This window comes from Amycolatopsis sp. NPDC004169 (assembly GCF_040610315.1).
GTDB lineage: Bacteria > Actinomycetota > Actinomycetes > Mycobacteriales > Pseudonocardiaceae > Amycolatopsis.
Window position 1 is genome coordinate 112,060 of record NZ_JBEXMD010000004.1, and the last position, 86,167, is coordinate 198,226.

46 protein-coding genes and 3 tRNA genes (1 of these 49 cut by a window edge) are annotated in these 86,167 nt (G+C 73.1%); 6 read left to right on the top strand and 43 right to left on the bottom strand.

The features are described 5' to 3' along the window. The 18 genes from rifN to ABZX11_RS07110 form a co-directional block, all read right to left on the bottom strand. On the bottom strand, window positions 1–814 hold the 5' portion of the coding sequence (gene rifN, locus ABZX11_RS07025; protein WP_176177980.1) for a kanosamine kinase. 98 nt of this gene lie to the left of the window's left edge; 814 of the gene's 912 nt are visible here — the first part of the coding sequence; its start codon is at window positions 812–814; the stop codon falls past the left edge of the window. Then, window positions 811–1,509, bottom strand: a complete 699-nt coding sequence (locus tag ABZX11_RS07030; protein ID WP_176173306.1) for an HAD-IA family hydrolase — start codon at window positions 1,507–1,509, stop codon at window positions 811–813. The genes rifN and ABZX11_RS07030 overlap by 4 nt, the downstream gene beginning before the upstream one ends. 12 nt (window positions 1,510–1,521) lie before the next feature. Beyond that, the gene (locus ABZX11_RS07035; protein ID WP_354910609.1) at window positions 1,522–2,592 is read right to left on the bottom strand and encodes a Gfo/Idh/MocA family oxidoreductase; all 1,071 of its coding nucleotides are present in this window, start codon (window positions 2,590–2,592) and stop codon (window positions 1,522–1,524) included. Continuing rightward, a complete protein-coding gene (rifK, locus tag ABZX11_RS07040) occupies window positions 2,589–3,755 on the bottom strand; it encodes a 3-amino-5-hydroxybenzoate synthase (RefSeq protein WP_176173308.1) in 1,167 nt (388 codons plus the stop codon). The genes ABZX11_RS07035 and rifK overlap by 4 nt, the downstream gene beginning before the upstream one ends. Before the next feature lie 91 nt (window positions 3,756–3,846). After that, on the bottom strand, window positions 3,847–4,638 hold the full coding sequence (locus tag ABZX11_RS07045) for a shikimate dehydrogenase (protein WP_354910612.1): 792 nt from the start codon (window positions 4,636–4,638) through the stop codon (window positions 3,847–3,849). A gap of 12 nt (window positions 4,639–4,650) precedes the next feature. Then, on the bottom strand, window positions 4,651–5,973 hold the full coding sequence (locus ABZX11_RS07050; RefSeq protein ID WP_354910921.1) for a 3-deoxy-7-phosphoheptulonate synthase class II: 1,323 nt from the start codon (window positions 5,971–5,973) through the stop codon (window positions 4,651–4,653). 5 nt (window positions 5,974–5,978) lie between these two features. Next, on the bottom strand, window positions 5,979–7,034 hold the full coding sequence (locus ABZX11_RS07055) for a 3-dehydroquinate synthase family protein (protein ID WP_354910614.1): 1,056 nt from the start codon (window positions 7,032–7,034) through the stop codon (window positions 5,979–5,981). Continuing rightward, window positions 7,031–7,243, bottom strand: a complete 213-nt coding sequence (locus tag ABZX11_RS07060; protein WP_354910616.1) for a hypothetical protein — start codon at window positions 7,241–7,243, stop codon at window positions 7,031–7,033. The genes ABZX11_RS07055 and ABZX11_RS07060 overlap by 4 nt, the downstream gene beginning before the upstream one ends. Beyond that, window positions 7,240–8,022, bottom strand: coding sequence for an arylamine N-acetyltransferase (locus ABZX11_RS07065; protein ID WP_354910619.1), 783 nt, complete (start codon window positions 8,020–8,022; stop codon window positions 7,240–7,242). Before ABZX11_RS07065 ends, ABZX11_RS07060 begins: the two co-directional genes overlap by 4 nt. A 10-nt stretch (window positions 8,023–8,032) precedes the next feature. After that, a complete protein-coding gene (locus ABZX11_RS07070) occupies window positions 8,033–18,223 on the bottom strand; it encodes a type I polyketide synthase (protein ID WP_354910622.1) in 10,191 nt (3,396 codons plus the stop codon). A gap of 47 nt (window positions 18,224–18,270) precedes the next feature. Further along, a complete protein-coding gene (locus ABZX11_RS07075; RefSeq protein ID WP_354910624.1) occupies window positions 18,271–23,364 on the bottom strand; it encodes an acyltransferase domain-containing protein in 5,094 nt (1,697 codons plus the stop codon). A gap of 37 nt (window positions 23,365–23,401) precedes the next feature. Next, complete coding sequence (locus ABZX11_RS07080; RefSeq protein ID WP_354910627.1) at window positions 23,402–28,645, bottom strand: type I polyketide synthase; 5,244 nt, start codon at window positions 28,643–28,645, stop codon at window positions 23,402–23,404. A gap of 10 nt (window positions 28,646–28,655) precedes the next feature. Then, window positions 28,656–43,730, bottom strand: coding sequence for a type I polyketide synthase (locus tag ABZX11_RS07085; RefSeq protein ID WP_354910629.1), 15,075 nt, complete (start codon window positions 43,728–43,730; stop codon window positions 28,656–28,658). 33 nt (window positions 43,731–43,763) lie between these two features. After that, window positions 43,764–57,959 carry a type I polyketide synthase gene (locus ABZX11_RS07090; RefSeq protein ID WP_354910632.1) on the bottom strand — a complete coding sequence of 4,732 codons (14,196 nt, stop codon included), beginning with the start codon at window positions 57,957–57,959 and terminating at the stop codon, window positions 43,764–43,766. A 41-nt stretch (window positions 57,960–58,000) separates the two neighbouring features. Further along, entirely contained in the window at window positions 58,001–59,191 is a 1,191-nt protein-coding gene (locus tag ABZX11_RS07095) for a cytochrome P450 (protein WP_354910634.1), read from the bottom strand. Between the two features lie 32 nt (window positions 59,192–59,223). Beyond that, a complete protein-coding gene (locus tag ABZX11_RS07100) occupies window positions 59,224–59,439 on the bottom strand; it encodes a DUF5988 family protein (RefSeq protein ID WP_176173316.1) in 216 nt (71 codons plus the stop codon). Window positions 59,440–59,626: 187 nt separating this feature from the next. After that, a complete protein-coding gene (locus ABZX11_RS07105) occupies window positions 59,627–60,406 on the bottom strand; it encodes a Gfo/Idh/MocA family oxidoreductase (protein WP_354910636.1) in 780 nt (259 codons plus the stop codon). After that, window positions 60,403–61,395: a Gfo/Idh/MocA family oxidoreductase gene (locus ABZX11_RS07110; protein WP_354910639.1), complete on the bottom strand. Its 993-nt coding sequence runs from the start codon at window positions 61,393–61,395 to the stop codon at window positions 60,403–60,405. The genes ABZX11_RS07105 and ABZX11_RS07110 overlap by 4 nt, the downstream gene beginning before the upstream one ends. Before the next feature lie 307 nt (window positions 61,396–61,702). On the opposite strand from ABZX11_RS07110, the gene ABZX11_RS07115 reads away from it, so the two are divergent. After that, window positions 61,703–61,831 carry a hypothetical protein gene (locus ABZX11_RS07115; protein WP_354910640.1) on the top strand — a complete coding sequence of 43 codons (129 nt, stop codon included), beginning with the start codon at window positions 61,703–61,705 and terminating at the stop codon, window positions 61,829–61,831. A gap of 48 nt (window positions 61,832–61,879) precedes the next feature. Here the strand turns inward: ABZX11_RS07115 and ABZX11_RS07120 are convergent, their stop codons facing one another. The 13 genes from ABZX11_RS07120 to rplJ form a co-directional block, all read right to left on the bottom strand. After that, window positions 61,880–62,806, bottom strand: coding sequence for a hypothetical protein (locus ABZX11_RS07120; RefSeq protein WP_354910924.1), 927 nt, complete (start codon window positions 62,804–62,806; stop codon window positions 61,880–61,882). A gap of 82 nt (window positions 62,807–62,888) precedes the next feature. Then, window positions 62,889–63,464, bottom strand: a complete 576-nt coding sequence (locus tag ABZX11_RS07125) for a hypothetical protein (RefSeq protein WP_354910642.1) — start codon at window positions 63,462–63,464, stop codon at window positions 62,889–62,891. 36 nt (window positions 63,465–63,500) lie between these two features. Beyond that, the gene (locus ABZX11_RS07130) at window positions 63,501–64,766 is read right to left on the bottom strand and encodes an MlaD family protein (protein ID WP_176173320.1); all 1,266 of its coding nucleotides are present in this window, start codon (window positions 64,764–64,766) and stop codon (window positions 63,501–63,503) included. After that, window positions 64,766–65,941 carry an MCE family protein gene (locus ABZX11_RS07135; protein WP_354910645.1) on the bottom strand — a complete coding sequence of 392 codons (1,176 nt, stop codon included), beginning with the start codon at window positions 65,939–65,941 and terminating at the stop codon, window positions 64,766–64,768. Before ABZX11_RS07135 ends, ABZX11_RS07130 begins: the two co-directional genes overlap by 1 nt. Then, a complete protein-coding gene (locus tag ABZX11_RS07140; RefSeq protein WP_354910647.1) occupies window positions 65,938–67,122 on the bottom strand; it encodes an MCE family protein in 1,185 nt (394 codons plus the stop codon). Before ABZX11_RS07140 ends, ABZX11_RS07135 begins: the two co-directional genes overlap by 4 nt. Further along, on the bottom strand, window positions 67,119–68,105 hold the full coding sequence (locus ABZX11_RS07145) for an MCE family protein (protein WP_176173323.1): 987 nt from the start codon (window positions 68,103–68,105) through the stop codon (window positions 67,119–67,121). The genes ABZX11_RS07140 and ABZX11_RS07145 overlap by 4 nt, the downstream gene beginning before the upstream one ends. After that, complete coding sequence (locus tag ABZX11_RS07150) at window positions 68,102–69,130, bottom strand: MCE family protein (RefSeq protein WP_176173324.1); 1,029 nt, start codon at window positions 69,128–69,130, stop codon at window positions 68,102–68,104. Before ABZX11_RS07150 ends, ABZX11_RS07145 begins: the two co-directional genes overlap by 4 nt. Next, window positions 69,127–70,452 (bottom strand): MCE family protein, encoded by a 1,326-nt coding sequence (locus ABZX11_RS07155; RefSeq protein ID WP_176173325.1) that lies wholly within the window; start codon window positions 70,450–70,452, stop codon window positions 69,127–69,129. The genes ABZX11_RS07150 and ABZX11_RS07155 overlap by 4 nt, the downstream gene beginning before the upstream one ends. Continuing rightward, window positions 70,449–71,285 carry an ABC transporter permease gene (locus ABZX11_RS07160; protein WP_072474798.1) on the bottom strand — a complete coding sequence of 279 codons (837 nt, stop codon included), beginning with the start codon at window positions 71,283–71,285 and terminating at the stop codon, window positions 70,449–70,451. Before ABZX11_RS07160 ends, ABZX11_RS07155 begins: the two co-directional genes overlap by 4 nt. Window positions 71,286–71,289: 4 nt before the next feature. Then, the gene (locus ABZX11_RS07165; RefSeq protein WP_003060268.1) at window positions 71,290–72,042 is read right to left on the bottom strand and encodes an ABC transporter permease; all 753 of its coding nucleotides are present in this window, start codon (window positions 72,040–72,042) and stop codon (window positions 71,290–71,292) included. A 38-nt stretch (window positions 72,043–72,080) separates the two neighbouring features. Further along, window positions 72,081–73,256 (bottom strand): ABC transporter ATP-binding protein, encoded by a 1,176-nt coding sequence (locus ABZX11_RS07170; RefSeq protein ID WP_176173326.1) that lies wholly within the window; start codon window positions 73,254–73,256, stop codon window positions 72,081–72,083. Window positions 73,257–73,648: 392 nt separating this feature from the next. Next, the gene (gene rplL, locus ABZX11_RS07175; RefSeq protein WP_176173327.1) at window positions 73,649–74,035 is read right to left on the bottom strand and encodes a 50S ribosomal protein L7/L12; all 387 of its coding nucleotides are present in this window, start codon (window positions 74,033–74,035) and stop codon (window positions 73,649–73,651) included. A 50-nt stretch (window positions 74,036–74,085) separates the two neighbouring features. Beyond that, window positions 74,086–74,640: a 50S ribosomal protein L10 gene (gene rplJ, locus ABZX11_RS07180; RefSeq protein WP_176173328.1), complete on the bottom strand. Its 555-nt coding sequence runs from the start codon at window positions 74,638–74,640 to the stop codon at window positions 74,086–74,088. A gap of 311 nt (window positions 74,641–74,951) precedes the next feature. On the opposite strand from rplJ, the gene ABZX11_RS07185 reads away from it, so the two are divergent. Then, complete coding sequence (locus ABZX11_RS07185) at window positions 74,952–75,860, top strand: hypothetical protein (protein ID WP_354910654.1); 909 nt, start codon at window positions 74,952–74,954, stop codon at window positions 75,858–75,860. Here the strand turns inward: ABZX11_RS07185 and ABZX11_RS07190 are convergent. The 6 genes from ABZX11_RS07190 to ABZX11_RS07215 form a co-directional block, all read right to left on the bottom strand. Then, a complete protein-coding gene (locus tag ABZX11_RS07190; RefSeq protein WP_176173330.1) occupies window positions 75,857–76,630 on the bottom strand; it encodes an alpha/beta fold hydrolase in 774 nt (257 codons plus the stop codon). The two genes, ABZX11_RS07185 and ABZX11_RS07190, sit on opposite strands and share 4 nt — an antisense overlap. Before the next feature lie 70 nt (window positions 76,631–76,700). After that, a complete protein-coding gene (rplA, locus tag ABZX11_RS07195; protein ID WP_003079259.1) occupies window positions 76,701–77,420 on the bottom strand; it encodes a 50S ribosomal protein L1 in 720 nt (239 codons plus the stop codon). A gap of 76 nt (window positions 77,421–77,496) precedes the next feature. Further along, window positions 77,497–77,934, bottom strand: a complete 438-nt coding sequence (gene rplK / locus ABZX11_RS07200) for a 50S ribosomal protein L11 (protein WP_043781763.1) — start codon at window positions 77,932–77,934, stop codon at window positions 77,497–77,499. Window positions 77,935–78,008: 74 nt separating this feature from the next. After that, complete coding sequence (gene nusG / locus ABZX11_RS07205; protein WP_176173331.1) at window positions 78,009–78,839, bottom strand: transcription termination/antitermination protein NusG; 831 nt, start codon at window positions 78,837–78,839, stop codon at window positions 78,009–78,011. A gap of 65 nt (window positions 78,840–78,904) precedes the next feature. Next, entirely contained in the window at window positions 78,905–79,345 is a 441-nt protein-coding gene (secE, locus tag ABZX11_RS07210; RefSeq protein WP_176173332.1) for a preprotein translocase subunit SecE, read from the bottom strand. A gap of 26 nt (window positions 79,346–79,371) precedes the next feature. Continuing rightward, a tRNA-Trp gene (locus ABZX11_RS07215) sits at window positions 79,372–79,444 on the bottom strand. Between the two features lie 206 nt (window positions 79,445–79,650). Here ABZX11_RS07215 and ABZX11_RS07220 point away from each other — a divergent pair. From ABZX11_RS07220 to ABZX11_RS07235, 4 genes are all read left to right on the top strand, one after another. Beyond that, window positions 79,651–80,571, top strand: coding sequence for a TIGR03619 family F420-dependent LLM class oxidoreductase (locus ABZX11_RS07220; protein ID WP_354910658.1), 921 nt, complete (start codon window positions 79,651–79,653; stop codon window positions 80,569–80,571). 61 nt (window positions 80,572–80,632) lie between these two features. Further along, window positions 80,633–80,983: a GntR family transcriptional regulator gene (locus ABZX11_RS07225; protein ID WP_176173334.1), complete on the top strand. Its 351-nt coding sequence runs from the start codon at window positions 80,633–80,635 to the stop codon at window positions 80,981–80,983. Beyond that, entirely contained in the window at window positions 80,980–81,936 is a 957-nt protein-coding gene (locus tag ABZX11_RS07230; RefSeq protein ID WP_354910661.1) for a hypothetical protein, read from the top strand. The genes ABZX11_RS07225 and ABZX11_RS07230 overlap by 4 nt, the downstream gene beginning before the upstream one ends. A gap of 35 nt (window positions 81,937–81,971) precedes the next feature. Next, window positions 81,972–82,877 (top strand): SGNH/GDSL hydrolase family protein, encoded by a 906-nt coding sequence (locus tag ABZX11_RS07235; protein ID WP_354910664.1) that lies wholly within the window; start codon window positions 81,972–81,974, stop codon window positions 82,875–82,877. On the opposite strand, the gene ABZX11_RS07240 is transcribed toward ABZX11_RS07235, so the two are convergent. The 6 genes from ABZX11_RS07240 to ABZX11_RS07265 form a co-directional block, all read right to left on the bottom strand. Then, on the bottom strand, window positions 82,874–83,272 hold the full coding sequence (locus ABZX11_RS07240) for a MaoC family dehydratase (RefSeq protein WP_354910666.1): 399 nt from the start codon (window positions 83,270–83,272) through the stop codon (window positions 82,874–82,876). The two genes, ABZX11_RS07235 and ABZX11_RS07240, sit on opposite strands and share 4 nt — an antisense overlap. Continuing rightward, window positions 83,269–83,718, bottom strand: coding sequence for a MaoC family dehydratase N-terminal domain-containing protein (locus tag ABZX11_RS07245; RefSeq protein ID WP_176173338.1), 450 nt, complete (start codon window positions 83,716–83,718; stop codon window positions 83,269–83,271). The genes ABZX11_RS07240 and ABZX11_RS07245 overlap by 4 nt, the downstream gene beginning before the upstream one ends. 77 nt (window positions 83,719–83,795) lie before the next feature. Then, complete coding sequence (gene rpmG, locus ABZX11_RS07250; protein ID WP_005152047.1) at window positions 83,796–83,960, bottom strand: 50S ribosomal protein L33; 165 nt, start codon at window positions 83,958–83,960, stop codon at window positions 83,796–83,798. A 49-nt stretch (window positions 83,961–84,009) separates the two neighbouring features. Next, window positions 84,010–84,082, bottom strand: a tRNA-Met gene (locus ABZX11_RS07255). A gap of 50 nt (window positions 84,083–84,132) precedes the next feature. Beyond that, window positions 84,133–84,205: transfer RNA gene (locus ABZX11_RS07260), tRNA-Thr, on the bottom strand. A gap of 80 nt (window positions 84,206–84,285) precedes the next feature. Next, window positions 84,286–86,167: EAL domain-containing protein (locus ABZX11_RS07265; protein WP_354910668.1), on the bottom strand; the 1,882-nt coding region annotated here is incomplete at its 5' end.

The window sequence follows — 86,167 nt, forward strand, 5'->3', positions numbered from 1 at the left end:
CCTGGCCCTGCCGCACGAAGTCCCCGAGGTGGGCCGCCACCGACGGCACGATCTCCGGGATCCCCGCCGCGAACCCGCCGCCGATCAGCGCGCGGTCCGGGTGGACCAGCTCCTGGACGCCGGTCACCGCCGCCGCCAGCGCCCGGGTCGTCCCGTCCAGCGCGTCGGCCGCCCACGGCTCTCCGGCGCTCAACCCGCGCTGCAGCGCGAAGAACGAGACGTCCCGGCCGCGCAGCAAGGACGCGCGGCGCAGCGTCGCCGGGCCCGAGGCCAGTGCCTGCAGGCAGCCGCGGCGGCCGCACACGCACCGGACACCGCCCATCTCGACGATGATGTGGCCGATTTCGAACGAGCCGCGGCCGAGCCCCGGGCACGGCACGCCGCCGAGGACCAGGCCGCCGCCGATGCCGGTGCCGATCCCGATGTACAGGAGGTTCTCGCAGCCCGATGCCCTGGCTTCGGCCAGCGCACCGAGGTCGCCGTCGTCCGCCCAGGCGACCGCCGCTTCCGGGAACAGCTTGCCCAGCGCCGTCTTCAGGTCGACGCCGGTCCACTCCGGGCGGCTGGGCCAGGTGGCGACCCGGCCGTCCGGGCCGACCGTGCCGGGCATCGCGACGCCGACCGCCGCCAGCGGGGCACCGAGGCGGCCGCGCAGGCCGGCCACGTGCGCGGTCAGCTGCGCGAGGTCGTCCTCCGCGCTGCGCCGGGCGCCCCAGCTGAACGAGGTTTCCTCGACGCACACGGAGTCCTTCTCGACGCGGAACGCGACCTTGGTGCCGCCGACGTCGATGCCGAGGTGGTACACGCGGGTCAGCGGCCGGGCACCGACGGGCAGAGCGCGAGCAGGTCGGCCGGCTGCCGCAGCACCACGTCGGGACCCGCGGCGAGCAGCTCGCCGATGTCGTCCGGGGGCGCCCACAGCGCCGCCGCCGAAGCGACACCGGCGCCGCGCGCGCTGGCCAGGTCGGTCGGTGCGTCGCCGACCATGATCGCCTGCCCGGGCGGGACGTCCAGCAGCTGCAGCGCGTGCCGGACGATGTCCGGCGCCGGCTTGGGCCGGGCGACCTCGTCCGAGCCGATGACGTGCTCGAAGAACGGGAGCAGACCGAGGTCGTCCAGCAGCGACCGCGCCCGCGGGCCGCTCTTGCCGGTGGCGATGGCCAGCCGCAGGCCACGCGCCCGCAGCGTCAGCAGCAGCTCGGTGACCCCGGCGAAGACCTGGACCTCACCGGCGAGGCGGTAGCTCTCGCGGACGAAGGGTTCCTCCATCTCCAGCGGCAGGTCCATGATGCGCATGATATCGGGAAAATACCGGCCGAGATGGCGCCGATATTCCTCGAAGGGCGCCGGCCCGTCCCCGACGACCTCGGCGTAGGCGATGGCGAAGGCCTCGCTCATCACCGCGAAGCTGTCGACGACGACCCCGTCGAGGTCGAAGATGACCGCGTGCCGGACCGGTACCGAGGGATCGGCCCCGGCTGCCGGCCGATCGACGATCGGGAATGTCATGGAGCACCCTCTCTACTGGAACGCCGGGACCGCGCCACGCACCGAGCCCGCGGAGGCGTAGAAGTTCTCGATCATCGAGACGATCGGCCGCGCTTCGGCGACGGCCCGGCCGCGGCTGCCGGGATCGGCCAGCATCACGGCGAGGTCGCTCACCTGGCGGGTGTACTCGACGCCGATGCGTTCGAGCGGCACGGGAAGCCGGGTGGTGGTGCCCTCGCGGGTCACCGAAAGCACGGGTTCGGGCTCCCGGTTGGGGCTGAAGCCGAAGGTGCACCGCAGGTCCGCGGTGCCGGCGCTGCCCTCGACGTGGAGCACCGAGACGTCCCGCGCCTGGTGCGAAGCCCAGCTCGCGCGCAGCGAGACCGAGATGCCGTCTTCGCGGACCAGGAAGCCGCGTGCGGTGTCCTCGACGTCGGCGGGGTCGCCGCCGAGCTGGTCCTGCCGCCACGCCGCGCGCCAGGCGCCGGCGTTGACGAAGTCGTCCGACGTCACGCCGATGACCTGGGTGAACGCGGCCGGGCCGACCAGGTACGCGAGCGTGTCGAGCAGGTGCCAGCCGAGGTCGTACAGCGCGCCACCACCGGCCTTCTCGCGCTGGGTGAACCAGCCGCCCGCGCGCGGCACGCCCCTGGCGCGGATCCAGCCCATCGCGACGTGCCGGATGTCGCCCAGCTGCGGCAGCACCTGCCGCAGCGCGCCGACGTCACCGCGGTAGCGGGCGGCGCTGCCGGCCAGCAGCATCCCGCCGCTGCGTTCGGCGGCGGCGAGGACGTCGATCTCGGCCGAGGTCAGGCACACCGGCTTCTCGAGGAAGACGGAGATCCCGGTGGCGAGCAGCGCGCCGGCCACCTCGGTGTGCAGGTAGTTGGGCACCGCGACGACGGCGAGGTCGACCTCCCGCGCGGTGAGCGCGGACACCGCGGCGTGCGTGGGGATGCCGGTGGCCTTGGTGAACGCCTGCCGCGACGCCGGGTCGGCGTCCACGGCGGCGACCACCTCGAAGTCCGCGTGCTCGCGCAGCAGGGGCAGCCACAGTTCGCGGCCGGCCCAGCCGAGCCCGACCACCGCGGCCCGGACACTCATGCCCGCGCCACGGCGTCGGCGATGATTTCCGCGGTCGCGTGCAGCTCCGGCTCGCCGGCCAGCAGGACCCGGTGGTGCAGCCAGACGCAGTCCTGGCTGATCGCGTCGGTGTGAGGGCAGCGCTCGGCGATCGCGTCGACGCTCTCGTCGGGCGCGCCGAGCTCCCAGAAGGCGTCGGTGCGGTAGATCGCGCGGAACGCCGCGAAGGCGGGCAGGCCGGCCGCGACGAGCTGGTCGACCAGGGCGTTGCGCTGCTCCTCGGTGAGCCCGGGGACGCGGAACATGGCCATGTAGTGGGAGTTGCGGTCGGCGCGCACGTCGCCGCCCTGCGGCACGACGCCGTCGATCTCGCCGAGCAGCCGGGAGAGCAGCGTCCAGCGCTCGTCGCGCACGGCGATCTGCTCGTCGAGGCGGGCCAGCTGGGCCCGCAGCACCGACGCGGAGAACTCGTTGAGCCGCATGTTGGAGCCGGCGATCTTGTGGAAGTACCGGCGGTCGTCGCGGGGACGGCCGCAGCTGTGCCGGAGGAACGCCGTCTCGTACTTTTCCGTTTCGCCTTCGGGGAAGACGACCGCGCCGCCCTCGCCCGCCGTCATCAGCTTGCCGTTCTGGAAGCTGAAGGTGGCGATGCTGTCCAGTTCGCCGACGCGCTTGCCCTGCCAGCGCGCGCCGTGCGCGTGGGCGGCGTCCTGCAGCAGCGGGATGCCGGTGTCGGCGGAGATCTTCGCGAGCGCGTCCATGTCGGCGATCAGCCCGGCCATGTGCACCGGCATGATCGCCCTGGTGCGCGGGGTGACCGCGGCCGCGACGGCTTCCGGGTCGATGTTGTAGGTGGCCGCGTCGACGTCGACCGGGACGGTGACCGCGCCGAGCCGCTGGGCCGCCTGCGACGAGGAGATGAACGTGAAGGCGGGCACGATGACCTCGGTGCCCGGGCCGACGCCCATCACCTGGAGGGCGAGCTCCAGCGCGTGCGTCCCGTTGGTCACGGCCAGCGCGTGCGCGGCGCCGTGGTGGGCGGCGAACTCGCGCTCGAAGGAGTTCACCTCGTCCCCGCCCATGCGCCACCACTGACCCTGTTCGAGCGCGCGGACCAGGCCGTCCCGCTCGGCGTCGTCGTACTGCGGCCACGCGGGGAATTCCGGTGCCTTTCGCGCGTTCATGGTTCTCCGAATCTCCGCTGGGGTTCGAATGGAAAAAGGCTAGATCGGCCCCCGGCCCGGCTACATCCCCCGGCTTGGTAGTGCGGCTTTGTCAGCCGAGGCCGAAGAAAGCGCGGTAGGCGTTCAATTGGCCTTCGAGCATGTGAATTCCGTAATGGACGCGGTGGCCGAGGGCCGCGGCTTCGCGGAGAAGGCGGGTCTCGCGGGGTTTCATGACGATGTCGGCGACCACGCTGCGCGGAGCCAGCTCGTCCGGCCGGAACGGCAGCGGATCATCGGGCCGCAGCCCGAGCGGCGTCGCGTTCACGACGATCCCGGCGCCCGCGGTGTCCGGTTCGGCCGACACCGACGTCCGGCCGGGCCAGTGCGCATCCAGGCGGGCCCGGAGCGCGACGAGCTTCGCGCTGTCCGGGTCGCACACGGCGAGCCGCTCCGCGCCCGCGGCCAGCAGGGCGGCCGCAATGGCACTGCCGGCGCCGCCGGCCCCGGCCAGGAACACCGTCCGGGCTTGGGGATCGTGCCCGGCCTCGACGAGCCCGGCCACGAAGCCGATGCCGTCGAAGTTTTCGGCGTACCACCGGCCGTCGGGCTCCCGGCGCAGGGCGTTGGCGCTGCCGGTGATCTCGACCATCGGGCTGCGCCGGTCGGCGAGCCCGGCCGCGGCCACCTTGTGCGGCACGGTGACGAAGATGCCGTCGAGATTGGCGATCGCCTGCAGCCCGGCGACGATCCGTTCGAGGTCCGGCGCGGGTGCGTGCACGGGGACGAGCACCGCGTCGACGTCCAGCTTCGCGAAGAGCGGGTTCAGCAGGCCCGGCGACTGGACCTGGGTGACCGGATCACCCAGCACGACGTACAGGCGGGTGGTGCCGCTGATGCTCATCACAGCCACCCCTCAGCCCAGCATCTTCGCGATCGCCTCCGCGAGTTCGACCGACTGGCCGGCGTTGAGCCGCGGGTCGCACGCGGTCAGGTAGCGGTCGGGCAGGTCGGCTTCGGCGATGCCCGCGGCGCCGCCGAGGCACTCCGTCACGTCGTCGCCGGTCACCTCGACGTGGATGCCGCCCGCGTGGGTGCCCAGCTGACGGTGCACCGCGAAGAACCCGGCGAGCTCGGCGACGACGTGGCCGAAGTGCCGGGTCTTGTAGCCGTTGCCCGAGGTGTGGGTGTTGCCGTGCATCGGGTCGCACTGCCAGATCACCTCGTGCCCGGAGGCGGCGACCTTCTCCACGATCGGCGGGAGGAGCTCACGGACCCGGGCGTGCCCCATCCGGCTGACCAGCGTCAACCGGCCGGGCGTGCGGTGCGGGTCGAGGCGCCGGACGTACTCGACGACCTCCTCCGGGGTGCACGTCGGCCCCAGCTTCAGGCCGATCGGGTTGGACAGCAGCTCGGCGAAGGCGATGTGGGCGCCGTCGAGCTGACGGGTGCGCTCCCCGATCCACAGGAAGTGGGCCAGCCCGCTGGACAGCCGCGGTTCCGGGCCGGCGGAGTCCGCCCACAGCACGGCCCGCTCGTAGTCGAGCAGCAGCATCTCGTGGCTGACGTAGATCTCGGTCGGCCGCGGGGACGGGCCGGCTCCCGGAAACGACGGCCCACCCGAGGACGCTCGGCGGGCCCCGGCCAGCACCATCTGCGCCGCCAGTGGTTCGTCGACGCCCTCGGCGCAGAGCTTGCGGACGAGGTCCATCGCGCTGGCGGAATGGGCGTAGGCCATCAGCATCCGGTGCGGGTCGGGAGCACGGGCGGCGGCCGTGCACTCCGGGGAGTTCACGATGTCGCCCCGGTAAACCGGCAGCCCGAGCGCGTCGACGGTGTTGGACCGCGGCTTCGCGAACTGCCCGGCCATCCGGGCGATCTTGACCACCGGCAGGCCGGCCGCCTCGGCCAGCACCTCGCCCATCCGCGCCAGCACGCCCAGGTTGGCCCGCAGGTGCGGTTCGGTGTTGCCGGCGAAGGTCTCCGCGCAGTCCCCGCCCTGCAGCAGGAACGCCTCGCCGCGGGCCACCGACGCGAGCCGCGTGCGCAGCCGCTCGGTCTCCTCCGGTGCCACGATCGGCTCGGCGTTGTGCAGCAGCCCGACCACCGCGGCCGCCCGCTCGGCGTCCGGCCAGCACGGCTGTTGCGCGGCCGGCCGGTCCAGCGCCGCGCGCAGCCGTCCGGCCAGCACCCGGTCGACCGCCCGGCCGCCGTCCGCGAGGTCCGGCTCCGCCGGCAGCCGCTTCACGACGCCGCCGCTTCCGTCGTGCCCACCAGGTTCTCCAGGCTGTCGCGGGGCATCCCGGCCAGGACACCGGTGACGACCCGCTCCGGCACGTCGCTCACCAGCTCCGCGCCCCGGGGCCCGGCCAGCACGAAGGCGAGCCCGGTGATCGCCTTCTTGTCCCGGTGCATCTGGCGCACCAGCACCTCCGGGTCGACGCCGGCAGGCAGCGCGGCGGGCAGGCCGTAGTGGCGGACGACGGCGAGGTGTTCGTCCACACCGGACTGGTCGATCCGGCCCAGCGCGCCCGCGAGCCGGCCCGCGAAGACCGTGCCGATGGCCACCGCCTCGCCGTGGCGCAGGGCGAAGTCCGTGGCGATCTCCAGCGCGTGCCCCAGGGTGTGGCCGTAGTTGAGCAGGTGCCGCCGCCCGGTGTCCCGCTCGTCCTGCGCGACGATGCCCGCCTTCAGCGTGACGCTGGCGGCGATCTGCTCCGGCAGCGTCCGGTCACGCAGGTCCGGCGCGCCGATGAAGTGGCAGCGGGCGATCTCGCCGAGGCCGTTGCGCAGCTCCCGCCGCGGCAGGGTGGTCAGGTAGTCGGTGTCGCACAGCACGGCGCTGGGCTGCCAGTACGCGCCGACGAGGTTCTTGCCCGCCGCCAGGTTCACCGCGGTCTTCCCGCCGACGCTGGCGTCCACCTGCGCGAGCAGGGACGTCGGCAGGTGGACCACGGCGACCCCCCGGTGGTAGAGGGCGGCCGCGAGCCCGACGACGTCCGTGGTCGTGCCGCCGCCGCAGGAGACGACGACGTCGGACCGGGTCAGCCCGAACCGCGCGAACTCGCCGCACAGTTCCTCCACTGTGGACAGCCGCTTGTCGTGCTCGCCGTCGCGCGCGGGCAGCAGCAAGGTCTCCACGCCGGTGCCGGGCACCCAGTCCTCCGGACGGGCCGACACGACCACCGCCCGCCGGGCGCCGAGCCGCCGCACCACCCCGGGCAGCGCCGTCCGCACGCCGGGGCCGACGAGCACGTCGTAGGAGCGTTCCGCCAGGCGGACCGGGATCGTCGTCGTCACGGCGACGGCTCCCGCGGCTCGGGCAGCGTCAGGTAGGGCAGGTCGGCGATCCGGGACACCGGCTCGCTGCCGTGGTGGAGGTACTCGCCGCCGTAGAAGAAGTTGAGGTACGGGAGGTAGTGCTGCCGGTAGGCGGACCGGCACAGGCCGGCGAACCGCGCCAGCAGGCCCTCTTTTGCCGTCATCGTGGTGCCTTTCGCCGTGCTCACGCGAGGTCTCCGGACAGCACGCGGGCCACCAGCGACCGGTGCTCGTCGTCGTCGGTGATCGTGCGGACCTGCTCGCGGCCGTCCTTGACCGTCAGGTACCGCCGCTGCCGCAGGAAGACCTGGCCGTTGCCGAACGCGCGGCCGCACAGGGTTTCCTGCGTGTCGGTGCGGGAGGTGTCCCCCACCAGCGCGCGGAAGTTGTCCTCCAGTTCCTTCCAGTCGCTCCACTCGCGGGGCTGGGTGGTGAACGTGTAGATCACGCTCCAGCGGGTGACCGCGCCCCGGCGTTGCAGTGCGTAACCGGCGTCCTGTTCGACGAGCCGGAACTGGCTGCCGTACTGGGTCTGCACCGCGGGCGAGACCGCCAGCGGCTCGACGTAGGTGGGGCCGGGGTAGCCGACGTCCACCAGCCAGCCGTCGCCGTCCAGGGTGACCAGGTTGAACATGTGCTCGACGTCGGTGCCGAAGGTTTCGCGGCCCTCGGCGGTGCTGCCCGCGAGCGGCGTGACGTCGTAGCCCAGTTCGGTGAGCAGCCGGTGGAACAGCCGGTTCAGGTGGTAGCAGGCCCCGCCCCGGCCTTCGGCGATGCTGGTCACGAAGACGTCGTCCTCGTCGAGGTCCACGACGTTCACCGCGTCCCGCAAGTCGTAGGCGAGGCTGTTGTACGGGATCGCCGTCAGGTGGTGCTTCTGCAGCTTCGCCAGCGTTTCGAGGTCCACGCCGGTTTCCCCGCCGCAGCCGATCCGCTGGAGATAGGTCTCCACGTCGAACACGTTCACCAACCTTCTTTCAGAGCAGCTCGTTCAGGTGCGCGGCGAGCAGGGCCGGCGTCGGGTGGTCGAAGACGACACTCGGCGCGATCTTCCGTTCGGTGCGGGCCCGCAGCCGGTTGCGGAGCTCGATCGCGGTGAGCGAGTCGAAGCCGATCTCGAACAGGCCCTGGTCCGGGTCGACCTGGTGGGCGGCGCGGTAGCCGAGCACCCCGGCCACCTGTGCCCGCACCAGGTCGAGCAGGACCTCCGCCCGCTCGGCCGGTTCGAGCCCGGCCAGCCGGCCGGCCCAGTTCTCGTCCACAGTGGACGCAGTGCGGGCTTGCTGCCGCCCCGCGCGGACCAGGCCGCGCAGCAGGTGCGGCACGTCGGTGCCGCCGGCCGCCTCGGCGCGCAGGCCCCGCAGGTCGAGCTGGGCGGGCACCAGCTGGGCCTCGCCCGACCCGACGGCGGCGTCGAAGAGGGCCATGCCGTCCGCGGGGTTCATCGCGACCAGGCCGCCGCGCCGGGTCATCCGGGCCCGGCCGGCTTCGTCGGTGCCGGCCGCCATGCCGCCGGTGGTCTGGTCCCACAGGCCCCACGCCAGCGACTGGCCCGGCAGGCCGGCCGCGCGCCGCCGGGCCACCAGCCCGTCCAGGTACGCGTTGGCCGCCGCGTAGCCGCCGCTCCCGGCGCCCATGAACACCGCGGACACCGAGGAGTAGACGACGAACGCCTGGAGATCGGAGTTCCGGGTCAGCTCGTCGAGGTGCCGGGCAGCGTCGACCTTGGGGGCGAACACCTCGGCCAGCCGGTCCGGCGTCACCGTCCCGATCACCCCGGCGTCGGCGATCCCGGCCGTGTGCACCACGGCGGTCGGCCGGTGCTCGGCCAGCAGGGCCGCCACCTGGTCCCGGTCCGCGACGTCGCAGGCGGCGACGGCCACGTCCGCGCCGAGCGCCGTGAGGTCGGTGACCAGGTCCTTCGCCCCTTCGGCGTCCAGACCGCGCCGGCTGGCCAGCACCAGCTTCCGCACGCCGTGCCGCTCGACCAGGTGCCGGGCGGCGAGGCCGCCGAGGGACCCGGTGCCCCCGGTGATCAGCACCGTCTCGCCGAAGTCCACGTCCGCGGCCTTCGCCGCCGCGCGGGTGAGCCGCGGGACGTGGAGGGCCGTGCCCCGCACCGCGAGCTGCGGCTCGCCGGTGGCCAGCACCGCACCCAGCGGCAGCTCGCCGTCGGTGTCGACGAGGACGATCCGGTCCGGGTTCTCCGCCTGCGCGGCGCGGACCAGGCCCCAGACCGCGGCCCCGGCCGGGTCGGTCACCCCGCCGTCGCCGGCGGGCACCGCGCCCCGGGTCACGATCGCCAGCTTCGTGCCCTCCAGGCCGCCGCCGGCCAGCCAGCACTGGACGACGTCCAGCACCCGGACGGTGAGCTCCAGCGGCTCGTCCCCGGCGGCGTCCATGACGGCCACCGCCGGTGCTTCGGCCGCGCCGGTCAGCACGTCGTCGGCCAGCGTCGCCACCTGCTCGGCGGTCGCCGCCGGGACCCAGGACGGCTCCGGCAGCGTCGTGTCCACCGTAGACAGCCGAGTCCAGTCCACCCGGAACAGCGCCCCGGTGTCCGCCGCCATCGTCAGCTGGTCGTTCGTCACCGGGCGGCCGACCAGTGACTCCAGCGTCACGACCAGGCCACCGGTTTCGTCGACGGCTTCGAGGGACAGGCTGTCCGGCTCGGGCTTGGCCACGCGCACCCGCAGCACCGAGGCGCCGGCCGCGTGCAGCCGGAGCCCGTTCCACGCGAACGGCAGCCGCACCTCGTCGCCGTAGGACTCGGTGTCCGCCGCGGCGCTGACCATGGTCGAGTGCAGGGCCGCGTCCAGCAGCGCGGGGTGGATGCCGAACGCAGCGGCGTCCGTCCCCTCGGGCAGCGCGATCTCGGCGAAGGTTTCCTCGCCGCGCCGCCACACCGCACGCACGGCCTGGAACGTGGGCCCGTAGCCGTAGCCGACGTCCGCGAGCACGTCGTAGGCGCCGGTGATGTCCACCGCCTTCGCGTCGGGCGGCGGCCAGGCGGCGAAGTCGAACCCGGCGGTGCCCCGCGGGCGGTCGTCCGGGGCCAGCACGCCGGTCGCGTGCCGGACCCAGCCGTCCGCGTCCTCGCGCAGGGAGTGGATGTCGACCGTGCGCGAGCCGTCCTCGCCGGCACCGCCGAGCGCGACCTGGACGCGGACGCCGCCGCGGCGGGGCACCACCAGCGGTGCCTCGATGACCAGCTCGTCGAGCAGCGAGCAGCCGGCTTCGTCGCCGGCCCGCACGGCCAGCTCCACCAGCCCGGTACCGGGGACGATCACGACGTCCCGGACCGCGTGGTCGGCCAGCCAGGGGTGCGAGCGCAGGGACAGCCGCGAGGTGAAGACCAGGCCGTCCGACTGCGGCAGCTCGACGACCGCGCCGAGGAGGGGGTGGTCGGCCCCGGCCAGGCCCAGCGACACGGCGTCGGACGCGGTATCGGTGGCGCGCAGCCAGTAGTGCTCGTGGTCGAAGGCGTACGTCGGCAGGTCGGCCCGGGCGGGCGGCACCAGCGAAGTCCAGTCCACCTCGACCCCGCGCACGAACAGCTCGGCCATCGACGTCAGCAGCCGGCGCAGGCCGCCGTCGTCGCGGCGCAGGGTCCCGGTCACGACCTCGTCGGTGCGCTCGGTGATCGGCTGGACCAGCACCGGGTGGGCGCTGACCTCGACGAACACGCCGTGGCCCTGGTCGAGCAGGGTGTCCACGGCCGCGCCGAACCGCACCTGGCCGCGCAGGTTCCGGTACCAGTAGCCGCCGTCCACGGTCCCCGCGCCGGTGATCCACTCGCCGGTGAGGGTGGACAGGAACGGCACCAGCGGCGCCCGGGCGTCGATCCCCGCCAGAGCTTCGGCCAGTGCCTCCTCGATGTCTTCGACGTGCCGGGTGTGCGAGGCGTAGTCCACCGCGACCTGGCGGACGCGGACCCCTTGGCCGGACAGCGTTTCGAGGGCTTCGGCGAGTGCCTCGGCGTCCCCCGCGACGACCACCGAGGTGGGGCTGTTGACCGCGGCCACCTCGACCCGGCCGGCCCACGGCGCCAAGCGCGTCACGGCGTCTTCTTCGCTCAGTGCAACGGAAGCCATGCCGCCGCGGCCGGAGAGCTTCGCGGCGATGGCCTGGCTGCGCAGCGCGACCACCTTCGCCGCGTCTTCGAGCGACAGCGCCCCGGAGACGCACGCGGCGGCGATCTCGCCCTGGGAGTGGCCGAGCACCGCGTCCGGGACCACCCCGGCCGCCGACCACACCGCGGCCAGGCCGACCATCATCGCCCAGCTCGCGGGCTGGAGGACGTCCACCCGGTAGAGCAGGCCGGGTCCTTCGCCGCGCAGCACGTCGAGCAGGGACCAGTCGACCCACGGTTCGAGGGCGGCCGCGCATTCGGCGATCCGCTCGGCGAACACCGGCGAGGCGTCCAGCAGCTCACGGCCCATGCCCGCCCACTGCGTCCCCTGGCCCGGGAACACCCAGACCAGCTTGCCCGGCAGGCCGGACGCGGGCACCCGGCCGCTGACCAGGCCCGGCGCGTCCGCACCGCGGGCCAGCGCGCCCAGCCCGGCGCGCGCCTCCTCGGCCGACTCCGCCACCACGACCGCGCGCTCGCCGAACCGGGCGCGGCCCGGCAGGGCACCGGCGACGTCGGCGAGGGGCTCGTCCTCGAGGAAGGCGGCCAGCCGGCGCGCCTGGCCGGCCAGGGCACCGGTGCTGCGGGCCGTCACGACCAGCGGCACGACCCCGCTTTCCCGCGGCTCGTCGGCGATCGGCGGCGGCTCCGGGGCTTCTTCGATGATCAGGTGGGCGTTGGTGCCGCTGATCCCGAACGAGGACACCCCGGCCCGGCGCGGACGGCCGTTCCGCGGCCATTCCCGCGCCTCGGTCAGCAGCGAGACCGCGCCCGTGGACCAGTCGACCTGGCTGGTGGGCCGGTCGACGTGCAGCGTGGGCGGCATGACGCCGTGCCGCAGGGCCTGCACCATCTTGATCACGCCGGCGACCCCGGCGGCCGACTGCGTGTGCCCGAAGTTCGACTTGACCGAGCCGAGCCACAGCGGCGTCTCCGGGTCCCGGTCCCGGCCGTAGGTGGCCAGCAGGGCCTGTGCCTCGATCGGGTCACCCAGCGCGGTGCCGGTGCCGTGGCCCTCCACGATGTCCACATCGGACGGTGCGAGGCCGGCACCGTCGAGCGCCCGGCGGATCACCCGCTGCTGCGAGGGCCCGTTGGGGGCGGTCAGGCCGTTGGACGCGCCGTCGGAGTTGACCGCGCTGCCGCGCAGCACGGCCAGGACGCGGTGGCCGCGTTCGCGGGCCACGGACAGCCGCTCCAGCACGACGACGCCGACGCCCTCGGCCCAGCCCGTGCCGTCCGCGCCGTCGGCGTAGGCCTTGCAGCGGCCGTCGCCGGCCAGGCCACGCTGCTTCGCGAACTCGACGAACGTGCCGGGCGTGCCCATCACCGTGACACCGCCGGCCAGGGCCAGCGAGCACTCGCCCTGCCGCAGGGCCTGCCCGGCCAGGTGCATCGCGACCAGCGACGACGAGCACGCCGTGTCGATCGTGACCGCCGGGCCTTCGAACCCGAAGACGTAGGACACCCGGCCCGACACGACGCTCGAAGCGCCCGCCGTGCTCGCGTAGCCCTCCAGCTCGGCCGGGTCCGCGCCCATCCCGTAGCCCTGGTTGGACACGCCGGCGAACACGCCGACGTCGGCGCCCTTCAGCGAACCCGGGTCGACGCCGGCCCCTTCGAGGGCTTCCCAGGACGCCTCCAGCAGCAGCCGCTGCTGGGGGTCCATGGCCAGCGCTTCCCGCGGCGAGATCCCGAAGAAGGCGGCGTCGAACAGCCCGGCGCCTTCGAGGAACCCGCCCTGGCTGGTGTAGGTCGTGCCGGAGCTGTCGGGGTCGTCGTCGAACAGCGTGTCCAGGTCCCAGCCCCGGTCCTCGGGGAACGGGGACAGTCCTTCGAGGCCCTCGCGGACCAGCCGCCACAGGCCCTCGGGGTCGGTGACGCCGCCGGGCAGCCGGCACGCCATGCCGACGATGGCGATCGGCTCACCGGCGTCCGCGGCGGTCGTCTTCGCCGCCGGGGTGGCCGTCACCGCGTCGCCGAGTTCGTCGCGCAGGTAGCGGGCCAGCGCGACCGGCGTCGGGTAGTCGAAGACCAGCGTGGCCGGCAGCTTCAGCCCGCTCGCCTCGCGCAGCCGGTTGCGCAGTTCCACCGACGTCAGCGAGTCGAAGCCGGTGTCCTTGAACGCGCTGTCCGCGCGGACGGCCTCCGGCCCGGCGTGCCCGAGCACCGATGCGACCTGCGTGCGGACGACGTCGAGCAGCAGCGCCTCCTGCTCGGCCGGGGCCAGCCCGGCGAGCCGCCCGGCCAGCCCCTTGTCCACAGTGGACGCCCCGCGGGCCTGCTGCCTGCCCGGGCGGACCAGGCCGCGCAGCAGGTGCGGCACGGTCGCGCCGGCCCGCGTCCTGCGCAGGTCCAGCTTGACCGGGACGACGAGCCCCGGCGGCGCCGCGTCGAACAGCTCCATGCCCTCGGCGGGCGAAATGGCCAGGACACCGCCGCGGCTCGCGCGCGCCTGGTCGGCGCCGCCGAGGTGCGCGGTCATGCCGTCGGTCTGCTCCCACAGGCCCCAGGCCAGCGCCGTCCCCGGCAGGCCCGCGGCCCGGCGGTTGGCGACCACGGCGTCCAGGTAGGCGTTGGCGGCGGCGTAGTTGCCCTGTCCCGCGGAGCCGAAGACCCCGGACGCGGACGAGAACACGACGAAGGCGGCGAGGTCGGACTCGCGGGTGAGCTCGTCGAGGTGGCGGACCGCGTCGACCTTGGGCGCGAACACCTTGGCCAGCCGCTCGCGCGTCAGCGACTCGAAGACGCCGTCGTCCAAGACACCCGCGGTGTGCACGACGGCGGTCGGCCGGTGCTCGGCCAGCAGCGCCGCGACCTGGTCCCGGTCGGCCAGATCGGCCGCGACCACGGAGACCTCGGCACCCTGGGCGGTGAGTTCCGCGGTCAGCTCGGCCATGCCCTCGGCGTCGGGCCCCCGGCGGCTCGCGAGCACCAGCCGCCGGACGCCGTGCCGGGCCACCAGGTGCCGGGCGGTGAGCACGCCCAGCGAACCGGCGCCGGAGATCAGGACCGTCCCCCCGGTCACGGCCGGGGCCTCCGCGGCCTCGGCGCGCGCGAGCCGGGGAGCCGTCAGGGTCGTGCCCCGGACGGCGACCTGCGGCTCACCGGAGGCCAGCACCGCGCCCAGCGGGACGGCGCCGTCGGTGTCCAGCAGGACGACCCGGTCCGGGTTCTCCGCCTGGGCGGCCCGCAGCAGGCCCCACACCGCCGCCCCGGCCGGGTCGCGCACGACGCCGTCACCGGCGGGCACCGCGCCCCGGGTCACCACGACCAACCGGGCTTCCTCGGCCGCATCGGCGAGGAACTTCTGCACGGCTTCCAGCACCCGGCCGGTGAGTTCCAGGGGATCCGCTTCGCCGGACGCTTCGAGCACCTCGACGTGGTCCGCGGGCACTTCACCGTCCACAGCGGACAATTCGGCCCACTCCAGGCGGAACAACGCGTCCCGGTGGGCCGCCGCGTCCAGCTGCTCGGCCGACACCGGCCGCGAGACCAGCGAATCCGCCGTGACGACAAGACCGCCTGCCTCGTCCGCGGCCTCGACCGACAGGGCGTCCGGGCCGCTCGGGGCGAGCCGCACCCGCAGCGCCGACGCCCCGGCCGCGTGCAGCACCAGGCCGTTCCAGGCGAACGGCAGCACCGGCCGTCCCGGCTCCTCCGTCGTGACGGCACCGGCCATGCCCGCGTGCAGGGCCGCGTCCAGCAGCCCGGGGTGGATGCCGAACCGGGCCGCGTCCGCGCGTTCGTCTTCGGACAGGACGACCTCGGCGAAGATCTCGTCACCGCGCCGCCACACCGCCCGCAGGCCGCGGAAGGAGGGCCCGTAGGCGTACCCGCGCTCGACGAGCCCGTCGTAGAAGTCCTCGACGTCGACCCGACGGCCGCCGGGCGGCGGCCAGGCGGTGAAGTCGAACGGTTCCGGCGCCGCCGTCGTCGAAACGAGGAAGCCGGTGGCGTGCCGCGTCCACACCTCCGCGCCGGCGTCTTCGCGCAGGGAGTACACCTCGACCGTGCGCGAGCCGGTCTCCCCCGGTGCGCCCACGACGACCTGCACCCGGACCCCGCCGTGGTCGGGCACGACCAGCGGCGCTTCGATGACGAGCTCCTCGAGCACCGGGCAGCCGGCCTCGTCCCCGGCCCGGACCGCCAGCTCGACGAGGCCGGTGCCCGCGACGAGCACCACTCCGCCGATGACGTGGTCGGCCAGCCACGGGTGCGACTTGAGCGACAGCCGGGAGGTGCAGACCAGGCCGTCCGACTGCGGCAGCCGGACCACCGCGCCGAGCAGCGGGTGGTCGGCCGCGACCTGCCCGAGCGCGGCCGCGTCGGTGGCCTGCGCGGCCGGGTGGAGCCAGTAGTTCTGCTGGTCGAAGGCGTACTTGGGCAGGTCGACGAACCCGGTCGCGGCCGGCAGCAGCGCGGACCAGTCGACGGTGGTGCCGCGGACGAACAGCTCGGCGACCGCGGCGAGCAGCGCCGCCTCTTCGGGCCGGTCGTCCCGCAGCGCGGCCACGCAGGGGACGTCGGCCGTCTCCTCGACCAGCCCGGTCAGCGCCGCTCCCGGCCCGAGTTCCACGAAGCGGGTGGCGCCGGAGGCCGCGATGCCCTCGGCGAACCGCACCGGCCGCCGCACGTGCTCGGCCCAGTAGCCCGGCTCGGTGAGCTCACCGGGCCCGGCGAGCCTGCCGGTCACGTTGGAGACGACCGGGATCTCCGGCTCGTGCCAGGTCACGCCGGCCAGTTCGGCGGCGAACTCCGCGAGCATCGGCGCCATCCGCGCGGAGTGGAACGCGTGCGACACCTTGAGCTGCTTGGTCTTGTGCCCGCGCTCGCGCATCCGGGCGGCGGCCGCGAGGACCGCGTCTTCGTCGCCGGAGAGGACCACCGCCGACGGGCCGTTGACGGCGGCGAGTTCGACCCCCTCGCCGAGCAGCCCGGCGACCTCGGCTTCGGAGGCGGCGACGGCGGCCATCGCCCCGCCCGGCGGCAGCGCCTGCATCAGCCGGCCCCGCGCGGCGACGATCCGCGCCGCGTCCGGCAGGGAGAACACGCCCGCGCAGTACGCGGCGGTGATCTCGCCGATCGAGTGGCCGATCACCACGTCCGGCCGGACACCCCAGGACTCCGCGAGGCGGAACAGCGCGCTCTCCACCGCGAACAGCCCGGCCTGGGTGAACACCGTCTGGTCCAGCAGCCCGGTCTCCGCGGGCACCTTGCCCAGCACGACGTCCCGCACGCGGTGGCCGGCGCGACCGGCCAGGCAGGTGTCCAGCTGCTCGCAGGCCTCGTCGAACGCCGTCGCGAACACCGCGTACCGGTCGTAGAGCTCGCGGCCCATGCCGAGCCGCTGCGAACCCTGGCCGGGGAAGACGAACCCGACCTTGCCCGGCCGGGCCGATCCGGTCACCACGCCGGGCGCGCGGTCCCCGCGGGCCACCGCCCGCAGCCCGGCCACCGCTTCGGCGTCGGTCCCGGCGACCACGACCGCGCGGTCGCCGAGCAGGGCCCGGCTCGACAGCAACCCGCTCGCCACGCGAGTCCTCGACACGCCGGTTTCCAGTGCGTCGGCGAGCCGGCCGGCCTGAGCCGCCAGTGACGCGGGGCTGCCGGCCGAAACGATCAGCGGCACCGGCCCCTCGGCCACCGGCTCGTCGGCGCCGGTCTCCGCCGGGGGCGCCTCCTCCAGGATCAGGTGCGCGTTCGTCCCGCTGATCCCGAACGCGGAGACACCGGCCCGGCGCGGCCGGTCGACGGCGGGCCACGCGCGCGGCTCGGTCAGCAGCTCCACCGCGCCTGCCGACCAGTCGACCTCCGGCGTCGGCTCGGCCACGTGCAGGGTCGGCGGCAGGGCGCCGTGCCGCAGCGCCTGCACCATCTTGATCACGCCCGCGACCCCGGCGGCCGCCTGCGTGTGCCCGAAGTTCGACTTGACCGAGCCGAGGTACAGGGGCCGCTCGCGACCCTGGCCGTAGGTCGCCAGCAGCGCCTGCGCTTCGATCGGGTCGCCGAGCGCGGTGCCCGTGCCGTGCGCCTCCACGGCGTCCACATCGGACGCCACCAGCCCGGCCCCGGACAGGGCCTTGCGGATCACGCGCTGCTGCGAAGGGCCGTTCGGGGCGGTGAGGCCGTTGGACGCGCCGTCCTGGTTGACCGCGCTGCCGCGGATCACCGCCAGGATGCGGTGCCCGCGCTCTTGCGCCACGGAAAGCCGTTCGAGGACGAGCACCCCGGCGCCCTCGGCCCAGCCGGTGCCGTCCGCGGTCGAGGAGAACGCCTTGGAGCGGCCGTCGGCGGCCAGCACCCGCTGGCGGGAGAACGCGACGAAGGTGCCGGGCGTCGGCATCACCGTGGCGCCACCGGCGAGCGCCATCGAGCACTCGCCCGCGCGCAGGGCCTGTGCGGCGAGGTGGATGGCCACCAGCGACGACGAGCACGCCGTGTCGATGGTGACCGCCGGGCCTTCGAGCCCGAAGGTGTAGGACACCCGGCCCGACGCCACGCTGGAGGCCGCCCCGATGCCCGCGAAGGCTTCGAGGTCCGGCGTGATCGCCCCGGCGCCGTAGCCCTGGGTGAACACGCCGGAGAACACGCCGACGTCGCTGCCCTTCAGCGAAAGCGGGTCGACCCCGGCGTCTTCCAGCGCCTCCCACGACGTCTCCAGCAGCACCCGCTGCTGCGGGTCCATGACCAGGGCCTCGCGCGGCGAGATGCCGAACAGGCCCGCGTCGAACAGCCCCGCGCCGCGCAGGAAGCCGCCCTGGCTGGTGTAGGACGTCCCCGGGTTGTCCGGGTCCGGGTCGAACAGGCCGTCCAGCTCCCAGCCGCGGTCGCCGGGGAAGTCCGAGAGGGCGTCGACGCCGCCGGCCACCAGCCGCCACAGGTCTTCGGGCGAGGCCACGCCCCCGGGGAACCGGCAGGCCATCCCGACGACGGCGAGCGGCTCGTCGGCGTGCCGGGCGCCCTGCTTGCGCAGGCTGTGCAGCTCCGCCGTGACGCGCTTGAGGTACTTGAGGAGTTTCTCGTCCGTGGCCATTCCTGTGTCCTCACAAGGGTTTGCTGGAGCGTGGGTCTCGGTCCGGATCAGGTGAGGCCCAGCTCCTCGTCGATGAAGTCGAGGACTTCGTCGGCGGACGCGGCGTCCAGCCGGTCCGCCAGCGTGGTTTCGTCCGCCTGGCCGCCCACGCCGTTGCAGCGGGCCACCAGGCCCTGCAGCCGGAGGGTGAGCCCGGTCTTCGTGGAGTCGTCGAGCACCAGCCCGCCGAGCAGCGCCTCGACGTCTTCGAGCCGGGCGTGCACGACCGAAAGGGCGTCGTCGCCGTCCCCGAGCTCGTCGCGCAGGTGGCGAGCGAGGACCAGCGGGGTCGGGTAGTCGAAGGCGAGCGTCGCGGGCAGCTTCAGCCCGGTGCTCTCCCGCAGCCGGTTGCGCAGGTCGACCGAGGTGAGCGAGTCGAACCCGGCGTCCTTGAACGCGGTGTCGGCGCGGACCGCGTCCGGCCCGGCGTGCCCGAGCACCGCCGCGACCTGGTTCCGGACCAGCTCGACCAGCAGCGCCTCCCGCTCGGGCGCGGCCAGCCCGGCCAGCCGCTGCTTCAGCGAGCCGTCCACTGCGGACGCGCCCTGCGCCTGCCGTCGCCCGGTGCGGACCAGGCCGCGCAGCAGGTGCGGCACGGCGCCACCGGCCCGTACCTCGCGCAGGTCCAGCTTGACCGGGACGAGCAGCGGGGGCGGCGCGCCCAGTGCCGCGTCGAACAGGGCCATGCCTTCCTCGGCGGTGATCGGCCGGACGCCGCCGCGGCTCATCCGGGCCTGGTCGGTGCCGCCGAGGTGCGCGGTCATGCCGGTGGCCCGTTCCCACAGGCCCCAGGCCAGCGACCGGCCGGGCAGGCCCGCCGCCCGGCGGCTCGCCATCGCCGCGTCCAGGAAGGCGTTCGCGGCCGCGTAGTTGCCCTGGCCCGGCGAGCCGAAGACGCCGGAGCCGGAGGAGAACACGACGAACGCGTCGAGGTCCCGGTCGCGGGTGAGTTCGTCCAGGTGGCGGACGGCGTCGACCTTCGGGGCGAAGACCCTGGCCAGCCGGTCCGGGGTCAGTGTCCCGATGACGCCGTCGTCGAGGACGCCCGCGGTGTGGATGACGCTCGCCGGCTGGTGCTCGTCGAGCAGGGCGGCCACCTGGGCACGGTCGGCCAGGTCGCAGGCGACGACGGAGACGTCCGCGCCTTCGCCGGTGAGGTCGGTGACGAGGTCCTTCGCACCGTCGGCGTCGAGGCCGCGGCGGCTGGCGAGCACGAGTTTCCGCACGCCGTGGTGGGAGACCAGGTGCCGCGCGACGATCTCGCCGAGCACCCCGGCCCCGGAGACGAGGACCGTCCCTTGTAGACCGTCCGCCGGGGCCGCGTCGGCGCGCCCCAGGCGGGGGACGTAGAGGGCGGCGCCGCGCACGGCGAGCTGGGGCTCACCGGTGGCGAGCACCGCACCGACCGGGATTTCGCCGTCGGTGTCGAGCAGGACGATCCGGTCCGGGTTCTCCGCCTGGGCGGACCGGACGAGACCCCAGACCGCGGCCGCGGCCGGGTCGGTCACCGGGGTGTCCCCGGCGGGGACCGCGCCGCGGGTCACCACGACCAGGCGCTCGGCTTCCGGCTCGGTCAGCCAGGTCTGGAGCTTTTCCAGGACCCGGGAAGTGGCGGTCAGCGGGGATTCGCCGCCGGGTACCTCCAGCACGTCGGCGACCCCGTCGGCCTGCGGGCTCCCGGGCAGCTCGATCCAGTTCACCTGGAACAGCGCGTCCGTGCCGCTCGGCGGTCCGACGGACACCGGCCGCCGCACCACTTCGTTCGCCGTGAGGACCAGGTTGCCGGCGCCGTCGACCGCCTCCAGGGCGCCGCCGGGCCCCAGCCGGACCTGCAGCGTCGACGCTCCTTCGGCGTGGAGGGTCACCCCGCGCCATTCCACGGCCGTCAGACCGTCGTCGCCGGTCAGGGCCGCGTCCAGGAGCACCGGGTGGATGGCGAACGCGCCGGCGGCCACGTCGTCGGGCAGGGAGACTTCGGCGAAGAGCTCGTCGCCGGTCTGCTGTGTGGCGGGCGGCGGCGTCGCCGAGAGCGTGCCGGTGGCGTGCCGGGTCCACTCGTCGTCGTCGGCGTCGTCGGGCTGGGAGTACACCTCCAGCGGGCGGACACCCGTTTCGTCCGGCCCGCCCACCATGACCTGCACCCGGAGCGCGCCGCGGTCCGGCAGCACCGGCGGTGTCTCGATGACGAGCTCGGCCAGCACCGGCGTCCCGGCCTCGTCCCCGGCCCGGATGGCCAGCTCGACCAGCGCCGCGGCGGGCACGACGACCACGTCGTCGAGGGTGTGGCCGGCCAGCCACGGCTGCGTCTTCAGCGACCACCGCGAGGTGCTGACCAGGCCGCCGGTCTGCGGCAACCGCACGACCGGGCCCGCGGTGCCGGTCGCGGTCTCGAGGTACTGCAGCCAGTAGTGCCGGTGGTCGAAGGCGTACGTCGGCAGGTCCACCCGGGCGGGCGGCACCAGCGTCGCCCAGTCGACGTCGACGCCGCGGACGAACAGCTCGGCCATCGACGTCAGCAGCCGCCGGAGACCACCGTCCTCCCGCCGCAGGGTGCCGGTCACGACCGAGTCGTCGGCCACGTCGCTGATCGCCTGCACGAGCACCGGGTGCGCGCTGAGCTCGACGAACACCCGGTGGCCCGAGCCGAGCAGCTCGGCCACCGCCGGGCCGAAGCCGACCTGGCTGCGCAGGTTCCGGTACCAGTAATCGCCGTCGAAGACACCCGCGTCGCGGATCCAGTCGCCGGTGAGGGTGGAGAAGAACGGCAGCGACGGCGCCTGGGCCTCGATCCCGGCCAGCGCTTCGGCCAGTGGCTCCTGGATGTCCTCGACGTGCCGGGTGTGCGAGGCGTAGTCCACGGCGACCCGCCGGACCCGGATTTCCTGTGCCGCCAACGCTTCGAGGGCCTGGTCGAGGGCTTCGGCGTCCCCCGCGATCACCACCGACGACGGGCTGTTGACCGCGGCCACCTCGACCCGGTCCGCCCACGGTGTCAGCTGTGCGAGGGCGGCTTCCTCGCTCAACGCGACCGACGCCATCCCGCCGCGCCCGGCCAGCTTCGCCGCGATGGCCTGGCTGCGCAACGCCACCACTTTCGCCGCGTCCTGCAGCGACAACGCACCCGACACGCAGGCCGCGGCGATCTCGCCCTGGGAGTGCCCGACCACCGCGTCGGGCCGGACGCCCACGGACTGCCACACCGCGGCCAGGCCGACCATCACCGCGAAGCAGGCGGGCTGCAGGACGTCGACCCGGTCCAGGTCGCCCTCGCCGCGGAGGACGTCGACCAGCGACCAGTCGGTCCACGGCTCCAGCGCGGCCGCGCACTCCGCGATCCGCTCGGCGAACACCGGCGAGGCGTCGAGGAGTTCCCGGCCCATCCCGGCCCACTGCGAACCCTGGCCCGGGAAGACCCACACGACCTTGCCCGGCACGCCCGAAGCGGCCACCGTGCCGGTCACGACGTCGGCCGGGGTTTCCCCGCGGGCCAGCGCTTCCAACCCGGCCGTCGCCTCCTCGCGGGTCTCCGCGACCACGACGGCCCGGTCCGCGAACAGCGATCGGCCGGCGAGCAGTGCCCCGGCGACCTCGGGCAGGGACGCGTCCGTCTCGCCGAGGAACGCGGCCAGCCGCCCGGCCTGGCCCGCCAGGGCGCCGCGGGCCGACACGACCACCGGCACGACACCGGTGACGGGCTCGGCGGCGGCCGGCTCCTCCTCGGGTGCTTCTTCCAGGATGAGGTGCGCGTTGGTCCCGCTGATCCCGAACGAGGACACCCCGGCGCGGCGCGGCCGGCCGGTCCGCGGCCACTCCCGTGCCCCGGTCAGCAGCTCCACGGCACCGGCGGACCAGTCGACCTCGGTCGACGGCTCGTCGACGTGCAGCGTCGGGGGCAGCACGCCGTGGCGCAGCGCCTGCACCATCTTGATCACGCTGGCCACGCCCGCGGCCGCCTGCGTGTGCCCGATGTTCGACTTCACCGAGCCCAGCCACAGCGGCTGCTCCGGATCGCGGTCCTTGCCGTAGGTGGCCAGCAACGCCTGCGCCTCGATCGGGTCGCCCAGCGTCGTGCCCGTGCCGTGGCCTTCCACGGCGTCCACATCGGACGGTGACAGCCCGGCTTCGGCCAGCGCGGCGCGGATGACCCGCTGCTGCGACGGGCCGTTGGGCGCGGTGAGCCCGTTCGAAGCGCCGTCCTGGTTGACCGCGATGCCGCGCAGCACGGCCAGCACCTTGTGCCCGCGCTCGCGGGCGACCGACAGCCGCTCCAGCGCGATGACGCCGACGCCCTCGGCCAGTCCCATGCCGTCGGCGCTGTCCGCGAACGCCTTGCAGCGCCCGTCCATGGCGAGCCCGCGCTGCCGCGAGAACGAGACGAAGGAGCCGGGCTGGGCCATCACCATCGCGCCGCCGGCCAGTGCCATCGAGCACTCGCCCCGGCGCAGGGCCTGCGCGGCGAGGTGCATCGCCACCAGCGACGACGAGCACCCGGTGTCGACGGTGACCGCCGGGCCCTCCAGGCCGAGGACGTACGACACCCGGCCGGAGGCGATGCACGGTGCCGCGCCGGTGCCGACGAAGCCCTCCAGCTCGGGCGCGACCACGCCGCTGCCGGCGCCGTAGCCCATGCTCGCGACGCCGGTGAACACGCCGACGTCGCTGCCCTTCAGCGAAAGCGGGTCGGTGCCGGTGCGTTCGACGGCTTCCCAGGACGTCTCCAGCAGCAGCCGCTGCTGCGGGTCCATGGCGACGGCTTCGCGCGGCGAGATCCCGAAGAACCCCGCGTCGAACAGGCCGGCGTCGTGGAGGAAGCCGCCCTGGTCGGTGTAGGTCGTGCCCGGGCGATCGGGGTCCGGGTCGACAAGCCCGTCGACGTCCCAGCCGCGGTCGCCGGGGAACGCGGAGACCGCGTCGGTGCCCTCGGCCACCAGCCGCCACAGGTCCTCGGGCGAGGCCACGCCGCCGGGGTACCGGCACGCCATGGCGACGATGGCGATCGGCTCCCGCGCCTGGTCCTCGACCTCGCGCAGCCGCGTGCGGGCGTCGCGGGCGTCGGCGATGGCCCGCTTGAGGTAATCGCGGAGCTGTCCCTCGTCAGCCACTGAACTCAACTCCCAGAAGTCTCACGTGTGCGGTTTGTCAGTCGAGCCCGTCGACGAGGGCGAAGAGCTCCTCGTCGCTGGCCGTGTCGAGATCGTCGGAGGTGCTCGGCCGGGCCTCGGCGGCTTTGAGCAGTTCCCGCAGCCGGACGGCGATCCGGTCACCGTCCGAGGCGGCCGCGATGACGGCCTCCAGCCCGGCGAGCCCGGCCAGCACCGCGTCCGCGGGGGACGCCTCCTCGACGGCGAGTTCCGTCCGCAGGTGCCGGGCCAGCGCCAGCGGGTTCGGGTGGTCGAAGACCAGCGTCGCCGGCAGTTTCAGGCCGGTCGCCTCGCGCAGCCGGTTGCGCAGCTCCACCGACGTCAGCGAGTCGAAGCCGGCGTCCTTGAACGCCGCGTCCGCGCGGACGCCGGAGCTGTCGGCGTGCCCGAGCACGACCGCGACCTGGCCGCGGACGAGGTCGAGCAGCAGTGCTTCCTGTTCGGCCACGGTGAGCCCGGTCAGCCTGGCGGCCAGGCCGCCGTTCTCGCCGGAGGCCGCGCGCGCTGCCTGCCGTCCCGCGCGGACCAGGCCGCGCAGCAGGTGCGGGACCGTGCCGCCGGCGGCCGCGTCGGCCCGCACCTCGCGCAGGTCGAGCTCGATCGGCACCAGCAGCGCCTCGCCGGCGGCGAGCGCGGCGTCGAAGAGTTCCATGCCTTCGGCGGACCCGAGCGCCCGGACGCCGCCGCGGCCTTCACGACGGCTCATCCGGGACAGGGTGAGGTCGTCGATGGTGCCCGCCATGCCGGTGAGCTGCTCCCACGGGCCCCAGGCCAGCGAAAGCCCCGGCCGGCCCGCGGCGCGGCGGGCGGCCATCATGCCGTCGAGGAAGGCGTTCGCCGCCGCGTACCCGCCGCTGCCCGCGCCCATGAAGATCGAGGAGGCCGACGAGTAGGCGATGAACGCGTCGAGGTCTCCGGTCAGCTCGTCGAGGTGCTGCACCGCGTCGACCTTGGGGGCGAACACCTTGGCCAGCCGCTCCCGGGTCAAAGCCCCGGTGACACCGGCGTCGAACACGCCGGCCGTGTGCACGACCGCGGTCACCGGGTGCTCCTCGAGCAGCGCCGCCACCTGGTCGCGGTCGGAGAAGTCACAGGCCACCACGGACACCGACGCGCCCTGCCCGGTCAGCTCGGCGACGAGGTCTTCGACGCCCTCGGCGGACCGCCCGCGCCGTCCGGCCAGGACCAGGTTCCGGACGCCGTGCCGGGTGACCAGGGCGCGGGCCGCCAGCGCACCCAGCGTCCCGCCGCCGGAGACGAGGACCGTCCCGTCCGGACGGAACGTCAGGGGCGCTTCGGCCGCCTCGGTGACCCGGGCGAGCCGGGGCACCGAGAACGTGGTGCCGCGCAGGGCGAGCTGGGGCTCGCCGGTCGCCAGCACGGCGTCCAGCGGCACGTCGCCGTCGGTGTCGAGCAGCACGATCCGGTCGGGGTTCTCCGACTGGGCGGCCCGGACCAGGCCCCACACCGCGGCCCCGGCCGGGTCGGTCACCTCGCGCACGGCGCCGCGGGTCACCACGACCAGCCGGGCGTCCTCCTCCGCCTCGGCGAGGAACTTCTGCACGGCTTCCAGGACGCGGCTGGTCAGGTCCAGCGGACCCTCGCCGGAGGCTTCCAGCACCTCGGCCGGGCCCGGCGGCACCGCACTGTCCACAGTGGGCAGTTCGGTCCAGTCCACCCGGTACAGCGAGCTGGTGCGCGCGGTGTCCAGCCGGTCGAGGGCCACCTCGCGCAGGATCAGCGAGTCCATGCTCAGCACCGGCGCGCCGGTTTCGTCGGCGGCCTCGACGGTCAGCGCGTCGGGTCCGCCGGGCGCGACCCGGACCCGCAGGCCCGCGGCGCCCGCGGCGTGCAGGACCAGCCGGTTCCACGAGAACGGCATGACCGACTTCCCGGGCTGCCCGGACGCGGCCGCGGCGATCGTCCCGGTCTGCAGGGCCGCGTCGAGCAACGCCGGGTGCAGGCCGAACCGGGCGGCGTCCTCCCGCCGGTCTTCGGGCAGGGCAACCTCGGCGAACACTTCGTCACCGCGCTGCCACACCGCCCGCACGCCCTGGAACAGCGGCCCGTACGCGTAGCCGCGCTCGGCGAGGTCGGGGTAGAAGTCGCCGATCTCGACGCGTTTCCCGTCCGGCGGCGGCCACGCGGTGAAGTCGAACGGCCTGCCGGTGACCGCGGTCGCCGAGACCGTGCCGGTCGCGTGCCGCGTCCACTCGTCGTCGCGCCGGGAGTGGATGTCGACCGTGCGCGCGCCGTTCTGGTCCGGGCCACTGACCGTGACCTGGACGTTCACGCCGCCCTCTGCGGGCACGACCAGCGGCGCCTCGGTCACGAGCTCGTCGAGGACCGGGCAGCCGGCTTCGTCACCGGCCCGCACGGCCAGCTCGACCAGTCCGGTGCCGGGGAACAGGACCACCCCGCCGATCGTGTGGTCGGCGAGCCACGGGTGCGTCCGCAGCGACAGCCGCGAGGTGAACACCAGTCCGCCGGACTGCGGCACCTCGACGACCGCACCCAGCAGCGGGTGCCCGGCCGGGGCCTGGCCGAGCGAGACGGCGTCCGCCTGCTCGGCCGGCCGGAGCCAGAAGTGCTGGTGGTCGAAGGCGTACGTGGGGAGGGCGACCCGCGCGGGCGGCACCAGCGCGGCCCAGTCGACGCGGACGCCGCGGACGAACAGCTCGGCCATCGACGTCAGGAGCCGGCGCAGGCCGCCGTCCTCACGCCGCAGCGTCCCGGTGACCAGATCGGTGAGCTCGCTGAGCGGCTGCACCAGCACCGGGTGCGCGCTGACTTCGACGAACACGCCGTGGCCCTGCTCGACCAGCGCGGCGGCGGCCGGGCCGAAGCCGACCTGGTTGCGCAGGTTCCGGTACCAGTACCCGCCGTCCAGGACGCCGGCGGCACGCACCCATTCGCCGGTGACGGTCGAGAAGAACGGCACGGACGGGGCCTGGGCGGTGATCCCGGCCAGGGTTTCGGCGAGCGTGTCGCGGATGTCTTCGACGTGCCGGGTGTGGGAGGCGTAGTCCACCGCGACCTGCCGGACGCGGACGCCGTCCCCGGCCAGCACCTCCAGGGCCTCGTCCAGGGCCTGGGCGTCCCCGGCGATCACCACCGAGGCCGGGCCGTTGACCGCGGCGACCTCGATCCGGCCGTCCCACAGCGCCAGCCGCGCGTTCGCCTCGTCTTCGCTCAGCGCGACCGACGCCATCCCGCCGCGGCCGGACAGCCGCGCCGCGATGGCCTGGCTGCGCAGGGCGACCACCTTGGCGGCGTCGTCGAGGGTGAGCGCGCCGGACACGCAGGCCGCGGCGATCTCGCCCTGCGAGTGGCCGACGACGGCGTCCGGCCGTACCCCGGCGGACTCCCAGACGGCGGCCAGCCCGACCATCACCGCGAAGCAGGCGGGCTGCAGCACGTCGACGCGATCCAGGTCGCCGTCGCCGCGCAGGACGTCGAGCAGCGCCCAGTCGGTCCACTGGTCCAGCGCGGCCGCGCACTCCTTGATCCGCTCGGCGAACACCGGGGAGGTCTCCAGCAGCTCGCGGCCCATGCCCACCCACTGCGTTCCCTGGCCGGGGAACACCCAGACGAGCTTGCCCGGCTTGCCCGCGGTCCCGGTCACCACGCCGGGCGCGGCCTCGCCGCGGGCCAGCGCGGCCAGCCCCGCGCGGGCTTCCTCGTCCGACCCGGCCACGACGACCGCGCGTTCCCCGAGCACCGCGCGCCCGGACACCAGCGCACCGGCGAGCTGCCCCCGTGGCGCGCCCACCCGGGTCAGCCGGTCGGCCTGGCCGGCCAGGGAACCCTTGCTGCGAGCCGAAACCACCAGCGGGACGACGTCCGCGGCCACCGGCTCCGGAGCGGCGGGCTCCCCGGGGGCTTCCTCGATGATCAGGTGCACGTTCGTGCCGCTGACGCCGAAGGAGGACACCCCGGCCCGGCGCGGCCGGTCGCCGCGCGGCCAGTCCCGGCGCTCGGTCAGCAGCTCGACCGCGCCCTCGGACCAGTCCACCTGCGCGGCGGGCTCGTCGACGTGCAGGGTCGCCGGCATGACGCCGTGCCGCAGCGCCTGGACGACCTTGATCACGCTGGCCACCCCCGCGGCCGCCTGCGTGTGGCCGATGTTCGACTTCAGCGAGCCGAGCCACAGCGGCGTCTCCCGCTCCTGCCCGTAGGTGGCCAGCAGCGCCTGCGCTTCGATCGGGTCGCCCAGGCTCGTCCCGGTCCCGTGGGCTTCGACGAGGTCCACATCGGACGGACGGAGTCCGGCGTTGGCCAGCGCGGCGCGGATCACGCGCTGCTGCGACGGCCCGTTCGGGGCCGTCAGGCCGTTGGACGCACCGTCCTGGTTCACCGCGCTGCCCCGCAGCACGGCCAGCACCTGGTGCCCGCGCTGCCGGGCGACCGACAGCCGCTCCAGCACGAGCACGCTGATGCCCTCGGCCAGCACCATGCCGTCGGCACCCGAGGCGAACGCCTTGCAGCGGCCGTCCGCGGCCAGCCCGCGCTGCCGGGAGAACACGACGAAGGAGTCCGGGCCGGACATCACCATCGCGCCGCCGGCCAGCGCCATCGAGCAGTCGCCCTGGCGCAGGGCCTGCGCGGCGAGGTGCATCGCGACCAGCGACGACGAGCACGCCGTGTCGATCGTGACCGCCGGGCCTTCGAACCCGAAGACGTAGGACACCCGGCCCGAGGCCACGCTCGACGCCAGCCCGGTGCCCGCGAAGCTCTGCATCTCCGGCCCGGTCAGGCCGCCGCCGTAGCCCGAGCCGCCGGCGCCGGTGAACACGCCGACGTCGGTGCCCTGCAGCGACGTCGGGTCGAGGCCGACGCTTTCCAGTGCCTCCCAGGAGGCTTCGAGCAGCAGCCGCTGCTGCGGGTCCATGGCCAGGGCCTCGCGCGGCGAGATCCCGAAGAAGGCCGGGTCGAACAGGGCCGCGTCGTGGAGGAAGCCGCCCCGGTCGGTGTAGGACGTCCCGGCGTGGTCCGGGTCCGGGTCGAACAGGTTCTCCAGGTCCCAGCCGCGGTCGGCGGGGAACCCCGACACGGCGTCGCCGCCCTCGGCGACCAGCCGCCACAGGTCGTCCGGCCCGGTGACGCCGCCGGGCAGCCGGCAGGCCATCCCGACGATCGCGATCGGCTCGCGGGCGCTGTCGACCCGCTTCTTCAGCGTGCCGACCTCTTCGAGGGACTTCCGCAGCGCCTCGACGACCTTTTCATACGACGCACTCACCACTCGCTCCCCATCACTCGTCGCCGAAAGCCAGTTGCACGAGGTCGTCGACACCGAGGTCGGCGATCGACGGCTCCTCGGTCGCGGCGGACGCCAGCGCGTGCCGCAGCCGGTCGCCGTCCCCGTTGTGCCCGCCGTGGCCGTTGTGCCCGTTGGTTTCCGGCACCAGCCGGGCACTCAGGTAACGGGCCACGGCCACCGGGTTCGGGTAGTCGAAGACCAGCGTGGCGGGCAGCTTCAACCCGGTCGCCTCGCGCAGCCGGTTGCGCAGTTCCACCGACGTCAGCGAGTCGAACCCGGTGTCCTTGAACGCCGTGTCCGGGCGCACCGCGTCCGGCCCGTCGTAGCCGAGCACCACCGCGACCTGCCCGCGGACCAGGTCGACGAGCTTCGCCTCCCGCTCGGCCGGAGCGAGCCCGGCCAACCCGGAGTCCACAGTGGACACCGAGCGGGCCTGGCCGCGGGCCGGCCGCACCAGACCGCGGAACAGGACCGGCACCGTGCTCGCCCGCACCGCCGCGAGGTCGAGCTTGATCGGCACGAGCAGCGACTCGGCCGTTCGCAGCGCGAGGTCGAACAGCGCCAGGCCCTCGGCCTGGCTCAGCTCCAGGACGCCGTTGCGGCTCGCCCGCGCGTGGTCGACCTCGCTGAGGTGGGCGGCCATGCCGCCGCTGCGTTCCCAGAGGCCCCACGCGAGGGACAGGCCGGGCAGGCCCGCCGCCCGGCGCCGGGCCATCGCCGCGTCCAGGTAGGCGTTCGCCGCCGCGTACGGCCCCTGGCCACCACCGCCCATCACGCCCGCGACGGAGGAGAACACGACGAACGCGCCGAGGTCCCGGTCGCGGGTCAGCTCGTCGAGGTGCTGCGCGGCGTCGACCTTGGCGGCGTAGACGTTCGCCAGCTGGTCCGGGGTGAGCGCCTCGATCACGCCGTCCTCGAAGACGCCGGCGGTGTGCACCACCCCGGTCAGGTCCGGGAGGTCCGCGAGGACCCCGGCCACCTGGTCGCGGTCCGAGACGTCACAGGCCACGAAGGACACGTCCGCGCCGGGCAGGTCGCTGATCAGGTCCTTCGCGCCGTCGGCGTCCAGGCCCTGCCTGCTGGCCAGCACGAGTTTCCGCACGCCGTGCCGGGCCACCAGGTGCCGGGCCACCAGCGCGCCCAGAGCGCCGGCACCCGAGATCAGCACCGTGCCGTCCGGGTCGAACGCGGCGGGCGTGTCCGCGAGCCGGGTGGCGCGGGCCAGCCGGGGCACGAGGAGGGTCGTGCCCCGGACCGCGAGCTGCGGCTCGCCCGAGGCCAGGACGGTGTCCACGGGGAGGTCGCCGTCGGTGTCCACCAGGACGATCCGGTCCGGGTGCTCCGCCTGTGCGGACCGGACCAGGCCCCACACCGCCGCCGCGGCCGGGTCGGTCAGCGTGTGGTCGCCCCCGGCGGGCACGGCCCCGCGCGTGACGACGACCAGGCGTTCCGCTTCGGGTCCGGCCAGCCACGACTGGAGCTTCTCGAGGACGCGGGTGGTCGCGGCCAGCGCGGAGTCGCCTCCGGCCACCTCCAGGACCTCGGCGTCTTCTGCGGTGGCCGTCGGCCGTCCCACCGGCAGCTCGGTCCAGTCGACGCGGAACAGCGCGTCGTGGCCCGAACCGGCCGCGGCACCCAGCTGCTCGGCCGAGACCGGCCGGGAGACCAGGGATTCCATGGTCAGGACCAGGCCGCCGGTTTCGTCGGCGGCGGCGACGGACAGCGCGTCCGGACCGCTCGGCGAAAGCCGGACCCGCAGGGCCGAAGCGCCCGCGGCGTGCAGGACCAGGCCGTTCCACGCGAAGGCGAGCACCGGCTCGCCCGGCTCACCGCCGACCGTCGCGGCCTGCAGAGCCGCGTCGAGCAGCGCCGGGTGGACGCCGAACCGGCCCGCGTCCTTGCGCAGGTCCTCGGGCAGGGCGACCTCGGCGAAGACGTCGCCGTCTCGCCGCCAAGCCGCCCGCAGCCCCTGGAACGCCGGCCCGTACCCGTAACCACGGTCGGCGAGGTCGGTGTAGAAGGTCTCGACGTCGATGCGTTCGGCGTCCGCGGGCGGCCAGGCCGCGAAGTCGAAGTCCGGGTCCTCGGCGGTCTCCGACGACAGCGTGCCGGTGGCGTGCCGCGTCCAGCTCCCGCCGTCGCGCTGGGAGTAGATGTCCACCGTGCGCGAGCCGGCCAGGTCCGGGCCACTCAGCGCGACCTGGACGCGGACCGCGCCCGCACCGGGCACGACCAGCGGCGCCTCGATGATCAGCTCGTCGAGGGCGGTGCAGCCGGCCTCGTCGCCGGCCCGCACGGCCAGCTCGGCCAGCCCGGAACCCGGCAGGATCACGACGCCGCCGACCGCGTGGTCGGCCAGCCACGGGTGCGTCCGCACCGACAGCCGCGAGGTGAAGACCAGGCCGTCGGACTGCGGCAGCTCGACGACCGCGCCCAGCAGCGGGTGGTCGGCGGCCGCCTGGCCCAGCGAGGCCGCGTCGGTCGCGGACTCGGCGGGCCGGAGCCAGTAGTGCCGGTGGTCGAAGGCGTACTTCGGCAGGTCGACCCGGCCCGCGCTCGGCAGGACCGCGGTCCAGTCGAGCGGGACACCCCGCACGAACAGCTCGGCCATCGACGTCAGCAGGCGGCGCAGGCCGCCGTCGTCGCGGCGCAGCGAGCCGGTCACCACCGCGTCGTCACTGAGTTCGCTGAGTGGCTGGACCAGCACCGGGTGCGCGCTGACCTCGACGAACACGCCGTGGCCCTGGCGGACCAGCTCGGCGACCGCCGGGCCGAAGCCGACCCGGTTGCGCAGGTTGCGGTACCAGTACCCGCCGTCGACGACGCCGGCTTCGGTGATCCAGTCACCGGTGAGCGTCGAGAAGAACGGCACCGCCGGTGCCTGCGCGGTGATCCCGGCCAGGGTTTCGGCCAGCAGCTCCTCGATGGCTTCGACCTGGTTGGTGTGGGACCCGTAGTCCACGGCCACCCGGCGGACGCGGACGTCCCGGCCGGACAACGCTTCGACGACCTCGTCCAGAGCGCGGGCTTCCCCGGCGATCACCACCGAGCCTGGGCTGTTGACCGCGGCCACCTGGACCCGGTCGGCCCACGGCGCCAGCCACGCGGTCGCGTCCTCTTCGCTCAACGCGACCGAGGCCATGCCACCGTGCCCGGCCAGCCGGGCCGCGATCGCCTGGCTGCGCAGGGCCACCACCTTCGCCGCGTCCTGCAGCGACAACGCACCGGACACGCAGGCCGCGGCGATCTCGCCCTGCGAGTGCCCGACGACGGCGTCCGGCCGCACACCCGCGGACTGCCACACCGCGGCGAGGCCGACCATCACCGCGAAGCTCGCGGGCTGCACCACGTCGACGCGGTCCAGCAGATCGGCGTCACCCCGCAACACGTCCGGCAGCGACCAGTCCACCCACGGTTCCAGCGCGGCCGCGCACTCGGCGACCCGCTCGGCGAACACCGGGGACTCGTCCAGGAGCTGCCGTCCCATGCCCGCCCACTGCGAGCCCTGCCCCGGGAACACCCAGACGGTCTTGCCGGGCGACCCGGCCCGGCCGGTGACGACCGCGGCCGTGCCTTCCCCGCGGGCCAGCGCTTCCAGGCCCGTCACGGCTTCTTCGCGGGAGCCCGCGACGACGACCGCGCGTTCGGTCAGCGCGGCCCGGTCCGTCACCAGCGCCCTGGCCACGCCGGCCAGGGACTCCGCACCCGCGACGAGCCCGGCGAGGCGCCCGGCCTGGCCGGCCAGTGACGTCGTGCTCCGCGCGGACACCACGACCGGCACCACGGGCGCCACGGGCATTTCGGGGGTCGGCACCGGCTCTTCGGCGGGCGCCTCCTCCAAGATGAGGTGCGCGTTCGTGCCGGAGACGCCGAACGCGGACACCCCGGCCCGGCGCGGACGGCCGGTGCGCGGCCACGCCCTGGCCTCGGTCAGCAGCTCGACGGCACCGGCGGACCAGTCCACCTCGGGCGTCGGCCGGTCGACGTGCAGCGTCGGCGGCAGGACTTCGTGCCGCAGCGCCTGGACCATCTTGATCACGCCCGCGACCCCGGCGGCCGCCTGCGCGTGGCCGATGTTCGACTTGAGCGAGCCGAGCCACAACGGCGTCTCGCGGTCCTTGCCGTACGTGGCCAGCAGCGCCTGCGCCTCGATCGGGTCACCCAGGGTGGTTCCGGTCCCGTGCGCTTCCACGGCGTCCACATCGGACGGTGCCAGCCCGGCGCTCACCAGCGCCCGGCGGATCACCCGCTGCTGCGACGGCCCGTTCGGGGCGGTCAGGCCGTTGGAGGCGCCGTCCTGGTTGACCGCGCTGCCGGCCAGCACGGCCAGGATCCGGTGACCGCGTTCGCGCGCCACCGACAGCCGTTCCAGCACGAGCACGCCGACGCCCTCGGCCCAGCCGGTGCCGTCGGCCGCGGCGGCGAACGCCTTGCAGCGGCCGTCGGCGGCGAGACCGCGCTGGCGGGAGAACTCCACGAACGCACCGGGGTTCGCCATCACCGTCGCGCCGCCGGCCAGCGCCATCGAGCACTCGCCCTGCCGCAGCGACTGCGCGGCGAGGTGCATCGCGACCAGCGACGACGAGCACGCCGAGTCGATGGTCACCGCCGGGCCTTCGAAGCCGAACACGTACGACACGCGGCCGGAGGCCACGCTCGACGACCCGCCGGTGCCCGCGAAGCCCTCCAGCTCCGGGGTGACGACGCTGTCGCCCGGCGCCACGTAACCCTGGCCGAACATGCCGGTGAACACGCCGACGTCGTTGCCCTTGGGCGAAAGCGGGTCGACTCCGGCGTCCTCCATGGCCTCCCAGGAGGTCTCCAGCAGCAGCCGCTGCTGCGGGTCCATGGCGACGGCCTCACGCGGCGAGATGCCGAAGAAACCGGCGTCGAAGAGCCCGGCTTCGTGCAGGAACCCGCCGTGCTGCGTGTAGGTCTTGCCGGGGGTGGCCGGGTCGGGGTCGTACAGGCTGTCCATGTCCCAGCCGCGGTCGGTCGGGAAGCCCGAGACCGCGTCGCGGCCTTCGGCGACCAGCCGCCAGAGGTCCTCGGGGCCGGCGACACCGCCGGGCAGGCGGCAGGCCATGCCGACGATGGCGATCGGCTCGTCGAGGTCGGCCTTCGCGGTCACCGTGGTCACCGGCGTCGCCGCCGCGCCACCGAGTTCTTCGCGCAGGAACTTCGCCAGCGCCTGGGGGTTCGGGTAGTCGAAGACCAGGGTCGCGGGCAGCTTCAGCCCGGTGGCGGTCCGCATCCGGTTGCGCAGCTCGACCGCGGTCAGCGAATCGAAGCCGGCGTCCTTGAACGCGGTGTCCACCCGGACGGCGTTCGCGTCGGCGTGCCCGAGCACGGCCGCCACCTGGGCCCGGACCAGGTCCAGGAGCAGGGTGAGCTGGTCGGCCGGGGCGAGCCCGGCCAGCCGTCCGGCCAGTCCGCCGTCCACAGTGGACGCTGCCGTGCGGGCCTGCTGACGGCCCGAACGGACCAGGCCACGCAGCATGTGCGGCACCGCCCCGCCCGCGTTGGCGTCGGCCCGCACCCCGCGCAGGTCCAGCTTCGCGGGAACGAGCAGCGGCTCGGTCGAGGCCAGTGCCGCGTCGAACAGGTCCATGCCCTCGGCCTGCGTCATGATCTGCAGGCCACCGCGGCGGCTCATTCGGGCCCGGGTGGCCTCGTCGGTGTTGGCGGCCATGCCGGTGCTCTGGTCCCAGAGCCCCCACGCCAGCGACAGGCCCGGCAGGCCCGCCGCCCGGCGGTTCGCCATCAGGCCGTCCAGGAACGCGTTGGCGGCGGCGTAGCTGCCGCTGCCCGCGCCCATGAACACGGCGGAAACCGAGGAGTAAACGACGAAAGCGTCGAGGTCCCGGTCGCGGGTGAGGTCGTCCAGGTGCCGGACCGCGTCGACCTTCGGGGCGAACACCCGGGCCAGCCGCTCGCGGTCGAGCGTCCCGATGACACCCGCGTCGAGGACACCGGCGGTGTGCACCACGGCGGTCGGCCGGTGCTCGTCGAGCAGGGCCGCCACCTGAGCGCGGTCGGAGACGTCGCAGGCCACCACGGACACGTCCGCAGCCAGCTCGGCGACCAGCTCCGCCACGCCATCGGCGTCCGAGCCGCGCCGGGATGCCAGCACCAGCTTCCGCACGCCGTGGCGTTCGACCAGGCGGCGGGCCACCAAGCCGCCGAGCGCACCGGCGCCCGAGATCAGGACCGTCCCATCCGGGCGGAAGACGGCGGCGCCGCTGTGTTCCGCGCGGGCGATCCGGGGCACGAAGTACTTCCCGCCGCGCACCGCGACCTGCGGCTCGTCGCTCGCGAGGACCGCACCGAGCGGGATCTCGCCGTCGGTGTCGAGCAGGACGATCCGGTCGGGGTTCTCCGCCTGTGCGGCCCGGACCAATCCCCACACGGCTGCCCCGGCCGGGTCGGTCACCTCGCGGACCGCGCCGCGGGTCACCACGACCAGCCGGGCTTCCTCCGCCGCGTCGGCGAGGAACGTCTGCACGGCTTCCAGCACCCGGACGGTCAGGTCCAGGGGCTCCTCGCCGAAGGCTTCGACCACCTCGACCCGATCCGGCACCGCCTTGTCCACAAGAGACACTTCGGTCCAGTCGACCCGGTACAGCGAGCCGGCGCGGGTCTTCGCGGCCGAGAGTTCCCGGCCCACCACCGGACCGGCCGTGACGACCAGGCCACCCGTTTCGTCGGCCGCTTCGAACGAGACGCCGGGTACCAGCCGCACCCGCAGGGCCGAGGCGCCCGCGGCGTGCAGGACCAGGCTGTGCCACTCCGCCGGCTCCTCGTCGTCCGCGAGGACCGGACGCACGGCCGCGTCCAGCAGCACGGGGTGGATGCCGAACGCGCCGGCGTCTTCCGGCAGGGTGACCTCGGCGAAGATCTCCTCGCCGCGCCGCCACACACCATCGACCTGCTGGGCGCCGGCCGGGGGCCAGGCAGTGAAGTCGAACGGCTCGTGCGCCGGAGCCGTGGCGGACAGGTGCCCGGTGGCGTTCCGGGTCCAGTCTTCGTCGCCTTCGCGCTGCGAATACACCTCGACCGCGCGCTCGCCGCTCACGGTCACCTGCACCCGCAGGCCCCCGCTCTCCGGCAGGACCAGCGGAGCTTCGACGGTCAGTTCGTCGAGCACCGGGAACCCGGCTTCGTCGCCGGCCCGCACGGCCAGCTCCACCAGCGCGGCGGCCGGGACGCCGTCGGCCAGCCACGGGTGCGTCCGCGCCGACAGGCGCGAGGTGAACACCAGGCCGCCGGACTGCGGCAGCGGGAGCACGGCCCCGAGCAGCGGGTGATCGGCGCCGGCCAGGCCGAGCGCGGGCGCGTCGGCCGCGGCGGGCGGGCTGAGCCAGAAGTGCTGGTGGTCGAAGGCGTACGTCGGCAGTTCGACGCGCGCAGGCGGCGCCGTGGTGGCCCAGTCGACCGGGACACCCCGGACGAACAGCTCGGCCATCGAGGTCAGCAGCCGCCGCAGCCCGCCGTCGTCGCGCCGCAGTGTGCCGGTGACCACGGCCTCGTCGCCGATCTCGCTCATCGGCTGGACGAGCACGGGGTGCGCGCTGACCTCGACGAACACGCCGTGGCCCTGCTCGATCAGCGCCGCCACGGCCGGGCCGAAGCCGACCTGGTTGCGCAGGTTCCGGTACCAGTAGCCGCCGTCGACGACCCCGGCTTCGGTGATCCACTCGCCGGTGACGGTCGAGAAGAACGGCACCACCGGCGCCTGCGCGGTGATCCCGGTCAGGGTTTCGGCGAGGGTGTCCCGGATGTCTTCGACGTGCCGGGTGTGGGACGCGTAGTCGACCGCGACCCGGCGGCCGCCGAGGGCTTCGACGGCCTCGGTGAGCGCTTCGGCGTCGCCCGCGATGACCACCGACGCCGGGCCGTTGACCGCGGCGATCTCGACGCGCCCGTCCCACGGCGCGAGCCGGGCGGCCACCTCGTCGTGGCTCAGCTGCACCGAAGCCATGCCCCCGCGGCCGGACAGCTCCGCCGCGATCGCCCGGCTCCGCAGCGCAACCACTTTCGCCGCGTCCTCAAGGGACAGTGCTCCGGACACGCAGGCCGCGGCGATCTCACCCTGGGAGTGGCCCAGGACCGCGTCCGGCACGACCCCCACGGAAGCCCACACCGCGGCGAGCCCGACCATCACGGCGAAACAGGCCGGCTGCAGCACGTCGACCCGGTCCAGGTCGCCCCCGCCCCGCAGAACGTCCACAAGGGACCAGTCGATCCACGGCTCGAGCGCGGCCGCGCACTCCTCGATCCGCTCGGCGAACACCGGGGACGTCTCCAAGAGCTCCCGGCCCATGCCCGCCCACTGCGTGCCCTGGCCGGGGAACACCCAGACGGTCTTGCCCGGCATCCCCGCGATCCCGGTCACCAGCCCGGGCGCGCTTTCGCCGCGGGCCAGCGCGGTCAGCCCGTTCCGGGCCTCCTCGGCCGAACCCGCCACGACGACGGCCCGGTCGGTCAGCACCGCGCGGGTCGAGAGCAGAGCCCCGGCCACGCGGGTCAGCGAGACGTCCCGGTCGAGGAACTCCGCCAGCCGGCCGGCCTGTCCGGCCAGTGATCCGGCGCTGCGCGCGGAGATCACCACGGGCACCACGCCGTCGGGCACGTCCGCCTCGGGGGCCTCGTCGGCGGGGGCCTCTTCGAGGATCAGGTGCGCGTTGGTGCCGCTGATGCCGAACGAGGAGACGCCGGCCCGGCGCGGGTGGCCGTTGCGGGCCCACTCGCGGCCCTCGGTCAGCAGCTCGACCGCGCCCGCGGACCAGTCCACCTGCTTGGTGGGTTCCTGCACGTGGAGGGTCGGCGGCAGGGTGTCGTGCCGCAGCGCCTGGACCATCTTGATGACGGCGGCGACCCCGGCGGCGGCCTGGGTGTGGCCGACGTTCGACTTCAGCGAACCCAGCCACAACGGCGTCTCGCGGTTCTTGCCGTAGGTGGCCAGCAGCGCCTGCGCTTCGATCGGGTCGCCCAGCGCGGTGCCCGTGCCGTGCGCCTCGACGACGTCCACTTCGGACGGTGCCAGCCCGGCGGCCGCCAGCGCGCTGCGGATCACCCGCTGCTGCGACGGCCCGTTCGGGGCGGTCAGGCCGTTGGACGCGCCGTCCTGGTTGACCGCGCTGCCGCGCAGGACCGCCAGCACGCGGTGGCCGCGTTCGCGGGCCACCGAAAGCCGTTCGAGGACGACGATGCCGACGCCCTCGGACAGCACCGTGCCGTCGGCGCCGTCGGCGAACGCCTTGACGCGGCCGTCCTCGGCCATGCCGCGCTGGCGCGACATGCCGATCACGCCGATCGGCGAGCCCATCACGGCGACCCCGCCGGCCAGCGCCATCGAGCACTCCCCCGCCCGCAGCGCCTGCGCGGCGAGGTGGATGGCGACCAGCGACGACGAGCACGCGGTGTCCACCGTGACCGCGGGGCCCTCGAACCCGAAGGTGTAGGACACGCGGCCCGACGCGACACTGCCCGCGGTGGCCGTGGTGACGAACCCTTCGAGCTCGGCGGGCATGTTGCTCAGTGACTCGAGGTAGTCGTGGATGGAGACGCCGGAGAAGACGCCGACGGCTTCACCGCGGGTCTTCGTCGGGTCGATGCCCGCGCGCTCCAGCGCTTCCCATGACGCTTCCAGCAGCAGCCGCTGCTGCGGGTCCATGGCCAGGGCTTCCCGCGGCGAGATGCCGAAGAAGCCGGGGTCGAACAGCGCGGCTTCGTGCAGGAAGCCGCCCTGCCGGATGTAGGCCGTGCCGGGGCGTTCCGGGTCCGAGTCGAAGAGGCCGTCGAGGTCCCAGCCGCGGTCTTCGGGGAACGCCGACATGCCGTCGCGGCCTTCGGCGACCATCCGCCACAGGTCGTCGGGGCTCAGCACGCCGCCGGGCAGGCGGCAGGCCATGCCGACGATGGCGATCGGCTCGTCCGCGTCCGCCTTGGCCGTCACGGGGGTGGCGGGCGCGCCCGCGACCGTCTCACCCAGCTCCTCGCGCAGGTGGCGGGCGAGGGCCAGCGGCGTCGGGTAGTCGAACACGAGCGTGGCGGGCAGTTTGACACCCGTCGCCGCGCTCAGCCGGTTCCGCAGCTCGACCGCGGTCAGCGAGTCGAAGCCGAGGTCGCTGAACCCCTTGGTGCCCTGGGCCAGTTCGGGGGCGTTGAAGCCGAGCACCGCGGCCGCCTCGGCCTGGACGATGCCCAGCAGCACGGCTTCCTGTTCCTCGGCGGGCTTCCCGGCGAGCTTCTGGACCAGGCCGCCACCACCGCTCGCGGCCGCCGTCCGCGTCACCCGGCGGCTCGCGCGGACCAGGCCGCGCAGCAGGTGCGGGACCTCCCCGCCGGTGCGGAGGGTCTTCAGGTCGAGCTTGATCGGGACCAGCAGCGCCTGCTCGGACGCCAGGCCGATGTCGAAGCTGTCGAGGGCTTCGGCGGGCGTCATGGCCAGCACGCCGCCTCGGCTCATCCGTGCCTGGTCGGTCGCGGACAGGTGCGCGGTCAGGCCGTCGGCCTGCTCCCACAGGCCCCACGCCAGCGACACGCCCGGCAGCCCCGCCGCGCGGCGGCCGGCCATCAGGCCGTCGAGGAAGGCGTTCGCCGCCGCGTAGTTGCCCTGCCCGGCCGAGCCCATGAGCGCGGCCGCGGAGGAGAACACGACGAAGGCGTCGAGGTCGCTGTCGCGAGTCAGGGCGTCGAGGTGCCGGACGGCGTCGACCTTGGGGGCGAACACCCCGGCCAGCCGCTCCCGGTTCAGCGCCCCGATGACGCCGTCGTCCAGCAGGCCGGCCAGGTGCACGATGCCGGTCGGGCGGTGCTCGGCCAGCAGCGCGGCGACCTGGTCGCGGTCGGAGACGTCGCAGGCGACCACGGACACCGCCGCGCCCTGCCCGGTCAGCTCGGCGAGGAGGTCTTCGGCGGCCACCCCTCGGCGGCTGGCGAGCACCAGCCGCCGGACGCCGTGCCGGGTCACGAGGTGCTTGGCCACGAGCGCGCCGAGCGAGCCGGTGCCGCCGGTGAGCAGGACCGTCCCGTCCGGACCGAACACCGCGGGCGCGTCGGGCACCTCGCCGGCGGCGCGGGACAGCCGCGGGACGGAGAAGGCGCCACCGCGCACCGCGACCTGCGGCTCGCCGGTGCCCAGCACCGCACCCAGCGGCAGCTCGCCGTCGGTGTCGACGAGGACGATCCGGCCGGGGTTCTCCGCCTGCGCGGCCCGGACCAGGCCCCACACGGCGGCTCCCGCCGGGTCGGTCACCTCGCGGACGGCACCGCGGGTCACGACGACCAGCCGGGCTTCTTCGGCCGCGCTTTCGAGCCACGACTGCACGGCTTCCAGCACCCGGGTGGTCAGGTCCAGCGGCTCGCCGCCGAAGGCTTCGAGCACCTCGGCGTGGTCCGTGGCCACGCTTTCGGCCGCGGGCACGTCGATCCAGTCGACCTGGAACAGCGAGTCGCGTTCTTCGCCGGCCGCGGTCTCCAGCTGCGCCGCGGAAACCTCGCGGGACACCAGCGAATCCATGGTGACGACCAAGCCGCCGGTCTCGTCCGCGGCCTGGAACGTCAGCGCGTCCGGACCGCCCGGCGCGACCCGCACCCGCAGCGCCGACGCCCCGACGGCGTGCAGGACAAGGCCGTTCCAGGCGAACGGCAGCACGCTGCGCTCGTCGCCGGGGTTGGCGAAGGCGTTCGTGTGCAGGGCCGCGTCCAGCAGCGCCGGGTGGAGGCCGAACTTGCCGGCGTCCTCGCGGTGGTCGTCGGGCAGCGCGACCTCGGCGAAGACCTCGTCACCGCGCCGCCAGACCGCCCGCATGCCCTGGAACGCGCCGCTGTAGGCGTAGCCGCGCTCGACCAGATCGGAGTAGAACGTCTCGACGTCGATCGGCTCCGCCCCGGCGGGCGGCCAGGCGGCGAAGTCGAAGCGGTCCGGCTCACGGGCGGCCGACTCGCCGAGCAGGCCGGTCGCGTGCCGGACCCACTCGTCACTGTCGTCCCGCATGGAGAAGACGTCCACCGCGCGCGACCCGGTTTCGTTCGGCCCGCTGACCGCGACCTGCACCCGGACCCCGCCGCGTTCGCCCAGCACCAGCGGCGCCTCGATGACGAGCTCTTCCAGGACGCCGAAGCCGAGCTCGTCGCCGGCGCGCAGTGCGAGGTCGACGTAGACCGTGCCGGGGATGAGCACGACCCCGCCGATCGCGTGCCCGGCCAGCCACGGGTGCGACTTCAGCGACAGCCGCGAAGTGAAGACCAGCCCGTCGGACTGCGGCAGCGGCACGACCGCGCCGAGCAGCGGGTGGTCGGCGCCGGCCAGGCCCAGCGAGACGGCGTCGGTCGCCGACCCGCCCAGCTGCAGCCAGTAGTGCTGGTGGTCGAAGGCGTACGTCGGCAGCTCGACCCGCCGGTACGGCGGCAGCACGCCGGTCCAGTCCACGGTCACGCCGTGCACGAACAGCTCGGCCGCCGAGGCCAGCAGGCGCCGGAGGCCGCCGTCCTCGCGCCGCAGCGTCCCGGTGACGACGGCTTCGGAGTCGTCGACGAGCTCGTTGATCGGCTGGACCAGCACGGGGTGCGCGCTGACCTCGACGAACACCCGGTGGCCCTGCTCGATCAGCTCGGCCACCGCCGGGCCGAACCGCACCTGACGGCGGAGGTTGCGGTACCAGTACCCGCCGTCGAGCACCCCGGCGTCGGTCACCCACTCGCCGGTGACGGTCGAGTAGAACGGGATTTCCGGGGCCTGCGCGCGGATCCCGCCGAGCATCTCGGCCAGCGCTTCGCGGGCGGCTTCGACGTGCCGGGTGTGGGACGCGTAGTCCACCGCCACCCGCCGGATCCGGACGCCCTGGTCGTCGAGCGCGTCGAGGGCTTCGTCCAGTGCTTCGGCGTCCCCGGCGATCACCACGGACGTCGGCCCGTTGACGGCCGCGACCTCGACGCGGCCCGCCCACGCCTCGATCCGCGCGGTCGCGTCCTCCTCGCTCAACGCGACCGAGGCCATCCCGCCCCGGCCGGCCAGCGAGGCCGCGATGGCCTGGCTGCGCAGGGCGACCACCTTCGCGGCGTCGTCCAGCGACAGCGCGCCGGACACGCACGCGGCCGCGATCTCCCCCTGCGAGTGGCCGACCACGGCCTCGGGCTCGACACCGAGCGAAGCCCACACCGCGGCGAGCCCGACCATCACGGCGAAGCTCGCCGGCTGCACGACGTCGACCCGGTCGAGCAGGTCGGCGTCACCGCGCAGGACTTCGGTCAGCGACCAGTCGACCCACCGCCCGAGCGCGGTCTCGCACTCGGCGATCCGCGCGGCGAACACCTCCGAGGAGTCCAGCAGTTCGCGACCCATCCCGGCCCACTGCGTTCCCTGGCCGGGGAAGACCCAGACGACCTTGCCCGGCGCACCCGAACCGCGGCCGGTGAGCAGGCCGGGGGCGCTTTCGCCGCGGGCCAGCGCCTGCAGCCCGGTCACGGCTTCCTCGGTCGAACCGGCCACGACGACCGCGCGTTCGCTGAGCGTCGCGCGGCCGGACACCAGCGTCCCGGCGATGTCCGCGAGGGAGCGGTCGCCGACCTCCGCCAGGCGGCCGGCCTGGGCCGCCAGCGAAGCCGCGGTGGCCGCCGACACGACCAGCGGGACCACGCCCGCGGTGGCCGGCTCGTCCGGCACCGGCTCCTCTTCGGGCGCTTCTTCGAGGATCATGTGCGCGTTGGTGCCGCTGGCACCGAACGCGGAGATCGCGCCGCGGCGCGGGTGCCCGTTGCGCGGCCAGTCGCGGCCCTCGGTCAGCAGCTCGATCGAGCCCGCCGACCAGTCGACCTGGGGCGTTGGCGCGTCGACGTGCTGGGTCGCCGGCAGCTGCCCGTGCCGCAGCGACTGGATCATCTTGATCACGCCTGCCACGCCGGAGGCGGCCTGCGTGTGGCCGACGACGGACTTGACCGAGCCGAGCAGGAGGGGGTGCTGCGGGTCGCGGCCCTGGCCGTAGGTGGCCAGCAGGGCCTGCACCTCGATCGGGTCGCCGAGGACGGTGCCGGTGCCGTGCCCCTCCACGGTGTCCACATCGGACGGTGAGAGCCCGGCGGCGGCCAGTGCCTTGCGGATGACGCGCTGCTGGGCGGGGCCGTTCGGCGCGGTGAGGCCGTTCGAGGCGCCGTCCTGGTTGACCGCGCTGCCGCGGATGACGGCGAGGACCTGGTGCCCGCGCTCGCGGGCCACCGAGAGGCGTTCGAGCAGCAGGACGCCGACGCCCTCGGCCCAGCCGGAGCCGTCGGCGCCCGCGGCGTAGGACTTGCAGCGCCCGTCGAAGGCCAGCGCCCGCTGCCGCGCGAAGCCGACGAACCCGCCGGGCGTGGCCATCACGGTCGAGCCGCCGGCCAGCGCCATCGAGCACTCGCCGCGGCGCAGGGCCTGCGCCGCCAGGTGAATCGCCACCAGCGACGACGAGCACATCGTGTCGACGGTGACGGCGGGGCCTTCGAGCCCGAGCGTGTAGGCGACCCGGCCGGAGGCGACGCCGCCCGCGGTGCCGAGAGCGCGCTCCAGGCTCATGAAGCCTTCGAACCCGCTGAGGTCCGGGGCGTAGTCCTGGTGCACGACCCCGGCGTAGACGCCGATGTCGCTGCCGCGCACCGAATGCGGGTCGATGCCGGCCCGTTCGAGGGTCTCCCAGGACACCTCGAGGAGCTGCCGCTGCTGCGGGTCCATGGCCAGCGCTTCACGCGGCGAGATCCCGAAGAACCCGGCGTCGAACTGGGCCGCGTCGTGCAGGAAGGCGCCCTCCCGCACGTACGTCGTCCCGGGGTTGTCGGGGTCCGGGTGGTAGAGGCCCTCGACGTCCCAGCCGCGGTCTTCGGGGAAGCCGGTGTAGACGTCGGCGCCTTCCGACACCACGCGCCAGAAGTCCTCCGGGCCGCGGATCCCGCCGGCGTACCGGCAGGCCATGGAGACGATCGCGATGGGCTCCGCGGCGGCCGCGGTGAGCGCGGCGTTCTCCTGCTGGAGGCGGACGTTCTCCTTCAGCGAGGCGCGCAGTGCGTCAACGATCTGCTCGTTCGGCGCGGACATGTTCTTCCTCCACGATTCGTTCGCCATCGGCGGTCAGCTCGTCTGCCCGAGGGCCCGTTGCACGAGACCGGAGATGTCCAGTGCGTCGATCAGTTCTGCGTCGCCGGCAGCCGGTCCGGGGACCTCCGGCTCCGGACCGGCTTCGGCGTCGGCCAGGCCGAGCAGGGTGTCCAGGACGCCCGCTTCCTTGAACCGGGCGAACGGCACGGCCGCGAGCACCCGCCGGAGGTCGTCCTCGCGCCCGTCCAGGCCGTCGTCGGCTTCCCGGAGCAGCTCGACGCGCAGGTAGCCGACCAGCGCCTCCGGGGTGGGGTAGTCGAAGATCAGCGTCGCGGGCAGCTTCAGCCCGGTGGCCGCGTGCAGGCTGTTGCGGAGGTTGACCGCGGCCAGCGAGTCGAAGCCGACCTCCTGGAACGCCTGCCGCGGGCCGATGGCCTCGGCACCGCTGTGGCCGAGCACGGTCGAGGCGTGCCCGCGGACCAGCTTCAGCAGGATGCGGTTCTGCTCGGCGTCCGGGACCGCCCGCAGCGAATCCGCGAGCGACGCCGCGGTGTCGCCGTCGGCGCCGTCGTCCTGCGCGGCCTGGAGGATCGCCTTCGCTTCGGGCAGGTCGGCGAACAGCGGGCTGGGCCGGACCGAGGTGAACGCGGGGATGAAGGCACCCCAGTCCATGTCGGCCACCGCGACGGCCTTTTCGTTGCCGGCGACGGCCTGCACCATCGCGGTGACGGCCAGCGGCGGCGCCATCGGGAGCACACCGCGGCGGCGCAGCTGGGCGAGGGCGGCTTCGTCCATGCCGATGCCGATCTCGTCCAGGGCACCCCAGGCGATCGACGTCGCCTTCAGGCCGCGGGCCCGGCGCCATTCGACCAGGGCGTCGAGGACGGCGTTGGCCGCACCCGCCGGGCCCTGGCCGCCGCCGCCCCAGATGCCCGCGATCGAGGAGAACACGACGAAGGCGTCGAGCGGGGTGTCCTCGAAGAGCTGGTCCAGCCACACCGCGGTGGTCACCTTGGCGCCGAACACCTCGTCGAGGTCGGCCCGCCCGGTGTCGTCGACGGAGCTGGTCTGGGCGATGTCGGCCGCGTGCACCACGGCGGTCACCTCGGCCTCGGCCACCAGCCGCGCGATCGCGTCCCGGTCGGTGCCGTCGCAGAACTCGACGGTGGTGCCGAACCCGGCGAGCTCGGCCCGCAGGTCCTCGGCACCCTCGTGGCCGGTGACGATGAGCCGCTCGGCGCCCGCCTGCGCGAGCCAGACCGAGGCGTGCCTGCCGAGCCCTTCGGCGCCGCCGGTCACCAGGACCGTGCCCCGCGGTTCCCACTTGCCCGAAGCGGACTCCGGCACCGGCTTGCGGACCAGCCGCCTGCGGTAGCCGCCCGACCGCCGGACCGCGAGCTGGTCTTCCCCGCCGGCGCCGTTGAGCACGCCGAGCAGGGCCTGGGCCGTGCGCGCGTCGATCGCGGCCGGCAGGTCGATCAGGCCGCCCCACCGGTCGAGGCGTTCCAGTGCGACGGCGCGGCCGAGGCCCCAGACGGCCGCCTGGGCGGGTGCGGTGACGGCGTCCTGGATGCCGATGTTCACCGCGCCGGAGGTGAGGCACCACAGCGGCGCGGCGACGCCTCTGTCGCCCAGCGCCTGGACCAGCGCGAGCGTCGACGCGGTGATCTCGGTCGCGTCCGCGGGCCCGCCGTCGAGCGCGAGCAGGGACAGCACGCCGGTGAGGTCGTGCTCGGCCAGGACACCCCGCACCCGCTCGGCGAGCTGCTCCCGCGCGGTTCCGCCGACCTCCAGCCGGACGAGGTCGAGGCCCTGGGCGGTCAGCTCGTCCAGGAGCGCGCCGGAGGTGCCGGCCGGGACGACGGCCAGCCAGCGCCCACCGGGCACACCGGTGGCTTCGCGTTCGAGGGGCTGCCAGGTGACCTGGTAGCGCAGTTTCTCCGCGGTCGAGCGTTCCCGGCGCCGGTCCCGCCACTCGGCGAGCACCGGCACGACGGTGCTGAGCGCGCCGCGCTGTTCCGGCACCAGGTCGAGCAGCTCGGCCAGGCTGTCCACATCGGACTGTTCGATCGCGGTCCAGAACTCGCCGTCCGCGCCTCCGCCCGCCTCGGTCCCGGTGGTTTCGGCTTCGTGGAGCCAGAAGTGGCGCCGGTCGAAGGCGTACGTCGGCAGGTCGACCCGGCCGGCCGTGGGCAGCGCCGCGGTCCAGTCCACGGCCACGCCGCGGACGTGGAGCTCGGCCGCCGAGGTCAGCAGGCGCCGGAGCCCGCCGTCGTCACGGCGGAGGGTTCCGCTCACCACGGCGTCGTCGCCGAGTTCGCTGAGTGGCTGGACCAGCACCGGGTGGGCGCTGATCTCGACGAACACCGTGTGCCCCGGCCCGGCCAGCTCGGCCGCCGACGGGCCGAACCGCACCTGCTGCCGCAGGTTCCGGTACCAGTAGCCGCCGTCGACGACGGCGTCTTCGAGCCACGCGCCGAGAACGGTGGAGTAGAACGGGATCGCCGGTTCCTGCGGGCTGAGCCCGGCCAGGGTCCGGTCCAGGGTGCCGGCGATGGCCTCGACGTGCCGGGTGTGCGAGGCGTAGTCCACCGCGACCCGCCGCACGCGGACGCCGTCGCCGGACAGCGCTTCGAGGGCCTGGTCGAGCGCCTCGGCGTCGCCCGCGATCACGACCGAAGACGGGCTGTTGACCGCGGCCACCTCGACCCGGTCCGCCCACGGCACCAGCCGCGCGAGGGCGTCTTCCTCGCTCAACGCGACCGACGCCATCCCGCCGCGCCCGGCCAGTTCGGCGGCGATCGCCTGGCTGCGCAACGCGACCACCTTCGCCGCGTCGTCCAGTGACAACGCTCCGGAGACGCAGGCCGCGGCGATCTCGCCCTGGGAGTGGCCCAGCACCGCGTCCGGGACCACGCCGAGGGAGGTCCACACGGCGGCGAGGCCGACCATCATCGCGAAGCCGGCCGGCTGCACCACGTCGACGCGGTCCAGCAGGTCGGCGTCGCCGCGCAGCACGTCGAGCAGCGACCAGTCGGTCCACGGCTCCAGCGCGGAGGCGCATTCCTTGATCCGCTCGGCGAACACCGGCGAGGTGTCCAGGAGCTCCCGGCCCATGCCGGTCCACTGCGAACCCTGGCCGGGGAACACCCAGACGACCTTGCCCGGCTTGCCCGCGGTGCCGGTCACCACGCCGGGCGCGTTCTCGCCGCGGGCCAGTGCCTGCAGGCCGTCCTTGGCCTCGTCGCGGGAGCCCGCGATGACGACCGCGCGCTCGTTCAGCGTGGCGCGGCTCGAAACCAGGGTCCCGGCCACGCCCGCCGGCGAGACGTCGCCGTCGAGGAACGCCGCCAGCCGGCCGGCCTGCCCGGCGAGCGAGCCGGTGCTGCGCGCGGAAACCACCAGAGGCACCACGGAAGCCGTCTCGTCCACCGGGGGTTCTTCGGCGGGGCCTTCCTCGATGATCAGGTGCGCGTTCGTGCCGCTGGCGCCGAAGGAGGACACACCCGCGCGGCGCGGACGGCCGGTGCGCGGCCACTCCCGTGCCTCGGCGAGGACCTCGATCGCGCCCGCGGACCAGTCGACCTGGCTCGTGCGCTCGTCGGCGTGCAGGGTGGCCGGCATGACGCCGTGGCGCATGGCCATGACCATCTTGATCACGCCGACCACCCCGGCGGCGGCCTGCGTGTGCCCGATGTTCGACTTCAGCGAGCCGAGCCACAGCGGCGTCTCGCGGTCCTGCCCGTAGGTGGCCAGCAGCGCCTGGACCTCGATCGGGTCGCCCAGCGCCGTGCCGGTCCCGTGCCCCTCCACGACGTCCACATCGGACGGTGCGAGCCCGGCACTGGCCAGTGCGCCGAGGATCACCCGCTGCTGTGAAGGTCCGTTCGGGGCCGTGAGGCCGTTGGACGCGCCGTCCTGGTTCACCGCGCTGCCCCGCAGGACGGCGAGCACGCGGTGGCCCCGCTCCTGCGCCACCGACAGCCGTTCGAGGACGACCACCCCGACGCCCTCGGCCCAGCCCGTGCCGTCCGCGCCCTCCGCGTACGCCTTGCACCGGCCGTCGGCGGACAGGCCGCGCTGGCGGGAGAACTCGAGGAAGGCGTCCGGGCTGGCCATCACGGTCGCCCCGCCGGCCAGTGCCATCGAGCACTCGCCCTGGCGCAGCGCCTGCGCCGCCAGGTGGATGGCCACCAGCGACGACGAGCACGCGGTGTCCACCGTGACCGCGGGCCCCTCGAAGCCGAAGGTGTAGGCCACCCGGCCGGACGCCACGCTCGAAGCGGTGCCGGTCATCGTGTAGCCCTGGACGTCTTCGGGCACTTCGCGCAGCCGGGTCACGTAGTCGTGGTGGACGATCCCGGTGAAGACGCCGACGTCGGACCCGCGCGCGGACAGCGGGTCGACGCCCGCGCGTTCCAGTGCCTCCCACGACGTCTCCAGCAGCAGCCGCTGCTGCGGGTCCATGGCCAGCGCTTCACGCGGCGAGATCCCGAAGAGCCCGGCGTCGAACTGGGCCGCGTCGTGCAGGAAGCCGCCCGAGCGGGTGTAGCTCGTGCCGGCGTGGGCCGGGTCCGGGTGGTAGAGGCCGTCGAGGTCCCAGCCGCGGTCGACCGGGAAGCCGGAGATCGCGTCCCGCCCTTCGGCGACGAGCCGCCACAGCTCCTCGGGGCTGTCCGCACCGCCGGGCAGCCGGGTGCTCATGCCGACGATCGCGATCGGCTCGTCGGAGACGTCCCGGGCCACCACGACCGGCGCCGCGGGGCGCTCGCCGTCGAGTTCGGCCTTCAGGTGGTCCGCGAGGACGGCCGGGTTCGGGTAGTCGAAGATCAGCGTGCTGGGCAGCTCGACCCCGGTGAAGTCACGCAGGCGGTTGCGCAGCTTGATCGCGCTGAGCGAGTCGAACCCGTGGTCCTTGAAGGACCGGTCGAGGTCGAACGCGTTCGCGTCCCGGTGCCCGAGCACGACCGCGGCGCTCTCCCGGACCAGCTCCAGCACGTCTTCGACCGAGCGGGCCGCGACCGGTTCCGCCGGGGGCGGAGTCAGGTCGGTGTCGTCGGTGCCGACCCAGAAGCGCTGGTGCTGGAACGCGTAGGTGGGCAGCACGGTCCCGACCGCCGCACCCGGCTCGCCGAGCAGCGCCGTCCAGTCCACGGCCACGCCGCGGACGTGCAGCTCGGCGAGCGCGGTCAGCACGTCGGGGGCCTCGGCGCCGTTCTTGCGCAGGGTGGCGACGCAGCTCTGCTCCGAGCCACCGAGCGTGCCGAGCGCCATCGCGGCCAGTGCTCCACCCGGGCCGAGCTCCAGGAACGTCGACGCGCCCTGGGCCTTCAGCTCGGTGACCGCGTCGCCGAACCGCACGGCGTTGCGCACCTGATCGACCCAGTAGCCCGGGCTGTCGAGCGGCGCGATTTCCCCGGTCAGCGTCGAGACGACGGGCAGCACACCGGCCCGGTAGGTCAGGCGCTCCGCGACCGCGCGGAACTCGTCGAGCATCGGTTCCATGAGCGGCGAGTGGAAGGCGTGGCTGACGGTCAGCCGCTTCGTCTTGCGGCCGCGCTCCGCCAGCTCGGCGGCGACGGCCAGCACGGCGTCCTCGGCGCCCGAGAGCACGATCGCGTCCGGGCCGTTGATCGCGGCGACGCAGACGGCGTCGCCGAGCAGCGGCGCGACCTCGTCCTCGGTCGCCTGGACGGCGACCATCGCGCCACCCGCGGGCAGCGCCTGCATCAGCCGGCCGCGCGCGGCGACCAGTTCGCCCGCCTCGGCCAGGTCCAGCACACCGGAGACGTGCGCGGCGGCGAGTTCGCCGATCGAGTGGCCGGCGAGGAGGTCGGGCCGCACGCCCCAGGACTCGAAGAGCCGGAACAGCGCGGTCTCCACGGCGAACAGCGCGCCCTGGGTGTACATCGTCCGGTCCAGCTCGGCGCCGTCGCCGAAGACGACCTCGCGCAGCGGACGTCCGCCCAGGTGCGCGTCCACCGCGGCGCACGCGGCCTCGAAGGCGTCGCGGAAGACGGGGAACGTCTCGGCGAGCTCGCGGCCCATCCCGGCCCACTGGCTGCCCTGGCCGGTGAAGAGGACGGCCAGCTTGCCGTCGACCGGCGTCCCGGTCACCACACCCGGGCCGAAGGCGGCGAGGTCGCCGCGGAGCCGGTCCCGGCCGGAGGCCAGGACGACGGCCCCGTGGTCGAGCCGGGCGCGGGTGGTGGCGAGCGCGTGGGCGACGTCGACGACCCGGACGTCGGGCCGCTCGCCGAGGAACCCGGCGAGCCGCTCGGCCTGGCCGCGCAGCGCGGCCGCCGTCTTCGCCGAGAGGACCACCGGCACGAGGAACGCTTCCGGCTCCGGCTTCGCCGCGGTGACCGGCTCGGGGACTTCTTCGAGGACGACGTGCGCGTTGGTGCCGCCGATGCCGAAGGAGGACACCCCGGCCCGGCGCGGACGGCCGTCAGCGGGCCACTCGCGGGCTTCGGTGAGCAGTTCCACCGCCCCCGCCGTCCAGTCCACGTGGGACGACGGCCGGTCGACGTGCAGCGTCCTGGGCAGGACGCCGTGGCGCATGGCCATCACCATCTTGATCACGCCGGCGACCCCCGCCGCGGCCTGCGTGTGCCCGAGGTTCGACTTCACCGACCCGAGCCACAGCGGCCGCTCGCGGTCCTGCCCGTAGGTGGCGAGCAGCGCCTCGGCCTCGATCGGGTCGCCGAGGGTGGTCCCGGTGCCGTGCGCCTCCACCGCGTCGACGTCCGAAGTGGACAGTCCGGCGGCGGCCAGCGCCTTGCGGATCACCCGCTGCTGGGACGGGCCGTTCGGGGCGGTCAGGCCGTTGGACGCGCCGTCGGAGTTGACCGCCGACCCGCGGACCACGGCCAGCACCTGGTGCCCGCGACGGCGGGCTTCGGACAGCCGCTCCACCAGGAGCAGGCCGACCCCCTCGGACCAGCCGGTGCCGTCGGCGGCGTCGGCGAACGCCTTGCACCGGCCGTCGGGGGCCAGCCCGCGCTGCCGCGAGAACTCGACGAACGTCTCGACCGTGCCCATCACCATCACGCCGCCCGCGAGGGCCATCGAGCACTCGCCGCGCTGCAGCGCCTGCACCGCCATGTGCAGCGCCACCAGGGAAGACGAGCAGGCGGTGTCGACCGTGACGGCCGGGCCTTCGACGCCGTAGTGGTAGGCGACGCGGCCGGAGAGGACGCTCGCCGAGCCGCCGGTGAGCCGGAAGCCCTCGACACCGGCGGCGTGGTGCATCCGCACGCTGTAGTCGTGGCTGTTGACGCCGGCGAACACGCCGATGTCCTGCCCGGCCAGGGTGGCCGGGTCGATCGCGGCCCGCTCGAACAGCTCCCAGGACGTCTCCAGCAGCAGCCGCTGCTGCGGGTCCATCGCGAGCGCCTCGTTCGGTGAAATGCCGAAGAAGGCGGCGTCGAACCCGGCGGCGTCGTCGAGGAAGGCGCCGTGCCGGACGTACGTGGTGCCTTCGTGGTCGGGGTCTTCGTGGTAGAGCCGCTCGGTGTCCCAGCCGCGGTCGGCGGGGAACTCGGTGACGGCGTCGACGCCGTCGGCGACCAGCCGCCAGAGGTCCTCGGGGCTGTGCACGCCACCGGGGAACCGGCAGGCCATCGCGACGATCGCGATCGGCTCGTCCACCGCCGCGGTGCCGATCTCGGCCCGGCGGGGTGCGGCTTCGCCGAAGAGCTTGGTGCGCAGGTGGTCCGCGAGCGCCGGGGGCTTCGGGTAGTCGAAGATCATCGCCGGGGACAAGGTGAGCCCGGTCGCGGCGGCGAGGCGGTTGCGCAGTTCGACCGCGGTCAGCGAGTCGAAGCCGGCGTCCTTGAACGTCCGTCCGGAGTGGACGGAGGTGGCATCGGCGTGGCCGAGCACCTCGGCGGCGTGCCGGCGGACCAGGTCGAGCAGGGCTGCGGTCCGCTCGGCGTCGCCCAGCCCGGCGAGCCGCTCGGTCAGCGACGCCGTCTTGGCCGCCGTCCGGCGCGGCAGCGGGGCCAGGCCGCGCAGCAGGGGCGGGACCGGGCCGCCGGACTTCGCCGTCGCCCGCAACGCGGCCACGTCGAACTTGGCCGCCACCAGCGCCCCTCCGGTGCCGATGGCCGCGTCCAGCAGCACCATGCCCTCGTCGGCGGGCAGGCCGGACATGCCGACCCGCTGGTTGCGCCGCAGGTCGGCGGCACCCAGGTGCTCGGTCATCCCGCTGACCGCCGCCCAGTAGCCCCAGGCGATGGACACCGACGGCAGGCCGCGGCGGTTCCGCTCGCGGGCCAGCGCGTCCAGTTCGGCGTTGGCCGCCGCGTACCCGGCCTGGCCGGGGTTGCCCAGCACGCCCGCGGCCGAGGAGAACAGCACGAACGCGGCGAGGTCGGCGTCCCGGGTGAGCTCGTCGAGGAGCCGGGCGGCGTCGGCCTTCGGCCGCCGCGCGGTGGCGAGCCGGTCCGGGGTCAGTTCGGTGACGACGCCGTCGGCCAGCACCCCGGCGGTGTGGATCACGGCGGTGAGCGGGTGCTCGGCCGGGATCGCCGCCAGCACGGCTTCGAGCTGGGCCCGGTCCGCCACGTCACACGCGGCGATGGTCACGGACGCGCCGAGCGCGGTCAGTTCGTCGTGGAGTTCGGGAGCCTCGCCGCGGCGGCTGACCAGCACGAGGTGCCGGACGCCGTGCGCGGTGACGAGGTGCCGGGCGGTCAGCGCGCCGAGCGTGCCGGTGCCGCCGGTGACCAGGACGGTCCCCTCGGGATCGAGCGGCCGCGCGTCCCGCTCGGGCGTCACCCGGGCCAGCCGCGGCACCGAAGCGACGCCGTCGCGCACCCGGACCTGGGGTTCGCCGCTCGCCACCACGGCGGGCAGCGCGGAGCGGTCGTCGAGGTCGGCGAGCACGATCCGGCCCGGGTGCTCGGACTGCGCCGAGCGCACCAGGCCCCAGATCGCGGCCACGCCGGGTTCGTCGCCGTCCCCGGTGAGCACGGCCAGCCGGGTGTCCACGGGACCCGCAAGAAAGGTCTGGAGCTCGGCCAGCGTCTCCTCGGCCGACGTGGCTTCGCACGTCACGAAGCCGGTCTCACCGGCGGCGGGCAGCGGGATTTCCGGCCACTCGACGCGGAACAGCGAGTCAGTGGCCTGCAGTCCGGCGGCGAACAGCGTGCCCCGCACGGATTCGACGGTCAGGACGGGCTGCCCGGTGGGGTCGGCCAGCCGCAGCCCGGTCGCCGTCGGCGTGCACGTGACGGTGGTGGCCCCGGCGGCCAGCAGGGACACCCCGGTCCAGACGGACGGGACCAGGTCGTCGCCGACGACCGTGCGGACGGCGGCGTCCAGCAGGGCGGGGTGGATGCCGTACCGATCCGCGTCGCGCAGGCCGGCCACGGTGACGTCGATGGCGTCTCCCGCCGCCGCCGGGCCTTCCGCCTCGGCGGCGACGGGAGCAAGCGTGCCGTGGGCGTGCCCCGTCCACGGTTCGTCGGCCTCGCGCGAGAAGACCTCGATCGGCCGCTGTCCCTGTTCGCCGGGCTCGCCGACGACCAGCTGGACGTCCCGGCCACCGCGCCGCGGCAGCACCACGGGCACGTCGACGGTCAGTTCGGCGAGGAAGGGCGTGGCCGCGAGGTCGCCGAGCCGGATGGCCGCCTCGACCAGCACCGCGTTCGGGAGCAGGCCGTCGGTCGCCCAGGGGTGGGCCCGCCGCGTCCACCGGGCCACGGCCGTGAGGCGGCCGGAACCGGGCGTGCTGACGAGCGTGCCCAGGAGCGGGTCGCCCGCCGACGCCGGTTCGGCCTGCTCGAGCCAGTAGTGCCGGTGGTCGAAGGCGTAGGTCGGCAGGTCCACCCAGCCGGCGGCGGGGACCACCGCGGTCCAGTCCACGTCGATGCCGCGGACGAACAGTTCGCCCATCGAGCTCAGCAACCGGCGCAGGCCACCGTCTTCACGCCGCAACGTCCCGATCGCGTCCCCGGTCAGCTCGCTCAAGGGCTGAACCGTCACCGGGTGCGCGCTGACCTCGACGAACACCGTGTGGCCCTGCTCGAGCAGCGCCGCCGCGGCCGCGCCGAACCGGACCTGGTTGCGCAGGTTGCGGTACCAGTAGCCGCCGTCCAGGACGCCGGCGTCACGGATCCACTCGCTCGTGACGGTGGAGTAGAACGGCACCGCCGGGGCCTGCGCGGTGATCCCGGCGAGGGTCTCGGCCAAGGTGCCGCGGATGTCTTCGACGTGCCGGGTGTGGGAGGCGTAGTCCACCGCCACCCGCCGCACGCGGATTCCCTCGCGCGACAACGCTTCCAGCGTCCGGTCGAGGGCGTCGGCGTCACCCGCGATGACGACCGAGGACGGCCCGTTGACCGCGGCGACCTCGACCCCGTCCGCCAGCTTCGGGGTCACTTCGTCCTCGCCCAAGGCGACCGACGCCATCCCACCGCGACCGGAGAGTTCCGCCGCGATGGCCTGGCTGCGCAGGGCCACCACCTTCGCCGCGTCCGCCAGCGACAGCGCACCCGACACACAAGCGGCCGCGATCTCGCCCTGCGAGTGCCCGACGACGGCGTCCGGCCGCACCCCGACGGACTCCCAGACGGCGGCCAGCCCGACCATCACCGCGAAGCACGCGGGCTGCAGCACGTCGACCCGGTCCAGGTCGCCCTCGCCCCGCAGAACGTCCACCAGGGACCAGTCGATCCACGGCTCAAGCGCCGCCGCGCACTCCGCGATCCGCTCGGCGAACACCGGGGACGCGTCCAGCAGCTCCCGGCCCATCCCGGCCCACTGCGTCCCCTGCCCGGGGAACACCCACACGAGCTTGCCCGGTGTCCCGGCACCGGCCGGGTCCAGCGCTCGCAGCCCGGCCACGGCTTCCGCCCGCGACCCGGCCACGACGACCGCGCGCTCGTCCAGCACCGCCCGACGTGACACCAGCGCGGAGGCCACCTCGGTCAGCGAGACGTCCCCCTCCAGCAGGGCCGCCAGCCGCTCGGCCTGCCCGGACAGCGCCTCCGTGCTGCGCGCCGACACCACCAGCGGCACCACCGGGGCCTCCGGGGTGGCCACCGGCTCTTCGGCGGGAGCTTCCTCGATGATCAGGTGCGCGTTGGTCCCGCTGACGCCGAACGAGGAGACCCCGGCCCGGCGCGGCCGGTCGCCGCGCGGCCAGTCCCGGCTCTCGGTCAGCAGCTCGACGGCACCGGCGGACCAGTCCACCTCGCGAGTCGGTTTGTCGACGTGCAGCGTCGGCGGAAGGACCTCGTGCCGCAGCGCCTGCACCATCTTGATGACCCCGGCGACCCCGGCCGCCGCCTGCGCGTGGCCGATGTTCGACTTCAGCGAGCCGAGCCACAGCGGCTGCGCCCGCTCCTGCCCGTAGGTCGCCAGCAGGGCTTGGGCCTCGATCGGGTCACCCAGGGTGGTCCCGGTGCCGTGCGCCTCGACGGCGTCCACATCGGACGGTGCCAGCCCGGCCGCGGCCAGCGCGCGGCGGATGACCCGCTGCTGCGAGAGGCCGTTCGGCGCGGTGAGCCCGTTGGACGCGCCGTCCTGGTTGACCGCGCTGCCGCGCACGACCGCCAGCACCCGGTGGCCGCGCTCGCGGGCCACCGAGAGCCGCTCCAGCACGACCACGCCGACGCCCTCGGACCAGCCGGTCCCGTCGGCCGCCGATGCAAACGCCTTGCACCGCCCGTCGGGCGCCAGCGCGCGCTGCCGGGAGAACTCGACGAACGAGCCGGGCGTGGCCATCACGGTGACCCCGCCGGCGAGCGCCATCGAGCACTCGCCCTGCCGCAGCGCCTGCGCCGCCAGGTGCATCGCGACCAGCGAAGACGAGCACGCCGTGTCCACGGTGACCGCCGGGCCCTCCAAGCCCAGCACGTACGAGACGCGGCCCGAGGCCACGCTCGCCGCGACGCCGGTCGTGACGAATCCTTCGAGCTCGGGCTCGGCCGCGCCGGCCCCGTAACCCTGGCCCATCAGGCCGGAGAACACGCCGGTGTCGGTGCCCTGCAACGCGGTGGGGTCGACCCCGGCGTTCTCCAGTGCTTCCCAGGACGTCTCCAGCAGCAGCCGCTGCTGCGGGTCCATCGCGACCGCCTCGCGCGGCGAGATCCCGAAGAAGCCCGCGTCGAACTGCCCGGCGTCGTGCAGGAACCCGCCCTGGCCGACGTACGACGTCCCGGCGCGTTCCCGGTCCGGGTCGATCAGGCCGTCGAGGTCCCAGCCGCGGTCGTCCGGGAAGTCCGAAACGGCGTCGACGCGCTCGGCGACCAGCCGCCACAGGTCTTCCGGGGAAGCCACGCCACCGGGCAGCCGGCAGGCCATCCCGACGATGGCGATCGGCTCGTCCGGGTCGGCGGCCGCCACCGGCTCGGCGACGGCCTGGGTGAGCCCGAGCAGTTCGGCGCGGACGCGGGCGGCGAGCGCCGCGGGAGTCGGGTGGTCGAAGACGGCGCTGGCCGGCAGCCATAACCCGGTGTGCTCGGTCAGCCGGTTGCGCAGCTCGACGATGGCCAGCGAGGTGAACCCGAGGTCGCGGAACGCGCGCCCGGCCGGGACGGCCTGGCCCAGGACGTCGGCCGCCTGGGTGCGGACGAGGTCTTCGAGGAGTGCGCCCTGCGCCCGCTCGTCCATTCCGGACAGTCTCGCGCGCAGCTCCGCGGCGACCGCCTCGTCGGCGTGCCGGGACTCCTCCTCGTGCTCGGCCGCGGCGTACCGCAGCTCGCCGGGCTCGTCGGCCAGCAGGCCCCGCCGGACCTTGCCGGACGCCGTCCGCGGGATGCGGGCGACCTCGACGATCCGTTCCGGCACCTTGTAGGCGGACAGCTGTTCGCGGCACCGCTCGATCAGCGCGCCCGCGTCGAACCCGGACGGCCCGGGGATCACGTACGCGACCGGCACTTCGCCGAGGGACTCGTGCGGCACGCCGCCGACCGCCACGTCGGCGACCCCGTCGGCCGTCCGCAGGACCGCCTCGACCTCGCCGGGGTGGATGTTCGCCCCGCCCCGGATGACGAGCTCCTTGATCCGGCCGCAAATGGTGAAGTAGCCGTCGTCGTCGCGGCGGGCCAGGTCGCCGGTGCGGAACCAGCCGTCGGCCATCGCCGCGGCGGTCGCCTCCGGATCGTTGTGGTAGCCGAGCATGACGTTCGGCCCCTTGACCCAGACCTCGCCCTCCTGGCCGGCGGGCCGCTCGAGGCCGGTGTCCGGGTCGACGACCCGCACGCCGACACCCGGCACGGGCCGCCCGCACGAGCCGTCGACCCGGGCCCCGTCCGGCGGGTTCATCGTGATCGCCCCGCAGGTTTCGGTGCTGCCGTAGGCGTCGATCAGCGGCACGCCGAAGGTCTCTTCGAACTCGCTCCGCAGCCCGGCGCCGAGGACCGCGCCCCCGGCCAGGCCGATCCGCAGGCTCGGAGCGGTGAACCCGGTCTGCCGGGCGGCCCGCACCAGGTGGTGGTGGGTGGTCGGCACGCCGGCCAGGAACGTCGAGTCCTCGGCCCGCAGCACCCGCATGACGTCGTCGGCCGAACCGCCGTCCACGATCCGGACGGTCGCGCCGACCACGGTCGCCGAGAGCACGCAGGCGATGTGGGAGAGACTGTGGAACAGCGGCAGCGGCCAGAGCACCCGGTCGGCGTCCGACAGCCCGGGGAACGGCACGTAGCAGGAGGCGACGGACCACAGGCAGTTGCGCTGGGTCGACACGACGCCCTTGGGCCGCCCGGTCGTGCCCGACGTGTAGAACATCCAGGCCGGTTCGTCGAGGCCGAGGTCGTCCGCCGCGGGCTCGGCCGGCTCGGTGCCGGCGAGCTCGTCGTACGAATGCGCACCGGCCGGGACGTCCACACCGGTCACCAGCAGCCGGACGTGCGGCGCGAACCGCAGCCGGGCCGCCTGCACGGCGTCGGTGATGACGACGGTGGCGCCGCTGTCGGCCAGCGGGTGCTCGAGCTCGGCCGTCGCCGCACCCGGGTTGAGCGGCACGCCGACACCGCCCGCCCGCAGGACCGCGTAGTAACTCTCCACAGTGGACACCCGGTTGCCGAGGCAGATCGCCACCCGGTCCCCGTGCCGGACGCCGAGGACGGCCAGGTGCCCGGCCAGCCTGCGGGTCCGCGCTTCGAGCTCGCCGTAGCTCACCGCCCGGTGGTCGTCGGCGAAGGCCTGCTTGTCCGCGAAACGGGTCGCGTTCTCCAGGAGTGCGACGTGAAGTGGCTTGATGAGATCGGTGCGCACTGTGCCGCAGATCCTTTCGGGTGTTCGGGGGGAAGAACCGCTCACCAGGAGACGGGGAGCTTCTTCACCGAGAAGACGGAACCCTTCAGCCGCAACGGCACCTCGTCGGCCGGGACGGCCAGCCGCAGGCCGGGGAACGCCTGCAGGAGCGCCGTGAAGCCCGCGCGCAGCTCGATGCGCGCCAGGTTCTGGCCGAGGCACTGGTGGATGCCGAACCCGAAGGCGACGTGACCGGAGGTGTCGCGGTCGATGTCCAGCTCGGCCGGGCAGCCGAACTTCTCCGGGTCGCGGTTGGCCGCGGGCAGCGACACCGTCACCGTGTCGCCCTTCTTGACCAGCTCGCCGTCGAGCTTCAGGTCCTCCAGCGCGGTGCGGTAGGTGTGGTACTGGTTGACGGTCAGGTAGCGCAGCAGCTCCTCGATGGCGGCGTCGAGCTTCGCCGGCTCCGCCCGCAGCTTCGCCAGCTGGTCGGTGTGGTGCAGCAGCGCGAAGACGCCGGTGGCCAGCGCGCCTTCGGTGGTCTCGTACCCCGCGAACAGCAGCAGGGTGACGATGTTGCGCAGCTCCTCCTGGGTCAGGTCCTCGCCGACCAGCGAGCTGATCAGGTCGTCCGCGGGCTGCTGCCGCCGCCGCTCGATGACCTCGTCGAAGAACTTCCCGGCCACCTCGTAGGCCGCCGCGGCCTCGGCCGGGTCGGCTTCCGCGTCGTGCAGGAGGGTCACCGCGGGCACATACCGGTCGCGTTCCTCGTAGGGCAGGCCGACGAGCTCACCCAGCATCCGCAGGACCAGCGGCTTGGCGAAGTCCAGCACGATGTCGGCCGGGGCACCCTTGGCCCGCATGACCTCGATCTGCTCGGCGGCCACGGCCTCGACGCGCGGGATCAGCCTGCTGGTGCGGCGGACGGTGAACTCACCGGTCAGCAGCTTGCGGTAGCGGGTGTGCTCGGGCGGGTCCATGTGGATGAACATGCCGGGGATCAGCGGGTGGGTCGGGATGACCTGGCCCTGGTGGGTCACCGGGAAGTGGCCGACCTCGCAGCTGTGGCTGAACCGCGGGTCACTGAGCACCTCGCGGACCAGTTCGTAGCTGGAGACGATCCAGCCGACGTGCCCATCCGGGTAAACCATCTTCGCGAGCGGCCGCTCTTCGCGCAGAGAGTCGAACACCGCGGGCGGGTCGAACTTGTCGGTCCGATCCCACGGCACCTCGAACGAAATTGCGTCGGTCATGGAAACCTTTCCCGTGGGAGCTCCGGCGTTTCTTATTCGGCGATCTTCGTGCGGTGCGACCAGCGGAAGACCGCGATGTCGCAGCCGTCGACGGCCTGGAACTCGCCGCCGTGCACGAAGTGCTCGTACCCGGCCCCGTGGCGGATCTTGAGCGTGTTCTCCAGCGCGGAAGCGTCGACACTCCGGTGCGCCGATGCCAGTTCGGCCGGCCCGCCGTCCAACGCGATTTTCACCTGCGTAACACTCATCGCGGCCTCCACCTGTTTCGGGGATCTCCCAGCGCAGAACAGTCTTTTCGTTCTCGATTCAGGCTAGGCGAGCCACCGGAAAGCGACATCCCTCACTCTGGTAGGGCCCTGGAGCACCACACGCGGGCCACACGAAAAGGGGCTTTCCCCTGTGGCACAGGAGAAAGCCCCTTCGGTTCGGCGTCCGTCAGGGTTCGGGAGGCAGGTCCACGGGCTGGCCGGTGTGCGCCGATTCGTAGGCCGCCTGGACGATCCGGAACGTCCGCAGCGCGGCCCGGCCGTCGGGACCGGTCCCGGCGCCGTCCGCGAGGAAGTCGTTGAGCAGCAACGCATCCAGGTCTTCGCCGCCCAGTTCAACCCGGTCGCCGTCGAGCAGCCGCGGCCCGGCGTCGTACTGCACGCTCCCCTTGTCCCCGACGAAGGTGACGGCCGGACGGCCCGTTCCCGACGCGCTGCGGCGGCAGTCGAACGATGCGACCCGCCCGCTGCGGTACCGGACGGTCAGCACCGCCGCGCTTTCCGCGTGCCGTCCATTGAGGACGGTGTTGGTCTGGGCGTACACCTGCTGCGCGGGCTCGCCCCCGAGGACGGCGTCCGCCAGGTCCAGCAGGTACGGCGCGGCGGCACCCAGCACCGCGTCCGCTTTGGTGGTCAGCGAGCCGAGGACCGTCGTGAGCTCCCCGATGCCGCCGTCGGCGATTCCGTTGCGCACCACCGCGAACGCCTCGCCGTGGCAGGCCGGGGACGCGAAGGTGAGCCGGTCGCCGCCGGCGGCCACCACGGCCTCCAGGTCGGCTTCCTTGGCCGCGGGCGGGTATTCGCACAGCACCCGCGCCCCGGCCTCGGCCGCCTGCCGGACCGGCTCGAACGCGTCCCAGCCCGCCGTGGCCACGATTTCGACGTCCGGCAGGCCGCGCAACGCCCGGGCGTACCTCTCGGGCGTGGACGACAGGATGGCGACCTTCACGCTGCTCCTCTCACCGGCAGTTCGACGGCCCGCCCGGTCCACGCGGACTCGGCGGCGGCGTGGATGATCCGCACGGCGGCCAGCGCGTCCTTCGCCCCGATCCGCGGTTCGGGTCCGCCCGCGAACGCCGTGGCGAACTCCCGCATCTCGGTGGCGAACACCGAAGGCCCGCCGTACCCGAAGTTTTCGGCCAGGCCGTCGACCACCCGGACCTCCTGGGGCCACTCGGAGTCGTAGCTCACCGTCCCGCCGGTCCCCGACACGTGGAAGGCCACCCGCACGGGCGGCCGCGGCGTCGCCGTCCACCGGCTCACGACCTGGCTGATGGCGCCGCTGGCGTGGGTGAGCACGGCGGTCCCGGTGGCGACGGCCCCCTCGGGGGCCGGGGTGGCGATGTCGCCCTGGTAGGCGGCGTGCACGCGGACGACGTCCCCGAAGACCCAGTGCGCGAGGTCGGCGCCGTGCAGCAGCTGGTCGGTCAGGATCCCGCCCGAGCGGGCGGAGGCGTGCCCGGTCCAGGGCCGCGGGTGGTAGGCGGAGAAGGAGAACCGGCCGATCGCGCCCTCGCCCAGCTTCCCGCTCGCAACGAGCTCGTGCAGGCGCGCGTAGGGTGCGGCGAACCGGACGTCGTGGGCGGCGTAGAGCCGCACGCCCGCCTGTTCGGCGGCGGCGACGATCTCTTCGGCCTCTTCGGCACTGGCCGCGAGCGGCTTCTCGCACACGACACCGACACCGGCGCCGATGGCCGTCATGGCGATCTGGTGGTGGCTCGCGGTCGGCGTGCAGATGTCGACCGCGTCAGCGCCGTCGAGCGCCTCTTCCAGGGAGCCGGCGGCCTTCGCGTCGAACTCCCGCGCCAGCTCGACGCCCCGCCCGTCGTCGGAGTACACCCGCACGACAGCGCCGGCACCCAGCCACGCTTCCAGGTGCAGCCGGGCGATCAGCCCCGCACCGATGAGAGCCACCTCGAGCGGCCGCGATGTCTTCACGTACCGAGACTCGCCCACACCGCCCGGTACGAGCCATTACCAACGTGGGTAGTTCGGCCTGCCACACCGGCGGCGATGTGTAAGGACTGCGAACTCCCCGCCCTGCCGCCCGTGGAACTGCCGTCCCCGGCCGAGCGCCGGCCGACCTTCGGCGGTGGTGCGTCGGCGAGCTGGACGGCACGCCGAAACCGGATCCACCCTCCTGCCCCGCTGGGCCGAAGCGGCAGGCTTGGTGAGGGGTGCGGTTGGCCGCCGCCCGGACCGTTCGCGGCGAAGGCGTCTTGCCGCCCTGCACGAGGTCGGAGTGGTGCTCGCCGAACTGGCTCTGCCCGGCGGCAAAGCGGCCGTCGTCGGTGCGATCGCCGCAGCGAAACGCCCGGACCGGAAGATCGCCGGGCAGGCCCGCAAGGCGCGGTTCGCTCTCCGCACGAGCTGATTTCCGGCCGGTTCGGGCCGCGCGTCCGATCCGGCCGGCCGAACCGGGCTACTTCGACGGCGACGGGGAGGCCGGTGCCGACGCGGGGGCCTGCGACGCCGCCGGGACCTTCGGGGCGTTGTAGGTGTCCATGTCGGTGATCTTCCACTTGTCGCCCTGCAGCTGGGCGTTCAGGTGGAGCTGGGCGGTGCCCGCGGTCGTCTTCTTCGTGTCCGTGCGGGTCGAGGTCTGGTCGACGAAGACCATCACCTTCGCCAGGTCGCCGTTGAGCATGATCACCGCCGCGCGGGTCACCTTGCACGTCACGATCATCTTCTGGGCCGGCGCCAGCCGCTTCACCTCGCCCATCAGCGAGTTGTACTTGGCCTTGACGTCGTCGTTGGCGAGCAGGTCGTTCGCCGCGTCCTCGGTCTTCTTGATGTTGTTGAAGTCGTAGGAGAACAGCGCTTCGGCCGCCTTCGAGACGGCGTCCTTGACCTGCGCGGTCCGCGCGACGTCCAGCAGCGCGGTGTTGCTCGTCGCCGAGGAGACCTTGACCTCTTCGGACTTGAACCAGAACGCCAGGCCGCCCAGGATCAGCGCGACCAGCACCAGCGCGCCTGCCACCAGGTACGGCCTCGGCACCTTCGAGCCCGCGGGCTTCGCCGGCTCCGCTTCCGAAGCGACGACCTCGGCTTCCTCGGTCGGCTTCGCGATCCCGGTGTCCCGCTGCTTCCGGCGCGGCGTCGGCCGCGGCGGAGCTTCCTCCTCCACCGACGGTTCGCCCGTCAGGGCATCGACCTGCGGCTCCTCCTCGACCGCGGGTTCGACCGCCGCGAACACCTGCGTGTCCTCGGCCGGTGACGTGTCCAGCTGCCCACTGGCCGGCTCGACCGGGCGGGGCGCCGGACGAGGACGCGGCCGCGGCTTGGCGGGCAGCTGACCGGTCCGCTCGGCCGCGGACTCGTCCGTCGAAGGCTTGCGCAGCCCGGCCACGCGGGGACGCCGCGACGGCGTCGGGGTGCTGCGCGGCGGCTGGCGGCGGGAGGGGGGCACTGCAGGCTCCTTCTGGGTGACGCTATTGGCCGGCCGCGACGAGCGGGACGCTGTCGATGCCGGACAGCTTCCAGTCATCGCCCACCCGGGTCATCGACACTTCGAGGCGCAGCGGCTTCGCGCTGCTCTTGTCCCCCTGGGTGACGGTGGTGGCGATGGCGGCGAGGAAGCTGGCCTTGCCTTCGTGGTCGTCGAGCTCCTCGACGGCGATGTCCTGGACGTCGGTGGTGACCTTCGTCTTGGCGTCGGAGAGCGCTTTGCGGAACGTCGGCGCCGACTGGTCGATCTGCTGCGCCATCTTGTCGTCCGACACGGCCTTCTGCCGGGCGAAGAAGCCGTCGAGGTCGGTGTAGTCGACCTCGGTGTAGGCCTTGAGCGCGTTCGTCCCCGCCTTGACGACGGCCTCGCGCGAGGCCGCCAGTGCGGCGTTGTCGTCGTTCTCGGCCACCCACCACTGGATGCCGAAGATCGCCGCCGCGATCAGGGCGGCCAGCGCCAGCGCCCCGGCGCCGAGCACCAGGATCCGCGAGGGGTCCTTCGACGGTTTCGCCGAGGGCTCCTCCTCGACCGTCGTGGCGGCCGGCTCGTCCGTGCTCATGACACTCCAGGGTAGGTAACGGTCATCAAATCCACGTCAGGACAGGCCGAGCAGCGAGCCCAGGCTGTTCAGGCTGACGCCGGGGCTGCCGACGATGCCCGGAACGCCCCGGGTGTCCCGCTCCTCGGCCAGCTCTTCGGCCGGCCGGTTCTTGTTGGCCGCGACGTCGCTGTCCGACGGCGCGACCGGCACCCCGCCGTACGGCGCGTTCTGCGAACCGCGGACGTTGATCGGGCTGCCCTTCGGTTCGGCACAGTACGCGTCTTCCTTCGCCGGCTTCGCCGAGAGGTCGTTCCCGGTCCGGTACTGCGAGTACGGCAGGTACCCCTTGGTGCACGACGGCGGGTTGAACAGGTTGAGCACCAGCCCGAGGTGCGCGGTGCCGTCGCCGGGGGCCACGCTGCTCGCCGCGCCGGCCAGCGCCGGGTACGTCACGAGCCCCTGCTCGATGCCGTCGAGGCGGGTCACGGTCAGGTTGGCCGTGGTGAGCAGGTTCGCCGTCAGCGCGCCGAGGCCGGGACCGGACTCCTGCAGCACCTGGCTGACCTGCGCGGCCACCTGCGGCGTGATGCCGATGAGCTTGCGCAGGTCGCCGTCGGAGTTCTTCAGCGTGCCGGTGAGCTCGTTGAGGCTCTTGCTGAACGAGGCGAAGTTCGCGGCTTCGGCGTTCTGCGTGTCGAGCACCTGGCCGCCGGCGTCCAGCAGCTGGATCGTCTGCGGCAGGTACTGCTGCGCGGTCGTGGTGAAGCTGCGCGCGGTGTCGAGCAGTTTCTGCAGGTCGCCGCCGGTGCCGCGGAAGGCGTCGTAGGACTCGTCGACGACCGTGCGCAGCGAGTCGACCGGGACCGACGCGGCGAGCGAGTCGAGGTCGCCGATCAGCCGGTCGGTGCTGACCGGGGTGGTCGTCTTGGTCGCCGGGATCACCGAGCCGCCCGCGAGGTACGGGCCCTGGTCGGCCTTGGGCCGCAGGTCGACGTACTGCTCGCCGACCGCCGACCGGTTGGCGACGACGGCGTCGAGGTCCGCGGGCACCTTCGGCGCCGACGGGTCGATGTTCAGGTCGGCTTCGAGCCCGGTCGGGGTCAGCCGCATCTCGCCGACCCGGCCGATGTTGAAGCCGCGGTAGGTGACTTCGGCGTTGGTGAAGATGCCGCCCGATTCGTTGAGCTGCAGTTTGACCGTGTAGCCGCTGTTCCCGAACACCGTGCCGAGCCCGGCGAACCGGATCAGCGCGTAGACGATCGCGACGACGGAGATCACCACGAAGGCGATCAGCTGGATCTTCGTCCGGCGGATCAGCATCAGCCCGCACCTCCCAGCAGCCCGAAGAGGTTGCCCAGGCCCGGCTTGGACTGGCCGGACTGCGTGCCGGCGCCGGGGATCGGCAGCGGCGGCGGCTGGTTGGCGGGCGTGCCCGGCACCCCGCCGGTCAGGCCGGCCAGCGGCAGCTGCCCGGACAGCGCGTTCTGCCTGCTGTTGCCCAGGTTCTCGACGATGGTCTTCAGGTTCAGGTCCACCTTCGCGAACAGGTTGAAGTAGTCGCCCTTGACGCCGTTGACGGCCTGGTCGCTGAACGGGAACGTCAGCAGGATCTCCAGGGCCTTCGGCAGGTCGTTGCCCGCCTCACCGAGCTTCTGCAGCGTCGGCGTCAGCGCCTTGAGGTCGGCCACGAGGTCCTTCTGCGACTTGTTCACCGTGTCGGTGGCGACGCCGGAGAGGTTGTCCAGCGCCTGCAGCATGGTGACCAGCTGGCCGCGCTGCTGCTCCAGCACGCCGAGCCCGGGCCCGAGGTTGTCGACCGCGCCGACCAGCTTGTCCTTCTGGTCGTTGAGGGTCGAGGAGAGCCGGTTCAGCCCGTCGATGGCGCGGGTGATGTTCTGCGACTGCCGGTCGAGGTTGGTCACCAGCTGGTTCGCGTTGTCCAGCAGCGCCTTGATGTCCGGTTCGCGGCCGGAGGTGGCCTTGTTGAGTTCCTTGGTGATGGTGTTGAGCTGGTCGACGCCGCCGCCGTTGAGCAGCAGGGACAGCGCGCCGAGCAGCTCCTCGACCTCGACGCTGCGGTTCGTGCGGGCCAGCGGGATGGTCGCGTTGTCGGTGAGCTTGCCGTGGGCCTGGTCGTCGCCGGGCGAAGCCAGCTCGACGTACTTCTCACCGAGCAGGCTGGACTGCTTGACGTTGGCGATGGCGTTGGCGGGCAGCTTGACGTCGCCGTTCACCTTGAGCGTGACCAGCGCGTGCCAGCCGTCCTTGGTGAGGCCGACGTTCTCGACCCGGCCGATCGGCACCTCGTTGACCTTCACCCCGGCCTGCGGGGTCAGGTCGAGCACGTCCCGGAACTCGACGTTCACCGTGTACGGGTGGTCGCCGAGGTCGGCGCCGCCGGGCAGCGGCAGGTCGTAGATGCCCTTGAAGGCGCATCCGGAGAGGACCAGGGCGGACGCCGTGGCGAGGGCCCCGATGGTCAAGACCTTCTTCACTGGCCACCTCCGTAGAGCTGCCCGGCGATGGGCAGCGGCAGCGGCGGCAGCTGACCGGACTGCAGGGCCTGCACGGTCTGCGCCACGGACGGCAGCGGGATCACCTTGTCGACCACGCCGGCGATGCTCTCGCAGGCGTTGCCGAGCACGTCGGGGATGCTGTTGGTGCCGACCTGCTTGAGCAGGCGGCAGATCATCACCAGCGGCGGCTGGGTGAGCTCGTTGAGGTTCGGCCGGGCGTCGAGCGTGCCGGACGAACCGTTGTAGGTGTTGACCAGGTTGCTCAGGCCGACCGGGGCGACGTCGAGGATCTCGGCGAGCGAGCTGCGCTGGTCGACGAGCACCTTGGTGATGCCGGCCAGCTTGTCCACATTGGACTTGAGCCGGTCGTGGTTGGCGTCGATGAACGACTGCACCGCGGTGAGCGTGGTGCCCAGCTGCTGCACGGTCGCGGCCAGGTTGTCCTTTTCGGACGCCAGGTAGCCGCTGACGTCGGCGAGCCTGCTTTCGAAGGTGCGGACCTGCTTGTCGGAGTCGGCCAGCGTCTGCGAGAACTTGCCGAGGTTCGCCACCGTGGAGAACAGGTCGTCCTTGTTGCCGGCCAGCGTCCCGGCCGCCTGGCCGAGCTTGGTGATCGTGTCGTGCAGGGCCTGGCCGTTGCCGTCGACGTTGGCCGCCGCGGTGTTCAGCAGGTTCGACAGCGAGCCGTTCTTGTTGGCGCCGTTCGGGCCGAGGGTCTCGCTGACCCGGGCCAGGCTGGCCGCCAGCTGGTCGACCTCGAGGGGCACCTCGGTGCGGTCGAGGCCGATCACCGCGCCGTCGGAGATCCGCGGGCCGCCGGTGTAGGCCGGGGCGAGCTGGACGTACCGGTCGGACACCAGCGACGGCGCCACGATGAGCGCCTTGGCGTCGGCCGGGACGGCGACCGAGCGGTCGTACTCGAAGTCGACCTTCACCCGGTCGCCCATGGGCTGGATCTTGGTGACCGTGCCCATGTCGACGCCGAGCATCCGCACGCTGTTGCCTTCGTACAGGCCGACGGCGCCGGCGAAGTACGCGGTCAGGTGGTTGCGGCCGGCGTCCTTGAGGGTCCACCAGATCCCGCCGGCGACGACGAGCGCGAGCACGATCGCGATGGTGAAGCCCCTGGTCAGGGCCTGCCCGAAGCGGGTGTCACTCATTTCGTGTAGCACCCCTCTTCGTTGATCGGGCCCATCGACGGCAGCAGCAGGCCGCAGATGTAGTTGTCGAACCAGCGGCCGTTGCCGATGGTGTTGGTGAACACGCGGATGAAGGGCGCGAACTTCTTGAGGCCCTCGGCCAGCGAGTCCTGGTTGCGCTGCAGCATCGACGTCAGCTGGTCGAGCTGGGTCAGCACCGGGTCGAGCTGCTTGTCGTTGTCGTCGATCAGGCCCTGCAGCTGGGTGGCCAGCTCGCGGGAGCCGTTGAGCAGGGCGGTGATCGCGTCCTCGCGCTTGGCCAGCTCGCCGAGCAGGTCGTTGCCGTCGTCGAGCAGCTTCTGCACCTCGGCGTCCCGGTCGACCAGCGTCTGCGACACCTCGCGGGTGTTGGCCAGCAGGTTCGACAGCTGCTGGTCGCGCGAGGCGATCGTGTCCGACAGCTTGGACAGCCCGGACAGCGCGCCCCGGACGTCCTGCGGGGTGTTGGCGAAGGTCTGCGAGATCGTGTCGAAGCTCTGGGCCAGCTGCTTGGTGTCGATGTTGTCGACGGTCTGGGAGAGCCCGCGGAAGGCGTCGAGCACGTCGTAGGGCGCCATCGTGCGGTCCCGCGGGATGCCGGTGCCCGGGTTCAGCGCGTTCTCGCCCTGCGGGTCCAGCGACAGGTACTTCTGCCCGAGCAGGGTCTTGATCTTGATCGCGGCGCTGGTCCGGTCGCCCAGCCAGGCGTCCTTGACCTTGAACGACACCTTCACCGAGGCGCCGTCGAGCTCGATGTCGCTGACCTTGCCGACCTTGACGCCGGCGATCCGGACGTCGTTGTCCTTCTGCAGCCCGGACGCCTCGCTGAACTCGGCGCTGTAGGTGGTGCCGCCGCCGATCAGCGGCAGGTCGTCGGAGTTGAGCGCGGCGGTGAAAGCGAGGGCCAGCACGACGATCCCGACCAGCGCGATCGGCACCGGGTTGCGCTTCTGGAAGGACTTCATCCGGAGCACCTCGCCCGGTTCGCCGGCAGCAGGGGCAGGGCGACGTCGTTGATCAGTGGCGGCAAGCTCACGCTCCCGGAGAACTCACAGGCGTAGAAGTTGAACCAGGAGCCGTAGTCCGCGGTGCGGGTCAGCGTGCTCACCTTGGTCGGCAGGAACTGGATGAAGTGCTCCAGCTCCGGCTCGTTCTTGTTGAGCGCGCTCGTGAGGTTGCCGAGCGCGCTGATGTCGTTCTTCAGCGGCTCGCGGACCTCGCCGAGCAGCCCGGACGTCGTCTGGGCCAGGTTGCCGAGGCTCTCGATCGCGTCGCCGATCGGCTTGCGGTCGGCGGCGAGGCCGGACACCAGCTGCTGCAGCTTCACGATCAGGTCGTTGAGCTGCGGGGTGTGCGCGTTGACCGTGTCGAGCACCGAGTTGAGGTTGTCGATGACCTCGCCGATCACCTGGTCCTTGTCGGCGATCGTGGTGGCCAGCGACGCCGTGTGCGACAGCAGGCTCTCCACGGTGCCGCCCTCGCCCTGCAGGACCTGGATGACCTCGTAGGACAGCTTGTTGACGTCGTCCGGGTTGAGCGCGGTGAACAGCGGCTTGAAGCCGTTGAACAGCTCTGTCAGGTCCAGCGCCGGCGTGGTCCGCTCCAGCGGGATGGTGCCGCCGGGGGCCAGCGTCTTGCCGCCGGAGTTCTCGCCCTCGCCGAGCGAGACGTACCGCTGGCCGACCAGGTTGCGGAACTTGATCTGCGCGGTCACCCCGGCGGGCAGCGTCCGCCCGGCGTCGACCTCGAACTCCACCTCGGCCTGGCGCTTGTCGACGATCTTGACGTCCTTGACCTGCCCGACCCGGACGCCGGCGATGCGGACGTCGTCGTTGGGCAGCAGCAGCGTCGCGTCGGTGAAGCGGGCCTTGTAGGCGTTGGTGCTGGTGGTGTTGATGTTGGCGATGCTGATCCCGAGGATCGTGGTGAACAGCACGGTGACCACCACGAAGATGCCGAGCTTGATCAGCGGCGCGAGCAGGCCCCTCACTTGACCGTCACCTCCGCACCCCGGTACAGCGGGCCGACGAGCAGCGCGCTCCAGCCCGGGACGTCGGCGGCGTTCATGCCCAGCTGCGGGCCGAGCAGGTCGGCCAGGAAGCCCTGCTCCGCCGTCGAGTAGGCCAGGTCTCCACCGCTACCGCCGTTGCCGGCCGCGTCGGCCTTGAACTTGGCCGGGTTGAGGCCCTCGCCGACGCTCTTGGGCGCGGCTTGGTGCAGCGTGCCGTCCTTGAACGCGCCGTCCGGCGGCTCGGACGGGAACGGCTTCGGGATGTCCTTGATGTCGTAGCAGCGCGGGCCGCGCTTGTCCTCGAACCGCGGCTCTTCCTTGCCGGCCTGGTAGGGCGCGCGCGGCACGATGATCTCGATGGTCGCGTGCAGGCCGGGCTGGTTGGTGCCCTTGCCCAGCGCCTGGTCGATCAGCGGGACGTTCTTCGCCATCTGGGAGATCACGCAGGGGTACTCCGGCGCGTACTTCGCCAGCAGCTCGGCCGTCGGCCGGGCGGTGTCGACGAGGGAGATGATGTTGTCCTTGTTGTTCTGCAGGAACGTCTGCAGGTCCACCGAAGCCTGGGTGAGGCTGCCGTAGAGGTTGCTCAGGTTCTGCCGCTCGTCGACCACGGTCCGGGTCGTCGTGCTCAGGTTGTCCAGGCTCTGCACCAGGTCCGGGGCCGCGTCCTTGAGGTGGTCGGAGAACTCCGCGAGCGCCTTGAGGTTGTGCTGCAGCTCCGGCTCGTGCGGGTTCAGCTCGCCGATGTAGCTGCCCAGCTGCGACAGCGTGTCGCCGAGCTGGTCGCCGCGGCCGGACAGCGCCGTCGAGATCGCGGTGAGCGTGGCCGACAGCTTCTGCGGCTGCACCGCCTGCAGCACCGGCATCAGGTGGGAGAACGCCTGCTCCAGCTCGACCGCGTTCGACGTGCGGTCCTGCGGGATGACGTCCCCGTTGCTCAGCGTCTTCGCCGACGGGTCCTTCGGGATCTCCAGCGAGACGAACCGCTCGCCGAAGAGCGTCTTGGGCAGGAACCGCGCCGAGACGTTCTCCGGGATCAGCTTCGCCGATTCCGGCTGGAGCGCCAGGGTCAGCTCGGCACCCTTGTCGGTGGCGACGATGTCCTGCACCGAGCCGACGATCAGCCCGCGCACCTTGACGTCGGACTGCTTGATCAGCTGGTTGCCGATCTTGTCGGCTTCCAGCTTGACCGTGACGACCGGCGTGAACGCCTTGTCGTAGAGCGCGATGGACAGCGCCACCCCGCCGACCATCACGGCGACGAGCAGCAGGCCGAGCAGCCTGCGTCGGAGCGTCCTCATCCCGCGATCCTTACCGTGACGTCGGTTCCCCAGATGGCGAACCCGATGAAGAAGTTCATGATCGACACCGTGACGATGGACAGCCGCACGGCCTTGCCGACCGCGACGCCGACACCGGCCGGGCCGCCGGTCGCCCGGTACCCGAAGTAGCAGTGCGACAGGATGATCAGGACGCTGAACAGCAGCACCTTGATGAACGAATAGAGCACGTCCTGCGGTGGCAGGAAGAGGTCGAAGTAGTGGTCATACGTGCCCGCCGACTGGCCGTAGATGTAGATGACGACCAGCCGCGACGCGAGGTACGAGCTCAGCAGGCCGATGATGTAGAGCGGGATGACCGCGACGAACCCGGCGATGATCCGCGTCGTCACCAGGTACGGCAGGCTCGGCACGCCCATGACTTCCAGCGCGTCGATCTCCTCGGAGATCCGCATCGCGCCCAGCTGTGCGGTGAACCCGGCGCCGACCGTCGCGGACAGCGCGAGCCCGGCGACCAGCGGCGCGATCTCGCGGGTGTTGAAGAACGCGGTCAGGAAGCCGGTGAAGGCCGACGTCCCGATCGAGTTCAGCGCCGAGTAGCCCTGGAGGCCGACGAGGACACCGGTGAACAGCGTCAGGCCGACCATCACGCCGACCGTGCCGCCGATGACCGCCAGCGAGCCGGAGCCGAAGCTCACCTCGGCCAGCAGCCGGAGGACTTCCTTCGTGTAGCGGCGGATGGTCCGCGGCGTCCACAGCAGCGCGCGGCCGTAGAACGACATCTGGTCACCGAGGGTGTCCAGCGTCTGCAACGGACGGTTGGCGACGCGCTTGGCGCCCTGGAGGAACGTCATGGCGCTAGTCCAGCTTTCCGGGCACGATCTGCAGGTAGATCAGGGTGATCACGAAGTTCACGACGAACAGCAGCAGGAACGTGATGACCACCGACTGGTTCACCGCGTCCCCGACGCCCTTCGGGCCGCCGGAGGGGTTCAGGCCCCGGTAGGACGCGACGACGGCGGCGATGAACCCGAAGATCAGCGCCTTGATCTCGCCGACCCAGAGGTCGGGCAGCTGCGCGAGGGCCGAGAAGCTGGCCAGGTACGCACCCGGCGTCCCGCCCTGCAGCACGACGTTGAAGAAGTAGCCGCCGAGCACGCCGATGACGCTGACCATGCCGTTGAGCAGCAGCGCGACCAGCATCATCGCCAGGGTGCGCGGCACGATCAGCCGCTGGACCGCGGAGACGCCGAGCACCTCCATCGCGGCGATCTCTTCGCGGATGGTCCGGGCACCGATGTCGGCACAGACGGCGCTTCCGCCCGCGCCCGCCACCAGCAGCGCGGTGACCAGCGGACTGGCCTGCTGCACGGTGGCGAGCACGGAGCCCGCGCCGGTGTAGGACTGCGCGCCCAGCTGGCGGGCGAGCGAGCCGAACTGCAGCGAGATGACCGCGCCGAACGGGATGGCCACCAGGGCCGTCGGCAGGATGGTCACGCTCGCGATGAACCAGGACTGCTGGATGAACTCCCGCAGCTGGAAGGGCCTCTGGAACAGGCCGCGGACGATGTCCAGGCCGAGAGCGAACAGGTTCCCGGTCTCGCGGAGCATGCCGATCCCGGGGATCTTCGCCTGTGTTGCGGGAGAGCTCACCGGCCACCTGGCCCGTTGTTCGGTGGCATCCGGTGCGTGCCCGGTCTCGGCGGCTGGCCGCCGCCCGGGATCCGGGCCACCTGGTCGGCGGGCAGCTGCCCGTGGTGCTGGCTGGGGACGCCGTCACCCTGCGGGCGCACGCCGACCTGCTGCGGCTGCCGGCGGTGCGGCTGCACGCCGTAGTGGCGCTGCTCCTCGGGGCTCAGCGACTCGATGATGCTCTCCTGCGCGGCAGGCGGCAGCCGGTGCATGATCTCCATGACCCGGTCCTTGCGGCGGACGGCACCCATCCGGGTGGGCACACCCGGCGTCGGCTGCATCTGCGGCGGCACGCCGGAGACGTCCTCGACCCCGCCCGCGTGGTGGCCGGCGTCGAACATCGCCTGCTCGGCGGCCATCTGGGCGCTGTCCTTCTCCTCGGACATGCCGATCGGGCCCTGCATCTTGCCGTTGAGGAACTGCTTGACGACCGGCTCTTCGCTGGTCAGCAGCACCTCGCGCGGCCCGAACATGACCAGTTCCTTGCGGAAGAGCATGCCGAGGTTGTCCGGGACCGTGCGGGCCAGGTTGATGTTGTGCGTGACGATCAGGAACGTCGCGTCGATCTGCGCGTTGACGTCGAGGAACAGCTGCGAGATGTAGGTGGTGCGGACCGGGTCGAGGCCCGAGTCCGGCTCGTCGACCAGGATGATCTCGGGGTCGAGCACCAGGGCGCGGGCCAGGCCGGCGCGCTTGCGCATACCGCCGGAGATCTCACCGGGGAGCTTCTTGTCGGCGCCGTTCAGACCGGTCATGTCGAGCTTTTCGAGGACGATCCGGCGGATTTCCGTCTCGGACTTCTTCGTGTGCTCGCGCAGCGGGAAGGCGACGTTGTCGTAGAGGTTCATCGAGCCGAACAGCGCGCCGTCCTGGAACAGGACGCCGAAGAGCTTCCGGATCTCGTAGAGCTTGTGCTCGGAACAGGTGACGATGTCGACACCGTTGATCACGCAGCGGCCGCGGTCGGGCTTGAGCAGCCCGATCATCGACTTCAGGAAGACCGACTTGCCGGTCCCCGACGGGCCGAGCATGGCCGACACTTCGCCCGGGGGGAGCGTCAACGTGACGTCCCGCCAGATGGCCTGCTTACCGAAGGACTTGGTCAGGCCTTCGATGACCACCTCGGCACCCATCGCACCTCCAGGAGCTGTTCCGCGTCATTGCGCCCGCTGCCACACCCTGCCACCCACGCCGGCGGCGGATGTGGGCCCGTCGGGCGCCCACGAACCCGCGTCAACCAGGTGCAACGAGCCGAGTGCGAACAGGTTACTCACCAGTTTTCTTTTCTGGCCAGCTCCGGCTCCATCGTCACCCCGCCGTGATCGGCAACGGGCAGCACGGTAGCCCATTCGGGCCAACTACGCAGTTCTCCGGAACCCCGGAATCCGCGATTCGGGGGCCCCGGGGCCATTCGGACAGCGTTCCTAGGGGGCGGCACCGCCGCTGGGCAAAAGGGACGGGGCGGGCATCCGAGTGGATGCCCGCCCCGTCACGAGGTGGTGCGCAGGCGCTGACGCGCCCGTGATCACTTGATGGTGATCTTGGCGCCCGCGGCCTCGAGCTTCTCCTTGGCGGCCTCGGCGGCCTCCTTGTCGACCTTCTCCAGGAGGGCCTTGGGAGCGGACTCGACCAGCTCCTTGGCCTCCTTCAGGCCCAGGCCCGAGACGACCTCGCGGACGACCTTGATGACCTGGATCTTCTTGTCGCCGGCGCCCTCGAGGACGACGTCGAACTCGTCCTGCTCCTCGGCGGCCGGGGCAGCGGCGGCACCCGGGGCGGCGGCGGCAACGGCGACCGGCGCGGCGGCGGTCACGTCGAAGACCTCTTCGAACTCCTTCACGAACTCGGAGAGCTCGAGGAGGGTGAGCTCCTTGAAGGCGTCGATCAGCTCGGCGGTGCTCAGCTTCGCCATGATGGCTTCCTCTCAGAAAAACGAACGAGACGTTCGGGGTGGGGGGTGGTTCAGCTCTCGGCGGGTGCTTCGGCTGCTTCGGTACCGGCGGCTTCGCGCTGCTTTTCCTCCAGCGCCGCAGCCAGGCGGGCGACCTGGGACGCCGGCGCCTGGAACAGCGCGGCGGCCTGGGACAGCTTCGCCTTGAACGCGCCCGCCGCCTTGGCGAGCAGGACCTCACGGCTGTCGAGATCGGCGATCCGGTTGATCTCGTCCACGGACAGCGCTTTGCCGTCCATGTAGCCGCCCTTGATCACAAGCGCGTTGTTGTCCTTCGCGAAGTCGCGAAGCGCCTTGGCGGCGTCGACAGCTTCACCCTCGACGAAGGCGATGGCGGTCGCGCCGACGAACAGGTCCTCGAGACCCTGGATGCCGGCGTCCTCGGCCGCCCGCTTGACCAGGGTGTTCTTCGCGACCCGGTACTTGGCACTGGTGCCGAGAGCGCGGCGCAGCTGGGACAGCTGGGACACGGAGAGGCCGGTGTACTGGGTAACGACGGTGGCCGAGCTGGTGCGGAAGCTCTCCGCGATCTCGGCGACGGCCGCCACCTTGTCGGGCTTCGCCATGGTCGCCTCCTCTCTTGGCTAGTGTTTCCACTGGCGTTCGAGGAGCCCCTCAGACGACGAAACGCCCACGCGCAGAGCAGGCGCGGGGCGTCATCGGGCACTGGGTGCCCGGCCTCGTTCCTCCTGCGCGGGCCGCCCGGCGTGATGCGGGACCTTCGTTCCCCGTTTGGGCGGGGAAAACCAGCGGTCTTCGGTAGAACCGTCGTCAACTATACAGCGTGGGTTGTCAAGGCTTTCTTGGGGGCCGGTCCTGACCTGCATTTAGGGCGCCTGGGGGTTCGTTCGCGTGCTCCGGAGGGCATCATGGTGACGTGGCGGAGCAGCGTGACGACGGAAAGCCGGGCTCGGACATCGAACCGGCGGGCCGGAACACGCCCGCCGCCGGGCCGCCGCCACAGCCGCCTGCCGACCCGGCCGAGCTCGAACAGTTCCGCCAGTTCCAGCAGTTCCAGGACTACCTGCGCTTCACCCAGGCCCAGCAGGGCAACCAGCCGACACCCGCCCCGGACGCGGGCGTCGTCCAGGCGCCGCCGTCCCAGCCAGTGCCGCAACAGGGCGGCCAGCCGCCGATGATCCCCGAGGGCTACCAGCTGGTCCCCGTCGAGCGGCGCCGGGCCCCGAAGTGGCTGACGTGGCTGGGCAAGAAGGTCATCGCCTGGGTACTGGCCATCATCCTGCTCGCAATCGCCGGCACGTGGCTGTACAACCACTTCTTCCCCAACGACGCCGGGAAGTCCTCCGCGCAGCTCGCCCAAGAGGGCGGCGGGACGTACCACACGAACCACGTCTACTCGACGAACCCGTACGAAGCGGTCCGGATGGTCTACCACAACGTCGCCCAGGGCCTGGTCGACGACGCCTGCGGCCGGTTCCAGAACGAGGGCCAGCGCGACGTCCAGACCCGGTTCGCCCAGGACATCGCCCAGACGTTCCGCCAGGGTGCCGCCCAGACCGACTGCAAGAAGGCCGTCGAGTTCCTCGCCACCCAGGTGACGAACAAGAACGACTACGCCGAATCCCTGCCGTCCAGCGTCTCCGAGCCGCTGCCCGGGGACACCGTGACGATCGATTCGTGCACCTTCCCCGTCACGGGTGGCCCGGCGCTGGGTGTTTTCACGGTGTCGAAGGTCGAGAAGGGACAGTGGCTCATCACGGGCCACGCGATCGGGCCGGCGAAGTGCAGCGGGGTCCCGTCCACCGGGACACCGACCAGCCGCTAGCGCGGGTGTGGCGCCGCCAGGAACGAGACCAGTGCCTCCGCGAACGCCGGTGACATCACCGCCGTCATGTGGTCGCCCGGGATTCGCACCAGCCTGGCCCCCGCGATCGCCGCCGCCAGGCGCTCCGGCTCGGCTGCCAGCTGGTCCTGCTCGCCCGCCAGCACCAGGGTCGGCACTCCGATCGCCGACAGGTTCATGCGCCCTTCCCGCGAAGCCAGCGCCACCGCCGCCAGCGCCTGGCGGTCGCCGCCCACCGCGTCCGCCAGCAGCCGGAACGGCACCCCGGACGGCGGGACCGTCGACGGGTCCTCCGCCAGCAACGCCGAAGCGATCTCGGCCGGCTTCACCACCCGCAGGTCCACGCCGCCGAAGTCGACGATTCCGGAGCCCACGCCGCCCGTGGCCAGGCAGCGGATGCGCTTGTCCGCCGCCGTTGCCGTCAGGGCGATGATCGCGCCCATCGAGTAGCCCACCATCGAGACCTCGTCGAGGCCCAGCTCGTCCAGCAGCGCCGAGACGTCCCGGGCCATCGCGTCCTCGGCGTAGCAGGACTCGTCGTGCGGCTTCTCGGACCGGCCGTGGCCGCGGGCGTCCAGCGAGATCACCGTGAAGCCCGCCGACCGCAGGGCCGCGACGACCCCGGTCGAGATCCAGTTCGCGTTCGTGTCCGCGGCGAACCCGTGCTGCAGCAGCACCGGGCGGTGGGCGCCGTCGCCCTCCCACACCGTGTAGTGCAACCGGAGCCCGTCGAACGACGCGAAAGTCGGCATGACGTCAATAAGACACGAAGAAAGGGCGCCCCCGCAGCAAGCGGGGACGCCCTTTCTGGTGATCTCAGCCTCAGACAGCAGCTTCCTCGGAGAGGAGGTTGCGCGTCCGCAGCGGGTCGACCGGGATGCCCGGGCCCATCGTGGTGGTGAAGGTGACCTTCTTCAGGTAACGGCCCTTCGCCGACGACGGCTTGGCCCGCAGGATCTCGTCCAGCGCCGCCGCGTAGTTCTCGACCAGCTTCTCGGTGTCGAAGGAAGCCTTGCCGATCACCAGGTGCAGGTTGGCCTGCTTGTCGACGCGGAAGTTGATCTTACCGCCCTTGATGTCCTGCACGGCCTTCGCGACCGCGGGGGTCACCGTGCCGGTCTTCGGGTTCGGCATCAGGCCGCGCGGGCCGAGGATGCGGGCGATGCGGCCCACCTTGGCCATCTGGTCCGGCGTCGCGATCGCGGCGTCGAAGTCGAGCCAGCCACCCTGGATGCGCTCGATCAGTTCGTCGGTGCCGACCGCGTCCGCGCCGGCGGCTTCGGCCTCGGCGGCCTTGTCGCCGACGGCGAAGACGATGACGCGGGCGGTCTTACCGGTGCCGTGCGGCAGGTTCACGGTGCCGCGGACCATCTGGTCGGCCTTGCGGGGGTCCACACCGAGACGCATCGCGACCTCGACGGTCGCGTCCATCTTGGTCTTGGAGGTCTCCTTCGCCAGCTTCGCAGCCTCGAGCGGCGCGTACAGACGCGTCTTGTCGATCTGCTCCGCAGCCTGGCGGTAAGCCTTGCTGTGCTTGGGCATTTCTTCTGTCCTAACTAATTCAACGGATCAGTGTGGTGACGAGCCAGCCCTGGCTCTCCCACGGGTGCAGCGAAAATCAGGCGTCGACGACCGTGATGCCCATCGACCGAGCAGTACCGGCGATGATCTTCGCGGCCTGGTCGATGTCGTGCGCGTTGAGGTCGGTCTCCTTGGTCTTGGCGATCTCGCGGACCTGGTCCCAGGTGACCTTGGCGACCTTGGTCTTGTGCGGCTCGCCGGAGCCCTTCTCCACGCCCGCGGCCTTCAGCAGCAGCTTCGCGGCCGGCGGCGTCTTCAGCTTGAAGTCGAACGACCGGTCCTCGTACACGGAGATCTCGACCGGGACGACGTCCCCGCGCTGCGACTCGGTCGCGGCGTTGTAGGCCTTGCAGAACTCCATGATGTTGACGCCGTGCTGACCCAGCGCGGGGCCGACCGGCGGCGCGGGGTTGGCCGCACCCGCCTTGATCTGCAGCTTGATGATCGCCGCAAGCTTCTTCTTCTTGGGTGGCATTTCTTGTCCTGTCCTGTACTACGTTCCCCGCGTACCTGCCGTGGACGCGGGGACTGCGGCCGGAAAGGCCGGCCTCAGATCTTGGAGACCTGGTTGAACGACAGCTCGACCGGGGTTTCCCGGCCGAAGATCGACACCAGGACCTTCAGCTTCTGCCCGTCGACGTTGACCTCGGAGATCGTCGCCGGCAGGGTCGCGAACGGGCCGTCCATGACCGTGACCGACTCGCCGACCTCGAAGTCGACCTCGACGGCCGGGCCGCCGAGCGGCGCGGTCGCGGCGGCCTCGCCCTTGCTGGCCTTGGCCGGAGCTTCCTTCTCGACCTGCGGGGCGAGGAACTTCAGCACCTCGTCCACGGTCAGCGGCGACGGCCGCGAGGTGGCGCCGACGAACCCGGTGACACCCGGCGTGTTGCGCACCGCGCTCCACGAGGCGTCGTTCAGGTCCATCCGGACCAGGATGTAGCCGGGCAGCACCTTGCGCTGCACCTGCTTGCGCTGGCCGTTCTTGATCTCGGTGACCTCTTCGGTCGGGACCTCGATCTGGAAGATGTAGTCCTCGACGTCCAGGGTCTGGGTCCGGGTCTCGAGGTTGGTCTTCACCTTGTTCTCGTACCCGGCGTAGGAGTGCACGACGTACCACTCGCCGGGCGCGGCGAGCAGCTCGGCGCGCAGCTTGGCGACCGGGTCCTCGTCGTCCGCGGCGGGCTCGGCTTCGTCGGCCACGTCGTCGGCGGAATCGGCGGCGACGTCAGCGGAATCGTCGGCGTCGTCGTCGGCCTCGGCGTCCGGCACGTCGACGGGCTCGAGGTGCGCGGACTCTTCGTCACCGAGTGCCGCGTGCACCTGCTCGTCGGAAAGCTCGGTCAGGTCGTGACCGGCTGCTGTGCCGTTGTCGGAGGTCACGTTCCGTCCTCTCAGTTGATCATTGCCGGGGCCCGGGGCCCCCTCGGCACCGCGCCGGGGGCGCGTCAGCCGAAGATGTGGCCGATGCCCCACTTGAACAGCAGGTCCAGGCCACTCACCAGGGCCACCATGAACACCACGAAGACCAGCACGACCGCGGTGTAGGTGACCATCTGCTTCCGGTTGGGCCAGATGACCTTGCGCAGTTCCGCCCAGACCTCGCGGATGAAGCGCACCAGCCGCGCGAACACGGAGGCCTTCTTCGGCTTCTGGTCCCGCTTCGGAGTCGGAGCGCCCTTCGCGTCGGGGGCGGTCTTCTCCCCCGACTTCCCGGCCGGGCGGGTCTTGTCGTCCGCACGTGCCGCGGACTTCCCCGCCGGACGAGCGGTCGCACGGCGCTCACGCCGGGCAGCGGCTGTGACGGGACGGGACGGGCTCTCGGGCTTCTGCCCGGCGCCGTCCTGCTCCTGCTCGCCGCCGCTGGCGTCGCTGTCGCTCACGACCACTCCTCCGCTCCACCAGTTCCGTTACGCAGGGGTGACAGGACTTGAACCTGCAACCTGCGGTTTTGGAGACCGCTGCTCTGCCAATTGAGCTACACCCCTGTGGAGCCCCGATCGCTCGGAGCCCCGGTGGACGCATTCCAGCGTCCCCACCATCCAGGCGGGGATGACCGTAGTGCGTTCCAAGTCCCGAAGTCTACGGCAAGCCTCGCGGGAGCCCGCAACCGCGCCCCCCGATCGACCTCCGAACCCCGGCCGGCCTGCGGAAAACTCCCCGCCGGCCACCTGATCATGCCAGGATGTCCGCCATGACGACCACCCCCCGTCCGGCGGGGGCTCCGATGCGGCTCGGGCTCGCGCTCCCCCAGTACGGCACCCTTGCCGACCCGGCGGCCGTGCCGCGCTTCGCGACCGCTGCCGAGGACCTCGGCTTCGCCTCGCTCTGGGTCGGCGACCGGATCCTGACGCCGCGGGAACCGTCGGACCTGTACCCGGGTGGCGGGACGCCGGAACACCCGTACCCCAGGGAGTTCGAGACCTTCGCGGACCCGTTCACCACGCTCGCGGCCGCCGCGGCGGTGACCCGCACGGCCCGCCTGGGGATGAGCGCGCTAACCGGCCCGGTTTATTCCCCCGTCCTGCTCGCCAGGGCGCTGACCTCGCTCGACCTCGCCAGCTCGGGACGCCTCGACGTCGGCTTCGGGCTCGGCTGGCTGCGCGAGGAGTACTTCGCCACCGGGGTGCCGTGGGAGGGCCGGGGCCGGCGGCTCGAAGACGTCCTCGACGCGCTCGACGCGCTGTGGACCGGCGACCCGGCGGCGCACGAGGGCCCGCAGTGGCGGATCGCGCCGTCCACGGTGGGCCTGCGCCCGGCCCAGCGGCCACGCCCGCCGGTGCTGCTCGGCGGGTTCTCGCCGCCGGCACTGGCCCGGATCGGGCGTCGCGCGGACGGCTGGCTCGCCGGCTGGATGCCGAAGCAGTACCTCGAGGGCCTCTGGTCGGTGGCGCGCGAAGCGGCCGAGAAGGCCGGGCGCGATCCGAACTCGCTGCGCCGCGTGCTGCGGATCAACCCGCGACAGGGCACCGCGATCGAGACGGTGGCCGACGTGCCGCCCTGCCTCGACGTGGCCCGCGAGCTGGGCATCACCGAGGTGCTGGTCGACCTGCACTACGTCGCGAAGGACGTCGACCACGCCCTGGAGCTCGCCGGCGAGCTGATCGCCGACTGAGGCACGTTCGGTATGACGCACCTCTCGCGCAGCTCATCATTGTTCTATTATAGTTAGAACTATGCTCGTTCAAATCGATCCGAGCTCCACCGTCCCGCTCTTCGAGCAGGTCGCCGCGTCGCTGCGCCGGTCGCTGGCCGACGGGCAACCGGCACCCGGGGAGCAGCTGCCCCCGGCGCGGGAACTGGCCGCGGCGCTGGAGATCAACGTCCACACCGTGCTGCGGGCGTACGCGCTGCTTCGCGACGAAGGCCTGATCGACCTGCGGCGACGCCGGGGCGCCGTCGTCATCGGCGGCGCGTCCTCCCGGGCGCGGCTGGCCGAGCTGGCCGAGGACCTGGTCCGCGAGGCGAAGCGCGCGGGGGTCGGCCTCGACGAGCTCACCGGGGTGTTGAAGGAGAAGTACTCATGACCAAGCTGATCCGGGTCCTGTTCGCCACCGCCGTGCTCCCGGGCGCCGCGCTCGCCGTCGCGGGCGTGCTGGAGGACGCCTGGGCCGGCCGGCTGCCCGACCCCGTCGCGACGCACTGGAGCGGCGGGCCGAACGGCCACAGCGCACTCGGGACGTTCACCGGCGTGGCGCTGGGGCTCGGCGCCGTCGCCGTCCTGCTCCTGGCCACGTCGGCGGTCACCGCGCTGCGCCGCGGGCGGCCGCTGCCGCGCCCGACCGTCGGGGTGGGCGCCGGGTTCGCCGCGTTGCCTGCCGCCGTCCTGCTCTCGGTGCTCGTGGCGAACCTCGACGTCCCGGACTGGCAGGCGGCGCGCAGCGGCCTCGCCGTCCTCCCCTTCCTGCTGGGCGCGGCGATCCTCGGCGGCATCGCGGCGCTGGTCGGCGGACTGCCCTCGCCGCCGGCCCCGGAGACCGCGGACCGCCCGAGCGTCGGGCTCCGCCCCGGGGAACGCGCGTTCTGGTCGGGCCGGGCGGTGAACCCGGCGATGCTCTGGGCGCTGGCCCTGGTCCCGGTGGCCATCGCGCTGCTGCCCGCCGGACTCCCGTGGCAGACGGGCGTGTGGATCGCCTTCGTCGGCGTCGTGGTGACCGCGTTGACCTACCGGCTGTCGGCGTCGGTGGACGCCAGGGGCGTGACGATCCGCTTCGGCCTCCTGGGCGTCCCCTGGCGGCACTTCTCGCTCGAGGACGTCCGCGAAGCGACCACGCGCGAGCTGACGACGTTCGGCGACGGCGGGCTGGGCCTGCGCTTCAACCCGGTCACCGGCACGACGGCGTACAAGGTGCGCGGCGGCCCGGCGCTGGTGCTCGCACTGGCGAACGGCCGGACGGTGCTGGTCAGCGTGGACGACCCGGAGACGGGCGCCGGGCTCGTCAACGATCTGCTCGCGCAGCGGATCACCCGGATTGACTAGGCCGGTGGCCGGGTTGGTTCGGTAGAAACGAAGAAGTGGCGAAGAAAAGCGGTGGCGGGGGCTGCCTGGTGCTCGTGCTCGTGGTCGGGTTGCTGGCCTTCGGGTACTACAAGTGGCAGCACGGCTCTTCGTCGGCGCCCCCGGAGGGCGTGGACACCGGCGGCGGCTCCGGCCGCTACGTCGCCCTCGGGGATTCGTACACGTCATCGCCGCGAACCGGGCGGCAGGCGGGCACCCCGGCCGGCTGCGACCGGTCCGACGACAACTACCCGCACCTGGTCTCGGCGAAGCTCAAGCCGGCCCAGTTCGCCGACGTCAGCTGCAGCGGCGCGACGACGGCGAACCTGACCGGCGCGCAGAAGACGGGCAACGGCACCAACCCGCCGCAGCTGGACGCGGTGACGGCGGAGACGACCCTGGTGACATTGGGCATCGGCGGCAACGACGTCGGCTTCTTCTCGTACGCGTCGGGCTGCGCGACGACGAACCAGAACGCCTCCCCGTGCCGCGACCGCCTGACCGCGGGCGGCCACGACCAGCTGGCCGAGCGCATCGACGCGACGGCCCCGAAGATCGCCGCGATCCTCGACCGCATCCACAAGAAGGCCCCGAAGGCCAAGGTGGTCGTGGTCGGCTACCCGTCCGTGCTGCCGGACGGCAACGGCTGCTGGCCGTCCCTGCCGTTCGGCGCGGGCGACATCGAGTACTTCCGCGGCGCGCTGGGCAAGCTGAACAAGATGCTCGAGGACCAGGCGGACGCGCACCGCGCGGGGTACGCGGACACCGCCACGCCTGGCAAGGGCCACGACGTGTGCTCGGCGCCGGACAAGCGCTGGATCGAGGGGCTGCTGCCGGCCTCGCCGGCCGCCCCGCTCCACCCGAACGCCCGGGGGGAGCAGGGCATGGCCGACGCGGTGCTGGCGGTCCTGAAGCTGCCTTAACGGCGGACCAGGGCCTGCGGCTTCCCCAGCACGGTCTTGCCGTCGAACTTGACCACGAGGTCGATCCGGGCGATCCCGTCGTCCTTGACGTCGGCGACCTTCCCGGTGACCTCGACCACGGCGCCTTCGGGCGTGTTCGGCACCACGACCGGCCGGGTGAAGCGGGCGCTGAAGTCGACGAGCCGGGCGGGGTCGCCGAGCCAGTCGGTGACGACCCGGCCGGCCACCGCCATCGTCAGCATCCCGTGCGCGATGACGTCCGGCAGGCCGACGTTCTTCGCGAACGCCTCGTTCCAGTGGATCGGGTTGAAGTCCAGCGCCGCCCCGGCGTAGCGGACCAGCTGCTCGCGGGTGATCCGGACCTCGAGGGCGGGCAGCTCGTCGCCGGTGTTCACGCGTTCTCCCCTCGGACCACCAGCTGCGCGCGGGTGGTGCAGACCTTCTGGCCCGCGGCGTCGTTGATCTCGGCGCGCAGGTTGATGAAGTCGTTGCCGGCGCGGGCCATGATGGCGTCGATGTGGGTGGTCACCTCGAGCACGTCACCGGCGAACACCGGGCGCGTGTAGGTGAAGCCCTGGTCGCCGTGCACCATCCGCGAGTAGTCGAGCCCGAGTTCGGGGTCGGTGACGATCGCGTTGATCGAGGCGAGGTTGATGATCGTGAGGAAGGTCGGCGGGGCGATCACGTCCGGGTGGCCGGCTTCGCGGGCCGCCTCCGGATCGCGGTAGACCGGGTTCGCGTCGCCGATCGCGTCGGCGAACTCCCGGATCTTCTCCCGGCTCACTTCGTAACTGGTCTGCGGCGGATAGCTCCGCCCGATGAACGACTGGTCCAAGGGCACCCGGAGAGGCTACCAACAGCGAAGGGCCGCCCCGGTGGATCCGGGACGGCCCTTCGAAGCTGGTGAGAACGCGCTACTCAGCGGGTCTCTTTGTGAGTCCGGTGCGTACCGCAGTTCGGGCAGAACTTCTTCATCTCCAGGCGATCCGGGTTGTTGCGCCGGTTCTTCTTGGTGATGTAGTTGCGGTGCTTGCACTCTTCGCACGCCAGCGTGATCTTGGGTCGCACGTCGGTGGCAGCCACAGCGTTTCCTTCTCTCTCAGGTCCGGGGGCCAGCCCCGTCGTTACCGCGTAGCGGTGGCCGGACTTGAACCGGCGACACAGCGATTATGAGCCGCTTGCTCTGCCAACTGAGCTACACCGCCCTTACATGACCCAAGCCGCGACACGCAGGCGTGACGCGGCTGAGGTCGAGAGCCCCTTTACGGAATCGAACCGTAGACCTTCTCCTTACCATGGAGACGCTCTGCCGACTGAGCTAAAGGGGCCTGGCCTCTCGCGAGGACTTGGAAAGATTAGCAACCCCCGTCACCCGGCCGTGCAAGGGGGTGGCCGTTGTAAAGAAACCTCAGGTCAGAAGGGTCAGGACGGTCTCCGAGTGCCGCCCCGGCGAGCGCGCGGTCCGGGCCTGCAGCCACGCCTCCAGGCGGTCCTCCGGCAGCGGCCGCGAGATCAGGTAGCCCTGGGCGACGTCACACCCCATCGCCTCGAGCTGGTCGCGCGCCACGTCCTCCTCGACGCCCTCGGCCACCACGGTCAGCCCGAGCGAGTGCCCCAGCTCGACGATCGACCGGACCACCGCGAGGTCGCCGAGGTCGGTCCCCATGCCGAGGACGAAACTCTTGTCGATCTTGACCTGGTCGACCGGCAGCTGCCGCAGGTAGGCCAGCGACGAGTACCCGGTGCCGAAGTCGTCCACGGCGAGGGTGATGCCCAGCGAGTGCAGCTCGCGCAGGATCGGCAGCGCCTTCTGCGGGTCGGACATCACGCCGGACTCGGTCAGCTCGAACGTCAGCAGCTCGGGCGGGATGCCGTGGTGCTCCAGCTCGCGGGCCACCTTGTTCGGGAAGTCCTCGTCGGCCAGGTTGCGCACCGACAGGTTGACCGCGACCGAGATCCGCAGGCCCTCGTCGAGCCACTTGCGGCAGCGCTTGAGCGCCTCGCCGAGCACGAAACCGGTCAGCACGCCGATCAGGCCGGCCGCCTCGATGGCCGGGACGAACTCGTCCGGCCCGAGCCTGCCGAACTCCGGGTGCACCCAGCGCACCAGCGCCTCGACGCCCTGCACCTGCCGGTTCGGCAGCGTGATCTTGGGCTGGTAGTGCACGCTGACCTGGCCGTCCTCGAGCGACTGCCGGAACTGCGTGACCATCTGGAAGCGGCGCAGGAAGATCTGGCCCATGCTCGGCACGTAACCGCGGACCTCTTCGCCGCCCTTCGTCGCGCGGACGGCGACGTCGGCGCGCTGCAGCAGGCCCTCGATGTCCACGACGTCGCCGGGCTCCTCCGCGGACGTCGTCGCGTAGCCGATCATCGCGTTCGCCTCGACCGACAGCCGGTCCACCGGGTACGGCGCCGACAGCTCTTCGCGCAGCCGTTCCGCGGCACGGTGGGCGTCCTCCGGCGGGACGCCGACGAGCAGGGCCGCGAAGGACGCGCCTTCGAGCCGCGCGAGCGGGACGTCGGGGCCGAGCGCGTCGCGGATGCGGCGGCCGGCCGCGACGACCATCCGGTCGGCCCACGCGTAGCCGAGCGCGTCGCTGACCGTGGAGAAGACGTCGAGGTCGATCCGCAGCACCACGGCGTTGGGGACGTCCCGCAGCGGTTCCTTCGCCACCTGCCGGAAGCCCGGCCGGTTGAGGTGCCCGGTGAGCGGGTCGTGGTAGGCGTCGTGGCGCAGCGTCGCGAGCAGGCGCCGGTTGTCCAGCGACGTCGCGAGGTGGCTGGCCATCGTGCCGAGCAGCTGGACGTCGTACTTGCCGAAGCCGCGCCAGCGGGACAGCCGGTCGTGCGCCTCGACCACGCCGAGCAGCCGGTTCGCGCTGCGCAGCGGGACGACCAGCGCCTCCTGCGCGCCGCGGTCGAGCAGGGCCGCACGGACGTCGGGGTTGGCCTCGGTGATCCGGAAGTGCCGGACGTGCGCGCCGGGCAGCCGCAGCAGCGGGTCGTCGGCGGCGGGGTCGGCGACCGGCAGCTCGTCGCCCGCGACCACGACCCGCATGGTGTCCTTCGGCTCCAGCCGGAGTCTCAGCACGACCCGGCCGGCGGCGAGCTGGTCCTTGATGCGCTCGGCGATCGTCGCCCACTCGCGGACGTCCACGCCGCCGACGAGCTCGTCGGCCCGGCTGGCCGGGCGCGCCGCGGCCTGCTGGCCCGAGCGGGCCACCATCAGGCTGACGTCGGAGAGCGCCTCCATGTCCCGCTGCTCGCGCAGCAGGTCCGAGTACGCC

Excerpts from the sequence above, each read along its gene's own strand:
- rplL (WP_176173327.1), bottom strand. The coding sequence starts at position 74,035 with ATGGCGAAGCTGAGCACCGCCGAGCTGATCGACGCCTTCAAGGAGCTC.
- ABZX11_RS07230 (WP_354910661.1), top strand. The coding sequence starts at position 80,980 with ATGACCAAGCTGATCCGGGTCCTGTTCGCCACCGCCGTGCTCCCGGGC.
- ABZX11_RS07140 (WP_354910647.1), bottom strand. The coding sequence starts at position 67,122 with ATGAGTGACACCCGCTTCGGGCAGGCCCTGACCAGGGGCTTCACCATC.
- rplK (WP_043781763.1), bottom strand. The coding sequence starts at position 77,934 with ATGCCACCCAAGAAGAAGAAGCTTGCGGCGATCATCAAGCTGCAGATC.
- ABZX11_RS07045 (WP_354910612.1), bottom strand. The coding sequence starts at position 4,638 with ATGAGCATCAGCGGCACCACCCGCCTGTACGTCGTGCTGGGTGATCCG.
- ABZX11_RS07035 (WP_354910609.1), bottom strand. The coding sequence starts at position 2,592 with ATGAGTGTCCGGGCCGCGGTGGTCGGGCTCGGCTGGGCCGGCCGCGAA.
- rifK (WP_176173308.1), bottom strand. The coding sequence starts at position 3,755 with ATGAACGCGCGAAAGGCACCGGAATTCCCCGCGTGGCCGCAGTACGAC.
- ABZX11_RS07155 (WP_176173325.1), bottom strand. The coding sequence starts at position 70,452 with ATGAGGACGCTCCGACGCAGGCTGCTCGGCCTGCTGCTCGTCGCCGTG.
- ABZX11_RS07145 (WP_176173323.1), bottom strand. The coding sequence starts at position 68,105 with ATGAAGTCCTTCCAGAAGCGCAACCCGGTGCCGATCGCGCTGGTCGGG.
- ABZX11_RS07070 (WP_354910622.1), bottom strand. The coding sequence starts at position 18,223 with ATGGCCACGGACGAGAAACTCCTCAAGTACCTCAAGCGCGTCACGGCG.
- ABZX11_RS07095 (WP_354910634.1), bottom strand. The coding sequence starts at position 59,191 with ATGACCGACGCAATTTCGTTCGAGGTGCCGTGGGATCGGACCGACAAG.
- rplJ (WP_176173328.1), bottom strand. The coding sequence starts at position 74,640 with ATGGCGAAGCCCGACAAGGTGGCGGCCGTCGCCGAGATCGCGGAGAGC.
- ABZX11_RS07190 (WP_176173330.1), bottom strand. The coding sequence starts at position 76,630 with ATGCCGACTTTCGCGTCGTTCGACGGGCTCCGGTTGCACTACACGGTG.
- ABZX11_RS07085 (WP_354910629.1), bottom strand. The coding sequence starts at position 43,730 with ATGTCCGCGCCGAACGAGCAGATCGTTGACGCACTGCGCGCCTCGCTG.
- ABZX11_RS07170 (WP_176173326.1), bottom strand. The coding sequence starts at position 73,256 with ATGGGTGCCGAGGTGGTCATCGAAGGCCTGACCAAGTCCTTCGGTAAG.
- ABZX11_RS07125 (WP_354910642.1), bottom strand. The coding sequence starts at position 63,464 with ATGAGCACGGACGAGCCGGCCGCCACGACGGTCGAGGAGGAGCCCTCG.
- rplA (WP_003079259.1), bottom strand. The coding sequence starts at position 77,420 with ATGCCCAAGCACAGCAAGGCTTACCGCCAGGCTGCGGAGCAGATCGAC.
- ABZX11_RS07100 (WP_176173316.1), bottom strand. The coding sequence starts at position 59,439 with ATGAGTGTTACGCAGGTGAAAATCGCGTTGGACGGCGGGCCGGCCGAA.
- ABZX11_RS07165 (WP_003060268.1), bottom strand. The coding sequence starts at position 72,042 with ATGCTCCGCGAGACCGGGAACCTGTTCGCTCTCGGCCTGGACATCGTC.
- ABZX11_RS07160 (WP_072474798.1), bottom strand. The coding sequence starts at position 71,285 with ATGACGTTCCTCCAGGGCGCCAAGCGCGTCGCCAACCGTCCGTTGCAG.
- ABZX11_RS07130 (WP_176173320.1), bottom strand. The coding sequence starts at position 64,766 with ATGCTGATCCGCCGGACGAAGATCCAGCTGATCGCCTTCGTGGTGATC.
- ABZX11_RS07220 (WP_354910658.1), top strand. The coding sequence starts at position 79,651 with ATGACGACCACCCCCCGTCCGGCGGGGGCTCCGATGCGGCTCGGGCTC.
- ABZX11_RS07030 (WP_176173306.1), bottom strand. The coding sequence starts at position 1,509 with ATGACATTCCCGATCGTCGATCGGCCGGCAGCCGGGGCCGATCCCTCG.
- ABZX11_RS07225 (WP_176173334.1), top strand. The coding sequence starts at position 80,633 with ATGCTCGTTCAAATCGATCCGAGCTCCACCGTCCCGCTCTTCGAGCAG.